127 protein-coding genes, 2 pseudogenes and 1 riboswitch (2 of these 130 cut by a window edge) are annotated in these 114095 nt (G+C 38.7%); of the genes and pseudogenes, 87 read left to right on the top strand and 42 right to left on the bottom strand.

Annotated elements, in window-relative coordinates:
• Positions 1 to 628: the 3' portion of a VCBS repeat-containing protein gene (locus ACTWQB_RS01570; RefSeq protein ID WP_443137424.1), read on the top strand. 86 nt of this gene lie to the left of the window's left edge; only the last 628 of its 714 coding nucleotides appear in the window; its start codon lies beyond the left edge, outside the window; its stop codon occupies positions 626 to 628.
• A gap of 52 nt (positions 629 to 680) precedes the next feature.
• Here ACTWQB_RS01570 and ACTWQB_RS01565 read toward each other — a convergent pair whose 3' ends face one another.
• The 4 genes from ACTWQB_RS01565 to ACTWQB_RS01550 form a co-directional block, all read right to left on the bottom strand.
• A complete protein-coding gene (locus tag ACTWQB_RS01565; RefSeq protein ID WP_443137423.1) occupies positions 681 to 860 on the bottom strand; it encodes an H-type small acid-soluble spore protein in 180 nt (59 codons plus the stop codon).
• Positions 861 to 927: 67 nt separating this feature from the next.
• Positions 928 to 1725 carry a metal-dependent hydrolase gene (locus ACTWQB_RS01560; protein WP_443137422.1) on the bottom strand — a complete coding sequence of 266 codons (798 nt, stop codon included), beginning with the start codon at positions 1723 to 1725 and terminating at the stop codon, positions 928 to 930.
• Between the two features lie 94 nt (positions 1726 to 1819).
• Positions 1820 to 2281: a staygreen family protein gene (locus ACTWQB_RS01555; RefSeq protein WP_443137421.1), complete on the bottom strand. Its 462-nt coding sequence runs from the start codon at positions 2279 to 2281 to the stop codon at positions 1820 to 1822.
• Positions 2282 to 2334: 53 nt separating this feature from the next.
• Positions 2335 to 3342: a DUF3231 family protein gene (locus ACTWQB_RS01550; RefSeq protein ID WP_443137420.1), complete on the bottom strand. Its 1008-nt coding sequence runs from the start codon at positions 3340 to 3342 to the stop codon at positions 2335 to 2337.
• A gap of 121 nt (positions 3343 to 3463) precedes the next feature.
• Here ACTWQB_RS01550 and ltaE point away from each other — a divergent pair, with 121 nt between their 5' ends.
• Complete coding sequence (gene ltaE / locus ACTWQB_RS01545; protein ID WP_443137419.1) at positions 3464 to 4486, top strand: low-specificity L-threonine aldolase; 1023 nt, start codon at positions 3464 to 3466, stop codon at positions 4484 to 4486.
• A 300-nt stretch (positions 4487 to 4786) separates the two neighbouring features.
• Here the strand turns inward: ltaE and ACTWQB_RS01540 are convergent, their stop codons facing one another.
• Positions 4787 to 5614 carry a cell division protein FtsZ gene (locus tag ACTWQB_RS01540; protein WP_443137418.1) on the bottom strand — a complete coding sequence of 276 codons (828 nt, stop codon included), beginning with the start codon at positions 5612 to 5614 and terminating at the stop codon, positions 4787 to 4789.
• A 168-nt stretch (positions 5615 to 5782) separates the two neighbouring features.
• On the opposite strand from ACTWQB_RS01540, the gene ACTWQB_RS01535 reads away from it, so the two are divergent.
• Positions 5783 to 6559 carry a 3-hydroxybutyrate dehydrogenase gene (locus tag ACTWQB_RS01535; RefSeq protein WP_443137417.1) on the top strand — a complete coding sequence of 259 codons (777 nt, stop codon included), beginning with the start codon at positions 5783 to 5785 and terminating at the stop codon, positions 6557 to 6559.
• A gap of 46 nt (positions 6560 to 6605) precedes the next feature.
• On the opposite strand, the gene ACTWQB_RS01530 is transcribed toward ACTWQB_RS01535, so the two are convergent.
• Positions 6606 to 6812: a hypothetical protein gene (locus ACTWQB_RS01530; protein ID WP_443137416.1), complete on the bottom strand. Its 207-nt coding sequence runs from the start codon at positions 6810 to 6812 to the stop codon at positions 6606 to 6608.
• Positions 6813 to 6993: 181 nt separating this feature from the next.
• Between ACTWQB_RS01530 and ACTWQB_RS01525 the strand changes: the two genes are divergently transcribed.
• From ACTWQB_RS01525 to ACTWQB_RS01515, 3 genes are all read left to right on the top strand, one after another.
• A complete protein-coding gene (locus tag ACTWQB_RS01525; protein WP_443137415.1) occupies positions 6994 to 7710 on the top strand; it encodes a sulfite exporter TauE/SafE family protein in 717 nt (238 codons plus the stop codon).
• Between the two features lie 39 nt (positions 7711 to 7749).
• Complete coding sequence (locus ACTWQB_RS01520; RefSeq protein ID WP_443137445.1) at positions 7750 to 8385, top strand: LytTR family DNA-binding domain-containing protein; 636 nt, start codon at positions 7750 to 7752, stop codon at positions 8383 to 8385.
• 130 nt (positions 8386 to 8515) lie between these two features.
• Complete coding sequence (locus tag ACTWQB_RS01515) at positions 8516 to 10030, top strand: acetyl-CoA hydrolase/transferase family protein (protein WP_443137414.1); 1515 nt, start codon at positions 8516 to 8518, stop codon at positions 10028 to 10030.
• A 104-nt stretch (positions 10031 to 10134) separates the two neighbouring features.
• Here ACTWQB_RS01515 and ACTWQB_RS01510 read toward each other — a convergent pair whose 3' ends face one another.
• Positions 10135 to 10830 carry a cobalamin B12-binding domain-containing protein gene (locus ACTWQB_RS01510; protein ID WP_443137413.1) on the bottom strand — a complete coding sequence of 232 codons (696 nt, stop codon included), beginning with the start codon at positions 10828 to 10830 and terminating at the stop codon, positions 10135 to 10137.
• A gap of 35 nt (positions 10831 to 10865) precedes the next feature.
• On the opposite strand from ACTWQB_RS01510, the gene ACTWQB_RS01505 reads away from it, so the two are divergent.
• The 8 genes from ACTWQB_RS01505 to ACTWQB_RS01470 all read left to right on the top strand — a co-directional run bounded on the left by ACTWQB_RS01505 (position 10866) and on the right by ACTWQB_RS01470 (position 16880).
• Positions 10866 to 11045 carry a hypothetical protein gene (locus ACTWQB_RS01505; RefSeq protein ID WP_443137412.1) on the top strand — a complete coding sequence of 60 codons (180 nt, stop codon included), beginning with the start codon at positions 10866 to 10868 and terminating at the stop codon, positions 11043 to 11045.
• Between the two features lie 76 nt (positions 11046 to 11121).
• On the top strand, positions 11122 to 11634 hold the full coding sequence (locus tag ACTWQB_RS01500) for a hypothetical protein (RefSeq protein ID WP_443137411.1): 513 nt from the start codon (positions 11122 to 11124) through the stop codon (positions 11632 to 11634).
• Positions 11635 to 12073: 439 nt separating this feature from the next.
• Complete coding sequence (ectA, locus tag ACTWQB_RS01495; protein ID WP_443137444.1) at positions 12074 to 12595, top strand: diaminobutyrate acetyltransferase; 522 nt, start codon at positions 12074 to 12076, stop codon at positions 12593 to 12595.
• A gap of 46 nt (positions 12596 to 12641) precedes the next feature.
• Positions 12642 to 13916 carry a diaminobutyrate--2-oxoglutarate transaminase gene (ectB, locus tag ACTWQB_RS01490; RefSeq protein ID WP_443137410.1) on the top strand — a complete coding sequence of 425 codons (1275 nt, stop codon included), beginning with the start codon at positions 12642 to 12644 and terminating at the stop codon, positions 13914 to 13916.
• A 20-nt stretch (positions 13917 to 13936) separates the two neighbouring features.
• Positions 13937 to 14332, top strand: a complete 396-nt coding sequence (locus tag ACTWQB_RS01485; RefSeq protein WP_443137409.1) for an ectoine synthase — start codon at positions 13937 to 13939, stop codon at positions 14330 to 14332.
• 92 nt (positions 14333 to 14424) lie between these two features.
• Entirely contained in the window at positions 14425 to 15423 is a 999-nt protein-coding gene (locus tag ACTWQB_RS01480) for a DUF3231 family protein (protein WP_443137408.1), read from the top strand.
• A 118-nt stretch (positions 15424 to 15541) separates the two neighbouring features.
• A complete protein-coding gene (locus ACTWQB_RS01475) occupies positions 15542 to 15889 on the top strand; it encodes a DUF4870 domain-containing protein (protein ID WP_443137407.1) in 348 nt (115 codons plus the stop codon).
• A gap of 199 nt (positions 15890 to 16088) precedes the next feature.
• A complete protein-coding gene (locus ACTWQB_RS01470; protein ID WP_443137406.1) occupies positions 16089 to 16880 on the top strand; it encodes an SDR family oxidoreductase in 792 nt (263 codons plus the stop codon).
• 16 nt (positions 16881 to 16896) lie between these two features.
• Here the strand turns inward: ACTWQB_RS01470 and ACTWQB_RS01465 are convergent, their stop codons facing one another.
• Both ACTWQB_RS01465 and ACTWQB_RS01460 read right to left on the bottom strand, forming a co-directional pair.
• Positions 16897 to 17538, bottom strand: a complete 642-nt coding sequence (locus tag ACTWQB_RS01465) for a hypothetical protein (protein ID WP_443137405.1) — start codon at positions 17536 to 17538, stop codon at positions 16897 to 16899.
• A 20-nt stretch (positions 17539 to 17558) separates the two neighbouring features.
• Entirely contained in the window at positions 17559 to 17735 is a 177-nt protein-coding gene (locus tag ACTWQB_RS01460) for a lysophospholipid acyltransferase family protein (protein WP_443137443.1), read from the bottom strand.
• Between the two features lie 238 nt (positions 17736 to 17973).
• Here ACTWQB_RS01460 and ACTWQB_RS01455 point away from each other — a divergent pair, with 238 nt between their 5' ends.
• Positions 17974 to 18984 (top strand): TraB/GumN family protein, encoded by a 1011-nt coding sequence (locus ACTWQB_RS01455; protein WP_443137404.1) that lies wholly within the window; start codon positions 17974 to 17976, stop codon positions 18982 to 18984.
• 54 nt (positions 18985 to 19038) lie between these two features.
• Positions 19039 to 20316 (top strand): glucose-6-phosphate isomerase, encoded by a 1278-nt coding sequence (locus ACTWQB_RS01450; RefSeq protein ID WP_443137442.1) that lies wholly within the window; start codon positions 19039 to 19041, stop codon positions 20314 to 20316.
• 222 nt (positions 20317 to 20538) lie between these two features.
• Here ACTWQB_RS01450 and ACTWQB_RS01445 read toward each other — a convergent pair whose 3' ends face one another.
• Genes ACTWQB_RS01445 through ACTWQB_RS01435 form a run of 3 tightly spaced genes read right to left on the bottom strand, consistent with a single transcriptional unit; the run spans position 20539 to position 23342 of the window.
• Entirely contained in the window at positions 20539 to 20844 is a 306-nt protein-coding gene (locus tag ACTWQB_RS01445) for a hypothetical protein (RefSeq protein WP_443137403.1), read from the bottom strand.
• Between the two features lie 17 nt (positions 20845 to 20861).
• The gene (locus tag ACTWQB_RS01440; protein WP_443137402.1) at positions 20862 to 21734 is read right to left on the bottom strand and encodes an ROK family protein; all 873 of its coding nucleotides are present in this window, start codon (positions 21732 to 21734) and stop codon (positions 20862 to 20864) included.
• A 12-nt stretch (positions 21735 to 21746) separates the two neighbouring features.
• A complete protein-coding gene (locus ACTWQB_RS01435; protein ID WP_443137401.1) occupies positions 21747 to 23342 on the bottom strand; it encodes a glycoside hydrolase family 13 protein in 1596 nt (531 codons plus the stop codon).
• Between the two features lie 189 nt (positions 23343 to 23531).
• On the opposite strand from ACTWQB_RS01435, the gene ACTWQB_RS01430 reads away from it, so the two are divergent.
• Entirely contained in the window at positions 23532 to 24698 is a 1167-nt protein-coding gene (locus tag ACTWQB_RS01430) for a TraB/GumN family protein (protein WP_443137400.1), read from the top strand.
• Between the two features lie 164 nt (positions 24699 to 24862).
• On the opposite strand, the gene ACTWQB_RS01425 is transcribed toward ACTWQB_RS01430, so the two are convergent.
• The gene (locus ACTWQB_RS01425) at positions 24863 to 25150 is read right to left on the bottom strand and encodes a nucleotidyltransferase family protein (protein WP_443137399.1); all 288 of its coding nucleotides are present in this window, start codon (positions 25148 to 25150) and stop codon (positions 24863 to 24865) included.
• Between the two features lie 162 nt (positions 25151 to 25312).
• Here ACTWQB_RS01425 and ACTWQB_RS01420 point away from each other — a divergent pair, with 162 nt between their 5' ends.
• Positions 25313 to 25969, top strand: coding sequence for a hypothetical protein (locus tag ACTWQB_RS01420; RefSeq protein WP_443137398.1), 657 nt, complete (start codon positions 25313 to 25315; stop codon positions 25967 to 25969).
• 2 nt (positions 25970 to 25971) lie between these two features.
• Here the strand turns inward: ACTWQB_RS01420 and ACTWQB_RS01415 are convergent, their stop codons facing one another.
• Entirely contained in the window at positions 25972 to 26349 is a 378-nt protein-coding gene (locus ACTWQB_RS01415; protein WP_443137397.1) for a DoxX family protein, read from the bottom strand.
• Positions 26350 to 26502: 153 nt separating this feature from the next.
• On the opposite strand from ACTWQB_RS01415, the gene ACTWQB_RS01410 reads away from it, so the two are divergent.
• The 3 genes from ACTWQB_RS01410 (at position 26503) to ACTWQB_RS01400 (ending at position 28773) form a co-directional block, all read left to right on the top strand.
• Entirely contained in the window at positions 26503 to 26760 is a 258-nt protein-coding gene (locus tag ACTWQB_RS01410; protein ID WP_443137396.1) for a hypothetical protein, read from the top strand.
• 105 nt (positions 26761 to 26865) lie between these two features.
• Positions 26866 to 27948, top strand: coding sequence for a 23S rRNA (adenine(2503)-C(2))-methyltransferase RlmN (gene rlmN, locus ACTWQB_RS01405; RefSeq protein WP_443137395.1), 1083 nt, complete (start codon positions 26866 to 26868; stop codon positions 27946 to 27948).
• Positions 27949 to 28050: 102 nt separating this feature from the next.
• Positions 28051 to 28773 (top strand): hypothetical protein, encoded by a 723-nt coding sequence (locus ACTWQB_RS01400; protein WP_443137394.1) that lies wholly within the window; start codon positions 28051 to 28053, stop codon positions 28771 to 28773.
• 44 nt (positions 28774 to 28817) lie between these two features.
• On the opposite strand, the gene ACTWQB_RS01395 is transcribed toward ACTWQB_RS01400, so the two are convergent.
• Positions 28818 to 29000, bottom strand: a complete 183-nt coding sequence (locus ACTWQB_RS01395; RefSeq protein WP_443137393.1) for an H-type small acid-soluble spore protein — start codon at positions 28998 to 29000, stop codon at positions 28818 to 28820.
• 85 nt (positions 29001 to 29085) lie between these two features.
• Entirely contained in the window at positions 29086 to 29286 is a 201-nt protein-coding gene (locus ACTWQB_RS01390) for an H-type small acid-soluble spore protein (RefSeq protein WP_443137392.1), read from the bottom strand.
• Between the two features lie 471 nt (positions 29287 to 29757).
• On the opposite strand from ACTWQB_RS01390, the pseudogene ACTWQB_RS01385 reads away from it, so the two are divergent.
• The 3 genes and pseudogenes from ACTWQB_RS01385 to ACTWQB_RS01375 all read left to right on the top strand — a co-directional run bounded on the left by ACTWQB_RS01385 (position 29758) and on the right by ACTWQB_RS01375 (position 33637).
• Positions 29758 to 30901, top strand: a pseudogene (locus ACTWQB_RS01385) (acyl-CoA dehydrogenase family protein).
• A 2-nt stretch (positions 30902 to 30903) separates the two neighbouring features.
• A complete protein-coding gene (locus ACTWQB_RS01380; protein ID WP_443137391.1) occupies positions 30904 to 31968 on the top strand; it encodes a CaiB/BaiF CoA transferase family protein in 1065 nt (354 codons plus the stop codon).
• A 58-nt stretch (positions 31969 to 32026) separates the two neighbouring features.
• The gene (locus ACTWQB_RS01375; protein WP_443137390.1) at positions 32027 to 33637 is read left to right on the top strand and encodes a long-chain fatty acid--CoA ligase; all 1611 of its coding nucleotides are present in this window, start codon (positions 32027 to 32029) and stop codon (positions 33635 to 33637) included.
• A 263-nt stretch (positions 33638 to 33900) separates the two neighbouring features.
• Here ACTWQB_RS01375 and ACTWQB_RS01370 read toward each other — a convergent pair whose 3' ends face one another.
• Entirely contained in the window at positions 33901 to 34668 is a 768-nt protein-coding gene (locus tag ACTWQB_RS01370; protein ID WP_443137389.1) for a 3-hydroxyacyl-CoA dehydrogenase, read from the bottom strand.
• Between the two features lie 12 nt (positions 34669 to 34680).
• The gene (locus ACTWQB_RS01365) at positions 34681 to 35832 is read right to left on the bottom strand and encodes a thiolase family protein (RefSeq protein WP_443137388.1); all 1152 of its coding nucleotides are present in this window, start codon (positions 35830 to 35832) and stop codon (positions 34681 to 34683) included.
• A gap of 130 nt (positions 35833 to 35962) precedes the next feature.
• Here ACTWQB_RS01365 and ACTWQB_RS01360 point away from each other — a divergent pair, with 130 nt between their 5' ends.
• Positions 35963 to 37045: a serine hydrolase domain-containing protein gene (locus ACTWQB_RS01360; RefSeq protein ID WP_443137387.1), complete on the top strand. Its 1083-nt coding sequence runs from the start codon at positions 35963 to 35965 to the stop codon at positions 37043 to 37045.
• 265 nt (positions 37046 to 37310) lie between these two features.
• Here the strand turns inward: ACTWQB_RS01360 and ACTWQB_RS01355 are convergent, their stop codons facing one another.
• Positions 37311 to 38405: a PQQ-dependent sugar dehydrogenase gene (locus ACTWQB_RS01355; RefSeq protein WP_443137386.1), complete on the bottom strand. Its 1095-nt coding sequence runs from the start codon at positions 38403 to 38405 to the stop codon at positions 37311 to 37313.
• Between the two features lie 142 nt (positions 38406 to 38547).
• Here ACTWQB_RS01355 and ACTWQB_RS01350 point away from each other — a divergent pair, with 142 nt between their 5' ends.
• Together ACTWQB_RS01350 and ACTWQB_RS01345 are read left to right on the top strand one after the other, a co-directional pair.
• Positions 38548 to 40326, top strand: coding sequence for a prolyl oligopeptidase family serine peptidase (locus ACTWQB_RS01350; RefSeq protein WP_443137385.1), 1779 nt, complete (start codon positions 38548 to 38550; stop codon positions 40324 to 40326).
• A 393-nt stretch (positions 40327 to 40719) separates the two neighbouring features.
• On the top strand, positions 40720 to 40887 hold the full coding sequence (locus ACTWQB_RS01345) for a hypothetical protein (RefSeq protein ID WP_443137384.1): 168 nt from the start codon (positions 40720 to 40722) through the stop codon (positions 40885 to 40887).
• A 112-nt stretch (positions 40888 to 40999) separates the two neighbouring features.
• Here the strand turns inward: ACTWQB_RS01345 and ACTWQB_RS01340 are convergent, their stop codons facing one another.
• Entirely contained in the window at positions 41000 to 41758 is a 759-nt protein-coding gene (locus ACTWQB_RS01340) for a hypothetical protein (RefSeq protein WP_443137383.1), read from the bottom strand.
• A 115-nt stretch (positions 41759 to 41873) separates the two neighbouring features.
• Between ACTWQB_RS01340 and ACTWQB_RS01335 the strand changes: the two genes are divergently transcribed.
• The 4 genes from ACTWQB_RS01335 to ACTWQB_RS01320 all read left to right on the top strand — a co-directional run bounded on the left by ACTWQB_RS01335 (position 41874) and on the right by ACTWQB_RS01320 (position 45116).
• The gene (locus tag ACTWQB_RS01335; RefSeq protein ID WP_443137382.1) at positions 41874 to 42419 is read left to right on the top strand and encodes a hypothetical protein; all 546 of its coding nucleotides are present in this window, start codon (positions 41874 to 41876) and stop codon (positions 42417 to 42419) included.
• 153 nt (positions 42420 to 42572) lie between these two features.
• A complete protein-coding gene (locus ACTWQB_RS01330) occupies positions 42573 to 43361 on the top strand; it encodes an ABC transporter ATP-binding protein (protein WP_443137381.1) in 789 nt (262 codons plus the stop codon).
• The gene (locus tag ACTWQB_RS01325; RefSeq protein WP_443137380.1) at positions 43345 to 44103 is read left to right on the top strand and encodes an ABC transporter permease; all 759 of its coding nucleotides are present in this window, start codon (positions 43345 to 43347) and stop codon (positions 44101 to 44103) included. Before ACTWQB_RS01330 ends, ACTWQB_RS01325 begins: the two co-directional genes overlap by 17 nt.
• 20 nt (positions 44104 to 44123) lie before the next feature.
• Positions 44124 to 45116 (top strand): aliphatic sulfonate ABC transporter substrate-binding protein, encoded by a 993-nt coding sequence (locus ACTWQB_RS01320; RefSeq protein WP_443137379.1) that lies wholly within the window; start codon positions 44124 to 44126, stop codon positions 45114 to 45116.
• A 308-nt stretch (positions 45117 to 45424) separates the two neighbouring features.
• Here ACTWQB_RS01320 and ACTWQB_RS01315 read toward each other — a convergent pair whose 3' ends face one another.
• The 5 genes from ACTWQB_RS01315 to ACTWQB_RS01295 are packed head-to-tail and all read right to left on the bottom strand — an operon-like array spanning position 45425 to position 49593.
• Positions 45425 to 46666, bottom strand: coding sequence for an ABC transporter permease (locus ACTWQB_RS01315; RefSeq protein ID WP_443137378.1), 1242 nt, complete (start codon positions 46664 to 46666; stop codon positions 45425 to 45427).
• Positions 46659 to 47591, bottom strand: coding sequence for an ABC transporter ATP-binding protein (locus ACTWQB_RS01310; RefSeq protein ID WP_443137377.1), 933 nt, complete (start codon positions 47589 to 47591; stop codon positions 46659 to 46661). The genes ACTWQB_RS01315 and ACTWQB_RS01310 overlap by 8 nt, the downstream gene beginning before the upstream one ends.
• A 23-nt stretch (positions 47592 to 47614) precedes the next feature.
• Complete coding sequence (locus tag ACTWQB_RS01305; RefSeq protein WP_443137376.1) at positions 47615 to 48466, bottom strand: ATP-binding cassette domain-containing protein; 852 nt, start codon at positions 48464 to 48466, stop codon at positions 47615 to 47617.
• On the bottom strand, positions 48463 to 48855 hold the full coding sequence (locus ACTWQB_RS01300) for a GntR family transcriptional regulator (protein WP_443137375.1): 393 nt from the start codon (positions 48853 to 48855) through the stop codon (positions 48463 to 48465). The genes ACTWQB_RS01305 and ACTWQB_RS01300 overlap by 4 nt, the downstream gene beginning before the upstream one ends.
• Positions 48856 to 48870: 15 nt before the next feature.
• Positions 48871 to 49593 carry a hypothetical protein gene (locus ACTWQB_RS01295; protein ID WP_443137374.1) on the bottom strand — a complete coding sequence of 241 codons (723 nt, stop codon included), beginning with the start codon at positions 49591 to 49593 and terminating at the stop codon, positions 48871 to 48873.
• Positions 49594 to 49765: 172 nt separating this feature from the next.
• Here ACTWQB_RS01295 and ACTWQB_RS01290 point away from each other — a divergent pair, with 172 nt between their 5' ends.
• From ACTWQB_RS01290 to ACTWQB_RS01265, 6 genes are all read left to right on the top strand, one after another.
• Positions 49766 to 50941 (top strand): multidrug effflux MFS transporter, encoded by a 1176-nt coding sequence (locus ACTWQB_RS01290; RefSeq protein ID WP_443137441.1) that lies wholly within the window; start codon positions 49766 to 49768, stop codon positions 50939 to 50941.
• 97 nt (positions 50942 to 51038) lie between these two features.
• Entirely contained in the window at positions 51039 to 51476 is a 438-nt protein-coding gene (locus ACTWQB_RS01285) for a peroxiredoxin-like family protein (RefSeq protein ID WP_443137440.1), read from the top strand.
• 146 nt (positions 51477 to 51622) lie between these two features.
• Positions 51623 to 51784 (top strand): hypothetical protein, encoded by a 162-nt coding sequence (locus ACTWQB_RS01280; RefSeq protein WP_443137373.1) that lies wholly within the window; start codon positions 51623 to 51625, stop codon positions 51782 to 51784.
• Positions 51785 to 52030: 246 nt separating this feature from the next.
• Complete coding sequence (gene exaC / locus ACTWQB_RS01275) at positions 52031 to 53551, top strand: acetaldehyde dehydrogenase ExaC (protein ID WP_443137372.1); 1521 nt, start codon at positions 52031 to 52033, stop codon at positions 53549 to 53551.
• A gap of 75 nt (positions 53552 to 53626) precedes the next feature.
• The gene (locus ACTWQB_RS01270) at positions 53627 to 53989 is read left to right on the top strand and encodes a DUF779 domain-containing protein (RefSeq protein ID WP_443137371.1); all 363 of its coding nucleotides are present in this window, start codon (positions 53627 to 53629) and stop codon (positions 53987 to 53989) included.
• A 394-nt stretch (positions 53990 to 54383) separates the two neighbouring features.
• Positions 54384 to 55091, top strand: a complete 708-nt coding sequence (locus ACTWQB_RS01265; RefSeq protein ID WP_443137370.1) for a DsbA family oxidoreductase — start codon at positions 54384 to 54386, stop codon at positions 55089 to 55091.
• A gap of 137 nt (positions 55092 to 55228) precedes the next feature.
• Here ACTWQB_RS01265 and ACTWQB_RS01260 read toward each other — a convergent pair whose 3' ends face one another.
• Together ACTWQB_RS01260 and ACTWQB_RS01255 are read right to left on the bottom strand one after the other, a co-directional pair.
• Positions 55229 to 55894 (bottom strand): GDSL-type esterase/lipase family protein, encoded by a 666-nt coding sequence (locus tag ACTWQB_RS01260; RefSeq protein WP_443137369.1) that lies wholly within the window; start codon positions 55892 to 55894, stop codon positions 55229 to 55231.
• A gap of 157 nt (positions 55895 to 56051) precedes the next feature.
• Positions 56052 to 56582 (bottom strand): hypothetical protein, encoded by a 531-nt coding sequence (locus tag ACTWQB_RS01255; RefSeq protein ID WP_443137368.1) that lies wholly within the window; start codon positions 56580 to 56582, stop codon positions 56052 to 56054.
• A 209-nt stretch (positions 56583 to 56791) separates the two neighbouring features.
• Here ACTWQB_RS01255 and ACTWQB_RS01250 point away from each other — a divergent pair, with 209 nt between their 5' ends.
• Positions 56792 to 57079, top strand: a complete 288-nt coding sequence (locus tag ACTWQB_RS01250) for a hypothetical protein (protein WP_443137367.1) — start codon at positions 56792 to 56794, stop codon at positions 57077 to 57079.
• 95 nt (positions 57080 to 57174) lie between these two features.
• Positions 57175 to 57996, top strand: a complete 822-nt coding sequence (locus ACTWQB_RS01245; protein WP_443137366.1) for an STAS domain-containing protein — start codon at positions 57175 to 57177, stop codon at positions 57994 to 57996.
• 7 nt (positions 57997 to 58003) lie between these two features.
• Here the strand turns inward: ACTWQB_RS01245 and ACTWQB_RS01240 are convergent, their stop codons facing one another.
• From ACTWQB_RS01240 to ACTWQB_RS01230, 3 genes are read right to left on the bottom strand one after another with little or no spacing between them, the layout of a single operon-like run.
• Entirely contained in the window at positions 58004 to 58873 is an 870-nt protein-coding gene (locus tag ACTWQB_RS01240; RefSeq protein WP_443137365.1) for a GNAT family N-acetyltransferase, read from the bottom strand.
• Positions 58874 to 58884: 11 nt separating this feature from the next.
• Positions 58885 to 59187, bottom strand: a complete 303-nt coding sequence (locus tag ACTWQB_RS01235) for a DUF5316 domain-containing protein (protein WP_443137364.1) — start codon at positions 59185 to 59187, stop codon at positions 58885 to 58887.
• An 8-nt stretch (positions 59188 to 59195) separates the two neighbouring features.
• On the bottom strand, positions 59196 to 60011 hold the full coding sequence (locus ACTWQB_RS01230; RefSeq protein ID WP_443137363.1) for a DUF2268 domain-containing putative Zn-dependent protease: 816 nt from the start codon (positions 60009 to 60011) through the stop codon (positions 59196 to 59198).
• 76 nt (positions 60012 to 60087) lie between these two features.
• Here ACTWQB_RS01230 and ACTWQB_RS01225 point away from each other — a divergent pair, with 76 nt between their 5' ends.
• The gene (locus ACTWQB_RS01225) at positions 60088 to 60564 is read left to right on the top strand and encodes a nucleoside deaminase (RefSeq protein ID WP_443137362.1); all 477 of its coding nucleotides are present in this window, start codon (positions 60088 to 60090) and stop codon (positions 60562 to 60564) included.
• A gap of 101 nt (positions 60565 to 60665) precedes the next feature.
• Entirely contained in the window at positions 60666 to 61190 is a 525-nt protein-coding gene (locus ACTWQB_RS01220; RefSeq protein ID WP_443137361.1) for a GrpB family protein, read from the top strand.
• A gap of 401 nt (positions 61191 to 61591) precedes the next feature.
• On the opposite strand, the gene ACTWQB_RS01215 is transcribed toward ACTWQB_RS01220, so the two are convergent.
• On the bottom strand, positions 61592 to 62161 hold the full coding sequence (locus ACTWQB_RS01215) for a biotin transporter BioY (RefSeq protein WP_443137360.1): 570 nt from the start codon (positions 62159 to 62161) through the stop codon (positions 61592 to 61594).
• Positions 62162 to 62515: 354 nt separating this feature from the next.
• Here ACTWQB_RS01215 and ACTWQB_RS01210 point away from each other — a divergent pair, with 354 nt between their 5' ends.
• The 3 genes from ACTWQB_RS01210 to ACTWQB_RS01200 all read left to right on the top strand — a co-directional run bounded on the left by ACTWQB_RS01210 (position 62516) and on the right by ACTWQB_RS01200 (position 64798).
• Positions 62516 to 63283 carry a transporter substrate-binding domain-containing protein gene (locus ACTWQB_RS01210; RefSeq protein WP_443137359.1) on the top strand — a complete coding sequence of 256 codons (768 nt, stop codon included), beginning with the start codon at positions 62516 to 62518 and terminating at the stop codon, positions 63281 to 63283.
• A 141-nt stretch (positions 63284 to 63424) separates the two neighbouring features.
• A complete protein-coding gene (locus tag ACTWQB_RS01205) occupies positions 63425 to 64075 on the top strand; it encodes an amino acid ABC transporter permease (protein WP_443137358.1) in 651 nt (216 codons plus the stop codon).
• Complete coding sequence (locus ACTWQB_RS01200) at positions 64076 to 64798, top strand: amino acid ABC transporter ATP-binding protein (RefSeq protein ID WP_443137357.1); 723 nt, start codon at positions 64076 to 64078, stop codon at positions 64796 to 64798. It begins immediately after the preceding gene.
• Here the strand turns inward: ACTWQB_RS01200 and ACTWQB_RS01195 are convergent, their stop codons facing one another.
• Together ACTWQB_RS01195 and ACTWQB_RS01190 are read right to left on the bottom strand one after the other, a co-directional pair.
• Positions 64799 to 65209: a helix-hairpin-helix domain-containing protein gene (locus tag ACTWQB_RS01195; protein ID WP_443137356.1), complete on the bottom strand. Its 411-nt coding sequence runs from the start codon at positions 65207 to 65209 to the stop codon at positions 64799 to 64801.
• Positions 65210 to 65300: 91 nt separating this feature from the next.
• Entirely contained in the window at positions 65301 to 66389 is a 1089-nt protein-coding gene (locus ACTWQB_RS01190) for a citrate/2-methylcitrate synthase (RefSeq protein ID WP_443137355.1), read from the bottom strand.
• A gap of 77 nt (positions 66390 to 66466) precedes the next feature.
• Between ACTWQB_RS01190 and ACTWQB_RS01185 the strand changes: the two genes are divergently transcribed.
• A complete protein-coding gene (locus ACTWQB_RS01185; protein WP_443137354.1) occupies positions 66467 to 67381 on the top strand; it encodes a LysR family transcriptional regulator in 915 nt (304 codons plus the stop codon).
• A 71-nt stretch (positions 67382 to 67452) separates the two neighbouring features.
• Here ACTWQB_RS01185 and ACTWQB_RS01180 read toward each other — a convergent pair whose 3' ends face one another.
• Positions 67453 to 67815 (bottom strand): nuclear transport factor 2 family protein, encoded by a 363-nt coding sequence (locus ACTWQB_RS01180; protein ID WP_443137353.1) that lies wholly within the window; start codon positions 67813 to 67815, stop codon positions 67453 to 67455.
• Positions 67816 to 68052: 237 nt separating this feature from the next.
• On the opposite strand from ACTWQB_RS01180, the gene ACTWQB_RS01175 reads away from it, so the two are divergent.
• The 4 genes from ACTWQB_RS01175 (at position 68053) to ACTWQB_RS01160 (ending at position 72065) form a co-directional block, all read left to right on the top strand.
• On the top strand, positions 68053 to 68997 hold the full coding sequence (locus tag ACTWQB_RS01175; protein ID WP_443137352.1) for an MBL fold metallo-hydrolase: 945 nt from the start codon (positions 68053 to 68055) through the stop codon (positions 68995 to 68997).
• Positions 68998 to 69353: 356 nt separating this feature from the next.
• Positions 69354 to 69467, top strand: a riboswitch (SAM riboswitch).
• An 87-nt stretch (positions 69468 to 69554) separates the two neighbouring features.
• The gene (locus tag ACTWQB_RS01170) at positions 69555 to 70571 is read left to right on the top strand and encodes a methionine ABC transporter ATP-binding protein (RefSeq protein ID WP_443137351.1); all 1017 of its coding nucleotides are present in this window, start codon (positions 69555 to 69557) and stop codon (positions 70569 to 70571) included.
• Positions 70561 to 71223 carry a methionine ABC transporter permease gene (locus ACTWQB_RS01165; protein ID WP_443137350.1) on the top strand — a complete coding sequence of 221 codons (663 nt, stop codon included), beginning with the start codon at positions 70561 to 70563 and terminating at the stop codon, positions 71221 to 71223. The genes ACTWQB_RS01170 and ACTWQB_RS01165 overlap by 11 nt, the downstream gene beginning before the upstream one ends.
• A 17-nt stretch (positions 71224 to 71240) precedes the next feature.
• Positions 71241 to 72065 carry a MetQ/NlpA family ABC transporter substrate-binding protein gene (locus tag ACTWQB_RS01160; protein ID WP_443137349.1) on the top strand — a complete coding sequence of 275 codons (825 nt, stop codon included), beginning with the start codon at positions 71241 to 71243 and terminating at the stop codon, positions 72063 to 72065.
• Positions 72066 to 72097: 32 nt separating this feature from the next.
• On the opposite strand, the gene ACTWQB_RS01155 is transcribed toward ACTWQB_RS01160, so the two are convergent.
• The gene (locus tag ACTWQB_RS01155; RefSeq protein ID WP_443137348.1) at positions 72098 to 73000 is read right to left on the bottom strand and encodes a LysR family transcriptional regulator; all 903 of its coding nucleotides are present in this window, start codon (positions 72998 to 73000) and stop codon (positions 72098 to 72100) included.
• Positions 73001 to 73135: 135 nt separating this feature from the next.
• Here ACTWQB_RS01155 and hpaB point away from each other — a divergent pair, with 135 nt between their 5' ends.
• The 29 genes from hpaB to ACTWQB_RS01010 all read left to right on the top strand — a co-directional run bounded on the left by hpaB (position 73136) and on the right by ACTWQB_RS01010 (position 100885).
• Positions 73136 to 74623, top strand: a complete 1488-nt coding sequence (gene hpaB / locus ACTWQB_RS01150) for a 4-hydroxyphenylacetate 3-monooxygenase, oxygenase component (RefSeq protein WP_443137347.1) — start codon at positions 73136 to 73138, stop codon at positions 74621 to 74623.
• Positions 74624 to 74645: 22 nt separating this feature from the next.
• Entirely contained in the window at positions 74646 to 75110 is a 465-nt protein-coding gene (locus ACTWQB_RS01145) for a flavin reductase family protein (RefSeq protein ID WP_443137346.1), read from the top strand.
• 101 nt (positions 75111 to 75211) lie between these two features.
• Positions 75212 to 76708 (top strand): 5-carboxymethyl-2-hydroxymuconate semialdehyde dehydrogenase, encoded by a 1497-nt coding sequence (hpaE, locus tag ACTWQB_RS01140; protein ID WP_443137345.1) that lies wholly within the window; start codon positions 75212 to 75214, stop codon positions 76706 to 76708.
• 21 nt (positions 76709 to 76729) lie between these two features.
• A complete protein-coding gene (gene hpaD / locus ACTWQB_RS01135; protein ID WP_443137344.1) occupies positions 76730 to 77710 on the top strand; it encodes a 3,4-dihydroxyphenylacetate 2,3-dioxygenase in 981 nt (326 codons plus the stop codon).
• 19 nt (positions 77711 to 77729) lie between these two features.
• Positions 77730 to 78638 carry a 2,4-dihydroxyhept-2-ene-1,7-dioic acid aldolase gene (hpaI, locus tag ACTWQB_RS01130; protein ID WP_443137343.1) on the top strand — a complete coding sequence of 303 codons (909 nt, stop codon included), beginning with the start codon at positions 77730 to 77732 and terminating at the stop codon, positions 78636 to 78638.
• A gap of 71 nt (positions 78639 to 78709) precedes the next feature.
• On the top strand, positions 78710 to 79516 hold the full coding sequence (locus ACTWQB_RS01125) for a fumarylacetoacetate hydrolase family protein (protein WP_443137342.1): 807 nt from the start codon (positions 78710 to 78712) through the stop codon (positions 79514 to 79516).
• Positions 79503 to 80282 carry a fumarylacetoacetate hydrolase family protein gene (locus ACTWQB_RS01120; protein ID WP_443137341.1) on the top strand — a complete coding sequence of 260 codons (780 nt, stop codon included), beginning with the start codon at positions 79503 to 79505 and terminating at the stop codon, positions 80280 to 80282. Before ACTWQB_RS01125 ends, ACTWQB_RS01120 begins: the two co-directional genes overlap by 14 nt.
• Positions 80264 to 80653: a 5-carboxymethyl-2-hydroxymuconate Delta-isomerase gene (locus tag ACTWQB_RS01115; protein WP_443137340.1), complete on the top strand. Its 390-nt coding sequence runs from the start codon at positions 80264 to 80266 to the stop codon at positions 80651 to 80653. The genes ACTWQB_RS01120 and ACTWQB_RS01115 overlap by 19 nt, the downstream gene beginning before the upstream one ends.
• 8 nt (positions 80654 to 80661) lie before the next feature.
• Entirely contained in the window at positions 80662 to 82089 is a 1428-nt protein-coding gene (locus ACTWQB_RS01110) for an NAD-dependent succinate-semialdehyde dehydrogenase (RefSeq protein WP_443137439.1), read from the top strand.
• Positions 82090 to 82137: 48 nt separating this feature from the next.
• A complete protein-coding gene (locus tag ACTWQB_RS01105) occupies positions 82138 to 83178 on the top strand; it encodes a TRAP transporter substrate-binding protein (RefSeq protein WP_443137339.1) in 1041 nt (346 codons plus the stop codon).
• Positions 83179 to 83268: 90 nt separating this feature from the next.
• Positions 83269 to 83682 carry a TRAP transporter small permease gene (locus ACTWQB_RS01100; protein ID WP_443137338.1) on the top strand — a complete coding sequence of 138 codons (414 nt, stop codon included), beginning with the start codon at positions 83269 to 83271 and terminating at the stop codon, positions 83680 to 83682.
• Positions 83682 to 84989, top strand: a complete 1308-nt coding sequence (locus ACTWQB_RS01095; RefSeq protein ID WP_443137438.1) for a TRAP transporter large permease — start codon at positions 83682 to 83684, stop codon at positions 84987 to 84989. The genes ACTWQB_RS01100 and ACTWQB_RS01095 overlap by 1 nt, the downstream gene beginning before the upstream one ends.
• 522 nt (positions 84990 to 85511) lie before the next feature.
• Positions 85512 to 86243: a flagella basal body P-ring formation protein FlgA gene (locus tag ACTWQB_RS01090; RefSeq protein ID WP_443137337.1), complete on the top strand. Its 732-nt coding sequence runs from the start codon at positions 85512 to 85514 to the stop codon at positions 86241 to 86243.
• A 24-nt stretch (positions 86244 to 86267) separates the two neighbouring features.
• Positions 86268 to 87401 (top strand): AAA family ATPase, encoded by a 1134-nt coding sequence (locus ACTWQB_RS01085; RefSeq protein WP_443137336.1) that lies wholly within the window; start codon positions 86268 to 86270, stop codon positions 87399 to 87401.
• Between the two features lie 18 nt (positions 87402 to 87419).
• Positions 87420 to 88790 (top strand): CpaF family protein, encoded by a 1371-nt coding sequence (locus ACTWQB_RS01080; protein ID WP_443137335.1) that lies wholly within the window; start codon positions 87420 to 87422, stop codon positions 88788 to 88790.
• On the top strand, positions 88762 to 89691 hold the full coding sequence (locus tag ACTWQB_RS01075) for a type II secretion system F family protein (RefSeq protein WP_443137334.1): 930 nt from the start codon (positions 88762 to 88764) through the stop codon (positions 89689 to 89691). The genes ACTWQB_RS01080 and ACTWQB_RS01075 overlap by 29 nt, the downstream gene beginning before the upstream one ends.
• Positions 89692 to 89694: 3 nt before the next feature.
• Positions 89695 to 90630: a type II secretion system F family protein gene (locus tag ACTWQB_RS01070; RefSeq protein WP_443137333.1), complete on the top strand. Its 936-nt coding sequence runs from the start codon at positions 89695 to 89697 to the stop codon at positions 90628 to 90630.
• Between the two features lie 22 nt (positions 90631 to 90652).
• On the top strand, positions 90653 to 90871 hold the full coding sequence (locus ACTWQB_RS01065) for a Flp family type IVb pilin (protein WP_443137332.1): 219 nt from the start codon (positions 90653 to 90655) through the stop codon (positions 90869 to 90871).
• A 35-nt stretch (positions 90872 to 90906) separates the two neighbouring features.
• Positions 90907 to 92334: a VWA domain-containing protein gene (locus tag ACTWQB_RS01060; RefSeq protein ID WP_443137331.1), complete on the top strand. Its 1428-nt coding sequence runs from the start codon at positions 90907 to 90909 to the stop codon at positions 92332 to 92334.
• Positions 92335 to 92364: 30 nt separating this feature from the next.
• Positions 92365 to 93780 (top strand): VWA domain-containing protein, encoded by a 1416-nt coding sequence (locus ACTWQB_RS01055; RefSeq protein ID WP_443137330.1) that lies wholly within the window; start codon positions 92365 to 92367, stop codon positions 93778 to 93780.
• A gap of 57 nt (positions 93781 to 93837) precedes the next feature.
• The gene (locus ACTWQB_RS01050; protein ID WP_443137329.1) at positions 93838 to 95166 is read left to right on the top strand and encodes a vWA domain-containing protein; all 1329 of its coding nucleotides are present in this window, start codon (positions 93838 to 93840) and stop codon (positions 95164 to 95166) included.
• A 48-nt stretch (positions 95167 to 95214) separates the two neighbouring features.
• On the top strand, positions 95215 to 95937 hold the full coding sequence (locus tag ACTWQB_RS01045) for a hypothetical protein (RefSeq protein WP_443137328.1): 723 nt from the start codon (positions 95215 to 95217) through the stop codon (positions 95935 to 95937).
• 2 nt (positions 95938 to 95939) lie between these two features.
• Positions 95940 to 97346 carry a hypothetical protein gene (locus ACTWQB_RS01040; RefSeq protein ID WP_443137327.1) on the top strand — a complete coding sequence of 469 codons (1407 nt, stop codon included), beginning with the start codon at positions 95940 to 95942 and terminating at the stop codon, positions 97344 to 97346.
• Positions 97347 to 97492: 146 nt separating this feature from the next.
• Positions 97493 to 98197 (top strand): hypothetical protein, encoded by a 705-nt coding sequence (locus tag ACTWQB_RS01035; RefSeq protein WP_443137326.1) that lies wholly within the window; start codon positions 97493 to 97495, stop codon positions 98195 to 98197.
• Positions 98198 to 98220: 23 nt separating this feature from the next.
• The gene (locus ACTWQB_RS01030) at positions 98221 to 98604 is read left to right on the top strand and encodes a TadE/TadG family type IV pilus assembly protein (RefSeq protein ID WP_443137325.1); all 384 of its coding nucleotides are present in this window, start codon (positions 98221 to 98223) and stop codon (positions 98602 to 98604) included.
• Positions 98604 to 99272, top strand: a complete 669-nt coding sequence (locus ACTWQB_RS01025; protein WP_443137324.1) for a Tad domain-containing protein — start codon at positions 98604 to 98606, stop codon at positions 99270 to 99272. Before ACTWQB_RS01030 ends, ACTWQB_RS01025 begins: the two co-directional genes overlap by 1 nt.
• A gap of 11 nt (positions 99273 to 99283) precedes the next feature.
• On the top strand, positions 99284 to 99799 hold the full coding sequence (locus ACTWQB_RS01020; protein ID WP_443137323.1) for a hypothetical protein: 516 nt from the start codon (positions 99284 to 99286) through the stop codon (positions 99797 to 99799).
• Between the two features lie 67 nt (positions 99800 to 99866).
• On the top strand, positions 99867 to 100082 hold the full coding sequence (locus tag ACTWQB_RS01015) for a hypothetical protein (RefSeq protein WP_443137322.1): 216 nt from the start codon (positions 99867 to 99869) through the stop codon (positions 100080 to 100082).
• Positions 100083 to 100099: 17 nt separating this feature from the next.
• Positions 100100 to 100885 (top strand): hypothetical protein, encoded by a 786-nt coding sequence (locus ACTWQB_RS01010; RefSeq protein ID WP_443137321.1) that lies wholly within the window; start codon positions 100100 to 100102, stop codon positions 100883 to 100885.
• A 39-nt stretch (positions 100886 to 100924) separates the two neighbouring features.
• Here the strand turns inward: ACTWQB_RS01010 and ACTWQB_RS01005 are convergent, their stop codons facing one another.
• Positions 100925 to 102592 (bottom strand): M4 family metallopeptidase, encoded by a 1668-nt coding sequence (locus ACTWQB_RS01005; protein WP_443137320.1) that lies wholly within the window; start codon positions 102590 to 102592, stop codon positions 100925 to 100927.
• 333 nt (positions 102593 to 102925) lie between these two features.
• Here ACTWQB_RS01005 and ACTWQB_RS01000 point away from each other — a divergent pair, with 333 nt between their 5' ends.
• The 6 genes and pseudogenes from ACTWQB_RS01000 to ACTWQB_RS00975 all read left to right on the top strand — a co-directional run bounded on the left by ACTWQB_RS01000 (position 102926) and on the right by ACTWQB_RS00975 (position 108319).
• On the top strand, positions 102926 to 104182 hold the full coding sequence (locus tag ACTWQB_RS01000; RefSeq protein ID WP_443137319.1) for a YeeE/YedE family protein: 1257 nt from the start codon (positions 102926 to 102928) through the stop codon (positions 104180 to 104182).
• A gap of 89 nt (positions 104183 to 104271) precedes the next feature.
• Positions 104272 to 104415, top strand: coding sequence for a hypothetical protein (locus ACTWQB_RS00995; protein WP_443137318.1), 144 nt, complete (start codon positions 104272 to 104274; stop codon positions 104413 to 104415).
• Between the two features lie 24 nt (positions 104416 to 104439).
• Positions 104440 to 104775, top strand: a pseudogene (locus tag ACTWQB_RS00990) (DUF899 family protein); the annotation flags it as partial.
• Between the two features lie 7 nt (positions 104776 to 104782).
• Positions 104783 to 104908 carry a hypothetical protein gene (locus ACTWQB_RS00985; protein WP_443137317.1) on the top strand — a complete coding sequence of 42 codons (126 nt, stop codon included), beginning with the start codon at positions 104783 to 104785 and terminating at the stop codon, positions 104906 to 104908.
• 248 nt (positions 104909 to 105156) lie between these two features.
• Entirely contained in the window at positions 105157 to 107661 is a 2505-nt protein-coding gene (locus tag ACTWQB_RS00980; RefSeq protein WP_443137316.1) for a hypothetical protein, read from the top strand.
• Positions 107645 to 108319: an ABC transporter ATP-binding protein gene (locus tag ACTWQB_RS00975; protein ID WP_443137315.1), complete on the top strand. Its 675-nt coding sequence runs from the start codon at positions 107645 to 107647 to the stop codon at positions 108317 to 108319. Before ACTWQB_RS00980 ends, ACTWQB_RS00975 begins: the two co-directional genes overlap by 17 nt.
• A gap of 176 nt (positions 108320 to 108495) precedes the next feature.
• On the opposite strand, the gene ACTWQB_RS00970 is transcribed toward ACTWQB_RS00975, so the two are convergent.
• Entirely contained in the window at positions 108496 to 109221 is a 726-nt protein-coding gene (locus ACTWQB_RS00970) for a DUF421 domain-containing protein (protein WP_443137314.1), read from the bottom strand.
• Positions 109222 to 109343: 122 nt separating this feature from the next.
• On the opposite strand from ACTWQB_RS00970, the gene ACTWQB_RS00965 reads away from it, so the two are divergent.
• Together ACTWQB_RS00965 and ACTWQB_RS00960 are read left to right on the top strand one after the other, a co-directional pair.
• Positions 109344 to 109820, top strand: coding sequence for a PaaI family thioesterase (locus ACTWQB_RS00965; protein ID WP_443137313.1), 477 nt, complete (start codon positions 109344 to 109346; stop codon positions 109818 to 109820).
• A gap of 193 nt (positions 109821 to 110013) precedes the next feature.
• Complete coding sequence (locus tag ACTWQB_RS00960; protein WP_443137312.1) at positions 110014 to 110574, top strand: DUF3231 family protein; 561 nt, start codon at positions 110014 to 110016, stop codon at positions 110572 to 110574.
• A 47-nt stretch (positions 110575 to 110621) separates the two neighbouring features.
• Here ACTWQB_RS00960 and ACTWQB_RS00955 read toward each other — a convergent pair whose 3' ends face one another.
• From ACTWQB_RS00955 to ACTWQB_RS00940, 4 genes are all read right to left on the bottom strand, one after another.
• Complete coding sequence (locus ACTWQB_RS00955) at positions 110622 to 110780, bottom strand: hypothetical protein (RefSeq protein WP_443137311.1); 159 nt, start codon at positions 110778 to 110780, stop codon at positions 110622 to 110624.
• A 116-nt stretch (positions 110781 to 110896) separates the two neighbouring features.
• On the bottom strand, positions 110897 to 111319 hold the full coding sequence (gene mntR / locus ACTWQB_RS00950; RefSeq protein ID WP_443137310.1) for a transcriptional regulator MntR: 423 nt from the start codon (positions 111317 to 111319) through the stop codon (positions 110897 to 110899).
• A 58-nt stretch (positions 111320 to 111377) separates the two neighbouring features.
• A complete protein-coding gene (zupT, locus tag ACTWQB_RS00945) occupies positions 111378 to 112178 on the bottom strand; it encodes a zinc transporter ZupT (RefSeq protein WP_443137309.1) in 801 nt (266 codons plus the stop codon).
• 212 nt (positions 112179 to 112390) lie between these two features.
• Positions 112391 to 112615: a hypothetical protein gene (locus ACTWQB_RS00940; RefSeq protein WP_443137308.1), complete on the bottom strand. Its 225-nt coding sequence runs from the start codon at positions 112613 to 112615 to the stop codon at positions 112391 to 112393.
• 93 nt (positions 112616 to 112708) lie between these two features.
• On the opposite strand from ACTWQB_RS00940, the gene ACTWQB_RS00935 reads away from it, so the two are divergent.
• Positions 112709 to 113236, top strand: a complete 528-nt coding sequence (locus ACTWQB_RS00935) for a gamma carbonic anhydrase family protein (protein ID WP_443137307.1) — start codon at positions 112709 to 112711, stop codon at positions 113234 to 113236.
• 459 nt (positions 113237 to 113695) lie between these two features.
• On the opposite strand, the gene paaX is transcribed toward ACTWQB_RS00935, so the two are convergent.
• Positions 113696 to 114095: the 3' end of a phenylacetic acid degradation operon negative regulatory protein PaaX gene (gene paaX, locus ACTWQB_RS00930; RefSeq protein ID WP_443137306.1), read on the bottom strand. Its footprint extends 422 nt past the window's final position; only the last 400 of its 822 coding nucleotides appear in the window; its start codon lies off the right edge, out of view; it ends in the stop codon at positions 113696 to 113698.

Below are 114095 nucleotides of genomic sequence, written 5' to 3'. Positions count from 1 at the left end.
AACGGGAGTTCATACACCTGATAGTCCATTTGTTCAAGACATTACATTAGTCATTCAAGACGGTCTGACGGGAAGGTTTAATATGACACCTTTAAGTGACGGGCAGGGATACGACCCTACATTATTTTTAGGAGATTTTACGGGAGATGGTGTTAGTGAGATTATGATTAGCATCGCAACGGGTGGTAGTGGAGGAATTATGACGGAATATATCTACTCTTACTTAGACCATCAAGAAAATCTTTTATTCGATGGTAATGCGTATAATGAAGCATACCAATACCAAGTGACATATTTGGATGATTACAAAATTCAAGTGGTAAGTGAGAGCAATCAGCAACAGTACATCATTGATATCTCGGTAAGTCGCGATCAAGACTATTTGGATGATATTTATAATGCAGATGGCACCCTTATTAGTCCAATAAGTGGGTGGGTAAATCCATTAAGTGGTCTATATCCAGTAGACTTTGATTCAAATGGCGTATATGAGTTATTAGCTTACCAACGAATCGCAGGGCAATATAACGCCGATTCGTTTGGTTATGTTCTTAATCAGTTAGCATGGGAAGATGATGCTTTTGTACTTGATCAACAAAGCGTGGCCATTTTTGGTTCAGACCTCTAAGCATATAAAAAGCCCCCAATTGAAAGGCCTTTGGGGGCTACACCTAAACCATCTATTCCTCTTTTAACTCTGTCACATCAACTTCAAATGCTTCGCCATCACGTTTTAAATAATGAACTGTTGCTTTTTGATGATTATCATCGACATCATCAATATAAACGTACTCATCATTATAAACAACGTTTTTCATATTGGGATCCTCTTTAATTTCTTTTGCACGCATTAAGTTCATTTTAATCCCTCCTAATTATGGCTTGTATTATTACCATAACCTTTTAGAAGGAGACTAAAACGTTTTATTATTTATGATGTTTTTCTTTAACAAAAGACCTTTCCTCACCATACCCGATGATACAAACCTCAGTATTTGGGTATTTCTCTAATAACAATTCAAGTTCATGGTCTTTGGCGATCATATTTTCAACAACAGGGAACTGTTCTAATAGGGTGTGAAGTGTTTCCCTAGAAGTTGCTGATTCTTCTGACGGGAAGGTGTGACTTGGAATGACATATTTAACTTTTAGTAAGTTCTTAACTGCATAAGCAGCTTCTTTAGGCCCCATGGTAAAATGGCAAGAAGAGGATAATATAGCAATGTCAGGCTCATATACATCTTGAATAATTTTCATATCAGACATAAGCGCCGTGTCGCCTGAATGATAAAGAGTATAATCATCTTCAAAATCAAAAATATAACCAGCCGATTCTCCTGCATACATAGGTGATGATTGGGTTTCCTTATACGATGACGTATGTACGGCTTGCACCATGGTTACTTTAACATCCTCTAAAGAAACGGTACCTCCAAAATTAATCGGAATTACATTTTCAAATCCCTGTTGTAATAGAATCAGAGCTAGTTCATACTGAGCGACAATCATAACATTTGAATGGTGCTCAACGAATTTTGATAGACCACTTGTATGATCGAAATGCCCATGAGTTAAGAAGATTGCATCAACTTTTTGATAAAATTCCTCTGAATCCATTAATGGCGGAAAACCTGGATTCATTTCCACAAACGGATCGATTAGATAATTCTTGCCACTTTCACTAGACAATTGATACATCGCGTGACCAAGCCTTAGTATTTTCATAGAATACCCCTAAATTATTGTTACTAAAGTTTATTCTTGTCTTAGTCATGTATGCGAATTAAACTCAGTATCCTATTAAAAAACGTTTGGTAGATTAACAAGCGCCTGCATACTTATAATCAGAAAAAGTCCCCCAGCTTTCAACCACATGAAATTGGGGATAACTAGAATTGAAGTGAATGATGATTGGTACTTGATCCAGGTCTGGGTGAGCTTGAAAAAATGGTTCTTCTCCATAGCGTATAGCAGTTAGTGCTAGAGGAAGCTCTCTTCGGAATATTTCATTACGAATAGCTGCTGTTGACTCATCGAATAAACCCCCTACAAATACATGTGCGTGATAAACTAAATCATCACCAATTTGAATCCATTCACCAATCACTTCATCCCGCATGTCATTAATTAAGTCATAAGCAAATTGAAGCCCAGCTGTTAGAAATAAGTCACCAGTCTCATCTGAATGAGTCAACGTATGGCGACGTGCAACAATTGGGCTAATATCAGTAACCTGATCTCGATACTCTACGGATAACTTGCTCGGATTAAATTCACTCATCATAACACGCCCAATGCTTTTTGTTTATTTTATGTTAATATGCGCTCGGCGTGTCACACTTTATGGTCAACAGGATTCGGTGGTTGTTCAAACCATCCTTCTTTAATCGCGATGACAAGGCCTTCAGAATAATATTTTCTCATTTTCGTCGATATTTTAGTTAATTTCATAACGATATCTGACCTAAGAGTTGAATTCAGAGCTTGAGCTACCATTTGAAAACAAAACATTCCAAGACAAGTGTTCACAAAGAACAACATCAACTTGTCAGAGAAAGGAGACATTTCAACTGGCGAGATCTTAAAATCACTTGATGCCGATAATGGAATGTTTTCTTTTTCTAGAACCTCTGATAACGACTCCAAGACGGATTCAATACCGTTTCGACCTTGAGAGAAGTGCTCTTTTAGTTCAACTTTATTTGCAAGCTTGTGAAGCGTGACAAATACCATTTTCGAGAACTGGGCTCTATGTAAAATACGTGTCAGGTTTGCTATTTCAAGAGCATTTACAGGTCTTGAACCAGTAAAAAAACCACTCAAGTATTTCTTGCTTTGAACGAAGTCTACTTCATTTTCCATCTCTAGTTGTGCTGGCTTTAAGTAGACACCCTTCTCTAGCATCAAATTAATAACATCATTTTGCATACTCATAGACATCTCAATTCTTTTCTGAAAGAAATCCCTAACATCTGGTCTTGAACAATCTGATAGCGCACTTGGGTAAGTGCTCAGAGACAGCATGGTAATATCATGGCAAAAGTATAAAATAAAGGTATCTGAGAACACTTTATGAGCATCTGGCGTTACATCTTGTTCTGTAAAGGCGTGAGGCGTGGTCAAGTTATCTTTATTAAAAATAACAGCAAGTTCTTCAAGACTTAACTTAGCATGGTCCAAAATCTTTTTGGCCATTGCTTTAATTTGTTCATCCTCACAAGATTCATAAAAGTATTCAAATAGTCTTTGCTCCATTGAATTCTTTAAGTAAGAAGACCATAGATTAGAGACTTCATTTGCCGTTAAATTTGAGAAATGGTTGTGGCCAGTTTGTTCGCTCATTTTTGTATCACTCCTTAGGTTTATTTTTCCATTGTAAGTGTTTTTAATACAAATAAATATTTTTTGTTTGAATAAAAATTCAACTGTATTAAAATGAATCAAAAAGGTAGGAGGAACTAACATGATTGATTTAAGAAGTGATACGGTTACAAAGCCAACGCAGGATATGAGAGAAGCGGCTTATCATGCAGAGGTCGGGGATGACGTTTATGAAGAGGATCCAACAGTCAATAAATTAGAAGAGCTAGCTGCAGAAAAGTTAGGGAAAGAAGCAGCATTGTTTGTTACAAGTGGTACACAGGGGAATCAAATAGCTGTTTTAACCCACTGTAAGCCAGCAGATGAAGTAATTATGGAGTCGAATGCTCACATCTTTGTTTATGAAGGAGCAGCGATGTCAGCATTAGCTGGGATTCAGCCTAAAACAATTGAAGGTCATCGTGGGGCTATGGATCCTAAACGTGTTGAAGCGGCGATTCGTCCAGATGATATCCATTTTCCTGAAACAGGTCTTATTTGCCTTGAGAATACGCACAATAAAGCAGGCGGAACAGTGGTGCCATTAGATAATATGAAAGCTATTAAGAACGTGGCTGATCAATACAATATACCTGTTCATTTAGATGGTGCTAGGATTTTTAATGCAGCTGTTGCAATGGGAGAGCCTGTACATAAAATTGCTGAACAAGTGGATACTGTGCAGTTTTGCTTGTCGAAAGGCTTAGGAGCTCCTGTGGGTTCAATTTTGGCTGGACCTAAGGAGTTTATTAAAAAGGCTAGAAAGTGGAGAAAACGCCTTGGTGGTGGGTTACGGCAATCAGGTATTATTGCAGCTCCAGGGATTGTAGCACTAACTCAGATGGTAGAGCGACTCCAAGAAGATCATGGCAATGCCAAACGTTTGTCAGAAGGTCTTGGAAACATTCAAGGAATCGAAATTGAAAGCGACGTCGAGACGAACATGGTGTTGGTAAATGTAGAAGGATTAGGACTGACAAGCGAACAATTCATAGAAAAATTAGAAGAGGTCGGGGTACGAACTGGGTCTTATGGCACCCATTCGGTTCGATTAGTAACCAATTTTGATGTAACAAAAGAAGATATTGAAACGGTCATTACGAAGGTTAATGACCTGTTTGAATAGAACCTGCACTTGAAATGAGCCTTCGTGTTGTTTAAATTTGATGTCAAACACCCGCCGAGGCGGGTGTTTTCATTTAGTAAAGGTCGATAAAACGACTTCAAGGGTCGATAAAATGGACTTTTTTACCGCGTCGACAAAATTCGTGGTCGATATTTTTAGAAAGGGGGTCAATAAATTGAACAATAGGGTCGATATCTATGTTGCAGGGGATGCCAACTACCAAGAAGTCTGGAATGCTTATTATTTTGATGCAAATAAAGATAGAACTTTTTCGTCCAAGTGAAAAAGCTTCAACATGATTTAATTCTTTATAAAATTAAAACGTCTCTTGCCTTTCTCAATACCTCTTTTCCATTTGGTTAAGAGGTCATGATACTTTGAATCTTGTTTATGGTCTGTAGGAACGTTAACAGGATCTTTAAGCCCGTTCACAATTAAAGTAATCTTGAACCTTTCGCCAGGTTCGTTAATAAAGTAAGAACCAATTTTAAAGAGGTCAGCTTTAGAAAACAAATCGTGCAGTCTTAGATTAATTTGACGGAAGGACTCCATATTAACATCTTGGGTATAGCCAATATTAATCATTAACTGTTCCCCATCAGTAAAATCATGTGGTAAGTAAGGCTTTTCAATTAAGTATTTTAAAGGTGTATCGAATGATTCACCTTCAACTGTATGAGAGAATAGAGGTCCTTTAAAGTTTGAGGTGAAATTCTCAAGGTCATGGTAGTCAATATTCATTTCACCTGTTTCATTAATGAGTTTCTTAATAGATTGAATACTGTCATCTTCAATTGATTTAAACGTATTTTGAGCATCACGAATAGTTGTGTCTTGGTCGATGAGCTCCATTAGATCGTCACTCTGAAAATAAATGACCGCATTGCACCATTCCTTCATTAAAAAATACTGTTTTGTAGCGGTTTGCCAACGCTTTTTACCTTCAAAGCGGAAGGGGAAGCGGAAAACACCGATTAGTAAATTATTCTGTTCTCTGAGATCACGAAGTTGCTCGACTAAACTATCTGTTTCACTAGAGTTTCCTCCGATAAAATGATAGAAGTATAGACGTTCGTGATCTCGTTTGTCCAAATTGCTAACGGGATAAATATTTACAGTTTTCTCCATAATCTTTACTCCTATTTCACCGTTTTGACTATTATATCCACTTCGAAATGAAAATCCTGTCAAATAAAGTATGATGTCTCGTACTAGTTTTGTTGAGTAGTGTCAAATTAGGACGTTTAAGCATCATCGGTGTATGATAGATTTAACAGATAGTGGGGAGGAAGAAGTGTGATTGAAAATAAAATTGTCTTAATTACGGGTGCAGCGAGTGGAATTGGTAAAAAGGTCGGAGAAGAGTTTGCGAAAAAGGGGAACAAGGTTGTATTTACAGATATAAACGAGGGAAATTTGAAAAATGTAGACAAGTGGTTGGTGTCACATCAGGTTGAGGGAATGACGGTTCGCTGTGAAGTGACTGAGGAAGGTGATATAAAGGAAGCCATTAAATTAACTGTTGAAAAATATGGTCGTCTAGATGTATTAATTAATAATGCCGGGCTTCAGCATATATCACCAATTGAGGAGTTTCCAACTAAGAAGTTCGAACTTATGACGAAAATTATGCTAGTGGCACCATTTATTGCGACAAAGCATGCTTTTCCTATTATGAAAGAACAGGGGAGTGGGCGAATTATTAATATGGCATCCATTAATGGGTTAGTAGGGTTTGCGGGTAAGGCAGCTTATAATAGTGCAAAACATGGTGTTATCGGCTTAACTAAAGTAGCGGCCTTAGAAGGTGCTGACCATGGTGTGACAGTTAATGCTATATGTCCAGGTTACGTTGATACGCCATTGGTCAGAAACCAGCTTGAGGATTTGGCCAAATCACGTCACGTGTCGTTAGAATCTGTTTTAGAAGAAGTAATTTATCCATTGATTCCACAAAAACGTCTACTTGATGTGCAAGAAATAGCTGATTATATTATGTTTCTCGCAAGTGATCAAGCTAAAGGTATCACAGGTCAAGCAACTGTTATAGACGGTGGTTATACGGCACAGTAAAATTAAAACAGGGACTGAATGAGGCAACAGTCCCTATTTGTGATAGTTAGTAAGTTGTAAATAGTGTAATTTTTTGTACGTAGTATAATGCACGCTTAGCAGTAGTCAATGCCCCTGAATATTCATCGTAATCGACTGTATACTGAGCATCCTGGTTCTGCCAAATGCGTTCAAAATAATCTTCAATATTTTGAACTAGCTCACTGTCATTTGGTGCTGATACGTACAGATTACTTTCCAATTTGGATTCCATTTTGGACCGCATTTGCGATGACATTTACAATCTTTACATTTAACGTAATAGCGCAAGGGATTCAAAATTTATTAAAGAAGAAGAACTCTTATATTTAACACGTTGTAGTTTAGGTCATGTCTGCGAAGCTAGCCTTATGTTAATATTATTGAAGAATTAAGGTTTTGGAAGTAGGTTATGTATGGACATCATTTTGTTTATCACCATTATTGTAGTTGCATCTGTGCTTCAAACAAGCACAGGTTTTGGATTTTCTATATTAGCTACACCGTTTTTGTTATTACTATTTGAACCAGCTGATGCTATTCAAATCAATTTAGTGTTATCTTTAATAATTTCTATTACATTGTTATCGAGCATTAAAAAAGACATTGATCTAGGGGTTATGAAAAGGTTTATTATTGGTAGTTCGGTCGGGTTACCAGTTGGTATTATAATCTTTTTATTGTTTAACATTCAAAACTTGAAGCTGTTGATCAGTCTTGTGATTCTTATTTTAACGGTTTTATTAATAATGCAATATCGGATAAGGAATTCTAAAAGAAGGGACATAATAGTAGGGTGGTTTTCAGGATCGATGACAACTAGTATTGGGATGCCAGGGCCACCGTTATTACTTTATTTTTCGGGTACTGATACACAAAAGGCTAAGCTTAGAGGAACGACATTAGCCTTTTATTTGTATATCTATTTTGTAAGTTTAATAACTCAAATTGTGTTTGCAGGGACAAGTCAAACGGTATGGATTTCAAGTGCTTTAGCTATACCGCTTGTACTGATTGGGCTATTATTTGGACAGAAGTTGTTTACGCTAATTAGTCAAAATACGTTCAGAGTTTTTACTTATCTGATATTAATATTTGCAGGTGTTTATTTATTAATAGATAGTATGATGTAAACTTCAATGAAGGATTTGGTGAATCGTATGAAGCTGGACATGAGTGCTGAAACGCTTATAGATCTAATAAGTGAATTGTTCTCGGATGAAACATCAATCGCATTATCTAACAAGAAGAATTACGTTTATTACAGACCAAGTAAACGAATTAACTTAAAAATCAAACCTGGAGATCCAGTTGTTTCAGGAACGATCGCATATAAAGCATTAAACACAAAACAGAAAGTCTCAGAGTACATTGACCGGGACGTTTTTGGTGTGCCTTATTATGGGATGGCCGTTCCTTACGAAGTCAATGGAGAAGTCGCTGGTTGTGTGACGGCAATTTTTCCTACTTTAACAAATGCTATGTCAGTGGTGACCATCAAACACGAGGATAAGTGGATCCCCACGCCTTTATCTGAGATTAATTACATAGAGGCTAAGAATAGAAATACTTACGTCATCAGTGATCATACGACTGGTACGCATAAATACACGTTAAATGAATTTGATTACTTTTTACCAAGAGATCGATTTATCCGCTGTCATCGATCTTTCATTATTAACATTAATCACATCAAGGAAATTCACCCTGATACACACTCAACATTTGTCTTAAAGATGACGGATGGATCGGATGTTCCGGTGAGTCAAACCCATTCAAGCTACTTTAGAAAGTTATTAGGGTTTTAATTTCTGCTGCTTCATACTTGAATTTGCTGGTTCATCCAAAATAAATAGAATTGTATTCAGATGACCATCACTCCGCTGTTTCATAAGTTAAAATGTCAATATAGTCAGAAAAAAGAAAGGCGGAGTATCCATGGAACAAGCATATTCACGTATAGAACATAATGGTTTAAAAGATCGTGTTGTTTCAGCAGATGTTGCTGCGTCTTGGATTCAAGATGGAATGACATTAGGTTTAAGTGGATTTACTCGTGCAGGTGATGTGAAAGCCCTTCCATTTGCACTTGTTGAGCGTGCCAAGAACGAACCTTCTTTTAAAGTAGATGTATTTACAGGAGCTTCTTTAGGCTCTGATGTTGATAAAATTTTTGCAGAAGCAGGTATTTTACGTAAGCGCTTACCTTTTCAGGCTGATCCAACGATGAGAAAGAAAATGAACGAAGGTGAATTTCACTTCGTTGATCAACATCTATCTCATACATCTGAAATGTTAAGAGCAAATACGATGGAACAAATTGATGTAGCCGTGATCGAATCTATCGGTATAACTGAGGATGGTATGATTATCCCAACGACTTCTGTTGGAAATTCATTAATCTTTGCTGAAAATGCAAATGAAATAATTGTTGAGATTAATCTAGCACAATCTGAAGAACTAAAAGGAGTGCATGACTTATACTCTCCTGGAAAACAAGGTGAGCGTCAGCCGATTCCTTTGACAAAACCTGATGATGCTATTGGGAATAAAGGTATACCAGTAGATTTAAATAAGATTAAAGGGATTATTTTTACTAATCAACCGGATTCACCGTCTAACATCGTTCCTCCTGATGAGGAGACGAAGGTGATGGCGAATCATTTAATAGACTTTTTAAAGAGTGAGGTTGATCAAGGGCGCTTAACGAAGAGTTTGGCACCGTTACAATCGGGTATTGGCTCTGTTGCCAACGCAGTCTTTCACGGGTTGTTAGAATCGGATTTTGAAAACTTAAAAGTGTATTCAGAAGTGCTTCAAGATGCTGTATTTGACTTGATTGATGCTGGAAAAGTAGATTTCGCATCTTGCTGCTCAATTACGTTATCAGAACCGAAAATGAACGAAGTTTTTGGGAACTTTAAACGATACAAAGATCGTTTGATTTTAAGACCACAAGAAATTTCTAATCATCCAGAAATTATTAGACGCTTGGGATTAATATCAATTAATACAGCCCTTGAAATGGATATTTACGGAAACGTTAATTCCACACACGTACGTGGAACACACATGATGAATGGTATTGGCGGGTCAGGAGATTTTGCTCGAAATGCCCGATTAGCTATATTTGTAACGAAGTCAATTGCCAAAGATGGGGATATCTCTAGCATTGTCCCATTTGTTTCTCACGTTGACCACACCGAACACGATGTTGATGTACTTGTCACTGAACAAGGATACGCAGATTTACGTGGACTAGCGCCAAGACAACGTGTAGAGCTTATTATAAATAATTGTGCCCATCCAATGTATCGTGAGCAATTGATGGACTACTATCACTCAGCTCTTCAAAAGGGTGGAGGTCATACACCACATGATCTAGAGAAGGCATTCTCTTGGCATGGCCAATACGAAAAAGAAGGCACGATGAGGCAGTTAGTAAAAGTGTAAACATGACAGGAAAAGCGCACGGCCCGTTTAAGTTAAAAGGTATACCTTCTAACTTTAGAAAACACCTTCAACGCCACACCGCACATGGTTGTTGAAGGTGTTTTTTATTTATGGTTTTGAATAAATGATTGATACCACTCATCCCAATCTTTTTGGTTTAGATTTGTTATAGTTGAACGATTCTCTAGATAATCTGCTCCTCGACCACCTACTATAACTTCTAAGTCCGAATGTTGGGCTGTTAAGTTATCTACGCATTTTTCTAAAAGTAACTTATGCTTTGGATGGGAAAAAGAAATAGCAACAAGTGTGACATCATTGGAGTAAACAATTTCATCTAGTCCTTTTAAAGGTGTATTCGCACCTAGATAAATAACCTCCATTCCTTTATTCCTTAAAAATAAAGAAAAGAGTAAGAGGCCAATTTGATGCAATTCTCCTTCCGGGCAAAGTGCGACAGCTTTAGGTGACTCTTCATTTACAGGTAACACCCTCAGGAATTGTGTGCACCGTTGCATAATGAGTTGAGAAGCAAAGTGTTCTTGTGCAACAGAGATTTGGTTGTTTTCCCATTCATCCCCAACCCGATAAAGAACTGGCACTAAAATGGAGTGGAAGACATCTTCAAATCTATATAACGAGAACGCGAAATCTATAGTGGCATTCGCCTTTGAAGTATTATAGTTCATTAATTCATAATACAGTTGTTCAGCAATAGTCTCATAATTATTGGATTTGTTTGTGTTTTCTTGACTTATTGTCTTATCCTCAAGTAATCGCACAGCCTCGCTTATTTTCATGCCATGGACATCAACTTGATCTTTTAGCCATTTTAATGTTTCTATATCCGAATCACTATATAACAGGTATATTTAACCGCTACAAATCGATTAACCGTGATCAAAATTTAAGGTTAGCACTAAATTATGCGATAGATCGGAATGAACTGATTCACAAAGGGTTATTAGGTTATGGAAATAAGGTGCCTGCATTAACGCCACCTTGGGCAATTTGATTTTCCTGAAGGACTTAAATCTTATGAATATAACTCTTTACTTGCTAGGCAATATTTAAGGCAATCTGGTTGGAATATGAGTTCAACATATCATATAGCCGTATTTGAGAACCTGACTGACATTGGTTATTTACTAATGACTCAATTACAAAAAACATTAGGAATCAACGTTAATGCAGATATCATACTAAATAATCAACAGTCAAAATGGCGACATATTTTAGCAGAGAAAAAGTTAAACCCTCAATATGATTTATTCATCATCAACATTGGAACGTTATTTTTTGAAGGGACACCTGCTTTCTACCATCGAGAATTGTTTGGGGTAGATGGTGCTTATCGCGTCGGACCTGAGATACCAAAGTTCAATGAGCTTTACCAATTGTTCGAAAGGGAAACCGTTGCGGATAAATTTTTAGAGCGAGCAAAAGACCTGGACCGTTACGTGTTCGATGAAGCGTTGGGCTTATTTTTATTTAGTCCTGACCAGCTCTACGCCGTTAATCGTTACGTCAATTTTGTTCCCTACAGAACGTCGCTTGAGTTCGCTGATACAAGTGTCGATCCTAGGCATTGGTCTAAAATATGATGGTGAAACCCTGCCACTTTGTCGTGGTGGGGTTGTTTTTAGGAGGAATGTCTCATTTTTTCACTGGAATGTCTCATAAATTAATTCGGATACCCATTTTCGACAAAATTCGATTCCTTATCTTTGGCCCAAATGTCTCATAAACATTTTCTGATGTCCTATAATTTTTCCCACTTACCGTTTTCTTAGTTGTATTCTGTCGAACGAGCGTTCTTAGAATGTAATAAATTTACATTCTAAAGTAAATTTTTAATATTTAAGAGAAAACTTAATAATTCATAAGTATTTTTAAGGACCCTTATACTAAGCCATGTTTTTCCACTCTTTATACATATCAATGATGAATAATTACGTTTTAACTGAATTGAGAAAAAATTTCGCCCCCCTTATTATAAATAAATGTAAGTTTAAAAAACGTTTGTGAAAGGAGAACTTACTTATCAGTAATCAAAACGCAACAGCAACTTTAAAACCGTTAGATACTGTTACTCTAGAAGAACCGACTCTGGAAGATGGAGCGGGAATGTGGGATTTAGTAAGCAACTCAACGTTAGATCAGAATTCAGCTTACAAATACATTATGATGTGTGAATACTTTGCTGAGACTTGTGTAGTCGCAAAAGAAGAAGGGAAAGTCGTGGGGTTTGTAACAGCGTTTATACCTCCAGAAAAACAAGATGTATTATTTATTTGGCAAGTAGGCGTTGATTCATCGCAGCGTGGTAAAGGTATTGCTTCACGTATGCTTCAAGAGATTTTTGATCGCGATGTATGTAAAGATGTTAAATTCTTAGAAGCGACTGTAACACCTTCTAATAAAGCTTCAGAAGCTCTATTTAAAGGATTTGCAGATAAAAACAATACAAAATGCGATGTTTCAGAATTATTTTCTCAAGATCTCTTTCCATCAGATGAGCATGAAGAGGAGCTACGATTCAGAATTGGACCTGTTAAAAAGTAATTCAGCTTATATGATGGTTAAGTTATAAATTTTAAGGAGGAAAAGAATGTCTAAGACAAATATGGAAATCTTTGAAAAACTAGAATCCGAGGTACGCAGTTATTGCCGTGATTTCCCAACGGTATTCACAAAAGCAAAAGGGCATCAGTTATTTGATGAAGATGGGAAAGAGTATATTGACTTTTTCTCTGGTGCCGGAGCTCTAAACTATGGACATAATGATGAGAACATGAAAAAGAAATTAATTCAATATATTATGGACGATGGTATTACACACTCATTAGACAAAGCGACAACTGCAAAAGCAGAGTTTATCGAAAAGTTCAATGAAGTGATTTTAAAACCACGTAACCTTAACTATAAAATGATGTTCCCTGGACCTACAGGAACAAACGCAGTAGAGAGTGCATTGAAGCTAGCACGTAAAGTGACAGGTCGTACAGACATTATTAGCTTTACAAGAGGCTTCCATGGTATGACGATTGGTTCATTATCCGTAACAGGTAATGCGTCTAAACGTAAAGGAGCAGGAGTTCCTTTAAACCACACGGTGACTATGCCTTATGATCAATTCGTTGATGAGAGAGATTCAATTGATTATCTAGAGCGCTATCTTGAAGATGACGGTAGTGGTGTAGATCTACCAGCAGCGATGATCGTAGAGACAGTTCAAGGTGAAGGTGGTATTAATGCTGCTCGCTTTGACTGGTTAAAGAAAGTTGAAGAACTATGTGACAAACATGATATTTTACTTATTGTAGATGATATACAAGCAGGGATTGGTCGTACTGGTACCTTCTTTAGCTTTGAGAAAGCTGGAATCAAACCAGATATCATTTGCTTATCGAAATCACTAAGTGGTTATGGTGTACCGTTTGCTGTAACACTATTCCACCCGGATTTAGATATCTGGAATCCTGGTGAGCATAACGGAACATTCCGTGGTAACAACCATGCGTTTGTTACAGCGTCAGCGGCATTAGACTATTGGAAAGATTCTAGCTTTGAAGAGTCAATCCAAGAAAAATCTAAAATCACGCTTGATTATTTAAATAAAATTGTTGAAGAATACCCAGAGCTAAACGGTAAAGTAAAAGGCCGTGGCTTAATGGTTGGTATTGAATGTGAAAGTGGAGAAGTAGCGGATCGTGTAACTTCTGAAGCATTTGAGCGTGGTCTCGTGATGGAAACAGCAGGAATGGACGGAGAAGTATTTAAGTTATTCCCAGCTGTAAACATTGATGAGGATGCGTTAAGAAAAGGGTTAGAAATCATTGAAGAAAGCGTCAAAGTAGTTGTAAAAGAACCAGTAACTAACTAAGAATCGAAGGGGAGAAACCAATGAAAGTCGTAAAACTAGATGATATTATCGGAACTGAACAAGACGTTCAAGCTGAGAATGGTAATTGGGTTAGCCGTCGTCTAATCCTTAAGAAAGATAACATGGGGTATTCAGTTCATGACACAGTCATTAAAGCTGGTACAGAAACTCATATCTGGTATCAAAACCACTTAGAAGCTGTTTACTGTATAGAAGGAGACGGTGAAGTGGAAACTTTAAAAGATGGTAAGGTTTATAAAATTACCCCAGGTACGTTATATGCGTTAGACGAGCATGACGAACACCTATTACGCGGTGGTAGTGAAGACATGCGCCTTGTATGTGTCTTCAATCCTCCGATCTCTGGTAAAGAAGTTCATGATGAAAACGGGGTTTACCCAGTAGATGATGAATAATACCAATAGCTCTGCGTTAAGCAGGGCTATTTTTTTGTATAAAATTTACTCCTATTGAAAAACTATGGATTAGAAGAAACGGGGGTAACTATATGGCAGATCAAGCTAAATTATCATCATCTGAGATCGGTGTTTTATGGGTAACGTACCAGCAGAAGACTATGACTTTGAGAATGTTGGAATATTTTATAGAACATGCGGACGATCATCAATCAAAAGAGATAATGGTGGACTTATATGAACAAATATCCCCTTATGAACAGAAGATAAAAGACATATTTATGGCAGAAGGGGCTGCAATTCCAGTTGGTTTTACTGAAGATGATGTTTATCCTAGTGCGCCCAAGCTTTACGACAATGGTTTTGACATTATGTTTGTGCGCTTACTTAAGGAAATTAGTATGGGAATGCATACATTAAATTTAAACATGGCTTATAGACAGGATGTCATGCAGTTATTCCAAGAATTAACGTCCATTACTCAAATAACTTATGAGAGATGTACGACGTATTTAATTGAAAAGGGTCTTTTGCCACGTTCGCCTTATACTCAAATACCAAAGTCCGTTGAGTTTGTCCAAGACACAAGTTATTTAAGTGGATTCAACCCAATGAAAGAGAAACGCCCATTAAATACAGTAGAAGTGGCTCATTTATTTCACACAATAGAATCCAATGTTATTGGAATGATGTTAATTTTAGGCTTTTCTCAAGTCGCTAGTAAAAAAGATACAAAGAGATACTTTGAAGAAGGAGTAGGCATCTCTAAACAAGTTATAAAAACGGTTTCGGATATTTTATTGGAGAGTAATATCCATGTGCCACAAACCTCAGGTGGTAATGTCACAAGTTCAACGTCAACCCCATTCTCTGATAAACTCATGATGTACTGTGTATCGTTATTTTGTAGATTTGCGATTGGTGGGAGCTCACTTGGAACTGCATTTAGTCAACGTAACGATCTGGTTAAGGATATCACAAAAACGTTGCAAGACATTTTTACCTACGCACATAAAGGTGCCAAGCTTATGATTAATAACGGATGGATGGAAGAGCCACCACAGACGATGAAATCAGATCATAAAAATTAACTTATTGGAACTTTTGCACCATTAGTGCAAAAGTTCTTTTTATATTAAGTAAAAAGTCTCATAATCTCACAATTAATAGCATACGGTTGAATAAGTAGCATTATGGGGAGGGGATTATATGAGCGAGGAAGAAGTAAAGGAAACCATCGAGGAGGTAGATGCGGACAAAGATGCTGAGGACAATAAAGGAATGGGGATTGTTGCCTACTTTATCTTTTTTATCCCTTTATTAGCAGCGAAGGATTCCAAGTTTGCGATGTATCATGCCAACCAAGGCCTAATTTTATTGTTAACGGCAATTATTATTAATACTGTCGGAACGGTTGTGCCTATTATCGGTTGGTTGTTAGTGCTTCCATTAGGTAACTTGTTTGTATTTATACTTTGGATTATTGGAATTATCAATGCTGCCAAAGGAGAGAAAAAGCCACTACCGCTCGTTGGGAAGTTCGAAATACTAAAATAAGCTGTATGGGTGACCCGTCAATGTAAAGCATTGGCGGGTTATTTTTCTGAAAGGGTGCTCGCTATTATTAGGTTAAAGTTTTACTAGACAATTTTAAAGGTTTACTAGAAGATTTTCCTGAATACTAGACAACCTCTTTAGCAGGATAATATCTATATCTGTCGAATCTGAACTATAGTGTCATTTAGGAGGGATTGCGATGGATTTAGGACTGAAAGGAAAAACGGTTGTTGTTATGGCGGCTAGTAAAGGGTTAGGAAAGGCAACAGCTTTAGAGTACGCGAAAGAAGGAGCGACAGTTTTTATCTCGAGTCGTAGTGAAAATGAGCTGAAAAACGCTGTAGATGACATTCAGTCGAAAAGTGGACAAGCTCAAGTTTTTTATCAAGTATGTGACATTACCAAATCTGAAGACATTAAAGCGTTGTTCAAGAAGGTGGTCGATCAAACAGGGAGAGTCGATGTGCTTATCAATAATGCAGGTGGGCCTCCAGCAGGCACTTTTGAAAAGTTCGATGACCAAGATTGGCAGGAGGCTTTTGAGCTAAACTTGTTAAGCTTTATCCGAACGATCAGAGAAGTATTACCTTATATGAAAAAGCAACAATCTGGCAGAATCGTTAATTTCGCATCATCTTCAATCAAGCAAACAATCAATAATTTATTACTTTCAAATACGTTTAGATCGGGGATTGTGGGCCTAGCAAAAGGCTTGTCACAAGAATTTGGAGAACATAACATCCTCATTAATACGTTAGGGCCAGGTCGAATTGGGACAGACCGTTTGGCAGAGCTCGATGAGGCGAGAGCTAGTGCGCTAGGTGTGTCGGTTGAAGACGTTGAAAAACAGGCTAAAGCATCCATTCCGATGGGACGTTATGGCACGCCAGAAGAGTTTGCGAAAGTTGCCGTTTTTCTAGGGTCCGAAGCAAACACATATTTAACAGGACAGTCACTAGTTGTCGACGGAGGCATGGTTAAGGCATTATAAAAAAAGCCCGAGCGATTTACTCGCTTCGGGCTACATTTATGTTTCTAGTTCTAAATAAGAGGGCTCCAACTAATAATAGTAAGTACAGAACGAACCCAACTAACGTATAAAAGTAAAGCATTGGTGTGTCCTGAACGTAACCTACAACAGGGATATTAAGTAAAATTAACAACGGAAAACCGAATAATAAAGCCGTTCCGCTCCCCATCACTAAATTGTCGGCTGTATTTGTCTTGAAATGAGGATCAACGGCTTTGACAAGTGCCATTCCAGTTGAAATCGTCCCTGTTTGCATGCCGAAAAATCCTAGTGTATTTGGAAGAGCAGCGTTTGGAAAAATCCTCGGTACAATCCAAACAAGGTACAAGACCGTAAGTAGGCCACCGACCGTTGTGATTAGTAATACAGGAACTATATATTCTCGTAGTGCGTATATAGAAATTGCCGCGATGGATGCTGTGATCATATAATCAAATGAAAAACCTGCAATTCGTTGTAACAAGAAGTTATTAGGGCTATGTTCTAGTTTCAAACCAGCTTGCTGAACTTTATTTAAAATGAGTCGAAAAACCACTGCATATAAACTACCAATTAGAAAATGAAACCCAACTAATAACTGTGCAAGGTTGGCACCAAAAGTTCCAAGAGGCGTTAACACAATGTCTAAGCCAGTGATCGTTAAGTATCATAATTAAGTACGTGTTTAAGTAATGGGTGTCTAAATAAAGGTTCACCAGCTATGTAACAAACAGGTTCATCTATATAACAGTTAAGAAATAGAGGGTCCCAGTTATTGACGTGATTCGCAATGATGACATAGGGAGGTTTAAGACCCACAGTGTCATTACGCTCGATGACAATATCAGACGGGATTCTATGAACTGTCTAATTGGTGTTAGTATTAATGATTGAGCCAGTTTACTAGGCTTTTTTTCAATACTCATGTACCTCACACTCTCAGTTAATAGATTATTAATACAAGTATATTAACACATCAGTTAGTTGATATCTTTATTTTGAAATAATTATAGAAAAAAAGTTTAATTATGGGTAAGATGATAGTAAGTATTTGGAAAAGAGGACGGTGAAAATTATGAAAAAATTGATTTGGCTAATTTTATTATTAGGAATCTTAGTAATCGCAGGTTGTACTGACACAGAACCAGAAGAACAAGAGAATGTAGAATCGGAAGAAGAGGTAACTGAAGAGGTTGACAGCGAAGGAGAAGAAATTGATGAAGGCATAGCAGAAGAGGAAGACGAGGAAGTAACAGGGGATCGTCCAGAAGGTTTTCTTTGGAAGGTAGAAGAAGGGCCAACAAAGGTGTATATGTTAGGCACGATTCACATTGCACCTGATAACTTTTTCCCAATGTCAGAACACGTTGAACAGGCTTACGAAGAATCAGATGTCGTGGTGCCTGAAATTGATATGAATAATGTTAATATGGGTGAAATGATGAGCATTATGACTGAACTAGGTCAATACTCTGATGGGACGACATTAAAAGACCATGTTTCACAGGAAACATATGAACAAATAGAGGATAGCTTTCAAGGGTCTTTATATACTATGGATATGTTAAATCAATTTAAGCCTTGGTTGGTAACAAATCTTTTAGAACAAATGAGAATTCAAGAACTAGGGTACACAGATGGCGTTGATATGCACTTTTTAAATAAAGCTGAAGAAGATGAAAAAGAAGTCATTGCATTAGAGACAGTTGAGGATCAGCTAGGTGTTTTTGCTGGGATATCGGATGATTATCAAGTCGAGATGTTAGAAGAAACGTTGGCGGCCCAAGATCAGTATGAAGAAGAATTAAACAAAATGTTGGACCTTTACAGTCAAGGTGACAAAGAAGCATTATTAGATATGTTAATCGTTGAAGGCGAAGAGAGTGACCCAGAGGCAGAGGCTTATCTCAAGGCATTAAATGACGACCGAAATTACAATATGACAGAACAAATAAAGGAGTTTTTAGAATCAGGTGAAGAAAAAACTTACTTTGTCATTGTTGGCGCTCTTCATTTAACGTTAGAACCACATATAGGATCAATTTTAGAAGAAAACGGATTTGAAGTTGAACGAATTCAGGAATAAGGTGGCGTGTCCACCTTTTCTTTTTTATAATGAATGAAGAAAGGAGTAGGTAAGATGATTAATGTTACATATTCAGGCAACATGCAAGACGTATTAACAGACGATAAAAAAGAACAATTAAAATCCATACATGAAGGGTTATACGCTAAAACAGGTGAAGGTAATGATTATCTAGGTTGGTTAGACTGGCCATCTGGGTTAAGTGACGGCTTCTTAAACGATATAAAGGAAACAGCTAAACAAATTCGTTCTAATTCAGATGTGTTAATCGTGATTGGAATTGGTGGTTCGTATTTAGGGGCTAAGGCGGTTATTGAGGCCTTACAACCACATTTTGAGAAGAATCCTGACTTTGAAGTGCTATTCGCAGGCCATCAAGTTAGCGGCTCATATTTAAAACAACTAATGGCTTATGTGGAGGATAAAGATGTTTCGTTAAATGTCATTTCCAAATCAGGAACGACGACAGAACCAGCATTAGCATTCCGTTTCTTACAGCAATACATGGAGGACCGTTATGGAGCTGAAGCGGATTCTCGTATCTATGTGACGACAGATGAGGAAAAAGGTGCTCTTCGTACATTGGCTGAAGAAAAAGGGTATAAACGTTTTGTAGTCCCTGATGATGTTGGCGGGCGTTATTCGGTATTCACAGCAGTAGGGTTATTACCAATCGCAGCAGCTGGCTTTGATGTAGAACAACTTGTTCAAGGTGCAAAAGACGCTGAAAGTGAATTGAACTCTTTCGATGTAGAGGAGAACCCAGCGATCCGTTACGGAGCTCTCCGTCATTACTTGTTCGAACAAGGCTATACGAATGAAGTGTTAGCAACATTTGAGCCGAAGTTAAACTTTGTACAAGAGTGGTGGAAGCAGCTGTTTGGTGAAAGTGAAGGGAAAGACGGGACAGGTATCTTCCCGATTTCTGTTGTCTACACGACAGATCTCCACTCGCTTGGGCAATACATTCAAGATGGGAAGCGCAATCTTTTTGAATCGTTCATTGTAGTGGATGAAGCGGATGAAGACCTTGAAGTGTTTGAAAAGGAAAACAACGCAGATCAGTTAAACTACCTAGCAGGACTATCGCTTCATGAATTCAATTTAACAGCTTATAAAGGTGTGTCTGAGGCTCATTTATCAGGCGGCGTGCCACAAGTGGGCGTTCATGTTAAAAGGTTAGATGAATATCACTTAGGTTATTTACTATACTTTTACATGCTCTCATGTGCGTACAGTGCCTATCTATTGGGTATTAACCCATTCAACCAACCAGGCGTAGAAGACTACAAGACAGCGATCTTTAAGTTATTAAACAAACCAGGATATTAAAAAATGAGGCTTTTGCGCCGCGGCGCAAAAGCTTTTCCTTAATGTAATATAATTGAGTGCACGTGAAATTCTTCAGAATGTCTTTGAAACGAGTACAAGTGTAGGTGAAATGCTCACAAATGTCTTTAGTATAGTATCGAATGCACGGAAAACGCGTGAGACTGACATTAAGATATTCAATAAAGAAGGGCAGTTCCTCGGGATCAGGAACTGCCCTATTTACTAATAATACTTTCTAACTTTTATAGTATTTATGATTGTCGAAATGAGTAATACAAATATCCAAAAGTAGAGGATTTGAGGGTTCAGATTAAACTGTTCAACAAAGTAAATTGTAACAGGGACTAATAAAAAAATCGCTCCTATAATAATCGTATATGTTCCTTGCTGCTTCTTAAAACCTTCCTTGTCCTTAACCTTTTTTGAAATTCCCCAGTCTAAAAAACTATTTGATTTGTTTTTGATAAAGGCATAGCCGATTAAAAATGAAAGAAAAGACAACAGGATTAGGATTACTATTAAAGACACCAAAATTAGCCCCCTTCCTATTTATGAATATCTTTTAACACCAACTGCGCAGCGCCGTACATGCCGGCTTCGTTCCCGAATTGTGCAATCACAATCTCAACATCGTTTAATAATAAAGGTTTCAACTGTTCTTGAAGATCATCAATCCAGTAGTCACTCGCTTCAGAAACACCGCCTCCAATTACGACGACTTCCATATCAAAAGTCGCTTGTAAAGAACTGATGACGACGGCTAGATCGTATGTAAATTCGCGAATAAGCTGTTTAGCTTTCGGATCGTCTGCCTTAAACAGTTCTTCAGGTTGATAAGAAAGTCCTGCTTCCGTAATACGGCGTCGCAAAGCCGTACCTGATACGTATTGTTCAGCACACCCTTTTCTACCACACCCGCATTCAACGCCGCCTGGATAAAGAATCATGTGTCCGAGTTCAGCAGCGCCTCCATTCGGTCCGCCTGATAGTACAAAGTCATCAATGATTACTCCGCCACCTAGACCTGTGCCAAGTGTTAAGCAAACCGTACGACTATAATCTTTTGCAGCGCCAATTTTTGCTTCTGCCAAAGCGGCGACATTGGCATCGTTATCAATTTCAACTCGTCTATTTGTCGCTTTTTCGAGCTGGGCTTTAACCTCTGTACCCGTCCATCCCGGAAGTAATTCCGTCGCATAAACGATTCGTCCTTTTTTAGGGTCGACGAATCCGTGTGTCCCAATCCCGATCGCTTCAACATCAGGATGTTTCTCTAATATCGTTAAAATTTCTTTTTCTAATAACTCATAAAGTGGAAAGGTAGTCGGCACTTTCAGGTCTAAATGGGTGTTCATATCTTCATCCAACACACCCATTCGAATCTTCGTGCCACCGATATCCACACCGATAACCTTCATGCTATGTCCTCCTTACGTTTGGTAAAAAACAACGGCTTCCCATGGCCTTAAAATAAGTTGGCCATCACGTTCTAGCTCGTTGTAATTCTGTATCAAAACTTTCCCTTCAGGCATAGGAAAGCTGTGAGTTCGATCACTAAAGTTACAATAAACAACCAGCTTCTCATCTCCATCCGTGCGCTCATAGGCAAACACATCAGGATGCTCACGATGAATGAGGTTGAAATCACCCGTCGTGATCACATCATAGTTTTTCCTTAATTGAATCAGAGCTTGATAGTAATAGAAAATAGAGTTCGAATCTTGTAAAGCTTGCTCAACATTAATAGTTGAATAGTTTGGGTTGACTTCAATCCAAGGATCGCCAGTTGTGAATCCACCGTGTCGGTCACTCGACCATTGCATCGGCGTTCTAGCGTTATCCCTACCTTTGACATGAATGGACTTCATAATCTCTTCATGACTCCAGCCTTCTTCAAGTTTTTCTTTGTACATATTAAGTGTCTCAATGTCTTGATATTGGTCAATCGACTCAAAGGCTACGTTTGTCATCCCAATTTCTTCACCTTGATAAATATAAGGCGTGCCCTGCATCATATGTAGGCAAGTCGCAAGCATTTTAGCTGACTCAACACGATAGGCCCCATCATCACCGAAGCGAGACACAATTCTTGGCTGGTCGTGATTGTTCCAATATAAACTGTTCCAACCAACTTGATATAAGGCGTGCTGCCATTTCTCTAAATTTTTCTTAAGGTCCACTAGGTCAAGGTCTTTTAAATCCCATTTACCGCCAGGGCCACCATCTAAATCCATATGCTCAAAAGTGAAAATCATATTTAACTCACGATTCTCAGGATTCGTGTAGGCTTGCGCATCCTCAGGTGACGCTCCTGGCATCTCACCAACCGTGACACAATCATAGTTAGAGAGCACTTCTTGATTCATTTCGTGTAAAAATTCATGGATTCTAGGCCCGTTCATAAAATACGGACTGCCGTCTCCGTTTGGCGCATCAGGTAATCCCGGTTCTTTTGAAATAAAATTAATGACATCCATTCGGAAACCATCAACACCTTTATCGAGCCACCAACGCATCATCTCATATATTTTTTGACGCAGTTCAGGATTTTCCCAATTTAAATCAGGTTGTTTTTTCGAAAATATATGTAAATAATATTGATCACGTTCTTCATCATACTCCCAAGCAGGTCCGCTAAATACCGACTTCCAGTTATTCGGTTCGTCGCGCCAGAAGTAAAAATCGTCATGCTCTTGAAACCATTTATGTTCATCGGACGTATGATTAACCACTAGATCCATCATCAGCTTTAAGCCACGATCATGCATCTCAGATAATAATTGGTCAAAGTCTTCCATTGTGCCGAATTCTTGCATAATCTGATAATAGTCACGAATATCATATCCATTATCATCATTGGGAGAATCATAGACAGGACTCAACCAAATGATGTCGACACCGAGCTTTTTTAAATAATCGAGTTTCTGTATAATGCCTTGTATGTCACCAATCCCATCCCCATTCGCATCCATGAAGCTACGCGGGTAGATTTGGTAGACACATGCTTTTTTCCACCAGTCTGTCATCGAATGCCTCCCTTTTAGGTAGATATTTTATCATAAAAATCAGAAAAAGATGATGGAGGGTGTCATGAAAAAGTTAATAAAAAATGATTATCTATCACTGATTTAATGATACACTATTTTTATGAGAGTTTTAATGAGGATCACAACATTTAAGTGACTAAATAAATTGTTAAATTAAGAGGGTCTGTTATGTCAGAAGAAAATATTACACGTCTTGAATTAGATGGTAAAGAAGTCATATTAATCGGAACAGCGCACGTTTCAAAGCAGAGCGCTGAACAAGTAAAAGAAGTAATAGACGCAGAGCAGCCAGATTCTGTATGTGTCGAGCTCGACCAACAACGGTACCAGTCGATTAAAGAAGGTAACAAGTGGAAGAACATGGACATTTTTAAGGTCATTAAAGAGAAAAAGGCGACCATGTTACTGATGAACATGATGATTTCGTCTTTCCAAAGCCGAATGGCGAAGCAGTTTGGAATTAATCCTGGTCAAGAGATGATTCAAGGAATTGACTCGGCGGTAGAGCATGATGCAGAGCTTGTTTTAGCCGACCGTAATATTCAAATTACGTTCTCTCGTATTTGGCGAAACTTAGGTTTTATGGGCAAAGTGAAGCTTTTAATGAGCATTGTCTACGGCATTTTTAGTGATGATGATATATCAGAAGAAGACCTTGAGCGCATGAAATCACAGGATATGCTAGATACCGTTTTGCAGGAATTCAGTGAGTCATTCCCTCAGTTGAAGACGCCGCTAATTGATGAGCGTGATCAATATTTAGCTCAGAAGATTCGAAGTGCTAAAGGGGATAAAGTGGTAGCTGTCCTTGGTGCCGCTCACGTACCAGGTGTGAAGAAAGAAATCTATCGTGAGCATGACTTGAAAAAGCTTACTAAAGTTCCGCCTAAATCGAAGAAGCCAAAAGTCATTGCCTGGGCAATTCCGTTAATCATTTTATCGATTATTGCTTATACGTTTATTAATAACCCTTCAGCAGGGACGTATCAAGCCATTTCGTGGATTTTATGGAACGGTTCTTTATCAGCAATTGGAGTGGCGGTTGCGATGGGGCACCCACTGGCGATTTTGACTGCGTTTCTAGTAGCCCCTATTAGCTCGCTGAATCCTTTACTTGCAGCCGGTTGGTTTGCCGGATTCGTTCAAGCCTTTGTCAGAAAGCCGAATGTCTCTGATTTTGAAAAATTATCAGAGGACGTTCATACAGTAAAAGGCTTCTGGAATAATAAAGTGACGAGAATCTTACTCATCGTCGTCATGGCGAACATCGGAAGCTCGCTCGGAACTTTTATTGGTGGAGCCGACGTCATCCGCGTGTTCTTGGAAAATTTATAATTGATGAAAGATTGACCTTTATTTATAAAAACATCAAGGGACTTAGAATAACTTCTTAGGTCCCTTGATGTTTACATAACTCTAGTAACTATTGCCAATTGGAGGGTAAGACTCAATATGTTCTAAGCATTCCATAATGTGAAGTAAATAGATTTTGTCATCCTTCATAGTCGAATAGCTCCATTTAGAACATCTTCTTTCATGCTCCAATGAATTGAATTTTCTGTAACGACATCCACTTTTGTATTAAGTAAGTCTTCTACATCTTGTTTAAATCGAATTAAATCAAACAAACTTCTGTTCTCCTCAAAATCAACCAACAAATCAAGATCGCTCATAGATTCATCTTCATGTCTAGCAACAGATCCAAAAACTCTTACGTTTTGAACTCCATGATCATCTGCTGACTTTAGAATTAAGTTCCTATTTTCTTGAAGAATATCATAAATCATAACCGACCTCACAATCTTCATTATTGTTTGTAATAGTATATCATGTTTTATCGTCATAATTCCCCTTATTATTATTAACAACTCTCACAAAGTTTAATTGTTTAACAGCCCAACGCCTTTCGCATATATAAGTAATAACACAATAAAAAGTAGGTGAATGTGATGGCGCGTAGACAGTTGGCGTTGGCAGCAACAGGACGGGATGAGATGGCGTTTCAATCATGGGCGGTTAATTCTGTTGGAAGGGAAAATGCGAGACAGTGGAATTCGGGAAAGCAACTTTTAGATCACTTAGTCGATGTGACCAATGGTGGGCAAGATTGTATTGAGAAGTTGATCATATTTTCTCATGCATGGCCATTTAATTCGAATGGTAATAGAGGGGGCGTCAAAATCGGTGGGCCGGACATTAACGGTTTTTATTTAAATAAACAAATTTATGACCATCGAGATGCACGCTACTTAAGCGATTTGGCGCAATTGATTCGTGCAGGTGAAGTGAAGTTTTGTGAAGACAGTACGATTATCTTTACGGGATGTCGTGTGGCATCAAGTCAGTTTCCTGTGGAGTTAGCCAAACTCACAGGCAGTACGATTATCGCAGCTAACGGATCAAGTTTTCCTAAACCAGGTAACCCTCCTGGAGATACGACAGGTGAATGGGTGAGCGGTGTGAATTTATGGGAAGAACAACAAGCGGCTAAAGATGGATGGTATGTTGGGTGGTTGAAGTACAAATACGACCCAATCACCCAACAAGTAACAGAAGAAAAAATCGGTCGAAAAACGAAGCAAGGCTATGTGTTTGATGTTTGGTAAAATTACGGTCTAAATAATTTGCCGTCGTATTGTTGATAAAGTAAAAATAACAGTCCAAGCATGACTAAATCCAATCGAGCATGGAATAAGGTGTGAATAAGACCGTCATGTAACATTGGTAACTTTGTAATGACAATCGCCCCAATGATAATGACCATTAACGGAATGGTCGACAACTTGACGTAACGGTTCAGAATTATTAATAAGCCAAACACAATTTCGGTTGCAGCGACAATGTACATGAACGTAATAGGTGAGGGAAAGCCAAGGTTTGTAAAATACGCACCCAAGCCGTTCCCGACTACTTTCATGAGACCAGATACAATAAAGACAAAGCCAACCAGATAACGCACTAATTGCGTGGATGAAATATTAATCATAGATTTCCCTCCTTAATATGTTGATCGTTTGCGTTAAGCTTGTCTGCAAACGTACTTAGTTCATGTATATGAAAAAAAGAGACAAGCATGACATGGCTTATTAATTTTTAGAAAAATCTAATAATATGCTAGTATAAACGTGGAGGTGAGGTCGTGAAGTTATTAAAATGGCTGTTAACGATTGTCGTGCTTGGGCTCTCAGTTAGCTTATACATAAAAGGTCAAGAACTGAGAGGAACCCAAGTGGATGGAGATGGGATTGGTGTACAGCTTTTAGGAATCGAGTTGGTGGACCGGTTGCCTGAAAGTAAAATCCCACTTTACGCAAATGGACTTTGGGTTGTTGCATTTATTTTATTTTTGGTAAGCATCGGATTCATTTATTTCAATGTGAAAAAATCGAATTCATAACAGACTGGAAGACCTTTCAACTTGTCAGAACGTATAACATTGAGTAGTATAGGTAGAGGATAAAATTTATAAGATCTTTGTCTTATTCAAAGGAAGGTTTTTTCAATGCGTAAAGAATCCATTTATGGATTAACTTATGATCAATTGAAAGATTGGCTCGTTGAAAACGGTCAAAAACGTTTCCGTGCAGATCAAGTATGGGATTGGCTTTACCGTAAACGTGTGAAATCTTTTTCAGATATGAAAAATGTTAATAAAGATACAATACAGCTTCTTGAAGACCATTATGTCGTTCAAACGCTAGATGAAGCGGTCAAGCAAGAGTCGAAGGATGGTACGATTAAATTCTTATTTGAACTTCAGGATGGGAACTACATTGAAACAGTATTAATGCGTTTTGATTATGGATTATCAGTTTGTGTAACGACACAAGTAGGCTGTAATATTGGTTGTTCGTTCTGCGCAAGTGGTATTTTACGTAAAAATCGTGACTTATCAAGTGGCGAGATTGTAGAGCAGATTATGAACGTTCAACACCACTTAGATGCACAAGGGAAAGATGAGCGTGTGAGCCACATTGTTGTGATGGGTATTGGTGAACCGTTTGATAACTATGATAATACGTTAGACTTTTTACGTATTGTGAATGACCAAAAAGGTTTATCGATTGGTGCACGCCACATTACAGTTTCAACAAGTGGTCTAGCAGATAAAATTTATCAGTTCGCTGATGAAAACCTTCAGGTGAATTTAGCGCTATCGATTCACGCGCCGAATAATGAGCTACGTACTCGTATTATGAAAATTAATCGAGCGTACCCGCTAGAGAAACTGATGCCGGCAATCGATTATTATTTAGAAAAAACAAATCGACGTATCACGTTTGAATATATTCTATTAGATGACGTGAACGACCATGTTGAGGAAGCAAAGCAGCTTGTGGAATTATTAAAAGATAAGCGCCACTTATCTTACGTCAACTTAATTCCTTATAATCCAGTTGCGGACCACCCTTATGAGCGTAGTCGTAAGCAAAATATATTGAAGTTCTATGAAACACTTCTTGAAAACAATATTAACTGTGGTGTACGCGTAGAACAAGGTAGTGACATTGACGCCGCGTGCGGTCAGTTGAGAAGTAAGCAAATCGAAAAAGCGAAAAAGAAGAAAAAAGTCAGTGCTTCATAAAATAGTAGAGAGTGCTTGTCGAGGCTATTGCCCTTTAGACAGGCACTCTTTTTTTGTGTGTTCGCATATGTTATAAGAGCAGGAGCTAAAGGATGTGATAGTTTGACCGTTTATTTCAATGGAAAGTCCAACGTGTACCGGTCGAAACAGCGTGTTCAAGCACCCAACCAAGAACAAGTTGTGGTTGACCGTTTCGGTGAATTCGTGAAGCAGCAACAGAAGATTAACCGCAATCTGACGAGGTCTTACAATATGTTGAATCAATTGTATAGTCGTCAAGAACATACCCAGAAAAGTATTTTAAACCGGTTAGAAAGCATGGAACATCGCCACCATTCTCATGATCAATTTAAAAGCCAAATCCTTAACCGATTATCGTCATATGATCAAAAACAAACGAAAGTGGAGGATTGGATGAGACAAGAGGAAAATTCGAAGGGTCAGTTGATTAACGAGCTTAAGATTATACATGAGTCGAATCAAAAAATAATTGATGAATTGACGAAACAAGATCATACCAGTGATGAGCTCATGCAACAGCTTAATGACATGATGGACGTTCAACAACAAATTTCACAGCAAATATCAGACTATGAACAGCAACAACGTGAAATGGCGAAGAAAATAGAGAATCAAGAAGCATTGATCGAAAAGATGTCGAACCAAATGACACATTTCAGGTCGATAATATATGAACGAAGCCACCACTTAGCTGAGAAGATTGAAGATCAGTACCATTTAACTTCGAATTATTTACAGCACTTGATGAACGGTAAAGAACACCCGATGACCTTTATGGTGACGAAGAAGAAAGAAGACGAATAACAAGGCAAGGAAAAAACCCAATTGCGCTCGCGGCGCAATTGGGTTTACCTTTTTTCACGAATATTCGTTAGTTGTACCTCGAATTCATTAGCCGGGTCATCGAGGTAGTATACTCGTGCGACGTCCGTATTGTCTTCAACGTGTTGGATGAACACACGTTTGCCGTTGTATTGTACGTTACAGACTTTGGGTGAGCTTGCGATTTCTTCAGCGCGTAAACGGTCCATGGGGAAACCTCCTTCGTTTAATCTTTATATCAAAGCGCCACATGACGCTTATAAACGAAGTTTTTAAAAACAAGGGAGCTAACAACTAAAATAATAAATGAACAGGGTCATCTTCATACAACCCATCAAGGTCAACTTCTTGAACATGATCCATATCATCTAGTGGAAAAACCTGTGCTGTTCCGTTTTCTTCATCGATACTTTGTACATACACAGGAATCCCGTGATACTTCACCGTAATCAATGTGGGAGAGTCAAAAATTTGTTGTAACATCTGAGTATCCATTAGAAACCTCCATGGTGACTTTATTTGTAATGAATGGTTTCGTAATCATATTTTTGACTTTAAACATGAAAATATACCTTGCTAAAGTTGGCAGAAAGATTTAGTAACAAATAACTTTATATCGACATTTCTCTCCCTTTACCAGCCAAACCTTCTGTGATATCTTAATATTAAGAAAATTTAAATAATATACACGGGCACTTAGTTTAATTTTGATTTGCAAACCAAAATGCTTCGCTTACCGCAGGCACGGCTTCAACTTCCCCAAACTCACTTCCGTTCGGGGGTTAAGGATGTTCGGCTAAGTTCGCAACATCCATGTTGCAACGCCGAACTGACCCACATCCTGTGGCCCCTCAGTTCGTGCTGTTCCTGCAGGTGTCTCAGCATTTTGACTTCACAAATGAATTAAATATTATTGTTTTTAACTCGCCATTAAGTGCCATAAATTTTATAAAAGGAGAAGGGATCATGACAGCAAGGTATTTAAAAGAAGATCATAAACTATATCGTGAAGCCTTAAAGAAATTTTTAGATAAAGAAGTTAGACCATATTTTAATCAATGGGAACAAGACCGTTTAATCCCTCGTGAGCTTTGGACAAAAATGGGTGAGAACGGCTTTTTGTGCCCATGGGTAGACGAAGAATACAGTGGATTAAACGCCGATTTTGGTTACTCAGTTGTGTTCAACGAAGAAATTGAACGCGTCGGGACTGGGTTAGTTGGGTTAGGCTTACATAATGACATTGTCGTTCCGTATTTTGATGCATATGGAACAGATGAGCAAAAGAAACGCTGGATTCCGAAGTGCGTAACAGGTGAATATATCACAGCAATTGCGATGACAGAGCCAGACGCCGGATCTGATTTAGCAGGGATAAAATCGACAGCGATAAAGAATGGCAATCACTACGTTTTAAACGGACAAAAGACGTTTATCACGAACGGTATCCATGCTGACCTCATTGTGGTGGTCGCTAAAACAGACCCAAATGCTCAACCTGCACATAAGGGCATTAGTCTTTTTGTTGTAGAAAAAGATATGCCTGGTTTCTCGCGCGGACGTAAGTTAGATAAAATCGGTCTTCACTCTCAAGATAGCAGAGCTGTTTTTTGAAGACGTAAAAGTCCCTAAAGAAAATTTGCTCGGTGAAGAAGGTAAAGGATTTTACTACTTAATGGCACAACTTCAACAAGAACGTTTAACCGTTGCCATCAGTGCTCAAGTGGCTGCAGAAGAAATGTTAGAGATGACGACTCAATATGTTAAAGAACGTAAAGCATTTGGGAAACCTATTTCAAACATTCAAACCGTCCAACATAAAATCGTCGAGATGGCGACTGAAATTAGAATCGGCAGGTCATTTTTGGACGACGTTATTGAGAGTCACATGAAAAATGAAAGCGTTGTCAATGAGGTATCGATGGCTAAGTATTGGATTACGGATATGGCCAGAAAAGTAGCAACTACGTGTATGCAATTACATGGTGGTTATGGTTATATGGAAGAATACGAAATCGCAAGACGTTATCGAGACATTCCAGTGTCATCGATTTACGCTGGAACAAACGATATTATGAAAAATATAATTGCTAAGAATATGGGGTTATAACAATGTTAGAAGGTATTAAAGTAATTGATTTTTCACAGTACTTACCGGGACCGTTTGCATCTCTGCGTCTAGTTGACCGAGGAGCGAACGTAATTAAGGTTGAAGCTCCTAATGGCGATCCTGCTAGGCAAATGGCGAACGGTGCTTTATATGCTGTCAATAACCGAGGCAAAAAAAGTGTTGCGATTGATCTAAAAAGTGAAGCTGGACAAGCGAAGGCTTACCAACTATTAAAGGAAGCAGATGTGGTTCTTGAAAGCTTCCGCCCTGGCGTGATGGACCGACTTGGATTAGGGTATGAGGCCGTTAAAGAAATCAAACCTGACATCGTGTATTTGTCTTTAACTGGTTTTGGCCAAAATAGCCCTTATTCTCATCAAGGTAGCCATGACCTAAATTATATGGCGATGAGCGGTATGTTAAGTCAATTGAAAGATGCATCTGGACGCCCTGTCATGCCAACACAGACGGTGGCTGATTTAGTAGGCGGAATGGCTGCTAGTGAAGCAATTTTAGCGGCTTTATTTAAACGCGAACGAACCGGCCAAGGCAGTTATATAGACTTGGCAATGACAGATGCAGTTTTATCGATGATGGGTAATCATGCGATGCTGTCGTCAACGTCCAACATCGAATCAGGCATCCCTGTCTTAAATGGTTCTTATGCCAATTATCGAATATATGAGACGAAGGATGAGCGTTATATGGCACTAGGCGCTTTAGAATATAAGTTTTGGGCAACGTTTTGTGAAGCGGTTGGCCAAGAACAGTGGTTAGAAAAGTTTCCTGAAAAATTAACGAAACACCAAGCTCACATGGAAGTTGAAGAACTTTTTTTAACAAAAACCTTTAGTGAATGGATAGATTTTGGAAGACAACATGATTGCTGTTTATTCCCAGTACTCGAAATCGATGAAGTCCTAGAAAATGCTTACGTCCAAGAACGAGACTTAGTCCATATGAACGATGGCATACCTTTTGTCCAAACGAATGACCAAACCGTTAGAAAAAGTGATCATGTAGCTAAACTAAATGAACATCATGACCTCTTAGATCCTACTAAATGAGCAACCTCGTCAAATAGGGCGAGTCAAATATAATTTTTGATTAAAGGAGAGGGTTCAAATGATGGAAGGTAAACTATTGATCAGCCAAATGATTGAGAGGGCTGAAAAGCTTTTTCCAAAAAAGGAAGTCGTCTCAAGAACTAGTTCAGGTATTCATCGATTAACGTATAAAGAAATCGGTGAGAGAACGAGGCGTCTGTCTAGCGCTTTAGAAAATCTAGGCGTCGAACGAGGCGATAAAGTCGCAACGCTTGCATGGAATGACCACCGCCATTTAGAAGCATACTTTGCGATTCCAGGAATGGGAGCAGTCCTACACACGATCAACATACGTTTATCACCAGAACATATTACCCACATTATTAATCATGCTGAAGATAAAGTGTTATTAGTCGACCCAATGTTTTTACCAATTTTAGAAGCCATAAAAGATCACATTCCAACGGTTCGAGCGTTTGTCATCATGACAGATGATCAGCAATTACCTGATACGACCCTCACACCTATTTACTCCTATGAAGATTTATTGTTAGAAGCAAGTCCTGATTATGAATTCGCAAAAGATCTAGATGAAAATGCCCCAGCTGGGATGTGCTTCACTTCAGCTACAACCGGAAAACCAAAAGGCGTTGTCTATTCACATCGTGGGATTACACTGCACAGTTTAGCTTTGGGGTTAGCTGATTCGGGCGGACTATCGGAGTCTGATATTTGTATGCCGGTGGTTCCAATGTTTCATGTTAATGCGTGGGGACTACCATTTGCATCAACATGGTTTGGGACAACGCAAGTGATGCCAGGTCCAGCATTTACGCCAGAGTTACTAGCTGAACTCATTACGTCTGAAAAGGTAACCATCACAGCAGGCGTACCAACGATTTGGCTAGGATTGTTAAAAGAGTTAGATGCGAATGCTGAGCGCTACGATATGAGTTCACTGCGTGCGGTATTATGTGGTGGTTCTGCAGCTCCAATGGGCATGATCAGAGCGTTTGAAGAAAAACATAACATTCCGTTTGTTCACGCGTATGGTATGACCGAGACCGCACCTCTTGTGACGTTGTCGCGTTTGAAGAGTTACCAAGAAGACTTGCCTACAGATGACAAGTTAGAGATCCGCGCTAAGCAAGGTTGTGTCGTCCCAGGACTTGAAATAAAAGCTGTTAATGATGAAGGCGAAATTGAATGGAATGGAACAGATATGGGAGAACTTCTTGTACGCGGACCATGGATTGCAGATGAATATTATAAAGATGAACGAACTGAAGAAGCGTTTCGTGATGGATGGCTTCACACGGGTGATATCGTCACAATCGATGAAGAAGGGACAATTAAAATTACGGACCGGACGAAGGACCTAGTAAAAAGTGGTGGAGAATGGATTTCAACGATTGATTTAGAGAATGCTCTAATGGCGCATGATGCGGTCTTTGAAGCGGCGGTTGTCGGTGTGCCTCACCCGGAATGGCAAGAGCGACCTATTGCAGCGGTTGTCTTAAAGTCTGATGCTGTCGTTGATAAAGAGGAACTGCTTGAATACTTAAGACCGCAATTTGCAAAATGGTGGATTCCAGATGATGTAATCTTTATGGATGAGTTACCGAAAACGTCAGTCGGAAAATTCCAGAAGAACGCACTGCGAGAGCAACTACAGGAGCATTTGGTTTAGAGCTAGTTCATTTAATGGGTGGAAGCCGTTTATAAATGACGGAAACCCGTTTATAAGACAGCAAAACCCGTTCATAAAAGTCAGAAACCCGTTCAAAAGTCAGCGAAACCCGTTCAAAAGTCAGCGAAACCCGTTCAAAAGTCAGAAAAACCCGTTCATAAAAGTCGGAAACCCGTTCAAAAGTCAGCAAAACCCGTTCAATAAACAACGACTTACGTTCATAAATGAAGGGAACTCGCACCAGGCGAGTTCCCTCTATTTTGTTACTTCGGTTGCATGCGGATCGCACCGTCCAGACGAATCACCTCGCCGTTTAGCATTGGGTTTTCAACAATGCTTTCAACTAGCTTGCCGTACTCAGACGAGTACCCCAGACGAGATGGGAATGGTGTCATCGCACCTAAAGTTTTACGGGCCTTATTTGGAAGTGACGCAAAAAGTGGTGTATCGAACAAGCCTGGTGCAATTGTCATCACACGAATACCATAAGGTGACAAGTCACGAGCGATCGGCAGGGTCATACCGACAATGCCACCTTTTGATGCACTATAAGCAGCCTGGCCGATTTGTCCTTCATATGCGGCAACAGAAGCGGTGTTCACAATAACTCCACGTTCACCTTCACTATTTGCCTCATTTTCTTTCATAAGATCTGCAGTTAAACGAATCACGTTAAATGTTCCAACAAGGTTCACTTGTATCACCTTTTGGAATATAGCTAAATCATGAACACCTTTACTTCCAACAGTTTTTTGAGCAGCCCCAATACCAGCACAATTCACAACTACACTTATGGCACCCAGCTTTTTCGCAACATTTAACGCTTTTTGGACACTTTCTTCATCAGTGACATCTGTTGTAACAAATTGAACTTGATCAGAACCGAGTTCCTCAACCAATGCTTGGCCCTTTTCTTCTTGCAAATCTGCAATAACCACTTTAGCACCATTTTGAACCAAATTTCGAACGGTGGCTTCACCTAAACCAGAAGCACCACCCGTCACGAAAGCAACTCTATCTTTAAGTTCCACAAAAAATCCCCCTTAATCTAATCGCTCAATAATGGTTGCGTTGGCCATGCCGTGACCTTCACACATCGTTTGCAGACCATATCGACCACCCGTACGTTCGAGTTCGTGCACAAGCGTGGTCATTAACTTCGCGCCACTCGCGCCAAGCGGGTGACCAAGCGCGATGGCACCTCCATTAACGTTTAACTTGTCTGGGTTTGCTCCAGTTTCATCAAGCCAAGCCAGCGGAACCGGCGCAAACGCTTCGTTAACCTCATATAGGTCGATGTCATCAATCGTCAGCCCAGCTTTCTTTAAAACTTTTTCAGTAGCTGGAATGGGTCCTGTTAACATTAAAGTTGGATCCGAGCCAACAACTGAGCGAGCCACTACTCTAAAGCGAGGCTTTAACCCTAGTTCATCCGCCTTTTCGCGTGACATTAACAACAAAGCAGCTGAACCATCACTGATTTGACTCGCATTTCCAGCAGTAACGACACCATCTTCTTTAAAAACGGTCTTTAACTCACCTAACTTTTCAGGAGTTGTACTACGGCGTGGTCCTTCATCATGTGTGACGGTTTGAGTTGTCCCATTTTCTAACGTCACGTCAACAGAGAATGTTTCTTCCTCAAAACGCCCTTCGTCTTGGGCTTTGATTGCTTTTTGGTGGCTTTGATAAGAAAACTCATCTAATTGTTCACGAGTGTAACCCCATTTTTCGGCAATTCTTTCAGCGGATAACCCCTGATTAATAATCTCGTACTTTTCAGTCAGTTGCGGACTTAACTTCGATCCCTGCATATTTGAAAACATAGGCACACGGGACATATTCTCAATCCCTGCCGCAACTACTACATCCATATCACCACTTAATATCGCTTGAGATGCGAAATGCACAGCTTGCTGACTCGAACCACACTGACGATCAATCGTTGTTCCAGGTACGTCAATTGGATACCCCGCAATCAAAGCAGCGATTCTCCCAATATCGAAGGCCTGCTCACCCACTTGGGATACACAGCCCATAATCACATCTTCAATAACGGCTGGGTCTACACCAGCACGGTCGACTAATTCTTTTAAAGTTAATGCTGCTAAATCATCTGGTCTGATGCCGCTTAAAGCCCCTTCTCGACGTCCGACCGGTGTTCGGACAGCTTCTACTATGACAACTTCACGCATGTTGTATTTCCCCTCTCATCCTTGTTTGTAATCTAATCCTATTATAACAAAAATTTATAATTATCTGAAAATATGTTATTGATGAACTCAAAAACATATATAATGAATTTAGAGTTGGGGGGAGATTTAGGTGAAGGAAGAAATAAAATTGAAAGTACAAAATAGGTTGGATGATATGGTGCAAACTGACTCCATGATCCATAATGCGTATTTATTAGTTCATTCTGAAAAAAATGAGATTCATTGGAACATGGCTTCTGGTACGACGAATCAAGTTAAAGCATTAGCTGACCAACGCTATCATACAGCTAGTATTGGTAAAATGTTTACAGCAGTGATCATTGTGAAATTAGCTGAACAAGGAAAAATCAATTATGAAGACCGGATTGTCGATTATCTATCTGAAGACATTTGTAGAGGTTTGCATGTCTGTAAAGGAACGGATTATTCAAACAGAATTCAGATTAAACATTTGTTGAGTCATACATCAGGTTTGCCAGACTATTTTGAAGATCAACCAATACAAGGTGAATCATTTTTAGAGATGACGCTTAAAGAACCAAATGTCTTCTGGACACCAGAGGAGACTATAAAATGGTCGAAACGTTATCTAAAGCCTCGTTTTGAACCAGGGAAAAAGTGTCGTTATTCAGATACAGGATATAATTTATTGGGTTTGATTATTGAAAACATTACTTCAAAGCCCTACCAAGACGTGTTGCATGAGTATATTTTCAACCCCCTAAATATGAACAACTCTTTTTTATCACAGTACTCAGAACCAAATGATCAAACAAACGAACCCATAGCAAACGTATATTTAGGTAATCAAAAAATCATTGTAGAAGATTATCGGAGTTTTAGTAGTTTCTATGCTGGCGGACAAACAGTAAGTACCTCTGAAGATTTATTAAAATTCATGAAAGCCTTAGTGAACCATGAATTAATTCAAGGCAAATCTTTAAAAGAAATGCAACAGTGGAGGAGAATGTGGGGGTTAGGCATATCTTACGGGTATGGTTTAATGAATATAAAGCTTCTTCCCTTTATGAAAAAATATGCCGGGTGGGGACATCTAGGTTCGATTTCATCTTTTGCTTTATATTTTCCGGTTTTAGATGTTTATGTAATAGGAAATTTCAATCAATCAAAGCGGGTCCATAAAAGTATGCGCTTTATGTTAAGTGTCCTACGAGAACTGTCTAAAAAATAAAAGAGGCCGAGACAAAAGAAAAGTAGCTGATCAGGCAATGAATATTGAGTGCTATTAGCGTAGTCAAAATGCTGAGACACCTGCAGGAACAGCACGAGCTGAAAATCACCCCAAACGAACACGAGTGAGTTTGGGGAAGTTGAAGCCGTGCCTGCGGTAAGCGAAGCATTTTGACTTAGCAAAAAAGAAGACAGATATTAAGAATCACACGCTACATCATGTGATAACAAAAGTTTTGTCCCAGGCTCTTATTCGTTATAGTTTTCTAATCTAACTTTATCCGAATCAATTGATCATCTGACTGTTCAGGGTTACCTCGTCCATCTCGATTACTCGTTATCGTGTACAAATACCCATCTTCAATCCAAATATCACGCATTCGTCCACTATTTTCATAAAATGTCTCTGGCTCGCCCGATTCAATGTCATATGCGATGATCTTAGAACCGCGTAGGGCTGCAACATAAAGCGTTCCATCATAGTAGCCGATGCCAGATGGTGCCCAAGTCGAATCACCAGTGTGATAAAGTGGAGGACTCATTTTCTCTGCATTTTCATCACCTTCTATAACTGGCCATCCATAGTTTCTACCTGCTTCAATCACGTTGAGTTCATCATGTGCGCTATTTCCATGCTCTGATGCATACATGGTGCCATCATCACTCCATGCTAATCCTTGAGGGTTCCGGTGTCCAAACGAATAGACGAGTGAATCACTAAACGGATTATCTTCAGGCACAGTACCATCTACATTCATTCGCAAGATTTTCCCTGCTAAACTTGTCTCCTCTTGGGCTAAATCAGGCTCAAGGGCATCACCTGTTGTGGCATAAAGTTTACCATCTGGCCCGAATGCTAGACGGCCACCGTTATGAAACCTCGCACCAGGTATTTGGTCAACGAGTACATCCGTCTCCTGCCAAGTATCATGATCTTTTTCGACCATTACGATACGATTTAAAATTTGATCGCCTTCTTGGTAAGTGTGGTAAAGGTAAGCTTTTCCGGAATTACTGAAATCAGGTGCAAGCAGTAGTCCTAGCAACCCACCCTCACCATAGTGCAAAATTTCTTTTTCCAATTCTAATGTTTGCTCAGTGACGTCACCATTTGAATCAATCTGCAATAAACGACCATCACGCTCTGTTACAAAAAACGTTTCGCCGGATCCTGCGATCGACCAAGGAATGGCAAGCTTCTCAACGAGTGTTGTCACCTCTTCTTCATTTCCAATAATGTCTTTTTCTTCAAGAGAGTGTTGAGCTTCTGGTTCGTCCGATGATTTAAGAGGTTCATCTGAGGTTTGAGATGAACAACCAATGGTGAGAATCAACATGAGCATAACTGAATATTTAATCATAAACTTACGCCCCCCTATCTATCAATTACTTTACCTTATTTTTCCTTATTAAAACACCTATAAAAAATATTTCGATACTCGTAGGAATTTTGTTGTTTATGTCGAATAGAAATAGTGGAGCAAATATTAGGGAGGTAGTCTCATGAATTTTAATAAACCAAACGTTAAACAGTTTTTCCAAACATATGGGATTCAAGCTTTTAGTGTAAGCCCAGATGAAACGCAACTGGCTTTTTCAACTAATTTGAATGGTCATTACAACCTTTGGGCGATGGATTTGCCGAATACATTTCCGTACCCATTAACATTCCACAATCAAAGTACAGGGTCGATTCAGTACGACAAAGAAGGCAACTTTATTCTATTAGCTTCAGATCAAGATGGAGATGAGAATACACAACTTTACGCGATTCCAACAAAAGGTGGCGAACTAAAACCAATTCGAACATCAGAAGGGCACCGACACATGATGCCGATGTTATCTAAGGATGGTAGAAAGGTTTACTATACATCGAATAAAGATTCCCAAACGTTCTTAAAGTCGTATGTATATAATCTTGAAAATGATCAAGAAGAAGTGTTTTTAGAAGGTGATGGTGCGCCGACCTATTTATCCGAAAAAAGCCCTGAAGAGACGAGTTTTGTCTATTTAAAAATGTTTGCAAACACGTCTCAATTAGCTTTTGCGGTAAAAGATGGAGAGCATCTACGACTAACACCTGAAACAGACCAACAGCATACATTTAGTGGTCTAGCATATGCCTCAGAAAAAGATCTTTACTTCACCACAACGTATGATGCTGATTTTGCTTATCTTGCAAAATTTGATTTAGAAACAAAAGAGTTTTCTAAAGTTAAAGAACTAGATGGTGTGTCGCTAACTGATGTTAAGTATGATGAGTCATCCAACTCGTTATACATTGGTGGATCTAAAGGAGTAAAAGATTCGCTTTACCGCTATGATTTAGAGAATGGTACGTTAGAAGAATTGGTTTTACCGGTAAGTGTTGTCATGCAGATGAAAGTGGCCGAGTCAGGAAACCTTTACTTAATGGGTGTATCGGCTACAGTGCCAACTAATATTTATAAATTTTCGGATGGTAAGTGGGAAAACCTAACGAACTACGGTGTTCCTGGTGTTGCCAAAGAAGAAATGGTAGAACCAGAAGTTGTGACGTATCCATCATATGATGGAACAGAAATTGAAGCGATGTTCTTCCGTGCCAAACCAGATAACGATAATGGTCATGTAATTCTATGGCCACACGGTGGACCACAAGCAGCTGAACGCCAGACGTTTAGAGCATTATTCCAGTTCTTACTGTACCAAGGCTATAGTATTTTTACCCCTAACTTCAGAGGTTCAACTGGCTATGGTTTGAAGTTTACGAAAGTCATTGAAGGCGACTGGGGTTATGGTCCGCGCTTAGATAACGTTGAAGGTCTTGAGTGGTTAATTAAGAATGGGTATGCCGATCGCGATAAAATTTTACTTATGGGTGGTAGCTATGGTGGCTACATGGCTTTACTTCTACACGGGCGTCATCCAGAATACTTCAAAGCCGTTGTGGATATCTTTGGCGTAAGTAACCTATTCAGCTTCGTTGAAAGTGTTCCAGAGCACTGGAAGCCAATGATGAAGCAATGGGTTGGAGATCCTGTGAAAGATAAGGATAAATTTACAGAGGACTCACCAATTACGTATTTAGAATCGATGACTAAACCAATGCTAGTCATCCAGGGTGCAAAAGACCCTCGTGTTGTAAAGGCCGAATCAGACCAAATCGTTGAAGCTTTAGAAAAGCAAGGAACCGATGTTCAGTATCTGGTCTTAGACGACGAAGGACACGGATTTTCTAAGAAAGAAAACGAAATCAAAGTATATGAACAAGTTCTCGAATTCTTCGAGCAATACGTTTAATATGATCCAGCTCCTAAACCGGGGCTGGATTTTTTATATCTGTTATTTCTGCTTATAGAATGATTACACCTCAAAAATAAATAATTTTTTTGGTTAACGTTATAAATACTTAAAAATACCCTGTTTTACTAAGCAATCATTCTATTTACTTAAAAAAAGACTTGGATCGAAGTCCGCGAAGCCAGTCAGGGTGCTTGTTATAAAATTTTTAGAAAATTCACTACTTTACAGCTTTAAAGTGTTTTTAAATATGGAGTATACACAAAAATGTGGGAGAATACACAAAATTATAAAAGAATTTAAACATTAAGGTTGAAATTATCGTTAAATTTGGTATTATATACTTGCAAATCATAATAAATCACAATATTTAAGCGAAGGGGGATGAGGGTAATGGAAACATCTCTTATCTTAGTATCTTTAACAGTCTTCCTAACCTTCCTAGTACTATACGCAGCAGAAAAGGTTATTTCGCTCTTCAAGAGAAAGAAATCAACCCTTCAAACTATAGATGAAGCAACGAACGGATTAGACATGGAAGTAGAAGTAAGCCATCGTTAATTACAGTAAAAGGGCTCGCCGACAACGGTAGAGCTCTTTTTTAATATTTTAAGTGTCGCTCAAATGTATCAATAACATAAAAAATCTGCCCCGAATTCTCGAGGCAGCTGTATTAAGTGTTGAGCTTGAAATCAAACTCAGGGTGTTTATAAATGACCTCAAATCGATCATCGTTTTCCAATGTCGACAAATCTTCTGGGGAGTAGAGGAAGAAGTCATTATTTAAATCAACACCAGCGCCATAGTAGTAACATAACCAAACAAGTTTTGAACAATATATCGAGTTATAAGGATCATTTAATGGAACTAGTGGGCTTAGTGAAAATGGTGGTACATCTTCACCTTTTTTCAGGCTAGAATTATACATATGCAAATATTCATAAGCGAATTCTGTTGCTTGATTAGCCACATTATAATCGCGACAACGTAAGTGCATATAGTTAGGATGTATGTCAATAAACTCTCGAATCGTTGCTTGCCTAATTTGTGGCATAGATGTTGTAGCTTCAATGATGTTACGTTGGTCAAGGACTAAGGCAGAATGCCCCATATATCCAGGTGGTGGGAAGTCGCCGAAGTTATCGCAAGCTACCAATATGTCTCCTGGTAAAAAGTCTTGACGAGTTGGTGTCCGGCGCGATTTTCCACCTATAATCACTGTTTCATGTTTATCTCCATCAGCAAAAATAAGCGCCACTTTAACTGGTTTTCCTTCAGGATTTCTTAAATGAAAATCAGAAATAGGGTGGAATGTGCCGACCAAGTCTCCACCTAAGTATACTTTAATGTAACGAACTGGGTACCTAAACAAATCAATGTGAACGGAAACCGTATCACCCGTAGTAGTTCCAGTGATGATTGGGTTTGCCATGTAAAACACCTCATCTTCGTAGTCGTATACTACAAGATATAGGTATTCACCCAAAAAGGTGCATCATTTGTAACAATTTTTTTAAATTAACGTCTAAGTCTATAGAGGTGATGAGATGAAACAGATATTAGTACTTATTGGGTTTGTTATGGTACTTGCAGCCTGTGGAACGACAGGCTCTGCACCTTCAGATGATGAACTTAGCCAATACGAGGTAAAAGAAACTGAAAGCGAAGTTCAGGAAGGCGATTTTGTTTATCGTTTAGTGACGGAAAAAGGGGAGTATGAAGGTGGGTCTAATGTGTCCATCTATGCAGAGTTGGAGTATGTAGGAGATCAAAATCAGGTTGAGATAACACACGCCGAATCACCGTTTATTTTCCCCATTCATGAAGTCACAAGAGAGTATGATATAGGTTTCGCTATGAATGAGCCATTATTATCAACAGTTTTGGAAAAAGGTGAGCCATTACGTAAGGAGTATACTGCTTCAGGTGGTTTTTCAAGCCAAGACCCAGATGAATATGTAGAGTTCATGCAAGAAGTCATGGACGGGGATTTTCCAAAAGGTTTCTATGAAGTAAACGGTTATGCTGATTTTAATTACAATGAACAAAAATATGAAATCCAAACCCAGGTCCAATTTAAAGTGACCGAATAGTCTAGCCCAGTGCTAGGCTTTTTTTATTCTGTAATAAAAAATCACCACCTAATTAATCAAAAAGTTGACACGTTTCTTGTCTCCACTGTATAATCTATTAATGTAACTAAAACCAAGTAAGTTTATAGGAATTGTTAGAAATTAGGTGAAATGATGTTTTTAAAAATAGATCAAGTTGGAAAAACGTACGAGGATCAGAAGCAAGGTCGCTTCGAAGTGTTTTCTGGTATTAATTTAACGATAGAGGAAAACCAGTTTGTGTCTATATTAGGACCATCTGGTTGTGGTAAGTCGACGCTACTTTCGATGGTGGCAGGCTTGCAAAGTGTTTCAGAAGGAACGATTTCTTTGGAAAACAACCAAATCAAAAAGCCGGGACCAGATCGTGGCATGGTATTCCAGGAACCATCGTTATTTCCATGGCTAAACGTTAAAGAAAACGTTTTATACCCGCTTAAAAAACAATTACCTAAAAAAGAAGCGGAGGAACGCGTTGATCATTTCTTAAAAATGGTTCACTTAAGTAAGTTTAAGAACCACTACACGTATGAACTTTCAGGAGGAATGCAGCAGCGTGTTGCGATCGCAAGAGCACTTGCGATGGACCCTAAAGTGTTATTAATGGATGAACCATTTGGCGCACTCGATGAACAGACGCGACACATTATGCATGATGAACTGACGAAAATCTGGCAAGAGACTAAGAAAACGATTCTATTTGTCACGCACAGTATCCAAGAGGCTATTAAACTATCTGACCGTGTCGTTGTGATGGGAACTAGACCAGGACGGATCATCGCAGATTTTGAGATTGACGTTCCACGACCACGAAGACGCGACGACGCCAAAGTGATTGAACTAGAGAACCAGGTAATGGACTTATTAAAAGACGAAATCGACAAAGTGTTGAAGGAAGAGTTAGATCATGAAACTAACTATTAAACGCATACTGTTCTTAGTTGTCGTAGTAGGGGTATGGCAGTCAATTGTATGGCTTGAAATATTTCCTTCAGTTGTCTTGCCAGGACCATTTAAAGTCTTTCAATCACTTTTTAACGGATTCACAGATGGTAGTTTACTAGTCGCGTTAGGCGCAAGCTTTAAACACCTCATTATTGGGATGTCACTTGCCCTAATTATTGGAACGTTACTAGGTGTCCTACTGGGGAAATCACGTCAGGCAGATGAAACAGCAGGCATGTACTTAATTGCCTTACAAAGTATTCCGAGTATTGTTTGGGTGCCATTATCATTAATGTTATTTGGGTTTACCGAGTTTGCGGTCATCTTCGTGGTTGTGTTAGGCGGAACCTTTGTAATGGCACTGAATGTCAGGTCAGCCATTCACAATGTTCCGCCACAGCTAGTCCGTGCTGCTAGAACGATGGGGACAAAGGGACCTGAATTATTTTACCGTGTTGAAATTCCAGCCAGTATCCCTTATTACATGACAGGTGTTAGGCTTGCTTGGGCATTCAGCTGGAGAGCACTCATGGCAGGTGAGCTCTTAAGTAACGGACCTGGTTTAGGTTATTCATTACAGTTCGCATCTGATTTTGCGAAGATGGACCAAGTCATTGGAATTATCATCATTATTGGTTTGATTGGCGCACTAGTCGATCAGCTAGTATTTTCTAGATTAGAGAAAAATGTCCTGAAACGTTGGGGACTTTTAAAAACATAAAAAAGGGGAGTTTAAATAAAATGAAAAGATTATTAATATTAGCAGCGATTATAATACTCGGGGCTGTGCTTGCGGCATGCGGTAGTTCAAATGCTGAAGAAGAATCAAATGAAGTCGTGACGATTGGATATTTTCCAAACATTAACCACGTAGCCGGAATGGTAGCGGAAGAAAAAGATTTATATTCCGAAACGTTACCAGATGGCACTGAAGTAAATTATCAGTATTTTCCAGATGGATCAGCATTCATGACAGCATTAGAAACTGGAGATATTGAAGCAGGAATTGTAGGTCCAGGACCCGCGATGAACCATTTCACAAGTGGTGCAAAGGTTAGCGTCGTTGGAGCAGCATCAACAGGTGGTACGGTTATTATGAAACGACCTGATGCTGACATTGAATCACCAGAAGATTTAGTGGGTAAAACATTTATCTCACCTCGCGTAGGTTGTACTCACGATGTTCAGTTTGAAGCATTAATGAAAGACGAATATGGTATCACATCTGATCGTACTGGTGGCGAGATGAAACACGTAACCGGAAAACCAGCAACATATTCGAATATGTTCGCAACAGGTAATGTCGATGCAGCGACCGTTCCAGAGCCTTGGGCGTCATTTATCGAAGAAGAGGGAACAGGTGAAGTTCTAATCGATACTCCAGATGTGGCTTACGGTGAAACGTTACCAGCAGCTGTTTTCGTTACTTCAAATGAATTAATTGAAAATGACCCAGAGCTTGTACAAAGCATTGTTGATGGGCACAAAAAAGCAACTGAGTTTATCCAAAACAATCCAGACGAATCAAAAGAGATTGCGATTAAGAAAATTAAAGAAATCACAGATCAAGAATTATCTCCTTCAGTGGTTGATCGTGCTTGGGAGCGAATCACGTTCACGTATGATGTAGATGAAGAAGTTCTTCAAGAGTTTGCGAACTCATCGTATGACTTAGGATTTCTAGATGAACAACCAGACTTAACAGGTTTAGTAGATAAAAGTTTTATAGAATAAATAAAAAAGGAAGTTTTTGCATTGTGCAAAGCTTCCTTTTTGAATTGAGTTGATCAATGAAAATTGAAGTTAGTGTGTGATAAGGTTTAGCTCTGCGTTGTCAAAATGCTGAGACTCTAGTAGGAACAGCACGAGCTGAGTGGCCACAGGATGTGGGTCAGTTCGGCGTCGCTACACGGATGTTGCGTACTTAGCCGAACATCCTTAATACCCGAACAGAAGTGAGTTTGGAGAAGTTGAAGCCGTGCTTGAGGAAAGCGAAGCATTTTGACTAAGCTAATAAAGAACTGCTATATCACAACCTCTTTCTAAGCTCTTAACCACTTCCAAATTTCTTGTGGTGTTGCGTTTTTGCCGTATATTAAAATTCCCACTTGGAAGATTTTACCCGCTAACTTCATGAAAATCCAGATACTTACGATTAAAATCGCGAGTCCAATCAACATTTCAACCCACGGCCATTCATCTAACACGGCCAAACGCATCAGCATCACAGCAGGTGATGTAAATGGTACATACGTTGCTACCTCTGCAATAATGCCTGAAGGATTGCTTAAAATAGGTGCAATTAAGAAGAATGGGATAAATGGTAACATCATGACTAGACCTTGGAAATTCCCACTTGTAGATGCATCCTCAATGGTTGCACCTAACCCTACAAATAGTGCTGCAAATAATAGATAACCTAGAATTGCAATCACTAATAACAATAACGTTTCTGGTACAAATAAATATTCAAGCACAGGAATATCTTCAAGTTTCCATAGGGCAAATGGTGTCACAAGTGTTATCCATACAGCAACTTGTAAAAGCCCTAAGCTAAAGTAACCTAAAATTTTACCTTGCATGAGTTCACTAGCGGTAACGGAAGACAAAATGATTTCTGCAACTTTGTCTTTCTTCTCTTGAGAAGCACTTTGGAAAATCATCATGCCAGAGATGACGATTGAGAATAGTACAAGTCCTGCAAAGAGACTAGGTAGGGCTTTTTCGTATGGGAATCCGCCTGCTTCTTGTTCTTCTGATGGTGTAGACTCTGTACCCTCCTCAACACTAGCTACCTCATAATTAATCGGCTGTTGAACTAACTGCATTTGCTCATTTGAAAGTCCTGCAACTTGGAGTTGTGCTTGCTTAATCGGCTGTTGGAGTACGTTAAGTTCATTTTCAAACGATCCACTTACATCGTCACCAACCATGTAAGTCACTGTACCTGTTTCAAGTGTATCTTCACTAATAAAAATATAAGCAGCATCTTCTTCTGTCGTTAGAGTACTCTGCATTTGCTCAGGCTCATCAGAAGTCTCAATGACATCCCATGACACAAAGTCTCCTTCCTCGATTACAGGTTGAATAGCTTCATAAACACCAACTTGATCATTTAAATAAACAGTTGTGCTTGGTTCATCATCACCTAAGTTACTAAGGAACGTAGGTGCCGTTGCAAAAATCACAAATAATAGTGGTGTTAAAAACAGTGAGATAATAAAAGATTTATTACGCACATTTCGTTTAAATTCCCAATTTCCAACTTTAATACTATTACGCATGTGAAGCACCTACTTCCTCAGCTAAATTCTGATCTGTCGCTATATCAACAAAAATTTCATGCAAGGATACACGATCGACTGAAAGCTCTTGTACGTCAAGTGTATTAGGAAGTTCTTTTAACCAGCTGGTCACTTGAACATCATGTGTTAAATACAACACTGAGATATCGCCGCTTTGTTCAACACGTGTCACTTCAGATAATTTTTCAAGTACTGAAGTGTCATTCTTTCCACGAATTGTACACTTAAAGTTGGCATATTCCGTTTTAACATCATCCATCGAACCGTAGATGACTTTTTCACCGCGATTGATCATAAACAAACGGTCACACATTTCTTCAACTAGATTCATCTGGTGTGAACTTAGTAAAATCGCCGTTCCATTATTAGCAAGCTCTTTAATCTCATGCTTAAACACATCTTGGCTGACAGGGTCTAAGCCAGAAAATGGTTCATCTAAAATTAACAGTTCAGGCTCGTGAATAATCGATCCAATAAACTGGACTTTTTGCCCCATCCCTTTGGATAGTTCTTCAACTGATACATTTTCTTTCCCATTAAGTCCAAGTCTCTCTAAATAATAGAGGGCGCGCTTTTTAGCTTTATCTTTAGGGTAATCTTTAAGACTAGCAAAGTATAAAAGTACATCCATGACTTTCACGTTTTTATAAAGTCCACGTTCTTCGGGTAAATAACCAATCTTATGACGTGGGATTTCACTTCCGTTATGCCCGTGAAAGGTAACACTACCCTCATCAGGATACATAATCCCCATAATGTTACGAATCGTTGTCGATTTACCCGCACCATTCGGACCTAAAATAGCCATGATTTCACCCTTGTGAACATCGAAAGAAATTCCTTTTAAGACCTTCGTGTTCTTAAACGACTTTTGTATGTTCTTTACACTTAAGGCTTTTTCCAACTCTCTCTCCCCTTTGTTCTTTTTTATATTGTTAACATCAACGAAATGGTATCTTCTAAACTTAAATGTTCTTTATTTAACCACCTTAATTGATGTCGACTTAAGTAATTCTCTAAATCAGCCTCATTTGTTGTGATGACTGTTTTACTGCCTTTCCGCCTTACTTCACCAGGGAGTTTTTCACTAGGTAAAGGGTCAACTAACCAATACTGAGTATATGTTTCTGTTAAAGATTCTTTATCTTTATGAGCTAAAAGTTCTCCATCTTTCATAATCGCAACCATATCTGCAAGCTTTCGAATATCTTCAACTTGGTGTGTGGCCAAGATGAGCGTACGTTCGCCATCTTCCATCCATTCAGCAAGTAAATCTAACAAAATAGTTTTCGAAACGATATCGATATGAGATGTTGGTTCGTCTAGCATCATAATTGGAGTGTTTCTTGGAATGGTCAAGCTTAAGGCAAGTTTTTGTTGGCCACCAGGCGATAAGCTTTTAAAATTCTTCTTAAGATTGACATCCAGTTCTTTGACCATTCGTTGGAAAAGTGCTTCATCCCAATTAGGGTAAAGTGAAGAAACTAACTCTTTTAATTGAAAACCATTAAACGGATCGTGGCCTAACTTATTTTGTGGAAGATAAGCAATATTTTGTTTCCAATCTTCCTTCTCTTGCACATAACTCCCTAATATACGAATATCTCCAGAAGTAGGTTTCACTAAGTTCATAATCGATTTAATCAACGTACTTTTACCGGCACCGTTGCTTCCGACAAAAGTTGTTACTAAGCCTGGTTCTATACTCAAATTAAAAGGTCCTAATTCAAAATCATCTCTCGATTTATGAAGGTCCTTAATTTCAACTGAATAGCTCAAGATTCTCCCTCACTTTCATCTAGTAATTTATTAAATAATCGTTTTACCTCTGTTTTTGAATAACTATGTTGATAGGCAGTTCCAATCGCTTTGCGTAGTGCATTAGCAACCGTATCCTCTTTGATTTCTTTTTTTAAAGACATATTAATATCCGCAACGAACGTCCCTTTACCTTGTAAAGTTTTGATAAATCCCTCATACTCTAAGTTTTGATAAGCTCGCCTTGTTGTAATGACGCTCACCTCCAAATCTTTCGATAAAGCACGAATGGAAGGAAGTGACGTGCCAGCTTCTAACTGGCCACTAGCAATTAGAGCTTTAATTTGATGCTCGATCTGATGGTAAATTGGCTCTCGAGACTGTTCGGATAGTTTTATGGGTAGTTCCAAGTCGCCCTCTCCTTCCTATAGTTCAAAGTCTTCTTTCTTCAATCTATTTTTAGCGTTGTAAACCCAATAACTGTTTGCAATTGGAATGATTAATAAAGATATCACTGATACCCACAATGGCCATTGATTGGCTAAATCTATTGTTAAGACGACTAAGCCATGATTATAGAATATATAGGTGGGTGTAATTAAAAGAGTAATACCAGTTATTAATCCAATTGTTATCCAAACTAACTTTGTGTTAGTAACGTTGCGATCACCTACATCACTTGCTGGGTAAATAGATCCGAAACTTAATCCAATGCTAAACCATAGTAAAGAGAAAGCTATATACCCTTGAGTGGTGAATGTATCACTAATTTCTGGTGAAAAATAAAAGCCAATAAAGAATAAAAGTAAAACAGGTATAGCGTTTAAATAGAAAAGTATAAACCGACTTTTAATCAGTGTGTTATGTTGAATAGGTAACTTGTGTAACATAAAAAATACAGGTGATGCATACGTTTGGCTACTCACTTTTTGGTATTGAAATTCTTTCGGTACTAGCCAAGCATAACCAAAAGCAAAGACTGAAAAATAAATATAGTCTAATCCTAATCCTCCATCCGCTAATACTGAACCAATTGTTGCGTAAGTTAACACTAATAACGCTACTAGCATCATGAATTGGTTAAATACGCGTTTAAACCACTCTACTTTCCACTCGAACAATGCGAGTTTGACAGCTTCCTTCCACATAAATGAACCTCCAATTAACTGTTATACTGTTTATATCTATATGCACAGTATACACACCTCTTAATTAGAAGTAAACAGTTAACTTTTAATTTAATTGAAAATGTTATAGCATAAGCGTTGTGATAATAAAGGAGAGGTGTAATTCATGACATCAAGATCATCTCATTGGAGACTGATACTACTATTAGGTGCATTCACAGCACTTGTACCGTTAACAATAGATTTATACTTACCGGCATTTCCGGAATTAGCTAAGGGATTAGAGACGACACCATCGTTAGTTCAGTTGAGCTTGACGACAAGCTTACTAGGGATTGCTTTTGGACAACTTGTGATTGGAGCCTTGAGTGACATCTTTGGGAGGAAGAAACCGCTCATTATCGCGATTGCAGTGTATGTACTAGCTTCTATTATTTGTGCGATTGCACCAAATATATGGGTGTTAGTAGCAGCTCGCTTCATTCAAGGGTTCTCAGGAGCGGGTGGAATTGTGATCTCTCGCTCGATTATACGAGATTTATACTCAGGCTCTGAATTAACTAAAATGTTCTCGTTACTCGTTTTAGTAATGGGGCTTGCGCCAATTTTAGCCCCTATGATTGGTGGACAAATTCTATTATTTACTAGTTGGCGAGGACTTTTTGCGATTTTATCAGTTGCGGGATTAATCCTAGTAGCACTAGCCATTTTTAAATTAAAAGAATCATTACCAACAAACGAACGTTCTGATGGTGGAATGAAGACGACTGTGGGAATTTTTGTAAAACTAACGAAGCATCGTCGCTACATGGGGTTTGCATTTATACAAGGCTTTGCTGCGGCTGCCATGTTTGCTTACATTTCAGGTTCATCATTCATTTTGCAAGATATTTTTTCGTTATCGCCACAAACGTACGCTATGATTTTTGGATTGAATGCTTTAGGTTTTATTACAATGAGTCAGGTGGTCGGACGGTTATCTGGTCGTGTACACGAACAAACATTATTAGTGATCGGATTATTAGTTGCTTTGACAGGCGGAACAACGTTAGTTGCTGCTGCTATATTTGAAGGTGGATTATTTATTGTCGTAATCGGATTACTGTTCATCACCTCAAGTACCGGTATGATCAACCCAACAAGTCTATCGTTAGCCATGCAAACACAAGACCGTAATGCTGGCAGTGCATCAGCTTTATTAGGCTTATTCCAGTTTGTGTTTGGCGGAACAGTAGCACCATTAGTTGGCGTATTCGGTACAAGTACCATGCTGCCACTTGCAATCATTATACTCGTCAGCCAGCTACTCATTGTGCTAAGTTATATATTATTAGTGAAAACAAGGGAGGGGCATGTCAGTGGAGCTTAACTATGAGGTTCAAACTCAAAGCGGAACAACAACATTGAACGATTTAATCCGTAACGAAAAGACCATCTTAGTATTCACACGTCACCTTGGTTGACCAATCTGCCGACAATTACTCGCGCAGTTGCGTGAGAAGTATGAAGAAATCGAACGCGAAGGCTATCAAGTGATAGCTGTCGCGCCCTCCAATGCATCCTTTATTAAAGAATTTTTAGATGCATTCGGACCTTACCCGTTTGAAATTGTTGGCGACCCCGATCGTCAAGCCTTTAAAGCGATCAAAGCTAAAAGACCCGCGAAAATCAAACTACTCACAAAAGTCATCTTAGGCGTGATCACTCGGAAGTTGAAAAACATCATTCCGAAAGACGAACAACAAGCCAAGTTTGTGAAAAAATCGATGACCACTCAAGATGTCTACATTCAAGGAGCCACTCTGATCTTTGATGAAGACGGTAAACTTCTATGGAAACATCTAGATGAATCACCAGAAAAACACGCAAAAGTTAATCAAATATTTAGTGTGATCAAAAGCTGACGTGAAGTCAGCTTTTCTGTTGTTTCATGTCAGCAGCTTCGTTTTGTTTATTATCTAATTTTCAGCTTTATTATCTATTTTGCGTTATTGATCATAAACCTTGGTAGGCTCATTTAATGTATTAATGTGAATGGACCAATGAGAACATGATTGTCGGCGAAATAAAGGCTAACTTCGGCGAAATAAGTGCCCGCTCCGGCGAAATAAAGGCTAACTTCGGCGAAATAAAGGCCCACTTCGGCGAAATAAAGCCCCGCGGCGGCGAAATGATTGGCACCGACTGCCTGTTATCGACATATAAGGTGTGACATAAAGGTTTTCAACGCCTTGTTAACTTCACATCCACCCCAAAAAGTTATTCATAAATAAAATTCCATAGCATAAGTTTTATAAAGGACAAGCTTGTTCCTTAGTAAACAAAAAATTTTGAATTTTTTGTTTACATTTGATAAAATGGATAGAAAGAAGTCAGACCTTGTTAGTACATAGCAAGCATGTAAGCGCATTCAAAAAGGTTCTGCTTTCTATAAAAATTATTAAGGGAGGAAATTTTGATGACGTATGCATTTCCAAACACAGATGGTGCTGTTGTAAATTTTAAAGATCGTTATGAGAACTATATTGGTGGGAAGTGGACGCCACCAGTAAATGGTCAATACTTTGAAAACGTAACGCCTGTGACAGGTAAGGCTTTTACTGAAATACCTCGTTCGACAAAAGAGGATGTTGAGCTTGCTCTAGATGCGGCACATGCTGCAAAGGATGAGTGGGCTAAGACTTCTGTTGCGGAACGTGCAAATATGTTAAATAAAATTGCAGACCGAATTGAGGAAAACTTAGAAGTATTAGCGGTTGCAGAAACATGGGAGAACGGGAAATCAGTTCGTGAAACACTTAACGCCGACCTTCCGCTTGCAGTTGATCACTTCAGGTACTTTGCGGGCGCAATCCGTGCTCAAGAAGGTTCTATTGGTGAAATTAATAACGATACAGTGGCTTATCATTTCCATGAGCCAATTGGTGTGGTTGGACAAATTATTCCTTGGAACTTCCCGTTACTTATGGCAACTTGGAAGTTAGCGCCAGCCTTAGCAACTGGTAACTGTGTGGTATTAAAGCCAGCAGAACAAACGCCATCATCAATCCTAGTGTTAATGGAACTGATTGAAGACTTAATCCCTGCGGGGGTTGTTAACATTGTAAACGGCTTTGGGCTTGAAACTGGTAAGCCATTAGCGCAAAACCCTCGTGTTGATAAAGTTGCTTTCACAGGTGAAACAACAACAGGTCGTTTAATTATGCAGTATGCGTCACAAAACTTAATCCCGGTTACGCTTGAACTAGGTGGTAAATCGCCAAACATCTTCTTTAAAGATGTGATGGATCAAGATGATGATTTCCTAGATAAAGCGATAGAAGGTCTTGTCATGTTTGCGCTAAACCAAGGTGAGGTTTGTACGTGTCCATCTCGTGCACTCATCCATGAAGATATTTACGATGAGTTTATGGAACGTGCGTTAAAACGTGTTGCTGAAATTAACACAGGTAACCCGTTAGATCCGAACACGATGATGGGAGCACAGGCTTCAAGCGAACAGTTAGAGAAAATCTTATCGTACTTAGATATCGGAAAACAAGAAGGTGCTGAATGTTTAATTGGTGGCGAGCAGAATGTACAAGAAGGTGATCTTAAAGATGGTTATTACGTTAAGCCAACTGTCTTTAAAGGACACAATAAAATGCGTATTTTCCAAGAAGAAATCTTTGGCCCAGTATTGTCTGTCACAACGTTCAAAGATGATGCTGAGGCAATGGAGATCGCCAATGATACACTTTACGGTTTAGGTGCAGGTGTATGGACACGCGATATCAACAAAGCTTACCGATTCGGTCGAGGAATTGAAGCTGGCCGTGTATGGACGAACTGCTACCACGACTATCCAGCTCACGCAGCATTTGGCGGGTACAAAATGTCAGGTGTCGGTCGTGAAAACCATAAGATGATGTTAAGCCATTACCAGCAAACCAAAAACCTACTAGTCAGCTACAGCCCTCAGAAATTAGGATTTTTCTAAGATTTAATGACTATAATAGTAAAAGGAAGCCTTTTGGTTGGGCTTCCTTTTTTAAAAAGAAAGGCGGGATGAAAATTGGTTCAACGTGTTACTGCAACAGATGCTGCCTTAGATTTAATCAAGACATTAAAAGAAAAGCATGGCCCCATCATGTTCCATCAGTCTGGTGGATGCTGTGATGGTAGTTCACCAATGTGTTATCCAGAAGGGGACTTAATGATAGGAGATCAAGATGTTTATTTAGGTGAAATTGGTGGAGCGCCTTTTTACATCCATCGCAATCAATTTGAATACTGGAAGCATACACAACTAATCATTGACGTGGTAGACGGTCGAGGCGGCATGTTTTCGTTAGAAGGTGTCGAGGGTAAACGTTTCCTAACTCGATCAAGAGCATTTACAGACGAAGAAAATAAACAATTACAATCTGAAACTTAGTGAAATGAGCGATGTACCATGGAACACAGTTCTATGGTATTTTTTTGCAAAGATTTTATTTTAATCACATTATGATTACATTTAAAAAAGGGCTTATCCCCTGAGTCAATAGTTTTGCAATTATTAGAATACATACGTACAATATTATGAATAAGATAAAAAATGAGGTGATCTCCGGTGGAGGTTATTATGTATATAGTGTCGCTAATCGTTCTTGCGGCAGCCGCGTTCTTGCTTTACAAAGGTTTAAATAAACTATTCGCTCATCGGAAAAAAGAGTTGAATCTGAAGGAAAATGAAGCTAGGCATATTAATTCGAAATAAAGCACATTAATTGAAATTCTTTTCAATTTATACAATAATGACCCTGATACGAATTGTTGGAGGTCGTCACATGAAGATTGAAATTTGGTCTGACGTTGTTTGTCCGTTTTGTTATATCGGAAAAAGACGTCTTGAAGAAGCAATGGAGCGATTTGGACAGGGTAACATTCAAGTCCATTTTAGAAGTTATCAATTAGATCCGAGTGCTGAGAAAAATACACATTCAGATATACATGAGATGTTAGCTAAGAAGTATGGGGTGCCATACGAAGAAGGTAAGCGTATGAATGATCAGATGGCACAACAAGCCAAAACAGTTGGATTGGAGTTTAACTTCGACCAGGTCATTCCTACCAATACTGAAGATGCTCATCGTTTAAGTCATTACGCTAATAAAAGTGGTAAGATGTATGACATGATGGAAAGTTTAATGCGTGCCTATTTTACAGAAGGAAAAGATGTAGGTGACCATCAGGTATTAGCAAATCTCGCTGAGGAAGTAGGTTTAGATCCTAAAGAAGCTTTAGAAGTCACTGAAACATCTAAATACAAACGAGATGTACATGCTGACCAACAAGACGCTCATCAAATAGGCGTCCAAGGTGTACCATTCTTTGTTTTTAATGAAAAGTACGCTGTTTCAGGTGCCCAGCCAACAGAGGTTTTTCTAGATGTACTAAAAAAAGTTCATGAAGAAGAACAGTCGCAACCTAAAATACAGGTATTAAATGAAACATCAAATACCGAATATTGTGATGACGACTCTTGTCAGTCATAGTGAGTGTGGGTGAGCATATACAGTTGATGCTCACCTTTTTATTTATATCTCTTCCACTGTTAAAATAATTTTAACACAAGAAAGCAGTCCATTTTTGTGTACATCTGTACTCAAATTAGACTACTTAATCACATGATTTATTTGTTCTTATGGTTCGATAAAATTTGTTGATGCAGTGGCTCAAAACCACTTGCGGCCGTCGCTTCGGCAATGACCTCATACCCGTATTTATTCGGATGGAGCCTACCAAAGTTAAATAAGTGTTCTCCTCCGTAAATAAAATAAGAATATATATCGACAAATCGCGTCCGTTCATCCTCGAATGATAGTAAGATATCATTGAATCTCTGTACCCAGAAATCGCTGTAGGAAAGGTGGGGAAAGGGGTTGTAAAGGCCTATTAATCTAATCATATAAGGCGTCGGATGAAGTGATTTTAAATAATGTATTTCTGACAAGATTGACATCATATTTTGATAAAATTGAATCGTTACCTCATCAAACACACTCGGGTCATAAGTATACATAAATGCTTTATTGGCCTGTAACAAGTCATTTCCTCCAATGGTGATTGTGATAATATTAGCTGTCATTAATCTAGATTGTACTTTTTCATCTTGAATACGGTATAACAGATTTTCGCTTGTCAGTTTATTTTTCGCAAAAACTTCTGTCCGAACGGGGACTTGAAGTGTTTCAACTGCTCTTTGGGCATAACGGTTTACAAAGCCTTTAGAAAAATAATTACCGATCCCGACTGTTAATGAATCTCCAATTGCTTTGTAGACCACAAAATCATTCATAATCTCCCTCCTCGAAGGTCAATTAGACAGGTCACTATAAGCTCGCCCACTTTCTTTATAGAAGACGCCAAGTACTGCCTAATTTTCTATATAAAAAAGCTGCCTCTTATCATTAAATGACAGAAGCAGCGAGGAGGAATGGGTCATTACCACGCCTTTAGAAAAAGAATGGGAAGAAAATTCGGTTTAAGTTGAAAAATGGGTAACGAAAACGTCTAAATCGGCTGAAACGCCTAGGGTAACCATAACCATACGGTGAACCAAATCCTGGGCCGAAACCGTATCCAACACCGGGCGCTGGTCCAGGGCCGTAACCATAGTCATCATACCCATCTCCACGATCGTCTTCTCCACAAGGTACGATTAATGTCACACCATCTTCATCAAATTCATCAACAATACCTTCAAATAGCTGCCCGTCATTAGTTTCGACTTGAATGAGGTATAGATGATGTTTCTGACACATGTTAAACAAATTCTGTTTATGTTGGTCATACAGTTTAGGGTTTGAATTGTACCCTCCAAATTTCCCGTACGGTTGCTTCATTCCGGGAGAACCTGTGTGGAGGTTGAGTGGGTTAGAGTTTTGCTTTCCCTTAGGCTCTTTCTTATAGTATGAGTGTTTTTTGGGATCTTTTTGGTACTTCATTTGTTGGGGGTGGTTCATTTTACCTTTAAATTGATCCATACGTTTACCTCCTTTGCCTTCATAGCTAAAATATTCAAAGGTTTGGGCAAACGTGCTATTTGTAAAAGTTTTTCTGATAGGATATTAAAAAGACGCCTTGTGACTAAGGCGTCTTTCTTAAGTCTTAAGACTGATTTTCAAAACAATTAATGTTTACAGCAAGGTAATAAGGGGAATGATTTACCAACACTCAAAAAGGAGGTTAAACAATGGTAGACGAAAGAAAGGAAGAACGTGTTCGTCATGAGGAGCCAGATCGTACAGGTTCTACTGCTATAAAGTGGATTTCGATGATTATCATCACTGTTCTTATCATATTTTTCTTTATCTACTTCGTTTTCCCACTATTTGATAACTCAGGTGACAACCAAGACGGTGAGAATGTTGATATAGAATTAGACGTTGATGATGGTGGAACATCAGATGGAGATTCCTCTGGTGGAGGCGAGTCTGGTGGTAGTGACTCTGAAGGTGGCGGCGATTCATCTGAAGAGTAAGTTTAAAATAGGCGACTCGATTTAGGGTCGTCTATTTTATAATGTAACCAGTTCGTTTATAATGAATAAAAAGAATGAAAAAAGGTGGCGCGACAATGAATCTTTCAATTGAAGAAGAAGTTCGCTCAGTTGGTGATATGTTAGAAGAGCGTAAATATGATATCGCAAGGGAAATGAAATCAGAAGAACATGATACAGATGAAGCTCTAGAGTTTCGGTCTCAATTGGTAGGTTTTTTTGGGAAAGCTTGTTATGATCAAGATCAAAGTTTAAAAGAAATGTCTACGTGGGGACAAAATACAGGGCAATGGGCCATTGACCACGGGATCAATTTAGTTGATGTATTGGAGAAAGTTTCCTTTTTAAGGTTAACTATTTGGAAAGCAATAGAGGCATTTGTCATTGATAAAGATTACTCTGCAAAAACGGTATTTGCTTTGATACATAGGTTAGACCCACTTTTAGATGAAGGCATTCGTTCATTTACTGCAACATTTATTGACTCATATAAAATGAAAATACAAGAAGCACACGATAACTTTTTAGTACTATCTGCACCAGTTGTTCCATTGGGGGATGGCGTAGCAGTTTTACCGGTTGTCGGTAATGTAGACTCAGAACGAGCAGAAATTTTACTTGATACGGCATTGTCTGAAGCCAACAGTCAAGGTTTATCGCAAATATTTATAGATCTTTCGGCTGTTCCAGTCATTGACACTATGGTGGCTAGTCACATCTTTAAAATTGTCGAATCAATGGAGCTAGTTGGAACACATACGGTACTTGTTGGTATAAGGCCAGAAGTTGCTCAGACGATGGTCAACCTAGGTGTCCGGTTTGAAAAGATTGAATCGTATGGTACGTTAAATCAAGCGCTTTTGAGAAAAAATATATTCCAGCATAAAACAAGCTCCTAGTCATTGACTAAGAGCTTGTTTCGTATGAGTAGTTAACCATGTTACGTTTAAAGCCTAATTTTTCATATAATTGAATGGCTTTGTCGTTATCAAGGTCTACAGCCAAAAAGATGTCTTTTTTTGATTGTTTTGATGCCTCGTTAATGACATGGTTGATTAACTTTGTTGCGATACCCTGTCGTCTGGCTTTAGAGTTGACGGCAACATCTTCTAGACGAACAAAATTAGTTCCCTTAACTTCATCCCATAAAATCGCACCTTTAAGCTCATTGTCATCTGTTATGCATACAGCTTTCATCCCGAATTCACTTAAATAATGTCTTAAACGTTCTTCAGCATTATCCCATTGGGATGCATCTGCAAACAAAGCTCCTACTGAAGGAATCTCTGCCTGACCCACTTCTGAAACTAAAGTTAGTTGTTCACTTTTATTAACTTCACTAAGTTTATAAACCATTTCTAATTGTGCAGAGATTTGTTTCCAATCTTGCTGTTGAAGAGCCGAGTTGGTAACTAGATTATTAGAAGGTGTAGTGATTAATAAAGTAGAGAATATAGACTCAGCTTTCAATGTAGATAGAACCCCTGATATATTTTCTGAGGTATGGTAATCTCCTATAAGTACGGGGCCAATAATGTATGCTTCTTGATCACCTTTCTCATGTAAGTATCCCGTGAATCCAACAGTTTCAGAACAGTTTTCAATCATTAAAACACTATCTTCTAATGTATTGTTATACTCTGCGATTTCGGCTTTTAAGACTTCGATATTTTCAACTCTCGGATAGCCGATCCATTGAGTTTCGTTTTCATAACTTAGTTTACAAAGTCTATCAATCAATTCATAGTCTAATTTTTTAGGTCGTCTTGTATTCATCATGATCTCCTTTAAGTGTTAGAAATAAATATAGCTAATGTAATGATGGCGGTTAATAGATTGGGTGCTGAAAACCAAAGTGAATTCATCATTAATTGGTGACGCGATTCACGGCTATCTTTATTTTCGGTGTGGTAATTAGCTCGATTTCGATCACCACTAACAAAGGCCCCTGATAAAAGGCCGGCAAAAAACAGCGGACCTAACCCACTGAGACCCGTCACCATAAATATAAAATCTAAATTACCCATTATAACGCCTATGACGATGGCTACTAATGCAAAAATCAATCCGTAGCTTAAGGACTTCTTCATACATTCATTCACTCCTCAACAATAGATTTGTAAGTATGAATTAGCTCATCTGAAGTTACACTATATAAATCTAGCATTTGGTTGACATTATTAGCTTTTGCATATCTTTTTACTAATTCATATGCAAAACAATAACCTGCAAATACCGGAACATGTTGTACAGAATCTCCAAAACAAAGTTTTGACTTAATCAGATCATCGGTTGTCTTAAGATAAGGTTTGACTATTAACCAATAATCGTGAACTTTTTGATTGAGATTATTCTTCCACCACCTCAAGTCTTTGTAAAAGGAAAGACTAAAGTATTCAGCAGTCCCTTCCATCTTAAACCAATCAGCAAGTGTAAAATCGTCCAGTGACAATTCATATATTGGATTTAAATGACAGGCGTGATGTGCTTCATGCGTAATCAGGTATTTTAGAAACTCAATATTTGGTTGAGGTGGAACAGCAACAATGATTGTATTCGGACCAAGAGTGAACGCATTAGACCACATGGAGCGATTAAATGATTCGAACCATTTAAATGGCCTTGCTGGTACCACCATAATCGTGGTGTTTTCTAGCGGGATATGTTTATTGGCAATAGTTAATGCCTCATCAAGAGCGTTCTCAATGACATCATAATCCCAACTATGATTCATAATTTCATTTTGAGACATGGATTGGAACTCTAGAAGTTTAAATCGCCTTACAATGTGGTTCCAGTCTTGCATCCAGCTTTGAGATGTAATCAAAGGATCAATTCTCTTATAAAGATAACTATTTAAGTCCGACTGATGCTTTAAAAGTTCTTTGGGTGGTAACTGATCTATTTTCCACATTCGTATCACCTTATTTTTCAGACAATTATAAACATTGTATAATAAAATATAAATACTGGCAAAAACGGGAGGAAATATGGAAATTTACCAGTTAGATCATCAATTTTTTATGGGAGAAGCAATCAAGGAAGCGGAGAAAGCAGGGCTTAGAGGCGACAGACCAATTGGAGCAGTTATTGTACATAAAGGTGAAATCGTAGCGAGAGGTTCAAACCACATTGAAACAGATAACCATAATACAGCTCATGCTGAAATCAATGCCATAAATGAAATACCGGGGTATTTAAGGAAACATGCACGTGAATGTTTGATTTATTCCACAGTCGAACCGTGTGTGATGTGCTTACCTACCATCGTGATGGCGAATATTAGACATATTGTGTTTTCTGTAAAGGATCACTACATGGATACTGAATCGTTAATTAAAAGTAGTGACTATTTGAATAAACGTGTACATAGTTACGTCGGTGGTGTGTTAGAAGAGGATTCATTAAGGGTCATTAAAAAATACCACCCGAGAACAGCTAAGATTATCACGGGTGAACTCGTTTAATTCTGCAAGTCTATTATATCATATATTTTAAGGAAAATTTAGACTACTATTTCGCGCTGGGACCCTTTACCATAGAGAGATACCATATGGGGAGGGATTTTATGTTAGGCTTACAAAAAGGTGAAGTAAAATTAGTTCCACACAACCCAGAATGGACCACAAATTATCAACAAGAGAAAGCTTTATTAGAATCGTTAGTCGGGGAGTATATTGTTGGGATTGAGCACATCGGGAGTACAGCAATCAACGGCATTAAAGCCAAACCGATTATCGACATTATGATTGGGCTTCAACCGTTAGATAATGCTAGGGACTTAGAGTTGAGAACGATGCAGGAAGGTCATTACTATCGGTTACAAAAACAGCAGCTTGAAGGCAAGGTTGTTTTTGCGAAATTTCCAGAGATCCATGAAGGTAATGCTATGAAGACACACTTTTTGCATGTAGTCGAGTACGATGGTGACTGGTGGCATGAGCATATACAGTTCAGAGATCGGTTAAATAATAACCTAGAGTTAGCTAAAGAGTATGAACAATTAAAATTAAATCTAGCGGAACAACACTCTAATGATGTTAAATCATATACTGACCAAAAACTCGAGTTTGTAAAATCTATTATTGATTAATGTAATGAGGCTGGGACAAAACATTTGTTAACCTAGTAAAAGACGAATATTATGGAGTATATCACTCCTAATATTTGTCTTTATTTTTTGCTAAGTCAAAATGCTTCGCTTTCCTCAGGCACGGCTTCAACTTCCCCAAACTCACTTCCGTTCGGGTATTAAGGATGTTCGGCTAAGTTCGCAACGTCCTGCGCCTGCGATTACTCGGCGCAAACTTAAGCCAAGAAGTAATGCAAGTAGCATTTGTTGCAACGCCGAACTGACCCACATCCTGTGGCCCCTCAGCTCGTGCTGTTCCTGAAGGAGTCTCAGCATTTTGACTACGCTAATAGCACCTCAATATTCGTTTTCCATTCAACTACTTTTTTTGTCCCAGCCTCTTTTACTTCTTGTGAATACTATTATGCCGCAGCTTTACCAGAAATGTGAATCAAACGAGATTCTACGAGTCGTTTTCTTACGACAATACCGATCCAACTTGCGAGAAAGGCTTTGATCAGACCGACCACAATGAATGGATAAACACCGGCATCAAGAGCTTCCACCCAGCCTAAACCAGTAACATATTTTAGTTGAATCAGACCGAATAGCAAAATGACCACCATTCTAACGGTGTTAGCCACCATTGCCATCGTTAGCCGGAATGATGTTCGCTCAAGTATGTACCCTGTTAAGAAGGCAGCAGCTACGAACCCTATAATGTATCCACCAGTAGCACCAGTCAGAACTTGGACTCCTGAATTAAATCCTGCAAACACTGGTAAACCAATGGCGCCTAGTGCAGCATAGCAAATCATCGTTAATGCACCTTGCCTACTTCCTAAAATAGTTGCTGTTAACCCGACGGCAAGAGTTTGTCCGCTAATCGGAACTAAGGGAAGAGGAACTTCAACCTGGGCTAGAATAGCAGTAATGGTTGCAAAGATTAAACAATTAACAATTATCCTAAGTACTTTACTTTGATTTTTCATAACTTCTCCTCCTATTGTAAACCATTATTTATTTTAGGTTAACAAATGGCGAGCTGGTTGAATAGTAATCTTTCATATTATTAAATTTTTAATTATATGGACCCAATACTATGTGTCTAAAAAGTTATGTTTCCCAATAAACCATTACAACCTATTAGAAAATTAAATCTGGAAGGATTTTAAGTTTTATGTCTTATTTATAAGCTATTGTATATAAGATTGAGTTCTAGTGGACCTAAAGAGGGTAGATTTTAAATTATACTAAATAATTACGAAAAATCTGAATTTCATTACATTTGCAAACGTGAGAAAATATAAATGTCATTATAAAAATTTCCAGGGGGTAATTTCTAAATGAGAAAAATCACATTGATTTTAGCTACAGCTGCTTTGGCAATGGTATTAGTTGCTTGTGGCACATCAGGAAGTGGTGGTGATGGAGATACATACACAGTTGCAACAGATGCCAACTTCCAGCCGTTTGAGTATAAAAATCCTGATACAGGCGAAATGGAAGGTTTCGATATTGAGCTAATTGAAGCTATTGCAGAGGATCAAGGTTTTGAAGTTGAATTTGAAACAATGGAATTTGACGGACTATTAGGTTCGATGAGATCTGCCAAACATGATATTGGTATTGCGGGTATTTCTATTACAGAAGATCGTAAAGAGTTTATTGATTTCTCTGATTCATACTATGATTCAGGATTAATCTTGGCAGTTCCTAATGATTCTGATATAGAATCAATTGACGATATTGATGGCCTAAATGTAGGGGCACGTCAAGGATCTACTAGTGAAGACTATTTATTAGATAACACAGATGCAGAAGTTACAGCATTCCCAGAGATTGTAACAGCTTATATGGACTTACAACGTGGACGTTTAGATGCGGTTTTATATGATTTACCAAACGTTCAGTATTATATTAAAGAAGAAGCATCTGACAGCCTTAAAACCGTAGGCGATGTGTTAGAGGGTCAGCCATACGGTATTGCGTTACCGAAAGATGAAAACCCAGAATTACTGGAATCTATTAATGAAGGGTTAGCAAATGTAAAAGAGAACGGTACTTATGACGAAATTTATGAAAAGTGGTTTGGGGAAGCACCACCACAGTAATTTATGAAAACTAGAAAATAGGCGTAACAAGGTTGATCTTGTTACGCTATTTTTCCCCCTTTTATAAGGGTAAATAGTATGTGAAAAATGATGGTTGTCGCTATTAACCATGTTTTTCATAAAGGGAGAGATCTAACTAACATGATTGAAAGCTTTTTAGACACAGCATATGTGAAATCCCTTCCCTATTTATTGGAAGGGCTTAAATATACGGTTTATATTACGCTTGTTGGGTTGTTTTTTGGTTTTATTTTAGGTGCCATTACCGGTTTGGGAAGGTTATCCAAAATTTCGATCTTCAGATGGATTACAACTGTTTATGTTGAGGTAATCAGAGGGACACCTATATTAGCTCAAGTACTATTTATATACTATGGTGTGACATTATTTGATATTGGTAAGCTAACGGCTGCGATTATTGCTATTACGCTAAATGCTGGTGCGTACATTGCAGAGATTGTTCGTGGTGCCGTTTATTCGATTGATAAAGGACAACACGAAGCGGGTCGTGCGATTGGTCTAACTGAGAGACAAACGATGCGCTATATTATTTGGCCACAGGCTTTTAAACGTATGATTCCACCTTTAGGTAATCAATTTATCATTAGTCTTAAAGATACATCTCTATTCTCAGTCATCGCTGTTACTGAATTACTTTACATGGGGAAACAGTATTACAATACTACCTTTGAAATCTTTGAGACATTGATTATGGTGTGTATTTTCTACTTACTCATCACGATCCCAACATCTATTATTTTACGTCGTGTAGAAAGGAAGCTTGATGTATAAATGATCACTGTTAGAGATTTACACAAATCGTTTGGTAACTTGGAAGTCCTAAAGGGAATTGACGCAGAAGTCAAACCTCAAGAGGTGGTCTGTGTGATCGGGCCTTCTGGTTCAGGGAAAAGTACGTTTTTACGTTGTCTAAACTTACTTGAAGACGTAACGTCAGGTCAAGTAGAAATTGATGGTCAAGTATTAACAGATCCGGGAATTGATATTAATGAAGTGCGTTCACAAGTTGGTATGGTATTTCAACATTTTAATTTATTTCCACATAAAACTGTTCTTGAAAATGTGACTCTTGGCCCTATTAAAGTTAGAGGTATGAGTGAAGATGCAGCTAAAGAAAATGGAGTTAAGTTATTAGAAAAAGTGGGGTTAGGTGAAAAGGCTGATGCCTACCCAGACAGTTTATCTGGCGGTCAAAAACAACGTGTTGCAATTGCGAGGTCATTAGCAATGGATCCTAAAGTCATGTTATTTGATGAACCAACTTCAGCACTGGATCCAGAATTAGTTGGTGATGTATTAGAAGTTATGAAGGATCTAGCTAGAGAAGGTATGACAATGGTTGTGGTTACACATGAAATGGGCTTCGCTAAAGAAGTTGGAGATCGTGTATTCTTCATGGATGAAGGTGTCATTATGGAAGAAGGGAATCCAAAGCAAATTTTTGATAACCCTCAAAATCCTCGTACACAATCATTCTTAAGTAAAATCCTATAATTAAGCCAACCTTTCAGCTTTACGCTGTTCGGTAAAGTCGTACCACTTCTTATTGCTTTCAGGGTTGTTGGCATAGTGTATAATGCAACGGATCTGATCCTCAACACAAGGGTCGATTTGTTCGCCAACTTTAACCTCTAAACTTTCGAACAAAGTTTTCGGATCATAGTCTTTGATTTCATGCAACGTATATATATTTAAATAATGAACTAAATTATAAGCCATTCGGTAGCCGATTGAAGGGATTTGTTGAAATGTCGCAAGACCTACTAAGACTCTCGCCCTTTCAAACGTGCACTGGGTGGCTTTTGCTAATTCATCTGGACGTAGTAAGTGTAAGTCAGCAATCTTAATTTTAGCACTTCTTAACTTTTTTCGCTCTAAATCAGTTAAATGAAGTTTTACGGTCATTGTATAACCTCCATTAATTGGAATAATTTTGCTTACTCTTATATTATCCTACTTTTCCAAAAATTACACAAATAAAAACTAACCCCTTTTCTTAAGGGGTTAGTAACGGGCCAGTATATTCTGCTTTAGGCCTAAAAATTACATTATCTGATCGTTGCTCCAGAACATGTGCTGACCAACCGACAATCCGACTGGCTGTGAAGGTTGCTGTAAATATAGATGAATCAATTTTGAGAGCCCTCATTACAGCAGCTGCATAGTACTCAACGTTGGTATATAAGTTGCGTCCTGGCTTTAATTCGCTTAATACATCGATTGCAATATGTTCCACCTTAAGGGCCAATTCAAACCAATCATCAGCCTCTTGGTTGTGTTGGATGATTTGTTTCAAAGCTATGGCGCGAGGGTCCAAGGTTTTGTACACACGGTGCCCGAATCCCATAAGCTTTTCTCCGTTAGCTACTTTATTCCGAATAAGTTCCTCAAGATCACTAGACTGAGATGCTTCGTTCAATAAATCTAGTACACCAGTTGGAGCCCCACCATGTAACGGTCCTTTCATGGTACCTATTGCAGACGCAATAGCAGACGCAAAATCTGATTCAGTTGATGCAGTTACTCTAGCTGAGAATGTAGAAGCATTTAATCCGTGTTCCATTGTTAAAATCATGTATGTCTCAAGAGGTTGGGTAAATTCGGATTTTGGTTCTTCGCCTGTCACCATGTAGTAGTAATAAGCAACATGAGGTAAGTCAGTTCGTTCAGTTGGATAATTTCTAATACCTAATGCGTCTAATCGATAAGCAATGATTGCTGGAATTTTGGAAGTCATTTTTATAGCATCTTGAACGGTAGGTTGATGATAGTCGTTTAATGTTATGGAGGAGATTGCTGTTCGTAAGACACTTAGCATATCTAATTCCTCTGGTATATTTGCGATAATAGTTTTTAGATAATCGGGTATAGATCTGTGGTTCTTAAACTCATTTGTAATCCATGCAAGCTCGCTCTCATCAGGCAATTTACTAAACCATAGTAAGTAAGCGACCTCTTCAAAAGAGTGATGTAAAGCTAACTCTTTAGCTTGGTAGCCAGCATAAATTAATTCGCCTTTTTCTCCATCAATTTTACTAAGCTTTGTTTCTGTACACACGACACCTTTAAGTCCTTTATTAATCATGACCATCCCTCCTTATATTGTCTACTTATAGTATATGATGTAAGATTAATTAATAAAATTAAATAATATTAAATGGTATGATTAATAATATTAATGGAAAGGTGAAATCAATGGAACTGTCATGGATGAAGACGTTTGTTACGGTAGCGGATCTAGGTAACTTTCGGAAGGCATCTGAAGCATTATACGTTTCCCAGCCAACGGTAACGGTCCACATTAAGGCATTAGAAAAAGAACTTGGTGTGACGTTATTTGAACGAGGAAAACGATTTGTTCGGCTGACTGAAGAGGGGAGAATTTATCTTGAGCAAGCAAGGCAATTGTTATCACTGCATCAGGAAGGTTTGGCAAAAATCCATTCATATGCACAAGGTTACAGAAGAGCGCTTAAGTTGGCCATTTCACCTTTAATCGCAGATACGATTATGCCTTTTGTTTTGAAAAAATATTTAGAAGAGAACCCAGACCTGGAAGTATCGGTTGAAGTCATGGAGTCTAACCATATTGAACAAGCTGTACTAAATGAAAAAGTGGATATAGGTTTTACGTTGCAAGAAGCAAAAGACCAACAACTCCATGAGGTTAAATTATACGATGATCCCGTTGTCTTTTGTGTGCCTCACGATGGGCTAGATGCAGAGACGGCACCTGGTATGGTTATAGAGCATGTTCTTGAGGATTATTACTTATTAACTCATAATCATCCGATGTATTGGGATTCATTGCTCACGCAAATAAAGGGGCATTATCCGAGCATTAAAACAATGAAAGTGTCACAGAATCATATCACAAAGCGGTTTATTATTAGTGGATTGGGGGTTTCTTTTTTACCGAAGTCAACCATTAGAAGAGAAGTGTTAGAAGGGCGGATTTTACAGGTTGAAGTACCAGAATTTAGCTTGCCAGTCGTAAGCACTTATGCATTGACGAAATATCATCATACATTAGAAAAACAGTTTATCGATTTCGTCTCGGCATTTCATTTTCAGTAAAAATGTACGCCTGAATGGTTTCGCGAGCCAATTCAACTGAGATTATGAAAAAATCCCGCCAAAGCAGGATTTTAATCCATCTCAACAACATAAGATGTTAGTTCTTTTATTTTTCCAGATTCTACACTATCCAATTTATACACATCACAAAAACCATACTTTTTGTCTTCGCCTTCTCTTGTCGTAAATGTAATGACACCATTTACTGAAGCGGCCGTGTCATGAGTGATCGTATTGTGGATGTTTAATTTAAAGGTGTCATTTGTGTTCATGCCACCAAGTGCTTCCTTCAATGCTTCTTTTCCAACGATCATATCATCTCCGACCATTTCCCATCGTACATCTTCTGTAACGCTTTCTAAGATAAAATCCAAATCACCTGTCATAAATGCTTGATTGAATTTCTCGAAAAACGCCTGACGTTCTGTAGCCATACGATCACTCCTTTTCATAATTTTTTATTAATTTAGTTTAATGGCTCAACGCTAGGTGCTTCAACTAATTAACTTATAAGAGACGCTAATTTAGTTATATAGTCTTGTAAAATATTAATTGAGTCAGTAGGGTTCCCTTTTATACATTTATTTGGAAGTTATTGAACTCCTAAAAGAAGGTATTTTTAATAAATAAATAGAAGTAAGTTAGGGAGAATACTCAAACAGGAGGTTGCTATGACACAGCCAATTGATTTAGGAAATGACATGACATTAATAGATTTGTATGACTTAGGAATGCCAGAGCGGACAGGTGCGTATGTACTGCACTCAGATGAACTGACGATTGTTGAGACGAGTGCGAGTCCGTCAGTTCCGTATTTGCTTGAAGGGTTGAAAGATTTGGATATTGACCCTAAGGACGTTAAGCATATTATCGTGACACATATTCACTTGGATCATGCTGGTGGCGTTGGTCTATTTTTAAAACATTGTCCAAATGCGAAGGTGTATGTTCATCCTAAAGGAAAGCGCCATTTAACTGATCCAACAAAATTAATTGCGGGTGCTAAAGCCGTGTACGGTGAACAATTTGATGAGTTGTTCGACCCGATTGTACCGGTCCCAGAAGACCGTTTAGTTGATATGGACGATGGTGAAACACTCAACATTGGTAACCGAGTGTTAACTTTTTATGATTCACCAGGTCATGCCAAGCACCATTTCAGTATTCACGATTCGTTGAGTAACGGCATTTTTACAGGTGATACAATTGGAGTTCACTATCCGCAAGCAGAAGGGTTGAACTTCGTGCTGCCATCAACATCACCGAACCAATTCGATCCAGATGCAATGATTCAATCACTTGAGAAAATTGAAAGCCTGGCTGTCGAACAGATATATTTTGGTCACTACGGTCGATCTCGTGATCCGAAACATGTTTATGAGCAGATTCGTTTCTGGTTACCACGTTTTGTTGAAGTAGGAGAGAAGGTTGTTGAAAAACAACCAGAAGCTTCTTTTGAAATAAAAACGGCATCAGTTGCGGAAGGACTCCAAAGCCTTGTGACCACTCATTTAGTTGAACAAAATATTCCTAGTAATCATACCGTCTATAAGTATTTAAATCTGGATTTAAAGGTTTGCGCCATGGGGATTGTGGATTATCTGGCTAAAAAATAAATATTAGTTTAAACTCCGCCAAGTGCGGAGTTTTTTAATGAAAAAGGTCGATAAAACGAGTTTAGGGGTCGATAAAACGATGATTTTTACCGAGTCGACAAATTTCGTGGTCGATATTTTATGAAATGGGGTCGATAAATCAACAAATGGGGTCAATAACTATGTTGTTGGTGGACCATCGCCAAAAAGGAAGGCTTTTGCACAAGCAAAAACCTCCAACAGAACTATAAGACGGGAGCTTTTTCGCCCACGCGAAAAAGCTTCAACATAAATTATTTAAAAAACATTGACAATGACTAAATTTCAGATTATGATGGAAAACATCACAAATTAATAACGAAAACCGAAATATAATCTTCTTATCTCGAGAGGTGGAGGGACTGGCCCTTTGAAACCTCGGCAGCGGGTCTGGTGACAATCAGACACTGTGCCAAGTCCAGCAAACATGTTTGATGTTTGAAAGATAAGAAGAGTTGGGATACATACACGAATGCAACCCTCTCTTCTTATTCTTTTTTGGATAAGGAGAGAGGGTTTTTTGTTTAGGAGGAACATAGATGATTCGCTTTGATCAAGTAACAAAGTCATTCGAGCATGAAGGAACATCGTTTAAAGCGGTTGATCAAGTTGATTTAGAAATTCAAAAAGGTGAAATCTTTGGGGTTATTGGCTTTAGTGGTGCCGGTAAAAGTACGTTGGTACGACTCGTAAATCAGTTGGAGCGTCCAACGGCTGGAAAAGTGCTCATTGATGGTCAGGATATGTCGCAAGTATCCACCAATGAGTTACGAAATATTAGACGTGGAATCGGGATGATTTTTCAGCACTTTAACTTACTTGAGACGAAGACCGTTTTTCACAACGTGGCTTTTCCATTAGCGTTAGCTGGAATGCCAAAGCGGAAAGTGAAAGACCGTGTCAATGAGATTCTTGAGTTTGTCGGATTAAGTGACAGAGCCAACCACTACCCAGACCAATTGTCAGGCGGGCAAAAACAACGTGTCGGAATCGCGAGGGCCCTTGCGACTTCACCTAGCATTTTGCTTTGTGATGAAGCGACTTCAGCACTTGACCCTGAAACGACGAAGTCTATATTGAAGCTATTAAAAAAGGTCCGCGACGAGTACAATATCACGATTCTTATGATCACTCATGAAATGAATGTCATTAAAGAGATTTGTGACCGAGTGGCCGTCATGGAGGATGGAAAAGTCGTGGAGTCAGGTTCCATTTTTGACCTTTTCTCACAACCACAACACCAAACGACACAGAAATTCGTCCAAACCGTCATGAACGACGAAATTCCGGCTTCTATCTTAAAAGAAGTAGAAACGCGCCACATCTATCGTGTTACCTTTACAGATGGTTCGGCAAGTCAACCCGTCTTATCAGGTGTGGCGAAGGAGTTTAACGTTGAAGTGAACGTGTTGTACGGACAAATTACAGAACTTCAAGAAACACCGTTTGGAAACTTAATCGTCGAGTTTCAAGGTGATGATCGGGAAATCCAAAGAGCTTTAGAACACATCAAGAAACAAGTAATCATCCAGGAGGTGAAGGCAGATGGACGTTAACATTGTAGAAATGATGCCAAGAATTATTGAAGCAACGAATGAAACGCTGTTAATGGTGTTTATCTCATTGGCGTTAGCATGTCTAATCGGAATCCCTTTAGGCGTTGCTTTAGTCGCGACTCGTGAGCATGGTTTAATGGAAAATGGTGCAATCTTCAACGTACTAAACGTGATCGTGAATATATTCCGCTCGATTCCGTTTATTATTTTACTGGTTGCCATTTTACCGATCACTAGGTTCATCGTGGGAACGTCAATTGGTACAGCTGCGGCAGTGGTACCACTCGTCTTCTTCGCTGCTCCGTTTGTAGCTAGACTTGTAGAAAGTAGCTTGCTAGAGGTGAACAATGGAGTTGTCGAAGCGGCACAAGCAATGGGCGCTTCTAATTGGCAAATCATTTTCCGAGTGTTGTTGCCTGAAGCGTTAAGCTCTATTACGTTAAACCTCACAATTGCAACGATCGGATTAGTCGGAGCATCCGCTATGGCAGGCTTCGTCGGTGGTGGCGGCCTTGGTGATTTAGCAATTTCCTACGGCTATCAACGCTTTGAAACAGACATTATGATCGCGACAGTCGTTCTACTTGTCGTACTTGTCCAAATCGTACAGATGATTGGAAATTATTTATCTAAAAAACTACGAAGATTATAACTTAGGAGGCACAAACAATGAAAAAACTAATTAGTATTTCACTAGCACTATTTGTTACAGCTATTATTCTAGCAGGTTGCGGATCAGGATCTGACTCAAATGAAACAGTTAAAGTAGGATTAAATGGTTCTGGCGTTCCAATATGGGAAAAAGTAAAAGAACTAGCAGCTGAAGAAGGTATTGAATTAGAGCTAGTCGAATTTTCGGATTATGTTAGACCTAACTTAGCGTTAGCTGATGGTGACATTGACCTTAACGCGTTCCAAACGGTCTCTTACTTTGATGCATTTATTGAAGAGCGCAATCTAGACTTAGAGCCGATTGCAGCAACCCTCATTGCACCAATGGGAATCTATTCAGATAAATATGAACGTGTAGATGAAATTCCAGACGGAGCATCAGTTGCCCTGCCAAAAGAAGCGACTAATATGGGGCGTGCTCTTCTATTACTAGAAAAAGCGGGATTAATCGGACTTCCAGAAGGTTTTGATGGAAACGGCTCAATCGAAAAGGTTCAGGAAAATCCTAAGAACCTAAAGTTTGAACCTGTCGTAGCGGCTCAAACACCACGAGTATTACCTGATGTAGCAATCTCTGTAATTAATAACGGAGTTGCAGTTGAAGCTGGGTTCAACCCAGTCAATGATTCTATTTTTGTTGAGGATGATACAGCGACACCTTATATTAATATCATCGCCGCACAATCTAGTGAAGCCGGTAATGAAACGTACCAGAAAATCGTAGACATTTATCAAACTGAAGAGGTTGCTCAGCATATCCGTGAAGTTTACGATGACTCACTTATCCCAACCTTTGTTGAGTTAGAAGAGATTGGTTGGTAAGCATACGTCAAGTTTAAGCCGCACCTAAGGATTCAAACCCTTGAGTGCGGCTCTAACTTTTCCATCTCAAACATATCGATAAAACGCCTCGCACTCTTCGTTAAGTACCGATCCTTCGACCAGATTAAAGCCGACTGCGATGATATGGTCTCATCACTAATCTTAAGCATCCGAATACCCTCTATGTTTTTATGATGAAAAGTTGATTCAGGAATGACCGTCGCACCAACACCTGACCTAACGAGCTCCAAAATCATATCCACATCGGGACAATCTAAAATAATATTAGGATTAAGGTCGTGACGTTTAAATTTTTCTAAAATCACCTCGTATTGCCCCACACCTTGAATTCGATGTAACAGCATTAATGGGTAGGTTGCCAACTCATTCATAGAAATGTATTGTTCATTTGGAAATTCCCACTCAGTAGGCAAGACCGCAACGTAACCTTCATCCGGTAATTGTAAATAATCGAACTGATCTAAATCTAGAGGCAGTCGGATGATGGCAAAATCAAGTTCATGATTAATCAGATGCTCAGCTAAAGTGTAAGAATCACCCTCTTTTAAGCGAAACGATATTTGAGGGTATTGAGTCCTGAATAGGTTAAGTTTGTTGGGTATATATGAAAAGCAAGTCTTCACACATCCAATCGCAAGATGCCCTGTAAACCCTTCACCTATATCCCTCACTTCGGTAACCGTATCGTCAAGGTGGGAAAAGAGCGTTTCTACTTTTTGAAACAAAACTTCTCCAGCTTCCGTTAGAACAAGCTTTCGAGATTGTCGATCGAATAAGGTGACACCGAGTTCAGTTTCTAGGTCTTTGAGGCTTTTACTTAGAGGAGGCTGTTGGATGTGGAGTTTCTTAGCTGCTTTTGTGATTTGGCCTTCTGTTGCAATCGTATGGAAGTACTTTAAACGTTTGAAATCCATCGATCAACTCAACTCCTATATATTTTTTATATAGATTTATAACCTAATTAATATTTTTAATATATCAGAAGTCGTGCTAATATTCAAAATATAAAGTAAATAAAGCGCTTACAAAGTTTTTGAGGAGGAGAGATTATGCCAGCTAAAACGGGTAAGGAGTATATCGAACGCCTAAAGAAGGCCAATAACAATGTCTATATCGGAGGGGAACGTGTGGAGGATGTCACCGAACACCCAGCGTTTAAAGGCGTTGTTCAATCAATGGCTAAATTATACGACATTCAATATGAAAAACCAGAAAAGATGTTATATAAATCCCCAACAACAGGTGATCAAGTCAGTAAAACATTTATGCTTCCAAAAACAATTGACGACTTAATTGCTCGCCGTGAAGCGATTATGGAGTGGCAAGATTTTACCAAGGGTGTAATGGGGCGCTCACCAGATTACTTAAATGCTGAAGTTATGACAATGGAAGCGGCTTATGACTTTTACGGCCAAGACAATCCACTTTTTGCTGAAAACGCTAGAAAGTATGCAGAGTATGCAAGAGAAAATGACCTAAGTTTGACCCACACACTAATTCACCCACAAGTTAACCGCGCAAAAATCCAAGCTGAACAAAAAGACGCCAACGTAGCTCTACATGTCGTTGAGAAGAATGACGATGGTGTCGTTGTTGATGGAATTAGGTTGCTTGCAACACAGGGTGGAATTACAGATGAGATTATGGTGTTTCCATCAACAGTGAAAAAAGCTGGAGAAAAAGACGATCCATACTCATTAGCATTTGCGATTCCTAACAACACGCCAGGCTTAAAGTACTTAAGCCGAGAATCGTTTGACTACGGTAAAAATAATTACGACCACCCTCTAGGTTCGAAGTTTGAAGAAGGGGACACAATCATCGCATTTGATAACGTGTTAGTGCCGTGGGACCGTATTTTTATTCTAGAAAACTCAACCATTTGTAATCAAGCTTTTGCGGAAACAAATGCTGTGGTTCATATGACACATCAGGTCGTCGCTAAGGACATTGCCAAAACGGAATTTTTACTTGGTGTTGTCTTAACGTTAATGGACTCAATCGGTATTGATGGATTCCAGCATGTTAAAGACAAAGGAACCGAAATTATGCTGACTTTAGAAAACATGAAGTCACATCTATTCCGTGCTGAGCATAATGCAAAGCTTGATAAGTGGGGCATGATGACACCTGATTTTGAAGCACTAAATGCAGCTCGTAACTGGTATCCAAGAGTTTACCCACGCCTGGCTGAGATCTTAAGAATTCTTGGTGCATCAGGCATGATGGGGATTCCGAGTTATGATGATTTTAGTTCAGAAGAGATTGGACCTATTTTACACAGAGCGATGCAAGGTAAAAATGTTGAAGGATTCGAACGTGTTCAAATATTCCGCTTAGCTTGGGATCTAACGATGAGTGCTTTTGGAAGCAGGCAAACACATTACGAATATTATTTCTTTGGAGACCCAATTAAGATGGGAATGGCTTACTTCGATCAATACGATAAAGAGAAGTACAAAGACATGGTGAAAGACTTTTTGAAGCGTGAGAATGTGGAGAAGCCAAATGCGATAAAAAGTGGATTGAACGTTTAAAAACTCACTGAGGAGGATGACAATGGATGATCGTACTTTCCGTAATGCGATGGGGCGTTTTGCAACTGGTGTAACGGTCGTGACAACACAAGTTGGTGATGAGGCACATGGAATGACAGCTAATGCGTTTATGTCGGTGTCATTAGATCCAAAATTAGTCACGATTTCGATTGATCACAATGCAAGAATGTATGAACGCATCAAGGAATCACAACAGTTCGCGGTGAGCATTTTAACAGATGAACAAAAAGATGTATCCATGCATTTCGCAGGCCAGAAGGAAGATCCGAGTGTTGTAGAGTTTGACTATATCAGTGGAATTCCTGTCATTCGAGATGCTCTAGCATCAGTTGTGTGTGATGTTGCCGAATCTTTTGAAGTTGGCGACCATACGCTTTTTATAGGTCAAGTTTTAGAAATTAAATTAACTGACGGTAACCCATTAGCCTTCTTTGGAGGGAAGTATGGGAGTTACCAGCCAGTGTAAATAAAATAGAAATGCTCAACATCTGAAAAATTAATCGATCAAATTCGAGGTCAAGGGTGTTGAGCGTTTTGTCGTAATAACCATACAAAGGAGAGGATCGTGTGACTCAATATCAAACACCCGCTCAGCAGAAACTTGATGATATCTCACTATATATTAATGGTGAGTTTGTAGAAGCAAGCAGCAAAGAAACCTTTGAAAACCTTAGTCCTTTTACAAATGAAAAAATTAACCTGGTTGCCTCAGGTGACGCCTCAGACATTGACCAGGCTGTCGCTGCAGCAAAAAAGGCATTCCATGGGGAATGGGGACAGCTTAAATTAGAGGAACGATTAGGCTATGTCAATAAGATTGGTGATTTAATCGAAGAACATAGTGAAGAAATCGCCATGCTAGAGTCCTATGATACAGGATTACCTATAAGCCAGACGAGGAAAATGATTGCCCGTTCGGCGAAAAACTTTAGATTTTACGCAGATATGGTGAAAAGCCACCTATACGGTGAAGCTTATCAAGTTGATGATGAGTTTATTAACTACTCCGTACGTAAACCAGTAGGCGTAGCGGGGCTCATTACACCTTGGAATGCGCCATTTATGCTTGAAACTTGGAAAATCGCACCGGCGTTAGCGACGGGTAACACCGTCGTGTTAAAACCTGCTGAATGGTCGCCACTATCAGCCAATCGTATTGCAGAAGTCATCGACCAAGCAGGCCTTCCGGATGGTGTGTTTAATGTGGTGCACGGGTACGGTGAGACAGCTGGTGCAGCATTAGTTAGACACCCAGATGTTCCATTGATTTCATTCACGGGTGAGACAACGACAGGCTCTGAAATTATGAAAAACGGAGCAGACGCCCTTAAACAATTCTCGATGGAGCTAGGCGGAAAGTCGCCAATTGTTATTTTTGATGATGCTGATTTAGATCGTGCTTTGGATGCGTGTACTTGGGGAGTATTCTCCTTTAACGGTGAACGTTGTACGGCTAACTCTAGAGTTTATCTGCATGAAGATATTGCAGATGATTTTATCGAGAAGCTAAAACAACGAGTGGATAACATTCGCGTTGGTGACCCAATGGACCCGAATACTCAAGTAGGACCTTTAGTACATCGAGATCATTATGAAAGTGTCAAAGGTTATCTTGACCTTGCTAAAGAAGAAGGTTGTGAAGTTTATAGTGGAAAAGTTCCTGAAGAGTATAGCAGAGGGAATTATGTGGCGCCAACGTTACTTTTAAATGCTAATCAAAATATGAGAGTTGTTCAGGAAGAAATTTTTGGTCCAGTCATTGCAGTGATGACGTTTAAAGATGAGGATGAAGTAATCGAAAAAGCTAACGATGTTCGTTATGGTCTAGCAGGATACGTTTGGACAAAAGATATTCAGCGAGGTCATCGAGTCGCACAAGCTATTGATGCAGGGATGTTGTGGGTAAACTCGCAAAATGTTCGTGATTTACGCACGCCATTTGGTGGTTCAAAGCATAGTGGAATCGGACGTGAAGGTGGTTTTTACGCATTTGAATTTTATACCGAAACGCAAATTATTCATGTTTCAATTAAAGACCACCACATTCCACAGTTTGGCAAGTAAAAACGGGGGAGGGAAAACGTAATGGATTCAAATATTATTCGTTGTGGCCGTGCAGTTTTGCATGTCACGGATCTAGAGCGCTCAAAAGATTTTTATGAGGCCTTAGGTTTTGTGATCACAGAAGAGGATTCTGAGAATGTTTATTTAAGAGGGCTTGAAGAACATAATCACCACAGCCTTTTACTGAAAAAGCGTGAAGAGCCAGTTGTAGAAGTTATGAGCTATAAGGTTTATTCAAATGAAAACTTGGATGAATTGGCGAGTCGCTTTGAAAATGAAGGAACGAACGTAAAGTGGCTTGAGGAAGGTTCACAGCATGCATTAGGTCGTGCCTTCCGAATTCAAGACCCGCAAGGATTGCCAGTTGAATTTTATGCAGAAATGGATTCAGTTGACAGGCTCCTACAGCGCTACGACTTATATAGAGGTGCAAAAGTACAGCGGATTGACCATTTCAATTGTGCTGTCACCGATGTTCAACATAACTATGACTACTATATTAATAAACTAGGATTTGCTTGTTCGGAATATACGGTCGATGATCAAGAACGGATCTGGGCAGCGTGGCTACACCGTAAACCTAGCGTTCACGATGTAGCGTTTATGAATGGCGTTGGGCCACGTCTTCACCATGTTGGTTTTTGGTTAAAAGATCCAATGAGTTTAATCGATGGTTGTGATGTATTAGCCTCAATGGGCTATACGAAAAACATTGAACGTGGTCCTGGAAGACATGGGTTATCGAATGCGTTTTTCTTATATTTAAGAGATCCAGACGGTCACCGTATCGAGCTTTACAATGGAGATTATTTAACGAGTGACCCGGATTTTAAACCAATTAAATGGGATTTAAATGATCCGTTACGCCAAACGTTCTGGGGGCATGAGGCACCTGATAGTTGGTTTGATGAAGCGTCCATTGTACTAGACGTTCACACAGGTAAACCAATTGAAACAGGCGAGCCAAAGCTTAAAAAGACAAAGCCTCAATTCATGATTTAGTAGATTAGGAGGATGAAGTATGTCAAAGCAGTATGATGAAATTAAGCAGAAACTTAGAGGGTCTATTACACCGGTGATTACCCCTTTTAAGGCGAACTATGACATAGACTTTGAGAAACAGTCTGAATTAATAGAGTACCAGTTAGCTAATGGAACTCATGCGATTTCCGTTACAGGTACGTCTGGAGAGCCTAGTTCCATGACCATCGAAGAGCGCGTTCAAGTTATGGAGAATGCGGCCAAAACGATTAATGGTCGGGTGCCTTTTGCGCCTGGTACGGGGTCGACTAATCACGATGAAACAATGTACTTAACGAAAAAAGCGCAAGAAATGGGCGCAGATGCAGCGATGGTCATTGTGCCTTATTACAATAAGCCAAACCAACAAGCGCTATATAAGCATTTTAAAACCGTAGCGGATTCAGTCGATATTCCGATTATTGTCTATAACATTCCAGGGCGTACGGCGAAAAACTTAGAAGTCGAAACGTTAGCTCAACTTGCTAAAAATTGCCCGAACATCATTGGAGTTAAGGAATCGAATAAAGATTTTGAGCATGTAAACCGAGTACTCCTGAATTGTGGAAGAGATTTTCTATTATTCTCAGGAATCGAATTGCTTTGTTACCCAATGTTAGCTATTGGTGGAGCTGGTTCAATAAGTGCCACTGCAAACGTTGAGCCAAAGAAAGTAGCCGAAATGCACGATGCATGGTTCGCAGGTGATATTGAAAAAGCACAGAACTTACACTTTGAATTAATGCGCCTAAACGATGTGTTATTCAAAGATACGAACCCTGCGCCAGTTAAAGCGGCATTAGGTATGATGGGTAAAATTGAACCGGTTTTAAGACTCCCAATGGACCTTCCTTCTGACAGTATTCAAGAAGATATCCGTAAAACATTAATCGACTACAAATTAATATAAGAAGTGGTAAGCCGGTTGTTGGGCCGGCTTACTCATCGTTTTACATATTGTTCAAAAGAGGTGATGTTGAAGTGTCACGCATTAAGTTCAAGCTACAAGGTTTTTCTCAAATAAAAGAAGGCGAATTAGATTTAACTAACCAACTGGTAAAGCTGCATGGCCAAGACTATTCTGTCGATCAATTAACGTTTGATAACCCTATTTCCGACACCTTGTACGGGACCATCCTTAACTATAAAGGAGAATATGACCTGTTAAAACCTGAAATGGATGAAAAGCCATATCAAAAACCCCCTGAAGCACCGATTCTATACATCAAACCTGTTAATACATTCTCGTCACACCAGAGTCCAATCCCATTACCAGAAGGAGAAGAGCAGGTACAAATTGGGGCTGCATTAGGATTGGTCATTGGACAAACGGCAACAAAAGTCAAACAGGAAGACGCCTTTGATTATATTGAAGGTTACACGGTCGTGAACGATGTAAGCTTGCCAATCGAAAATGTATATAGACCTGCGATTAAACAGAAATCACGTGATGGTTTCTGCCCGATAGGCCCTTGGATTATTGAAAGGGATCAAGTAAAAGATCCACATCAATTATCGACAAAAGTATGGATTAACGGTGAACTTAAACAAGAAAATAGCACGCGTAACTTGATTCGAACAATTCCTGAGTTAATCGCCGATGTAACAGAATTTATGACTTTATACGAAGGCGATGTCCTTCTCGTAGGTGTGCCAGAAAACCCACCATATGCACGAATAGGGGACAGAGTAAAAATAGAGATTGAAAAAGTTGGCTACTTAGAGAATAAAGTTGTGAAGGAAGCGGATGTTTACGTAGGTGAGGTGAGTGCAGATGAAGTACGGTAGAGTTATGTTTGAGTCAAAGGTTCACGATGTAAAAGAAGTTGATGGCAAAGTCCAGCTGAGTGATGGCCGATTATTAGAAGAAAACGAGGTAGAATGGTTACCGCCCATTGAGCCTCAAACCATCTTTACTCTCGGATTAAATTATGCTGACCACGCAAAGGAACTGTCATTTACAAGCCCGTTACCTGAACCATTGGTGTTCTTTAAAGGTAAAAATACGCTTAACGGCCACCGTGGGAAAACGGTAAGGCCAAGTGATGTTGAGTTTATGCATTATGAATGTGAACTAGCAATTGTAATTGGAAAGAGCGCCAAAAACGTCAAAAGAGATGAAGCACTAGACTATGTCAAAGGCTATACGATCGCTAATGACTATGCGATCCGCGACTATCTAGAAAACTATTTTAGACCAAATCTAAGGGTGAAAAACAGAGATGGTTGCACACCTCTTGGGCCTTGGATAGTCGAACGAGATGACATTGAAGATCCTATGAACCTGCAACTTAGAACGTTTGTGAATGGTACAAAAACACAAGAAGGATCAACGAAGGATATGATTTTAGGTGTACCGGAGTTAATTGAATACCTAAGTAGTTTCATGACGTTAAATGAAGGTGACCTCATTTTAACAGGCACACCAAAAGGCTCTGTAGACACGAAAGTGGGAGATGAAGTTGTGACGGAAGTAGAAGGTATAGGAAAACTGGTCAATACGATTGTTGGCGATAGAGGCAAGGAGGGGTTCCCATGCCACATTTTACATTAGAATACACAGACAATCTTAAAGAAGATGTTAATGTGTCCGACCTTTTATTAAAAATTAACCAGGCTCTACTTAAACATGATCACCAAGTCCCAATCGGAGGGTTAAGGTCTAGAGCGATTGCATTAAGTGATTACGTTGTCGCTGATGGCACCGGTGACGATGCCTTTATTCACGGAACCCTTAAGTTAGGGACAGGACGAACTGACGATGAAAAGAAAATACTGTGCGATGAGATTTATAACGTCGTCACCACCGAGCTCGCACCATTGTTTAACGAACGCTACTTAGCTTTTTCACTAGAACTCTATGAATTTACGTTTCCAACATATAAGAAAAATAATATTCATGATCGTTATAAACAGAAAGGGTGAGAGAATTGATGAAGTTATATGAGCTTTATGTTGATGGTAAGTGGTTTGGTCAAGATTTAGAGAAGATCGATGTCACCAACCCTGCAACCCAGGAAATCATTGCTCAAGTACCTAAGGCAGGGAAAGATGATGCTATTAAAGCCGTCGATGCTGCAGAAGCGGCTTTAGACGATTGGTCAAAATTAACCTCTGAAGAACGTGGGCAATACTTGGAGGCCTGGCATCGATTAATAGACGATGAAAAGGAAACAATCGGCAAGCTCATGACAGAAGAACAAGGTAAACCACTTAAAGAAGCCATAGGAGAAGTTAATTACGCAAATGGTTTTATAAAATGGTATGCCGAAGAAGGTAAACGAATTTACGGAGACATTATCCCGGCTTCGCACCCAAACAAGCGTATTTTCGTTCAAAAGCAGCCAGTTGGTGTGGTATCAGCCATTACACCGTGGAACTTCCCAGCAGCCATGATCACAAGAAAAGTTGCTCCAGCTCTAGCAGCAGGCTGTACCGTTGTGTTCAAACCAGCTACTCAAACACCTCTTACAGCAATTAAACTAGTTGAACTCGCTGAAAAAGCCGGCATTCCTAAAGGTGTCATTAATATAGTGGTAGGTAGTTCAAGTCAAATCGGAAAAGCTTGGTCAGATGATTCGAGAGTTCGTAAGCTAACGTTTACGGGCTCAACGGAAGTCGGAAAACTACTCATGCGGGATGCGGCAGATACGATGAAAAAAGTCTCGCTAGAACTCGGTGGCCATGCACCAGTGATTGTCATGGAAGATGCTGACTTGAAGAAGGCTGTAACAGGCGTGATTCAATCAAAATTCAGAAACGCAGGTCAGACATGTATTTGCGCCAATCGTGTTTACGTTCATGAGTCTATCGAACAAGATTTTTTGAAACTATTAAAAGAAGAAGTGAGGCAGCTTAAGGTAGGCAATGGATTGGATGAAGGTACGGACATTGGGCCACTTATAGATGAAGATGCCATGAAGAAAGTAGAAGATCACGTTCAGGATGCCATTAACCAAGGTGCGAAACTGGAAATTGGCGGTTCCAAAATCGAGGACGGCCAAGGATACTACTTTGAGCCAACCATTCTTTCAAATGTAAATGACGACATGGTGTGCATGAATGATGAAACCTTTGGACCTCTAGTACCTATTACTACATTCTCGACGGAGGATGAAGTGATCAAGCGTGCGAATCAAACTCCATTCGGGTTAGCATCGTACGTCTTTACAGAAAACATTAGCCGAGCTTTCCGAATTAGCGAAGCCCTCCACTTTGGTATTGTCGGGTTAAATGATGGTGCCCCATCGACTCCGCAAGCTCCTTTCGGTGGATTCAAAGAAAGTGGATTAGGTCGTGAAGGTGGTTACTACGGAATTGAGGAGTACTTGGAAACAAAGTATATTTCGTTGGGTTTGTAAGAAGTAGTTTATAAAGGTTCATCACAAAATTAGAATGGGGGAGAAATAATGAAGCGTTTATTTGTTGTGGTCACAAGTTTATTGCTGGCTACTATGCTTTCCGCGTGTGTTGAGAGCAATGGATCATCCGGTGAAGGAGGAGAACACGATTTAGTTATATCTCACTTCTTGCCAGGGCAACATCCTATTCAGACACAAGTGTTCGAAGATATAGGTAGCTCACTTAATGAAGAAACAGATGGCAGAATAACATATGAACTCTACCCAGCCAATGCTTTAGGAGATGCAGGTTCACAATACGATATGGCCGTTACCGGTGAAGCGGATATTGCCCTAAGTGTTTACGGTTATACACCAGGAAGGTTCCCTTCAGTATCAGTATTAGAATTACCTTTCTTAGCTGAAACAGCTGAACACGGGTCGAAAATTCTATGGAATTTGTATAACGAATTTCCCGAAATTCAAGAAGAACATGATGAAACAGAACCATTATTTTTATTCACTGCAGACCCAGCACAGTTAATTAGTATTAATCATAAAATTGAGTCACCTGAAGATCTAAAAGGTTTAAGAGTTAGGTCACCATCCCCGTTAGCTAATAAAATTATAGAATCGTTAGGAGCTGTCCCAGTATCCATGCCAATGGGCGATGTTTATGAAGCATTAGAAAGAGGCACAGTTGATGTAGCGATGGTTCCTTTAGAAGCTTTATATAACTACAGTTTTCATGAAATTGCAAAATACGTTACAGTTGGCCATTTTTCAGCCACGCCATTTTTCTCCGTTATGAATAAAGAAACCTATAGTAGCTTAAGCGACGGTGATCAGGAACTACTTAAAGATCTAGTAGGAGAGGATCGTTCAGCTGAATCCGGTAGTATTTTTGATGCTGATGGAAAAAAGGGTGAAGAGTTGGCAAAAGAAAATGGTGCAGAGTTCATTGAGCTATCTGGTGAAAGTCTAGATCCATGGAAAGATGCATTAAAAGATGTGACACAAGGATGGATCGAGGAGATGGAGGAACAAGGACTGCCAGGCCAAGAGATTTATGAAAGAGCTATGGAATTAAAAGAAGAAGTTAGAGAGTAAAACCAATAAAAGGTTGTGTTCACTGTGGAAAAAATAGTGAGACTCATTTGTAAAGGGCTACAATACGTGGCCCAATTTGTTTTATTTATAATGGCTTTGATGGTAACGCTAGATGTTTTAGGACGTAAGTTTTTTAGGTCACCTATTACTGGGACAGTGGATATAGTTGAAGTAGGTTTAATCGTCGTCATTTTTGCAAGTATTGCTTACACACACTTAAATGAAGAACACATTACTGTAGATTTTGTCGTAGAAAAATTTCCTCAGAAAGTCCAGTTTGTTGTAGAAGGGATTATTAATGTTGTTATTGCTGCTTTAATGCTACTAATCTCATGGAGTATGTGGGGTAATACACAAAGATTACTTAACTCAAACACTGTTACTGGTGATATTAGCTTACCAATGTATATTTTTGCGATGTTTAGTGTTGTTGGAACAATTATGTTTGCATTAGTTGCGATTGTTTTAGCTCTTAGATATAAACAGAAGGTGATAACAAAATGATTACGGCGGAGATGCTCGGTGTCATAGGAATTATTGTATTACTAATACTATTCTTGCTTAAAGTTCCAGTAGGCATTTCACTAATAATAGTTGGGTTTATTGGAACCAGCATGATCAGAGGGTGGGATGTTGCTTTTTCTCAATTAGGTCGTACGCCTTTTGATACAGCTTCATCATATTCATTAAGTGTGATCCCATTATTTATTCTAATGGGAATGGTGCTATCCAATACAGGGATCGGAAGCGACTTATATAAAGCAGTAGACAATTGGGTTGGTCATTTACGTGGAGGCCTTGCTATGGCAACTATAGGTACTTCTAGTATATTTTCCGCAATTTCAGGTTCACTAAATGCGACAACTGCAACCGTAACCAAAATCGCTTTACCCGAGATGGAGAAGTATAACTATAAATCTAGTCTTTCGACTGCATGTGTAGCGGCTGGTGGTACTTTAGGCATCTTAATACCTCCAAGTGTTATTTTAATTCTATACGGAATTCTAACTAGGGAACCGATTGGTGCGCTGCTTATAGCGGGAATTATTCCAGGGATCTTACAAGTCATCTTATTTATGATTACAATCGCTATTTTAGTTTCTCGTAAACCTAGCTTAGCACCAGTAAGGACGGAAAAGGTGGAGTTTAGTGAGAAGTTCAAATCTATCGTACAAATTTGGCCATTTCTATTACTCTTTTTAATAACCATTGGTGGAATCTATGCCGGAATCTTTACTCCGACTGAAGCCGCGGGTGTTGGTGCAATCAGTTCAATTTTTGTAGCATTCATTAGTAAGAAACTAAATTGGAAAAAGTTTTTAGATTCCTTTAATGAATCCGTGCGATTAACAGCCTACATATTTCTCATCTTAATTGGAGCAACCCTGTTCGGGCAATTTATTACAATCAGCAGAATACCGCAAGAACTAACTTCTTTTGTAGGCGGACTAGAGTTAAATACTTATATTATTTTAATATTTATTTTGTTCGCTTTATTTTTACTTGGGTGCTTTGTGGAAGGGTTATCACTAATCGTTTTAACTTTGCCAATCGTTTACCCAATTATTACAGAGTTAGGGTTTAACGGGGTTTGGTTTGGAATCATCATGGTTATGGCTATCAATATCGGTTCATTAACCCCACCTATTGGGATAAGTGTATATGTCATTAAAGGAGCCGCACCGCATATACCTATTCAAACCATTTTTAAAGGTGTTATGCCAATGATAGTAGCAATGGTTGTATGTGTGGCAGTACTAATTCTTTTACCAGATCTAGTAACCGTTTTACCGGATATGATGAGAAAATAGTATGTTTTCCTTAAAGGCCTGATCATTCAGGTCTATTTTTTTTACCTTAAAACTAATACGTTTTTAATAGGCTGCTGAACATTATTTATGTGCGAATGTCTCATATTTTAACCGGAGTGTCCTATAAACCGACTTCAATGTCTCATAAATTAAGACGAATACCCTCTTTCGACATAATTCGATTCCCCATTATGGCCCCAAATGTCTCATAAATGTGATATGGTACCAAAAAATTTACCATCTTACTATTCTTGCGTTTGATAAGTGTTGGTTTCCAATAAACGATACTTATGAACTATGATTATTTGTAAAAATATAGAAATAATAGTCAATTTGACCCGTTTAGTTGGATGATTTTTGAGGAATTAGTTTTATAGAAAAATATTCCTAGTTTGGTAACATGGTAGACATAGATTTAAGCAAATCCCTTGATACACCTGGTTTATCTTGAATTCAAGGTATTATTATATGGAAATTACATAGTAGTCTAAAAGAGGCATTTAGAAGGTAGGTTGAATAGTCGTGTTGGAATCAAAACGAAAAGCACTCATATTTTTATTGTTAGCCATCATACTAGCTGCAACATCTGGTTATCTCATTCTTCAAAAGGTCCAGTCGTTAAACGAAGATCTTGGTACGTTTGTAACGGTTTATAAAGCAAATGATGAGATCCCATCCAGGAAAATTCTTACACCAGATGATGTATCGACAGAACAAATCCCACAAAGATATTTAAGGGATGAATACATAACTTCAGACAGCCAGCTTAGAAATAAGGTATCACTTGTTCCTCTTTCAGAAGATGAAATTATCACAACAAGCATGTTGAAAGAGGCTTCAGCAATTACAGATGAAAACACTCGTTTGATCTCGCTTATTCAAAGCGAGAAAATCTTTTTTGATGAACCACTTTTCCCAGGTGACCGCGTCGATATTTTAGTTTCACATAAATTTAACGATGAACCTGTGACTGAGTTATTTATGGAAGACGTTAACGTTATTCAAACGGGAAGTGAAAGTGGTAAATTCTCAGGTGCTAGAGTTGAAATTCCTTTTGATAGAGTCACAGAGCTTGTTCACTTACAAAATTACGCTGACAGCTTAAGGATCGTTAGGGCAAAAGTGAGCGAAAATATGGAGGTCTCACAACCTCAGCGAGAATCAGAAGCTGAAGAATCAAGTGAAGATGAAGCTGAGGAAAACCAAGACGAACAGGACAGAAGTGAAAATCAAGAAGAAACTGATGAAGAGTAGAATAACAGTCGTTGGAGGAGCCTTATGAGTAAAGTAAATGATCTCTATGTCATTGGTAATCATACAGAACTTAAAGATACATTGTACCAGCAATTAAGTGAATCGTTTAACCTAAATGAAGTCACACCTAATGATTTTAAAAGGATTCATGCGCAAATTATATTAGTAGTTAATCAAGATGATTCAACAGTCGATTTAGTCCAGTCGGCGTTAGCGGATTTTCCAAACGCTTCGATCATTTGTGTGAATGGTTTAGAAGACTTTGACCTACTTAGAAGCCTGAATCGACTTGGCGTCACCGACTTCTACGTTATACCCGGTGAAGAGCTTATTTTAAAAGAAAGACTCGAGGAACTGGCTTATGATCATGCCAAAAAGGATCTATCACTCAATGAAACAGAGGGTTTTAAGCGAGGTGGGGGTAAAGTTTTTGCCTTTTATAGTGGGTCTGGCGGAACGGGTAAATCACTAATCAGTACGACCTATGCTCAAACACTTAAGCTCGAGTCGACCGGAAAAGTATTATTCATTGACTTAAACCTTCAATATGGTGGAGCTGAGACTTACCTCGGTATCGAGAGTAACCGTACCATCATTGACTTACTCCCAGTTATTAATGAACTGGGTGAACACCATATCAGAAACGTATCCGAAAGAGAATCACATTCAGAGTTAAATGTTTTAATTAGTCCAAAAGATGCTGAGATGGCTGAGAAAATTACGGAGGACTTTGTTCTGAGGTTAATTAGAGCAAGTAAACGAAATTTTGATTTTATCATCATAGACCTACCAAATTGGATGGATGAGAAAACGTTAATGGCGCTCGAAGAATCAGATCGAATTTACTATGTCATGGATGTTAACACCGTGTCTATGAGGGTGTTAAAGAGTGTTGAAAGTTTGTTTGCTCGTCTTGGGATTAATACAAAAGAAAAGCTAGAAATCGTAATTAACTTTAAACATAAAGATACTGAACTAACCAAGAAAGATCTAGAGCGTTTCGTGTCTTATCCGGTAGCAGCAGAAATTAGAAGAGATCACAAGAATATTCAAGCCAAAATTAATCATGGAGAACCGTTACGTAAAGAACCAAAAGAAAAGAAGTTAACTCCATTCTCCAAAGATGTACATAAATGGGTTAACTCCATGCTGAAGTAAAGTTAAAGGGGTGAGGAAATGTCGCTTTTTCAAAGGGAGTCTAAAGAAAGATTAGAAAACGAAATCGATTCAAGTATTCGGTCGAATTCGGGTTACATTGAAGAGTTAGTCGAACACTATAAATCTCGTTTACTTACTGAAGTCAACCTTGAACAAATTACGAGTTTAAGTGATTCCGACAAACGATTAAAAATTGAACGGTTCGTCAATCAGTTTATGTCTGAAGAAAAAGTCGTCATCCCGAAGCAAGACAAAAAACGGATGCTTTCGATGTTGATTGATGAAAGTGTTGGGTTTGGTCCCCTTGAGCCATTACTTAAAGATGATGACATCACAGAGATTTTAGTCAATGCGCCTAACGAAGTTTACGTGGAAAAAGGTGGTCAACTTGAAAGAGTGAACGTGTCTTTTAAAGATGAGGACCATGTACGGCATATCGTGGACCGTGTTGTTGCGCCCCTTGGAAGACGTATCGATGAAAGTTCGCCAATGGTAGATGCTAGATTGCCAGATGGCAGTCGTGTCAATGCGGTTATAAACCCTATTAGTTTAGGTGGAACGCTCTTATCAGTTAGAAAGTTCCGTAAAACACCATTTATGATGGATGACTTGCAAAAGTTCGGGACCTTTACAGAAGAGATGTCCATATTCTTGCAGTCTCTCATTAAGACGAAATTAAGTGTCTTAATATCTGGAGGAACAGGTAGTGGTAAAACGACACTGCTAAATGCATTAGCAAAATCAATACCACATAAAGAACGCGTGATTACAATCGAAGACTCAGCAGAGTTACGTTTAGAACGACCGAACGCGGTTGGCATGGAAGCTCGCCCACCAAACGTAGAAGGTGAAGGTGAAATTTCAATTAGACAATTGGTCAAGAACTCATTAAGAATGAGACCCGATCGAATTATCGTCGGTGAGGTTCGTGGACCAGAGGCTTTTGACATGCTTCAAGCGATGAACACGGGTCACGAGGGTTCGATGACAACCGTTCATGCCAATACCCCAATTGATGCCATTAACCGTGTTGAAGGGATGGTCGTCATGGCTGGCATGGACCTAACAACAGGCGTTATTCGTGACTATATTACCGGTGCATTGGATTATATCGTTCAAGTTCAAAGACTGACAGATGGTACACGTAAAATCATGAACATATCGGAAGTAGAAAAAACAGCAAGTGGAAAAATCGAAGTCAGAGATATCTTTAAATTCCAACGCACTGGGATGGATGAAGAAGGGAATGTCATTGGTCGGTTCACGCCAACAGGTGTTTTACCTAAATGCCTGCCACACCTAAGGGTACATGGAATTGAAATACGTCCAACTTTCTTTGAAGCAAAGGAGGTATACACGGATGAACATAGCAGTGTCTATACTTTATAGCTTAGCTATTTTGTCCTTGCTGCTTGCGGGGTATTACTTCCTGGGGTTTAGGTCTCAAAAGAAAGAATGGAATATGAAAGTAAAAGAATGGTTTCCAGAAGAAGAACGTAAAAGTTTTATTAGTAAATGGGGGGATCGTTTTGATGAAAGAGAGTCCTCCCAAGCCCTCAAAGATAAATTACATAATGCAAACTTAAAACTTTTACCTTCTGAATACGTTGGAATCTTAATTGTTGGTTACATGGCACTCTTTGTCATGATGTCGTCGATCTTCGGCATGTCATTTAATGTTAGCCTTCTACTACCTTTAGGAATCCTTTTTATAGCCAATTATCTACTATTCTATTTTAGAAAAAACAGCTACGAAGCCAGGTTCAACGAGCAATTAAGTGAAGTCTGTCGATTACTTGGAAATGCGGCCAGGTCAGGCTTAACGGTTAACCAAGGAATTGATATCGTCGCAAGAGAACTTAGCGGTCCAGCGGGAGCTGAGTTCAAAAAGATTTCTAATGAACTGAAAATGGGAGTCACTCTAGAACGAGCCCTTAGAGATGTACAAAAGAGGAACAAATCGCGAGACTTTAACCTCTTTATCGCAACCTTACTGATTCAAAAGAAAACAGGCGGAAATCTCGCTCTCACACTCGAAACAATGGCCAATACATTTGAGGATCGCAAAATATTGAACCAAATCATAAAAACGATGACGTCAGAACAAAAATATATCTCATTTATTGTGCCAGCCCTTCCGGTGTTTTTGCTGCTAGTCATGAATAATGTCATAGATGGATTTATCGATCCACTTTGGTCCGGGTTTGGGCTAGTGCTACTTGTCTTGTTTATGGGTGCGATAGTCTTGTCGTTTATTTTAATAAGAAAAATTACGGATATAAAGGTGTAGCCTATGGATGCATTAATCATTTTATCAATTATAGCTTTCTGGTTTTGTACATTGTTGTTTTTAAAACATTATTGGTCTTTCCTGAAAGATAAAAGAAGTGTCTTGGACCATGTATCAGACGTGACAGACACGGACCCGTTTGAAAAGAAGGAAAAGAAAAAGAACCGAAGAGCTGAACTATTCCAGTTCATGACAAAATACGCTGATGAATTCTCCGATTTAGGACAGCGTGTAAACTTCTTTAGCGAGAACTACATGGTTGAAGAGTGGCTTAGGAAATCAGGAAATCCGTTAAAACTAACGGTTGCTAGATTTCAAGGTTTAAAGATTTTCCTGTTAATTGTAGGATTCATCACAGGTGTTTTAGCCGTATTAATAGGATTTCCGTTTGCACAATATATGTTGGTGTTTAACCCAGTGATAGGTTACTTCTTACCCATTATCTTGATTAGAAGAGAAGTGAAGAAACGACAACAAGCAATTAGACGCGATTTACCGGACTTCATGGACACGATCAGCACGAGTTTACAAGCTGGTGTAAGTCTGGATCAGGCTTTAAGAGAAGTCATCCTTCATTTTGATGGGCCAATAAGAGAAGAATTCTCAAGGTTCAACCAAGAAATCGATTTAGGGGTCCCAAGAGAAAAGGCATACCGAGAATTACTAAAACGAAATGAAAATGAAGAGTTTCAGTCGCTCATCAAAGGACTTATTCAGGGGTTACAGTTAGGGATTCCTATTGCTCAAACATTCAAAGTGCAAGCCGATGACCTGAGACAAATCAGGCAAGAGCAAGTGAAAGAACTTGCAGCTAAGGCATCACCAAAAGTGACGTTAGTGACAACCTTTTTAATCGCACCTGTTTCCATATTGATCATTGCAGGATTAATGATCATGAACATGTTGATGGGTGATAATAGCATATTTAATTTATTTTAAAAAATATAAGGAGGAATTTTAAATGAACTTGTTAGTAAGCATGTACTCAAGAATGATGAACAAGGTAGAGGGTTTTAAGCAGGATGAAAGAGGATCGCAGACATTAGAGTGGATTGGTATTGCGGCGGTAATTGTGATCTTGGTTGGAGTAATTTCGCAAGCGTTTAGTGGTGGGGATTTTGGTAATACGCTGGTGACGAAGTTTAACAATTTAATCGAAGATATTGGTGGAGGAAATTAATAATAAAATCTGAACTACAATAAGGAGAATAATTAATGTGGAAAAAATCTCTATTAATAATATTACTATTTGTAACTTTAATTGCAGGTTGTAGTAAGCAAGAGAATGAAACATCTAATAAAAGTGAAGATAATATAGAACAGAATAGCAAAGTTGAGACAGATGATAATCATAATAGTGGTGAATCTAATGAATCAGAAGAATCAAAAAAAGTTCAAAAAGTAGCTAAAGAAGATCAAGTTACTTTAGATGAAATTGAACCTATACCAACAGATGTTGAGGGGTTAGCAAACCAACTACCAGGGATATTCGCTGGTGTAAATAGTTTATTTGATTTGGAACAAGAGATAAAGGAACAAATGGATGTATTAGGTCCAATGAGTGAAGAACCTACTGATGAAGAATATGAAAAATATTTACGTTATATTTATTATCTAGTAGCAGAGGACTACCCCGACCCAGAAAATGTTATCAAAAAATGGGAATTTGCTTCATTTGGTGACCCTGACTTACCAGGTTCTAAATTTAGCTTTAAAGAGAATTATAATGTTGAAATTATACTAGATTCAAGTGGGTCTATGGCCAATCCAACTGGTAATGGTTCAAGAATGAATGTGGCTAAGAAATCTATTAACGAGTTCTTGTCGGAAGTCCCGGAGGAAGCTAATGTGTCTCTAAGAGTTTATGGGCATAAAGGGACAGGGGCAGATAGTGATAAAGAGATGTCATGTAATGCAATTGAACAAGTGTATGGGTTTAATACTTACAACGAGGGCAAGTTTCAAGAAGCGTTAAATCAATTCAAACCAATGGGGTGGACTCCTTTGGCTGATGCATTAAAGGAGTCACAAGAAGCACTAAGTCAATTTGATTCTGAAAAAAATACAAATTTAATTTATGTCGTGAGTGATGGAATTGAGACGTGTGACGGAGACCCCGTAGCTGTAGCGAAGGAGTTATCCGAGTCCAGCGCTCAGCCAATTATCAACATTATTGGTTTCCAAACGGATGCCGAAGCACAAAAGCAACTAGAAAAAATGGCTGAGGTTTCTGGTGGAATCTTTGCCTCTGCAAGTAATGAAGAAGAACTTCAAGAAGAGTTCAATCGTGCAGAGGAAGTACTAGATGCATGGAAAGATTGGAAAAATGATGCCATGCGGGATTTAGACGCAAAAAGAGTCAATAGTAGCTTTGATATTATGGGACTGCATAATGATTGGTCATTTACAACAATGAAAATTAGTAATCGAATGAATAATATGGTAGACATATCACGAAATCTTGAAATTTTTACACATAGCCAAAGAAAAGAATTAAAAAGAAGAATTAAGCCCATTATAGATGAAATTGACACAACCGTTGATCAACTCGAAAAAGACCTTGAGGAATTAAGAGATAAAAACCTACAAGAGGCGAAAGAAATTGTAGAAGAGAAATACAAATCTCAAACTTCAGAAGAGTAAGGTGAATTAAGAAGCTAGGAGTCATGTCGGATGAGATTTAAACTATTATTAATACTAGTCAGCCTAATGACTGTAATAACCGCTTGTAGCAAAGAAGGAAACGATGAAGAAAACAATGAGCCGCTAGCATCTGAAAAATCTGTTGAAGACAATGCAAATGAAGATGAATCAATGGAAGAAAATCATAACGAGAATGAAGAATTTGAAGATACAGAGTCGGCTATTTCACTAGAAGATCTTGACCCCATTCCAACAGATGTGGAAGGGTTGGCTAGTCAGCCGCCAGGCCCTTTTGCAAATGTTGATAATATCTATGATTTAGAAGAGGAAATTGAGCAAGCGATGCAAGATATTGGCCCAATGAGTGAAAATCCAACAGATAAAGAATACGAATTATATTTAAGAGAAATGTATTGGTTGCTAGCTCAGGATTATCCGGATCCACAAGACGTCATAAAAAAATGGGAATTTGCTTCCTTTGGGGATCCAGATTTACCAGATTCTAAATTTCATTTTAAAGAGAATTATAATGTGGAGATTATCTTAGACTCTAGTGGTAGTATGGCGAACTATGCGGGGAGTCAAACAAGAATGGATGTGGCGAAAGAAGCCATCAATAATTTCTTAGCTGAAGTGCCAGAAGAAGCCAATGTGTCTTTACGAGTGTATGGGCATAAAGGAACAAGTGCGGACAGCGATAAAGAGTTATCATGTAGCTCCATTGAACAGGTATATGGGTTTGATACTTATAAGGAAGCAGAATTCCAAGAAGCTCTCAACCAATTTGAATCAAGTGGTTGGACTCCGTTAGCTGATGCTTTAAAACAATCACAAGAAGCATTAAGTGAGTTTGATTCTAATACTCACACCAATCTAATCTATGTCGTTAGTGATGGAATCGAGACCTGTGATGGAGATCCAGTAGCTGTTGCAAAAGCACTTTCAGATTCAAACGCTCAACCGATTATTAACATCATAGGATTTCAAACAGATGCAGAAGCTCAACGACAACTTGAAAAAATGGCAGAGGTGACAGGCGGAATATTCGCCTCAGCAAATAATGAAGAAGAGTTACAAGAAGAGTTTAATCGTGCTGAACTAGTTCTAGAAGCATGGGATAAATGGAAAGAAGATACTATGTATGATATTGATGTTGAAGAAACTGATAATTATTTTGACATTCTAAGTATCAGTAACGACTGGTACTTTACCACATTAGGTGTGAGTAATAACTTGCATAGTTTGTCAGATGTTTTGGAAGGATTAGAGTTTATAACATTTGAACAAAAAAAAGAACTTCAAAATAGAATTAATACCGTAATGGATGAAATTGAAGAAGTAGGACATAAATTAGAGTCTGAGATGGAAGAATTAAGTGAAAAATCTTTACAAGAAGCAAAAGAGCTCGTAGAAGAGAAATACAAATCTCAAACTTCTGAAGAGTAAAACTGAAATAATGTATCTAAGAAATGGAAGATACCAGTGGTACAGGAGCTGAGTTATGTGGTTCGATTAAAATGGTGGTTTAGTGCAGCAATATTTCTATTTGTTTTAATCTCTGGTTGTTCTAATCAAAATGCAGATTCGAGTGAAGAGAAAGATGAAGAAGTGGCAGGTGAATCTATTGAACTACCAGAAGCCGCATTTGATGCAGAAGGAATGGTCGCAGAGGGCCCCGGAGAGTTGTTTTCAATGGATGATATAGATGAGGAATTGTTAAAACAACAGCTTGTAGAACTACCGGGAGAAGCTTCAGCTCAAGAAATTTATAACTATTTAACGCAATTGCTAGCAGCAGATTATCAATCAGCATTAAGTAGGTACGATGACTTTGATCCAACATTTACAATCGAAGGTGCGCCTGAGGGGGCAAAACCTGAAGAAGGTGAAGAGTCAGAGGAAAAACAGCAACACATTGCGTTGTTAATGGATGCAAGTGGAAGTATGGCAGCTTATGTTGGTAATGAGACTAAGATGGAATCAGCTAAGAACGCCTTAAAAGAGTTTGTATCACAGTTACCAGAAGATGCTCAGATTATGCTAAGAGTCTACGGACATGAGGGCAGTAGTAGCGATTCGGATAAAGAACTATCTTGCGCTAGCTCTGAAGTTGTTTACCCATTAGATCATTATGATAGCGGTAATTTTGAAGAAGCTTTGTCTAATTTTGAACCAGTTGGTTGGACGCCTTTAGCCGCATCCATTGAGGCAGCAGATAATGACTTGATAGAGCATTCTAGTGATGATGTTGAGAGTACGGTTTATATCATTAGTGATGGTGAAGAGACTTGTGGAGGAGACCCTGTTCAAGCAGCGAAGGAGTTGCATAATTCAGGAATTGCAACCGCCGTTAATATCATTGGTTTTGATGTTGGGAATGAAGCCCAGCAACAATTAAAGGCAGTAGCTGAGGCTGGTGGTGGCGAATTTACTAATGTTAAGTCTGGTGAAGGTTTAGTAGATGCTGCGCTTAAAAATATAAATAATGCTGTTCGTGAAGCAGGTAATAATATTTGGGCTGCACTAGAGAAAACGGATATTAATTGGGATAAAATCGGCAAGAACGATGAGCTAAACAGTATCTCTTCTGAATTTCGCAACATCATAAATCAAGAAGGAAGGTTGTATAACCGCGCCGTACAACTGTTGGTTGAAACAGAACAAATAGATGAAGAAATTGAAAATGACTTAAAAGAGCTTATCGATGACAGAGCAAATAAATTATCAGAGTTTAATGACCAACAATATGAAGATCATAAAAGTGCAATGGAAGATGAACATGAGCAAACCATTAATCGACTGGATGAAATGATGGAGAAGAGCAAGCAATAAAAATAATCTATTAAACTACCATATTAGGAAAAGTTGGAGAGGTTTAATATGGATCAACCTTTAAAAAATACATGGGAACTTTATACAGGTAAGTTTGAGCAAATCTTAGTGTTAATGTTAACCACCACATTACCACTTCTATTAATACATTCTTTCGTCACGAACTACATATATGCCATTACTCCAAGTTATTCGCCTATTTACTCTGTAGCGGATATTTATAATGGCTTTTTGACGTTATTATTATTTCTATATGCTCAAACGCCTTATATTCGTTACGTATACAACGAACACATCGGGAAAGAACACAGTCTTAAAAACTCAATTTATATTTTTCTAGTTAATGGATTTACGGTATTTGTGTTCGCGTGTATCACAGCCTTACTAAGTACCATTGGATTTATGCTATTTTTACTTCCGGGATTAATCTTACTAGCATTAGTTTTTCCTGTTCCTTATATTAGTATCTTTGATGAGAAATCGACTTGGAAATCATTTAAGGAAGGCTTTCGAATAGGGAAGAAGCGTTTCGTGAAGATCTCATTAATGCTATTCCTCTTAGGGATGGTTGAGTTATTATTCGGCATATTTGTTACATACCAATTATTTAACATAACATCTTCATTTGCAGCACAGATGATCACCCAGATGACCATTAATCTATTGTTTTTTCCATTTTTAATCATGTGGATGACGTCGCTAATCATTAAATGGCGAGAGCAGCTTGAAACATTTGACGTTATTCAAGAAAAAAGTGAGATAGGGGTGTAGATGTGTTTAGACAATTAAAGAGAGTGTTTATTTCTTTAATCGTTGCGATTATTGCTTTTTATCCATTGTTCACACCTGTGGCATTTGCGGTTGATTCATGGTCGGGTAACCCTTGGACAGGAGATACTTGGGAAGGTGACCCGTGGGAAGGTAAACCGTGGGACGGATCGCACTTACAATGGGAAGGTAATCCGTGGGAAGGTAACGGGACTGAAGGTGATCCTTGGACTGGAGAAGGAACTCAAGGTGAAGGTTGGACGGGAGACCCTATGCAAGGGATTAATCCAGACACCTCATGGAAGACCTTACCATGGCATTTGCAAGGGTGGACAGCTAACGGTTATGTAGGTAACCCGTGGTCCCAAGATGGTTTTAGTGGTTCTGCAACGACTGGGAACCCTTGGTTGCAGAATGGATTTAATGGCTCTGTAACAACCGGAAATCCATGGTTACAGAATGGGTTCAACGGCACGGGGACTCAGGGTAATCCGTGGGTGTTAGGTGCATTTAATGGAAATGGTACGATAGGTTTACCTTTTACCCAAGTAGGATTTGCATATGATCCTGATGCTATTAATGGCGGTATTAATGTATTGAAATCTTGGAATGATCAATTTATAAATACAATTAATTCGGACGGCTACAAAACTATGGACTACTTGGCTAAGGGAGTTATTCAAGGCCAAGCAAATTTAATTGGTAATTTCTTAACTAGTGAAAACATGAAAGGCATGGGTTTTGATTCAAAGTTTGGTTATTCATCTGTTGGAGAATTTCGAAGAAACATATTAATGAATGGGTTAAAGCTGGGTCTAGGAGATAATATTTTATTTGATACTTATGATACGGCATCAAACTCAAAAAAATTAGTTAAAGGTACAGTTGATACCATAAAAACTAAACAGTACTTAGATGCTGCTAAAAGCGCAAAGGACTTAAGTTCATCAGTTGACAATGCACAGGATTTAGCGAATGCTGCTAAAGTTGTAAATAGTGGGGTTTCACCACCACACCCTGCTGCAGTTGGAGCATTATCCAAATTTAATATAGCAGGGTCAGCTGTTGGTACAGTGTTATCAGGAATAGATACTTACAATAAAATTGATACTTTTACCGATGTATTAGGAAGTAATGCATCTACACCTGATAAATTCGCTGCAGGAGCAGATGTAGGGACGGGTGTAGGAAATACGATGATGAATGCTAGTGTAGCTATAGCTGCAGTTAACCCAGTTTTAGGACTTGGTGTTGGAGCAGCAGGAGCGGGCCTATGGTTAGCATCAAGAGGGACTAAGTTTGTTTCAAAGAATTGGAAAGGGTTCAATAAGAAAACTGTTAAATCTATGACAGATTCATTGGTTGATAGTGGTAAGAAAACGTTTGATAAAATTAAAGGATTTTTTTCTTAAGTTATTACAAACTTTAGCACATTGAGGGTGATCATTTGGAAATAACAGACCAAAATTTAATTATGAAAGCCAAAAAGTATAAAAAAGCATTGGAAAGATACAGGATCGTTAATAATCACCTTTATTATAAGGGCATCAATTTTTACATGGTAGATTATAAAAACCGAATTACAAAAGGAGTAAAACTGTCAATTATATCTGATATTGAAGCTGCTCAAGAGGATTATGAATTTGCCTTTAAAGAAATTATTATTTTAAATAGATTACTAAATAGTTTAATAGTTTTGGGATCAGACAGAAGTCAAATTAATATGGGTGCTTATGAACTGACAAAGGATTTTCTAGAGGAATCAATAAATGATGCAAATAGTAGTGCGGAGAAAGAAAATCTACAAAAGGGCTATGACTATATGAGTCGAATCTTAACTTTGCACGATAATCACTTGAAAACAATGGAAAAAGGCAAACAATTTATTGACCGAAAAGTAGAAGACAAACAGAAGTTTACTCTTGAAGATGTAAGTGAATTGAAAGATTTAGTCGCTGAGTTAGACTTTCTTCAGTACCACATTATCAAGACATCTCGAGATATGGTTGAGACATTTAAAACCATACAAGGCTATTTAAAGGATGGTAAATATAAAAAGGAAAACTATAAAGATATTAAAATGTTTGTTAACCAGTTTGCTAACTCTAAGAAGAGAATAGATATTGAGATTAAGAAAATCAATTATGTACCACAGCGCGATGATATATCTAAAGAAGAACATAAGAGAGCTGCTTTAGAAAAGCTTGATCAAGATCAAGACAGATACCTTGATAACATAAAAAAAGACACTCGAAACCTATAACCTACTAAGGAGGATAAAAGCTAATGAAGAAAATCAAATCTGAAGAAGGTTCTGCGACAATTGAATTTCTAGGGATTGTTCCATTAGCTTTTATCCTACTAGCAATCATGATTCAGTTCATCGTGAGTGTTCATGGTGTAATTGTTGCGCAATCAGCTGCTAATGAGTATGCGAAAGTGTACTCTGTTACGGAAAATGATTCAGAAGCAAGAGCTGCAGCTAAAAGTATTTTAGATTCAACGAGTTACCTAAGTGGATCAATTAGTGGAACTAACACAGCAAGTAGAGAGTTCTCGACGACGGTCAACGCCAGTATTCAATTAATTTTCTTGCCGGACCAAATTTTTGGGACACAAACGCCTACGATTAATTTTACAACCGAAGCTCACAGTAGGGTGATTGAGTGATGAAGAAGATACTGAATAATGAACGTGGAAACATTGCTATATTTGTATTAGGCCTGCTTATTATTAACATGGTGTTATTTGTTTTTGTATTAAATTTAGGAAGCGTGTTTGCGACGAAAGAAAAATCTGCTTCAATTGCACAACAAGCGAGTATGGTAGCGACTAGTGTTTTTTATGAAGAGGTCAGAAGCGCCATCGAAGAATATGAAGAAGAAACTTTGGAAGGAGTTTTACATGCATTCTTCGAAGACTTTGAAGAAAAAGTTGATGAGCGTAAAGGACAATTAGAAAGTTCAGGTGGTTACGTAGGTTGGTCTATAAGAGAAATAGAAATTGAAGCATTTGATCAGGTATTAAATGAAGAATTAAATAGCTCAGACTATCGAGTTGAACTAGAGGGATTCTTGAAAAGTAGAGTGGATAAACAAAAAGTCATTAGAAGTGTTAAGAATACTATTCAAAAGAACGATGGACTATTAGAAGATGCTCAACTGGAAATTAAGAATAATAAATTTCATGTAAAGGCTTCTAAAGAGTTTACGGCCACAACATATAGCAATATTATTGAGAGTTTTCAAGATAATGTGTATCAAAACTCCTCAGGACCTAAAATTGACTTTCTAGAGGAAATCTGGGGAAATCCAAGAACAATTAATTTAGAAGAATAGGAGACGATTGAATGAAGAACTTGATGAAGGGGTTAGTGGTAGTTCTGTTGTTGTCATTAGTATTAGCTGCATGTAGCGGTTCGGAGGAGCAGGAAGAGATCATTAGTTACCATAATGATTTAATTGAGTATAACGATGAAGTGCTTGGTGAAATTGAAGGAATTATTCAACAAGCAGCAACAGCAACAACAATTGAAGAGAATTATGAGATGCAGAAAGATTTACCCGATCTTGTTGGCAAAATGGTAACTAATCTTGAATCAAAAGACCCGGAGTCAGAAGCTGTAAAAGACTATCATGATTTACGAAAGAAACAAATAACTGCTTGGCATGAAGCTATGAAACTTGAAGTGGACATATTAGGTCAGTTGGCTAATGGTGAAATGACTGAGGAAGAAGCCGCTGAAGCATCGACCGAAGTGGATGAGTTAATGGTTGAGTTTGATGAATTAACTCAAGAAGTAGAAAACAAGATCATAGAGTTTGAAGAAGAATATGATATTGAGTTTGAAGAGGGAGATGTTTGAGTTAAATTGATTCATATAACTCAAACAAAAAAGTTTTAAAACATAACTCCAAAAAAGAGGTGTAAACATGTTTAGATCAGAAAAAGGTGTAAAAAGACTATTCTTGTTTTTAATGATTTTTGCTTATGTTATATACATCCCTGTAACACTTGTTGAGTTAATTAATGGTACTGCTGCAATCGGATCTGTAATAACGGCTGTGGTATTAGGTGTGGGATTACCCATAATGAGAAAAAGATATTTAAATACTATTAAAGAGAATGATTATAACCATTCAGCATGATATAAAGGGGCACAATCATGGTTGATTATACTTTTATAATAATAGGAATCATCCCTTATATGTGGTTGTATGTTTCTTATATTAATGTAAAAAAAGGTAAGAAAGAGAAATTAAATAAGAAGGGCCCATTATTTCTTTTTATCACAATATGTTTATTAATATTGGTGTTAGCCATTTATCAAAAAAGTAAATATGAACTACCAATTTTTATGGACCATTCAAACCTTATCGGGGGTTTGATAGTTTCATTAACTATATTCATCATTATTGGTCTTATAAATTTAGGTATAACATTTCGATATCGCAAAAATCCATTACCTAAAAACCTTCATGATCCAAAAGCCATGTGGATCTTTACTACGTTTTTAGCAGTAAGCATGTTTATTTTTATGGCTTGGATTTATCCAGCGGCTAACAAATTAGATTATACCATTGCCTTGAACAATGCCTATAGTGAACTCGAACAAGTGGATGATGAAGAAATTGGTTTAAGGTTAGCCGTTTCAGAAGACAGGTGCCTTAGAAGAAGAAATTGTGATTTTAAGATATATAATGTGTTTTATGCCAGAAACAATATGGATGAGGTTAAAGAAGTTCAATTTCTAATTAGAACCGTAAATAGAGACGGTAGTACACAGAAGGAAATAGAATCTAAGGTTATGAGGTTAGAGCCAGGGGAAATTAAGTTGGTTGAAACTGAAGAAACTAATTCAACAGCTGATGTTTGGATGAAGTATTCATTTACTACAGAAAATTGGTTTGATGGGTATCAATTTAAATCTCGCTATAGGGATGTTGACTAAATTAATGAAGCCTCCGCACACGCGAAGGCTTCATTTTATTTATTCTTCATTAATCCCAACTTGATCAAAGCCGCTTGCTGTCGCTTGGACTTCCTCGCTTCCTTCACCGTATAAGTCGATTGCTGATTGAACAATCACTTGTCTAGCTTCTTGGAAGTCGGAGTTAGGTGTTAGATAGTGAACGAGTGCGCGGTAATATATTTGACCTAATGCTTCTCGTCCGATTTCTTGTGCAGTTAAGTAAGCTGCATGGTTAATGATTGACGAGTTGATGTGAACGCCACCATTGTCTAAATACCATGGTAAGTCATAGTATTCATCCATGTGAGATGGGTACATTCCCTCACCGTTACCGTATGGAATATACGCTTCATTGACTGGGAATTTACTTGGGTCGCTCAGGCTACGAAGTGCTGTGCGTCCGTCTTCAATCGCGCCTGGTCCCATAATGTCCTCACCTAGCTCCCAGTTTTCATCGTCAATGATCGCTCCGAATATATCTGCATAGGCTTCGTTAAGGGCACCTGATTGATTTCGATAGACTAGATTAGCAGTATTTGTAATAACGCCGTGGGTCATTTCGTGTGCAGCGACATCGAGGCCGGCTGATAATGGTACTAAGAAATCACCATCGCCATTACCATAAGTCATGTGACGTCCGTTCCAAAACGCGTTATTGTAATTGTTTCCAAAGTTAACATATGACACAATCGCCATTCCTTCATCATCTAAAGAATTACGATCATGGGCTTCTTTATAGTAGTCATACACCTGTTCGGAGTTATAATGCGCATCGACACCTGGTGCATGCTCTTCCTCTTTAAATGAAGCACTTTCGTTCGTCACAAGTTCTCCAGTTTTGTAGTCATACGTAAAAATACCTTCTAACCCTTCATGTGAATGGTCAGCTAGCATAAACTTCGTGCTGTCGCCATCTGCTTTGGTGCGGGACATGTGGAGGTCTCCGCGATGTTCGCCATGAACGCCAGTACCTACGCCTTTATGATCCTCCATTTCATATTCTTCTAACGGGTGTAGCGCATTAAGTTTGTCAATGACTTGTCCGCTATGGGCATCGACATAGACAAACCAGTTTCCTGGGTCATCTGACATGAATGTGACGTTAACCTTATGAGCTAAATAATTTTCTCCTTCAAACGGGTATACAACAAGCTCGGATTTCGGCTTATACCTTAGCTCTTTAGGGGCTTTTACATCTGTTTTAGCAATCTCCATAGCTTCGTTAGCGCTTAGCTTAGGAGTTGTATCTAAATTTTCTAAGGCGTTTTCTTCACTGACATGACCGTTCATCGCAACGACTTCATTTTGGTCGTTAAAGTGAACAATCACTTCTGTGCCTTCAATAGGGATGCCGTTCTTCTCTTGATTGAATCGAACATGGGTCATGCCTAGTTCATCTGTTTCGACCTTTTTAGCTTTTAGGTTTTCTTCTGTCTTTTGAATGCCAAGCTTGTTTTTTTGTTTGTTCAAGTAAGCTTTTGCGTTCTTAACATCACTGTTTGCGAAACGCTCTTGGTGCATTTCCTGTACAAATACCGGAACGTGTTCCTTAAATTCTTTCACTTTTTGTTGAGATAAAACGTTCGGTGCTTGTACATCCTCCTGCATAAGTGCGTGGCTTGTTTGAAAACCACCAAATAATAGCGATGATGCTAAAACAACACTGGTTGCTTTACGCATTTTCATAAAATAAACCCCTCCCAATAGATTATTAATAGTCATTATAGATTGATAGAGAGGAATCGTCATGATTAGTTATCATTATATTTAGAAAATTTAAACAATAGTTAAAAAGTTTGAGTGAAAGCCTGCAAAAGGTTTATTTAGCGTAGTTAGAGCAAGTGATAGAAGAGTATTAATACTATAGTATGATACTTCGTGTGACGAATGTTTTTAGGGATTATGAACTATAAAAAGGTTAATAGTTTGCAAGTTTTTCCTTTGACAAAATGGTGAATCCTTAATATGATAATGTATGTCATTAATTCCGACAAAATTTATCAGAAAAGGTGATTTTATATGGCTACAACAAGAGTACAGCCAGTCAATGAAGTAAAAGATCCTGTGAAAGCTAACGACACGGGTTTGAATAAACCACAAACAAAATTAATTGTGGGAGCATTAGTTGTGACAGCCATTCTTATGGTTTATCTATTGATGACACAAGAGGCTATGCAACCAGTGTTATTATTACTAGGGCTACTATTAGGTTACACACTATTCCATGCGCGTTTCGGCTTTACGTCAGCGTTTCGTCGCTTTGCATCTGTCGGTAATGGTCAGGCGCTACGGGCGCACATGTTAATGCTAGGAGTTGCGGTAACATTATTCGCACCTATATTAGCGTTTGGTATATCCTTCTTTGGAACAGGTGCAGCGGGCTATGTCGCACCTGTGGGGATTAGTGTTTTAGTTGGTGCGTTCATGTTTGGAATCGGTATGCAGTTAGGTGGCGGTTGCGCATCAGGTACGCTTTATGCTGTTGGTGGCGGCCGTACGGTGATGCTCATCACATTACTATTTTTCATCGTGGGTGCAACAGTAGGAGCTGCCCATTTACCATTTTGGACAGAGGAACTCCCATCGATGGAAGCTTTCTCACTTGCGACATCAACTGGTCTAGGGTACGGAGGTGCCTGGGCTGTGTCGATCGCATTATTTGGATTAATTGCTTGGATCACACTTGTCGTAGAACGTAAGAAAAAGGCTCCGAAAATGGCGCCACTTCCTACGACAGCAGGTTGGAAACGTATTTTCCGTGGTTCATGGCCACTATTTGCAGCAGCGATTGCGCTTGCTGTTTTAAATGCGTTAACGCTTATGACGCGAGGCAATCCATGGGGCATTACGTCTGCATTTGCCTTATGGGGATCTAAAGCAGCGGACTTTCTAGGCATTGACGTCGCTAGCTGGAGCTATTGGCAAGGTGCTAATGCTCAGGCGTTAGAAGCATCTATTTTTGCAGACTCGACAACAATTCTAAACTTTGGTGTTATTTTAGGTGCTTTCTTAGCATCAGCTGCAGGAGGATTATTTAAGTTCTCTAACCTTACTAAAGGGAATGTGACGGCAGCAATCATCGGTGGTTTACTAATGGGTTACGGCGCACGCCTAGCATTCGGTTGTAATATTGGAGCATACTTCGGTGGAATTGCATCATTTAGTTTACACGGATACGTTTGGGGCATTATGGCTTTAGCCGGTACGTTTATCGCACTGTACCTCAGACCGCTATTCGGATTATCCGTACCAAAACCAAAAGACTCATTTTGTTAAAATCTACCTCTTATTGTGATTGCAATAAGAGGTTTTTTCTGTATTTTTGTAGAACTTAGTTATAACAAAAATTTTGGGAGGTTTCTAGAATGTCGAATGCGGTTTTGCAAGAAAAGATTAATAACCTTCATCAAGAATTGGCTTCTAAAAGGAAGGAATTGTTTGAGCTGTTGAAGCAGGAGGAAAATGTGGTCATTGATCATTATGAATTGTTGGATCGAGAAGGTAATTAAGTGTAAGTCGATGAGCTATTTGGTGATGCTGACACATTGTATGTCATTCAGAACATGGGGAAGTCCTGTAATTATTGTATGCTTTGGGCGGACGAAATCAATGGCATCTTGCACCATTTAGAAAGTGTCGCACCAGTCGTATTAGCCTCATCGGACGAACCGGATGCCATGGCTGAATTTGCGGATCAACGTAATTGGAATTTCAAACTAGTTTCAACTTCACAATCTAGATTCAAACAGGCGTTAGGTTTTGAAACTTTTGAGGGTTCACCTCAGCCAGGCGTGTCCATTTTGAAAAAAGACGGAGATGGTCAGATTTATCATTCGACGGCAGAAGACTCCTTCCTCAAAACGCGATAGCGTTTAGGTGGGAGTAGTTCAACAATACTCATCAGCTCCATTCGGTCCTGGAGATTCATTCTGTGGTATGTGGTCGTTCATAGATTTACTACATGAAGAGGAAAGTCAGTGGGCACCGAAAAAGGCATATTAATTTCTGTGAGCTTTTGCGCTAGTTCGGCGCAAAAGCTTTTTTAAAAAAGTGTGATGACTCAAATAAAAGCAGCAGCCTTGCAATTGTAATATTGTAAATAACATAGTTCTTTAAAAGCTATTACACATTTCTATCTAATAATATCAAATATTGACATTTTTTTGATAATTATGTATATTCATATAAAGAAATGCATCTTTAATATAAGGTTTGCAACAATAAGCTATTAATAACGGCGGTGGAAAACCATGAAATTGCACAGTAAGCGAAGCTTATTTATGGTGGCTGGCGTACTAATGATTATCATTAGTATGCTTGCCTACAGTTTTTCTATAATGAAACAAGCGAACGAGGAAGTGACTCAAAATATTACAGATTTCTCCAGGGGTAGCTACGATATTCTGATTCGTCCAGACGGTGCCCGAACGGATTTGGAACGTCAACTAAATCTTGTGGAGGAGAATTATTTAGGGGTTGGAAAAGGTGGCATTAGTCTAGAAGAATGGACCAATATTAAAAATCATGAGAATGTGGAAATTGCTGCCCCAGTAGCCTCAATTGGTCTGTTTACGGCTCTTGATAGAACATGGATGATGGAGAAGAATCCTGTTGACCCTATTTATTATGAAGTGGAATATAGCACTTCAGACGGGCATCATGATTATATCGCTCAAGAGAAGACGTTCATGTATGATTTTGGTGAACCCCAGCTTAGATTTGGTTCAAATTTTGACGTAACAAGTGCTTATTTTGGTGAAGATATTGCGACTTTCAATTTTCCTGTTTCATATCATCAAGTTGTTGCTATCGACCCAGTGGAAGAAGAAAAATTAATTGGGCAAGATTTTTCTCCTTTAGAAGAAAAAGCGTTTGATCCTAACACTGGCTATTTTGAGGGAGAAGAAGGATATGCATCAATCATGACACTATCTGATGTATCTGTTCCTGTGGAAATGCGAGTTACTATTGATACATTAGAGCCATTGACCGATGCAGAACTGACGGAAATATACAACCATTCTGTTAGAGGTAACCCGAGTCTGACAATGGCAGAGTTTCCTGAAGAATATGCTGAATTAGTTGAGGAATATCTATCGCCCAAAAGACTACATAACCCTAAGGTGCTAAATTTGCACCCGAGTGACAATCATTTTCCTTTTTCTGAAGGTGTTTTATATGTAACAGAAGACGAAAAGTTGTCTATTGGTAAGCCAGAGGATATTCCTAATTATGGTCAAGTATCTCATTTTACTGCCCAACGAATAAAATTTAATCTGGAGCCTGTAGACTATATTATCCGGGAAGATCAATCATTAGCAGTGGAGCAAGTTGGAATGGATGATTATTATCAAGCACCTATTTATCGGGAAATGCATAAAGAAATGATTTACGAGGTGGATGAAGAGAACAAACCACTGAACGATGATGAATTCTTTGCATTTGTGGAAAATGGAACGTACTCGATCACAGAGAATGATAATCAACTAGCATCTTCCCCTTTAGGGATTTACGGTGGCGAGACTCCTTATCTAAAAAGTGATGAAACTATTACTCTGCATCCATCTGCAATTGCAGGTAGTTTTATAACAACACCTGCACATGGGTTAATTTCACTGAAGTGGGCTGAAAGAGTGAAAGGAGAAAATCCAATTGATGCAATCCGTGTCAGAGTAGCGGGTATTGATGGATATGACCAAGCTGCGGCAGAATTAATTGAGTCGCTTGCCAGTGAGTGGGAAGCACAGGGTTATACTGTAGATATTGTCGCTGGAGCATCTTTAACCGAAATGACTGTCGATGTAGAAGGCATTGGGGAAGTTGTTCAGTCTTTTACAACATTAGGTGCTGCCGACCAAATTTTGAATAGCTGGAATGCCTTGCAATTATTAATCACAATTCTCTTCTTTTTCGTCGCATTTACGTTTATCTTGTTTATTTTTCATCAAATGCTTAAAACAAGACAGAAGGATGAAGCTTTATTAGCACAACTTGGTTGGTCTTCTAGCCATATCCGTAAATTGCGGTTAAAGGAATGGTCAAGATTGCTTTTAATACCTATTGTGGTTGCATTACTTATAAGCAGTATTATTGGTATTCAGACAGGAAATAACACGATGTTTATCTACAGTGTTTTTCTCAGCATATTAGTGTTGATAAGCTATATCATAGCCTTCCAGTTAGTGAAGAAGAAAAACAGTCAAGTTGTTTTGCTGGGGAAAAGTATACTGACTCAGAATATATTTTTCCATTTTCCATTGATTTTTGCCGCATGTATACAGATTTTTATCATAACACTGATGACAAGCTTTCTACCATTTTTCCTTCAGCAGTTCATTGGAAATGTAACCGAAACAAGGTTGGGTGTGTATGTACATGGAAATATTGAGGGAATTTTTCTAGTGATGGTGGTTCTCTTATATATAGTGGGAATGATCACTGTTATTCAATCGATGGCCAATTTGTGGAGAGTACGAAAGAAGGAACTTTACTTATTTAATACTATTGGCTGGAATAAAAAGAAAATAAAACAATATTTTTTGAAGGAAGTTTTGATATGGGGAAGTGTAGCGACTGGTTTAGGCTTTATGATAAGTCTTATTGCTATAGCTTTTTTAGTAGAATTATCTTTCCAGATCATTGCGGGTAGTATGATTTCAATACTGCTTATTATAGGACTTACTTTACTAATTGCTAATCAATCTATGAATTGGTTCTTTTTTAGAGGGGTAGATGACCATGCTTATCAAGATTAACAATGTAACAAAATCCTATCAAATAAATAAGGAAAAGGTGCACGTGTTAAAAGGGATTGATTTTGAAGTTGAATCAGGAGATTGGCTGACGATTACAGGACCGTCCGGCTCAGGAAAGACAACGCTATTGAAAGTCTTATCTGGCATTGAACAACCTGACGAAGGGTCTATTATGATTGATGATTTTCATATTTCCGAAGAAACAGAAGAAGAAAAAAGAAATTTCCGGAGAAACAATATAGGTTATATATTTCAAGATTTTAAGTTGTTTGAACAGTTCAACATATTATTAAATGTGATGATACCTTTATTGCCGTATGAGAAGAAGGAGAAGGTTGAGATAAAAGCAAAAGAAATTTTGGCCAAAGTAAATCTTTCACATCGAGAGAAGCATCAACCGGGAATGGTATCTGGTGGAGAAAAACAACGAACAGCTATTGCAAGATCCTTAATCAATCGTCCTAATATATTGCTTTGTGATGAGCCAACAGGAAATTTAGATGTAGACAGCAGAAATCATGTTATGTCTATACTCAAAGACCTGCAGAAAGAAGGAATCACAATTATTCTTGTGACTCATGACACAGAGTTAAGTACTTACGGAAACCATTTATTTGAAATGCGAGACGGCCAGTTAACAAGAAAGCAACTCTCTTAATATCTAAGGTGAGACGTTTTTAAAAGAAGTTCATACTATTTAATTATTAAAAAGTGATCATCTCTAGGAGTTTGTTTGAGGTGATTACTTTTAGTTTGCGCTAAACATAGGTGGTGAATGTATATGCAAGTTATATGGTCAAAACGTGCAGCTAAATTTATTAAACCTGCAGATATTTAATGATAAAACCTTGGAACGTTTAATCCTTTTTCATTCTTAAGCGACACATGAAGTTCTAAATCATAGTTAATAGCAGCGTAAAAAACTTCTTGCACATCGATAATACCTCGCTTAGCCAATTCTTCTTTCAACCATGCTTCATTCAGGCTGAACGATGATAAGATACTTGTGTAAATTTCGCCTTCCATAATGACAGGTAAAGATATGCTAGGTTGACCTCCGTCTAACTTCATATCTTCAATCGTCACGGGGCGCTTTGAGGGTTTTAATAAAACACTCAAACTCCCGTCTGATTCTATGATCGCGGTTTGCACGTCATTGAGGTCAAATACATTTTTCTCCCTCAATAACTGAAGGATATTATCGATGGAGTACCGAATTCGTTTCAAGTTTTGATTTAAAAACTTACCATCCTGAACAACGACAGTCGGCTCAAAGGTTAAATATCTACCGATTTTTCGGTTTGCAATTTTCAACTTGGCCACTAAACGTTGTAAAAAGGCAATCGCAATTAACGCCACAACCGTATAGATGTGGGCAATTGAAGGGTCTGCGATGTCAGCCCCAACAAGTGACCCTAATGAAATAATGATCAAAAAATCAAATATCGGAAGTTCGCCAATAGCTCGTTTGCCCATAAAAATGGTAACTAGAAGCAATAAAGGAAGAATGGTGATAATCCGACCCAAAACAATTAGCGTTTCTTTTAATGTTTCATCCATTTATAGGGCTCCTTTAGCGACAGTTTTAACTGTATTTTGACCCAAAGCCTCATCGTCATGCACGGCCCAAGTAAGTATGTTAATCTAAAATTACAAAAAATTTAAACAATAGAGGTGGTACTATGACGACAATTCAACATGCCATTCAGGATGATTATCCAGACAGTTTTGCTCATTGTTATGGTTGTGGACGTTTAAACGAAGAGGGCCATCAATTTAGAACGGGATGGGAAGGTGATCAGACTGTTACCTATCATAAGCCTGAGGAGAAGTATACCGCGATTCCAGGTTTCGTCTATGGTGGATTTTTAGCATCCATAATCGACTGTCATGGAACAGGATCAGCATCGTTAGCTCTACATCGTAAAAATGGTCACAAACCTGGTGACGGAGTGGAGGCGCCAAGATTCGTCACGGCTTCACTCGAGGTAAAATTCACTAGGCCAACACCGCAAGGAACGCTGATAAAAGCAGTTGGCCAGGTTGAAGAGGTCCGTGAAAATAAATTTAAAACTGAGATTGACGTTTACGCAGGGGAGGAACGTGTCGCTTCTGGATCCGTTGTAGCCGTTGTAATGCCAGACAACTTTGCGAAATAGTCATAAAGTGATGTGACTTGTGTAAGCTAAGGAAAAAAAGGAGCAAGTCATGATGGATCGAATAAAACCCATGTTGTATATCTTACTCACTATATTAATATTGGTGGCGTTAGTCACTCGGTTTACTTAAAGAGAATAATTTTACCTATCTAGATAAAAATAACTTTAACGAATGGATGTGGGAGTGAGTCTAGTGGGTAAATATAATTTTACGAAGTGGATCGACGCCTCGCTCAAAACTTTAAAAAGTTTAACTGATGGTGAAAAAGATGATATACATGTTGGAGAAGTCATGGCTTGTTGGACTTATTTAGCTTTTGTAGAAAGCATTATTAGTTATGAAGAGATTAGTTTAAATATGACTAAGAATAAAGAAGTCATTAATTTTGTTAACGAAGCACTTAAAGTTGCAAACTCACATAAACAAGAATTACGTAATTTTATGATTGAAGAAGGGATTCCGCTCCCGAAAGCACCCGAGCATAAACCCAACTCAGAACCAGAGGCTGTGCCTGAAGGGGCTAAATTGACCGACGACGAAATTATGAACACATTAAGTATTAATTTCGTCTATGCAGGAAACATGTGTGGCGGTGCTGCAAGTCAGAGTGTTCGTACAGATGTCGGAATTATGTTTTTGAAATTTCAAATCGATAAATTTTCACTGGGGATGAAAGCGAAAAGCTTAATGCGTAAACGTGGATGGCTTAAGATTCCACCTTATTATCATCCGCCAGGCGCGCCTAGTAAATAATAATAAAAAGACCTTGATCGAGGTCTTTTTATTTTCATCAATATAGCTTACCTTTTCCCAAAAAGCCACTTCCCAGATGCCCCACTCAGTAGTAATCCTAACCCAATACCGATTAAAGTTCCTGCTGCGACTTCATCAAATAATAGCCCGAGTCCAATACCAAGCAACGTACACCCAGGAACGATAAATGCATTTTGTTTCATCACCGATACTCCCCCTTTTGAACTTATACTTTCCATAATATACTATTAATTAGAAAATTAGAATACATTAGGTTTCTAACAAAAAACCACCGCACATTCATGCGGTGGCTGATAGAAAATCAATCGTCTAAATCCTCACGATACTTAAAGTATTGTTTTTTGATTTCGGGGTGATCTTCAAAAAATCGAACTAATGAAGATATACAGAACGTTGTTTCTTTTCCGATATGATGCTCGACTCCTTCAACTTCTTCGTAAATGTTATCTGAATCAATCTCAAACACTCGGAAAAAGTCTTCCAACGTTTGATGTTTATCTACAATGTCTTTGGCGATTTTTTTACCTTTAGACGTTAAAACAAATCCTCGATATTTTTCATAAACGCCAAGTCCTTTGCGATCTAACCGTTTCATCATTTTAGTAACAGAGGAAGGCAATACATCAAGGTGTTCGGCGATATCGGTTGCACGTGCGTACCCTTTTTCTTCAAACATTAGGTATATGATTTCGAGATAATCCTCCATGTTAGGTGTTGTAGCCAAAAAGCTTCCTCCTTTGACGAATCCCTTTAGTTATATTTTAGACGAAAAGGACAAGTTTTTAAATAAATAATAAAATACTTAAGGCCATTATCGCCATCCCACTGATGACACCGTAGATCGGCAAGTGAGTTTCGTCGTATTTTTTGGCAGCTGGTAAAAGTTCATCAAGTGAGATAAATACCATGATGCCAGCCACTCCGGCAAAGATAATGCCAAACATCACATCGTTTAAATACGGCATTAAAATTAAGAAGGCGACAACTGCGCCAATCGGTTCAGATAGACCGGATAAAAACGATAACTTGAATGCTTTCTTGCGGCTGCCAGTAGCATAATAGATTGGAACCGATACGGCAATCCCCTCTGGAATGTTGTGAATAGCAATCGCAACTGCAATCGCAATACCAAGTGCTGGGTCCTGAAGTGCGGATGTGAAGGTTGCAATTCCTTCAGGAAAGTTATGAATCGCAATGGCAATAGCGGTAAATGTCCCCATCTTAAGTAGGTCAGGGTCTTTAGGTGTTTTATTCATATCCTCGACTTTTTTCAATTCATGAGGGTTCCCCTGCTTTGGAATTAATTTGTCGATAAGGGCAATGAGAATCATCCCTCCGAAAAAACCAGCGACCGTCAGCCAGTTCCCAGACACTTCCCCTAGTGCTGATATGAGTGATTCTTGGGCTTTAAAAAATATCTCGACCATCGAGACATAGATCATGACTCCTGCTGAAAATCCTAGGGTAAATGATAAAAATTTGGTGTTCGTTGTGCTTGTGAAAAAGGCTAGTAAACTGCCTATTCCTGTTGCTAAACCTGCCATGAGGGTTAATCCAAAGGCAAATAATAGATTTTCCGTCATTTATTGCTTCCTCCTATTTTGATTTGTGTTTTCGTGGTGGACAATATGTTTCCACGGGGAAACTTTTTGGATAAAAAAATTTAACGACTCAAGCTAATAAAATGATATGTTTTATTTTTTAAAATGTGTCGTGGTTTTATAAAAAAAGTTGATTTTATGACCGAATGTTTCCTTAAGGCAACTATAACATAAATTTTCTGATAATCAAGATTTTAATCTAATTCGCTGCAGTTACATTCGTATTGAGAGAAAGTATACTCTTTAACTAGTTGTCTGTTTTGGTTAAACACTTTGACGACAGGAGCAATATCTCTTGCGGCAATGGCAGCTACTTCTTCGTCTAAGTTATTTGTGTCACTTATGGTGTGTTCAATCATCGACTCATACAAATTTTCAACCTCGCACACATCATATGTCACGGCTATTAATTCGTTCATGAAAAATCACTCCTTAATTATGTTAATGATGTTTTTAAAACGAACTCTTTAAATGTGTTATATTAGTAATAAATTAGATTAGGAGGGGTAGACATGATTTATCGATACAAAGATCAGTCCCCACGAATTCACGACTCAGTTTTTATTGCGGATAATGCTAGAATCATAGGTGATGTTGAGATTGGTGAAGGTTCTAGTATATGGTTTAATGTAACACTTCGAGGTGATGAAGGTCCAATCAAGATAGGGAAACGATGCAACATCCAAGAAAATTCTATGTGTCATCTATACGAACAATTCCCATTAACGATGGAGGATGAGGTTTCGGTTGGACATAACGCGATTGTGCACGGTTGCACGTTGAGAAAAGGTGTCCTCGTAGGCATGGGTGCGACGGTTTTGGACGGTGCTGAAATCGGAGAATACTCTATCATCGGTGCTAACAGCTTAGTTCCATCAGGTAAGAAAATTCCGCCACGATCACTCGTTTTAGGCTCACCGGCAAAAGTAGTGCGTGAGTTAACTGATAAAGATATGGAAATGATTGAAGAGACCATTTATACTTATGCCAATAAAGGCCAAGAATTTCAAGACCCTGAAGTATTTGAGAAAATTAAATAAGGTTAAAAATGAGGCTGACACAAAACATTTATTAACCTAGTAAAAGACGAATATTATGGAGCTTCATTTTTGCTGAGTCAAAATGCTTCGCTTACCGCAGGCACGGCTTCAACTTCCCCAAACGCACTGTCGTTCGTTTGGCGTGATTTTCAGACTGTGCTGTTCCTGCAGGTGTCTCAGCATTTTGACTACGCTAATAGCGCTCAATATTCGTTTTCTATTCAGCTATTTTTTTGGCCCAGCCTCATTTTTTCATTATTGAATATACACATGCCTGCGTTTCACGTACATTTGCGCTTGTTTCATGAACACATGAGCGCGTTTCGCGTACACTTCAGCTGATTTCACGTACAAGTGAGCTCGTTTCATGAACACTAGAGTGGGTTTCAAGTACACTAGACTAAATTTCACGTATACATGGTCTCGTTTTCGCTTATACTTTTCCCGGTTTAAATGCTACTACTCAAACACACTTTCAAAAAAACGGGTAGCGCGTGGCTGCAAGAGCTCGTGATAATCGTTGAACAGCGCGGCAGCAGAGTTCCCTAACCATTGCTCTGGCAACAGCTCCTCGGGTAAGTCTGGGTCGATAAATAAGAACTTACGATACTGGTGAACGAGGGAGGCACACTTCACGAAGCATGTCCCGTCGCTAATCGCACCTTTTTCAATCAAGTTTTGATCAATATAATACTTCTCACTATACTCACGGATAAAATCAGAGTATTTTTGATTCACATCCTCTAAGTCCCAACATTTATCAACCAAGCTTTGAGGTGTACTCATGCCTTCGTAAGTCGACTTAAAATATGTAATATAGTCCTTAATATCATACTTGTCTACCAATCTATGTATTTGT

The sequence above is a fragment of the Piscibacillus sp. B03 genome (assembly GCF_052246295.1).
Lineage (GTDB): Bacteria > Bacillota > Bacilli > Bacillales > Alkalibacillaceae > Piscibacillus.
The sequence above is the reverse complement of the archived record's forward strand: the minus strand, read 5'-3'. Positions and strand labels throughout refer to the sequence as shown.

Bases quoted from the DNA above. Each gene is read 5' to 3' on its own strand.
- ACTWQB_RS01565 (WP_443137423.1), bottom strand. From the start codon at position 860: ATGAACTTAATGCGTGCAAAAGAAATTAAAGAGGATCCCAATATGAAA.
- ACTWQB_RS01560 (WP_443137422.1), bottom strand. From the start codon at position 1,725: ATGAAAATACTAAGGCTTGGTCACGCGATGTATCAATTGTCTAGTGAA.
- ACTWQB_RS01555 (WP_443137421.1), bottom strand. From the start codon at position 2,281: ATGAGTGAATTTAATCCGAGCAAGTTATCCGTAGAGTATCGAGATCAG.
- ACTWQB_RS01550 (WP_443137420.1), bottom strand. From the start codon at position 3,342: ATGAGCGAACAAACTGGCCACAACCATTTCTCAAATTTAACGGCAAAT.
- ltaE (WP_443137419.1), top strand. From the start codon at position 3,464: ATGATTGATTTAAGAAGTGATACGGTTACAAAGCCAACGCAGGATATG.
- ACTWQB_RS01540 (WP_443137418.1), bottom strand. From the start codon at position 5,614: ATGGAGAAAACTGTAAATATTTATCCCGTTAGCAATTTGGACAAACGA.
- ACTWQB_RS01530 (WP_443137416.1), bottom strand. From the start codon at position 6,812: ATGGAATCCAAATTGGAAAGTAATCTGTACGTATCAGCACCAAATGAC.
- ACTWQB_RS01525 (WP_443137415.1), top strand. From the start codon at position 6,994: ATGGACATCATTTTGTTTATCACCATTATTGTAGTTGCATCTGTGCTT.
- ACTWQB_RS01520 (WP_443137445.1), top strand. From the start codon at position 7,750: ATGAGTGCTGAAACGCTTATAGATCTAATAAGTGAATTGTTCTCGGAT.
- ACTWQB_RS01515 (WP_443137414.1), top strand. From the start codon at position 8,516: ATGGAACAAGCATATTCACGTATAGAACATAATGGTTTAAAAGATCGT.
- ACTWQB_RS01510 (WP_443137413.1), bottom strand. From the start codon at position 10,830: ATGAAAATAAGCGAGGCTGTGCGATTACTTGAGGATAAGACAATAAGT.
- ACTWQB_RS01505 (WP_443137412.1), top strand. From the start codon at position 10,866: ATGTTTCTATATCCGAATCACTATATAACAGGTATATTTAACCGCTAC.
- ACTWQB_RS01500 (WP_443137411.1), top strand. From the start codon at position 11,122: ATGAGTTCAACATATCATATAGCCGTATTTGAGAACCTGACTGACATT.
- ectB (WP_443137410.1), top strand. From the start codon at position 12,642: ATGTCTAAGACAAATATGGAAATCTTTGAAAAACTAGAATCCGAGGTA.
- ACTWQB_RS01485 (WP_443137409.1), top strand. From the start codon at position 13,937: ATGAAAGTCGTAAAACTAGATGATATTATCGGAACTGAACAAGACGTT.
- ACTWQB_RS01480 (WP_443137408.1), top strand. From the start codon at position 14,425: ATGGCAGATCAAGCTAAATTATCATCATCTGAGATCGGTGTTTTATGG.
- ACTWQB_RS01475 (WP_443137407.1), top strand. From the start codon at position 15,542: ATGAGCGAGGAAGAAGTAAAGGAAACCATCGAGGAGGTAGATGCGGAC.
- ACTWQB_RS01470 (WP_443137406.1), top strand. From the start codon at position 16,089: ATGGATTTAGGACTGAAAGGAAAAACGGTTGTTGTTATGGCGGCTAGT.
- ACTWQB_RS01455 (WP_443137404.1), top strand. From the start codon at position 17,974: ATGAAAAAATTGATTTGGCTAATTTTATTATTAGGAATCTTAGTAATC.
- ACTWQB_RS01450 (WP_443137442.1), top strand. From the start codon at position 19,039: ATGATTAATGTTACATATTCAGGCAACATGCAAGACGTATTAACAGAC.
- ACTWQB_RS01440 (WP_443137402.1), bottom strand. From the start codon at position 21,734: ATGAAGGTTATCGGTGTGGATATCGGTGGCACGAAGATTCGAATGGGT.
- ACTWQB_RS01435 (WP_443137401.1), bottom strand. From the start codon at position 23,342: ATGACAGACTGGTGGAAAAAAGCATGTGTCTACCAAATCTACCCGCGT.
- ACTWQB_RS01430 (WP_443137400.1), top strand. From the start codon at position 23,532: ATGTCAGAAGAAAATATTACACGTCTTGAATTAGATGGTAAAGAAGTC.
- ACTWQB_RS01425 (WP_443137399.1), bottom strand. From the start codon at position 25,150: ATGATTTATGATATTCTTCAAGAAAATAGGAACTTAATTCTAAAGTCA.
- ACTWQB_RS01420 (WP_443137398.1), top strand. From the start codon at position 25,313: ATGGCGCGTAGACAGTTGGCGTTGGCAGCAACAGGACGGGATGAGATG.
- ACTWQB_RS01415 (WP_443137397.1), bottom strand. From the start codon at position 26,349: ATGATTAATATTTCATCCACGCAATTAGTGCGTTATCTGGTTGGCTTT.
- rlmN (WP_443137395.1), top strand. From the start codon at position 26,866: ATGCGTAAAGAATCCATTTATGGATTAACTTATGATCAATTGAAAGAT.
- ACTWQB_RS01395 (WP_443137393.1), bottom strand. From the start codon at position 29,000: ATGGACCGTTTACGCGCTGAAGAAATCGCAAGCTCACCCAAAGTCTGT.
- ACTWQB_RS01390 (WP_443137392.1), bottom strand. From the start codon at position 29,286: ATGGATACTCAGATGTTACAACAAATTTTTGACTCTCCCACATTGATT.
- ACTWQB_RS01380 (WP_443137391.1), top strand. From the start codon at position 30,904: ATGTTAGAAGGTATTAAAGTAATTGATTTTTCACAGTACTTACCGGGA.
- ACTWQB_RS01375 (WP_443137390.1), top strand. From the start codon at position 32,027: ATGATGGAAGGTAAACTATTGATCAGCCAAATGATTGAGAGGGCTGAA.
- ACTWQB_RS01365 (WP_443137388.1), bottom strand. From the start codon at position 35,832: ATGCGTGAAGTTGTCATAGTAGAAGCTGTCCGAACACCGGTCGGACGT.
- ACTWQB_RS01355 (WP_443137386.1), bottom strand. From the start codon at position 38,405: ATGATTAAATATTCAGTTATGCTCATGTTGATTCTCACCATTGGTTGT.
- ACTWQB_RS01350 (WP_443137385.1), top strand. From the start codon at position 38,548: ATGAATTTTAATAAACCAAACGTTAAACAGTTTTTCCAAACATATGGG.
- ACTWQB_RS01345 (WP_443137384.1), top strand. From the start codon at position 40,720: ATGGAAACATCTCTTATCTTAGTATCTTTAACAGTCTTCCTAACCTTC.
- ACTWQB_RS01340 (WP_443137383.1), bottom strand. From the start codon at position 41,758: ATGGCAAACCCAATCATCACTGGAACTACTACGGGTGATACGGTTTCC.
- ACTWQB_RS01335 (WP_443137382.1), top strand. From the start codon at position 41,874: ATGAAACAGATATTAGTACTTATTGGGTTTGTTATGGTACTTGCAGCC.
- ACTWQB_RS01330 (WP_443137381.1), top strand. From the start codon at position 42,573: ATGTTTTTAAAAATAGATCAAGTTGGAAAAACGTACGAGGATCAGAAG.
- ACTWQB_RS01325 (WP_443137380.1), top strand. From the start codon at position 43,345: ATGAAACTAACTATTAAACGCATACTGTTCTTAGTTGTCGTAGTAGGG.
- ACTWQB_RS01320 (WP_443137379.1), top strand. From the start codon at position 44,124: ATGAAAAGATTATTAATATTAGCAGCGATTATAATACTCGGGGCTGTG.
- ACTWQB_RS01315 (WP_443137378.1), bottom strand. From the start codon at position 46,666: ATGCGTAATAGTATTAAAGTTGGAAATTGGGAATTTAAACGAAATGTG.
- ACTWQB_RS01295 (WP_443137374.1), bottom strand. From the start codon at position 49,593: ATGTGGAAGGAAGCTGTCAAACTCGCATTGTTCGAGTGGAAAGTAGAG.
- ACTWQB_RS01280 (WP_443137373.1), top strand. From the start codon at position 51,623: ATGATTGTCGGCGAAATAAAGGCTAACTTCGGCGAAATAAGTGCCCGC.
- exaC (WP_443137372.1), top strand. From the start codon at position 52,031: ATGACGTATGCATTTCCAAACACAGATGGTGCTGTTGTAAATTTTAAA.
- ACTWQB_RS01265 (WP_443137370.1), top strand. From the start codon at position 54,384: ATGAAGATTGAAATTTGGTCTGACGTTGTTTGTCCGTTTTGTTATATC.
- ACTWQB_RS01260 (WP_443137369.1), bottom strand. From the start codon at position 55,894: ATGAATGATTTTGTGGTCTACAAAGCAATTGGAGATTCATTAACAGTC.
- ACTWQB_RS01255 (WP_443137368.1), bottom strand. From the start codon at position 56,582: ATGGATCAATTTAAAGGTAAAATGAACCACCCCCAACAAATGAAGTAC.
- ACTWQB_RS01250 (WP_443137367.1), top strand. From the start codon at position 56,792: ATGGTAGACGAAAGAAAGGAAGAACGTGTTCGTCATGAGGAGCCAGAT.
- ACTWQB_RS01245 (WP_443137366.1), top strand. From the start codon at position 57,175: ATGAATCTTTCAATTGAAGAAGAAGTTCGCTCAGTTGGTGATATGTTA.
- ACTWQB_RS01240 (WP_443137365.1), bottom strand. From the start codon at position 58,873: ATGAATACAAGACGACCTAAAAAATTAGACTATGAATTGATTGATAGA.
- ACTWQB_RS01235 (WP_443137364.1), bottom strand. From the start codon at position 59,187: ATGAAGAAGTCCTTAAGCTACGGATTGATTTTTGCATTAGTAGCCATC.
- ACTWQB_RS01230 (WP_443137363.1), bottom strand. From the start codon at position 60,011: ATGTGGAAAATAGATCAGTTACCACCCAAAGAACTTTTAAAGCATCAG.
- ACTWQB_RS01225 (WP_443137362.1), top strand. From the start codon at position 60,088: ATGGAAATTTACCAGTTAGATCATCAATTTTTTATGGGAGAAGCAATC.
- ACTWQB_RS01220 (WP_443137361.1), top strand. From the start codon at position 60,666: ATGTTAGGCTTACAAAAAGGTGAAGTAAAATTAGTTCCACACAACCCA.
- ACTWQB_RS01215 (WP_443137360.1), bottom strand. From the start codon at position 62,161: ATGAAAAATCAAAGTAAAGTACTTAGGATAATTGTTAATTGTTTAATC.
- ACTWQB_RS01210 (WP_443137359.1), top strand. From the start codon at position 62,516: ATGAGAAAAATCACATTGATTTTAGCTACAGCTGCTTTGGCAATGGTA.
- ACTWQB_RS01205 (WP_443137358.1), top strand. From the start codon at position 63,425: ATGATTGAAAGCTTTTTAGACACAGCATATGTGAAATCCCTTCCCTAT.
- ACTWQB_RS01200 (WP_443137357.1), top strand. From the start codon at position 64,076: ATGATCACTGTTAGAGATTTACACAAATCGTTTGGTAACTTGGAAGTC.
- ACTWQB_RS01195 (WP_443137356.1), bottom strand. From the start codon at position 65,209: ATGACCGTAAAACTTCATTTAACTGATTTAGAGCGAAAAAAGTTAAGA.
- ACTWQB_RS01190 (WP_443137355.1), bottom strand. From the start codon at position 66,389: ATGATTAATAAAGGACTTAAAGGTGTCGTGTGTACAGAAACAAAGCTT.
- ACTWQB_RS01185 (WP_443137354.1), top strand. From the start codon at position 66,467: ATGATTAATAATATTAATGGAAAGGTGAAATCAATGGAACTGTCATGG.
- ACTWQB_RS01180 (WP_443137353.1), bottom strand. From the start codon at position 67,815: ATGGCTACAGAACGTCAGGCGTTTTTCGAGAAATTCAATCAAGCATTT.
- ACTWQB_RS01175 (WP_443137352.1), top strand. From the start codon at position 68,053: ATGACACAGCCAATTGATTTAGGAAATGACATGACATTAATAGATTTG.
- ACTWQB_RS01170 (WP_443137351.1), top strand. From the start codon at position 69,555: ATGATTCGCTTTGATCAAGTAACAAAGTCATTCGAGCATGAAGGAACA.
- ACTWQB_RS01165 (WP_443137350.1), top strand. From the start codon at position 70,561: ATGGACGTTAACATTGTAGAAATGATGCCAAGAATTATTGAAGCAACG.
- ACTWQB_RS01160 (WP_443137349.1), top strand. From the start codon at position 71,241: ATGAAAAAACTAATTAGTATTTCACTAGCACTATTTGTTACAGCTATT.
- ACTWQB_RS01155 (WP_443137348.1), bottom strand. From the start codon at position 73,000: ATGGATTTCAAACGTTTAAAGTACTTCCATACGATTGCAACAGAAGGC.
- hpaB (WP_443137347.1), top strand. From the start codon at position 73,136: ATGCCAGCTAAAACGGGTAAGGAGTATATCGAACGCCTAAAGAAGGCC.
- ACTWQB_RS01145 (WP_443137346.1), top strand. From the start codon at position 74,646: ATGGATGATCGTACTTTCCGTAATGCGATGGGGCGTTTTGCAACTGGT.
- hpaD (WP_443137344.1), top strand. From the start codon at position 76,730: ATGGATTCAAATATTATTCGTTGTGGCCGTGCAGTTTTGCATGTCACG.
- hpaI (WP_443137343.1), top strand. From the start codon at position 77,730: ATGTCAAAGCAGTATGATGAAATTAAGCAGAAACTTAGAGGGTCTATT.
- ACTWQB_RS01120 (WP_443137341.1), top strand. From the start codon at position 79,503: ATGAAGTACGGTAGAGTTATGTTTGAGTCAAAGGTTCACGATGTAAAA.
- ACTWQB_RS01115 (WP_443137340.1), top strand. From the start codon at position 80,264: ATGCCACATTTTACATTAGAATACACAGACAATCTTAAAGAAGATGTT.
- ACTWQB_RS01110 (WP_443137439.1), top strand. From the start codon at position 80,662: ATGAAGTTATATGAGCTTTATGTTGATGGTAAGTGGTTTGGTCAAGAT.
- ACTWQB_RS01105 (WP_443137339.1), top strand. From the start codon at position 82,138: ATGAAGCGTTTATTTGTTGTGGTCACAAGTTTATTGCTGGCTACTATG.
- ACTWQB_RS01100 (WP_443137338.1), top strand. From the start codon at position 83,269: ATGGCTTTGATGGTAACGCTAGATGTTTTAGGACGTAAGTTTTTTAGG.
- ACTWQB_RS01085 (WP_443137336.1), top strand. From the start codon at position 86,268: ATGAGTAAAGTAAATGATCTCTATGTCATTGGTAATCATACAGAACTT.
- ACTWQB_RS01080 (WP_443137335.1), top strand. From the start codon at position 87,420: ATGTCGCTTTTTCAAAGGGAGTCTAAAGAAAGATTAGAAAACGAAATC.
- ACTWQB_RS01075 (WP_443137334.1), top strand. From the start codon at position 88,762: ATGAACATAGCAGTGTCTATACTTTATAGCTTAGCTATTTTGTCCTTG.
- ACTWQB_RS01070 (WP_443137333.1), top strand. From the start codon at position 89,695: ATGGATGCATTAATCATTTTATCAATTATAGCTTTCTGGTTTTGTACA.
- ACTWQB_RS01065 (WP_443137332.1), top strand. From the start codon at position 90,653: ATGAACTTGTTAGTAAGCATGTACTCAAGAATGATGAACAAGGTAGAG.
- ACTWQB_RS01060 (WP_443137331.1), top strand. From the start codon at position 90,907: ATGTGGAAAAAATCTCTATTAATAATATTACTATTTGTAACTTTAATT.
- ACTWQB_RS01055 (WP_443137330.1), top strand. From the start codon at position 92,365: ATGAGATTTAAACTATTATTAATACTAGTCAGCCTAATGACTGTAATA.
- ACTWQB_RS01045 (WP_443137328.1), top strand. From the start codon at position 95,215: ATGGATCAACCTTTAAAAAATACATGGGAACTTTATACAGGTAAGTTT.
- ACTWQB_RS01035 (WP_443137326.1), top strand. From the start codon at position 97,493: ATGGTAGATTATAAAAACCGAATTACAAAAGGAGTAAAACTGTCAATT.
- ACTWQB_RS01030 (WP_443137325.1), top strand. From the start codon at position 98,221: ATGAAGAAAATCAAATCTGAAGAAGGTTCTGCGACAATTGAATTTCTA.
- ACTWQB_RS01025 (WP_443137324.1), top strand. From the start codon at position 98,604: ATGAAGAAGATACTGAATAATGAACGTGGAAACATTGCTATATTTGTA.
- ACTWQB_RS01020 (WP_443137323.1), top strand. From the start codon at position 99,284: ATGAAGAACTTGATGAAGGGGTTAGTGGTAGTTCTGTTGTTGTCATTA.
- ACTWQB_RS01015 (WP_443137322.1), top strand. From the start codon at position 99,867: ATGTTTAGATCAGAAAAAGGTGTAAAAAGACTATTCTTGTTTTTAATG.
- ACTWQB_RS01010 (WP_443137321.1), top strand. From the start codon at position 100,100: ATGGTTGATTATACTTTTATAATAATAGGAATCATCCCTTATATGTGG.
- ACTWQB_RS01005 (WP_443137320.1), bottom strand. From the start codon at position 102,592: ATGAAAATGCGTAAAGCAACCAGTGTTGTTTTAGCATCATCGCTATTA.
- ACTWQB_RS01000 (WP_443137319.1), top strand. From the start codon at position 102,926: ATGGCTACAACAAGAGTACAGCCAGTCAATGAAGTAAAAGATCCTGTG.
- ACTWQB_RS00995 (WP_443137318.1), top strand. From the start codon at position 104,272: ATGTCGAATGCGGTTTTGCAAGAAAAGATTAATAACCTTCATCAAGAA.
- ACTWQB_RS00980 (WP_443137316.1), top strand. From the start codon at position 105,157: ATGAAATTGCACAGTAAGCGAAGCTTATTTATGGTGGCTGGCGTACTA.
- ACTWQB_RS00975 (WP_443137315.1), top strand. From the start codon at position 107,645: ATGCTTATCAAGATTAACAATGTAACAAAATCCTATCAAATAAATAAG.
- ACTWQB_RS00970 (WP_443137314.1), bottom strand. From the start codon at position 109,221: ATGGATGAAACATTAAAAGAAACGCTAATTGTTTTGGGTCGGATTATC.
- ACTWQB_RS00965 (WP_443137313.1), top strand. From the start codon at position 109,344: ATGACGACAATTCAACATGCCATTCAGGATGATTATCCAGACAGTTTT.
- zupT (WP_443137309.1), bottom strand. From the start codon at position 112,178: ATGACGGAAAATCTATTATTTGCCTTTGGATTAACCCTCATGGCAGGT.
- ACTWQB_RS00940 (WP_443137308.1), bottom strand. From the start codon at position 112,615: ATGAACGAATTAATAGCCGTGACATATGATGTGTGCGAGGTTGAAAAT.
- ACTWQB_RS00935 (WP_443137307.1), top strand. From the start codon at position 112,709: ATGATTTATCGATACAAAGATCAGTCCCCACGAATTCACGACTCAGTT.